The organism is Streptomyces phaeofaciens (assembly GCF_014648915.1).
GTDB lineage: Bacteria > Actinomycetota > Actinomycetes > Streptomycetales > Streptomycetaceae > Streptomyces > Streptomyces phaeofaciens.
In genome coordinates, this window is sequence record NZ_BMSA01000001.1 from 398,947 (window position 1) to 514,289 (window position 115,343).

Below are 115,343 nucleotides of genomic sequence, written 5' to 3' on the forward strand. Positions count from 1 at the left end.
CACGGGCGTGGGTGAGTTCCAGTTCGTCGGACTGGACAACTACCAGAAGCTGCTCGGGGACTCGACCTTCTACGACGCGACGAGCCGCACGCTGCTGTACACCGTGCTCTTCGTTCCGCTGAACTTCGTGCTGTCGCTGCTCATCGCCAACCTGCTGGTGAGCAAGAACGCCAAGGGCGCGTCGGTCGCCCGCATCTTCTTCTTCATCCCGTGGCTGCTGTCGCCCATCATCGTGGGCGTCCTGTGGCGGTGGCTGTTCGGTGAGAACTTCGGACTGGTCAACTACTTCATCGAGAAGGTCGGCGGAAGCGCCGTTCCCTGGCAGTCGAACGCGGACCTGTCACTGATCGTGGTCGTGGTGGCGGCGGCCTGGGCCTGGACGGGCTTCTCCATGCTGCTGTTCATCGCGGCGATCAAGAACGTCCCGACGTCGTACTACGAGGCCGCCGCGCTCGACGGCGCCGGTCCCTGGCGCCAGTTCTTCAGCATCACCCTGCCCAGTATCGCCCCCACGTCCTTCATCGTCGTCCTGCTCAACACGATCCACGCGATGAAGGAATACGCGGTGTTCGCCTCCCTCAACAACGGCGGACCCGGAACGTCGAACAACCTGCTGGTCCAGTACATCTACCAGACGGGGTTCAAGTCGGGCCAGATCGGCTACGCGAGCGCCGCGTCGTTCGTGCTCATGCTCATCCTGATGGCCGTCGCGGTGATCCAGATGATGGTCAACCGGCGGGTGGAGAACCGATGACAACCACAGACACAGTGCGCAAGTCCGACGCCGGTTCCGTGCCGGCCGTCCCCAGGAAACGGTCCCGTGGCTCGGCGACCGGCGGGCTTCGGCGCGCGATCGCCCCGACGACTCTGCTGTGGGTCCTGGCGGGCCTCTACGGGATCCCGGTGCTGTGGTTCGTCCTCAGCTCCTTCAAACCGGCGGGAGACCTGTTCTCCCTTCCGCTGACGGTGTTCCCGGACAACCCCACCGTGTCGGGTTACAAGGAGGCGTGGGCGAGCGCCAACTTCTCCGGGTACTTCGTCAACACGATCATCGTGTGTGTGATCGCGACGATCCTCACGGTGGGAGTCAGCTGCTGCACCGGGTACGCGCTGGCCAAGTACGACAACAAATGGCTGAAGGCCTTCTTCCTCTGCATCCTGGCCACCACGATGCTGCCGGCCGAGGTCATGCTCGCCCCGCTGTTCCTGGTGGTCCGCGACCTCGGCCTCTACAACTCGCTCTCCGGCATCATCCTCCCGGCCCTGCTCACCGCGACCGGGTGCTTCATGTTCCGCCAGTTCTTCCTGACGGTCCCCGACGAGCTGATCGAGGCCGCCCGCATCGACGGCGCGCGTGAGCTGTCGATCTTCATGCGGATCATGGTGCCGCTCTCCCGGCCCATCATGCTGACGCTCGCCATCCTGTCGTTCCAGTGGAGGTGGAACGACTACATCTGGCCGCTGCTGATGCTGAACGACCCCGAGAAGTTCACGGTGCAGATCGGCATCCAGAGCCTCGTCGGCGCGCAGAACATCAACTGGTCGGTGCTGCTCGGCGGTTCGGTCATCTCCATGATCCCGTTGATCGTCGTCTTCCTGGTGTTCCAGAAGTACGTCATGAACGCCGACATCAATGCCGGACTGAAGGACTGACCTTGTCCACCCCGCTCGACCACGCGTTCGTCCGTGCGGCGGCCCACGCCGCCGACCGGACGGCCGCCCCGCTCGCGGCCCGCCCCGACGAGGAACCCGCCGGGGTGCCGCACCGTGGTCTGGCACGCCGGGTGAAGACCCTGGTCGCCGCCTACCGTTCCCCGGAGTCGGCTCTGCACGGCAGCGGGCGGGCCGTCGCCGCCGCGACGACGCAGCTGCGTGCCCTGCGGGCCGTGCAGACCGCCTCCGGGCTCTTCGCGGGCGGCGACAACGTGCAGTCACCGCCGGACTCCGCCTTCACCGTCAACGACGTGTGCGACGCGCACGTCCTCGCCGCGGGCGCGGGGCCGGAACTGAGCGAGGTCACGGCGGCGCTCGCCCGGATCGCCGACGCCGCCACCGGCAGCCTCCTCACCGGCGGGGTGCACACCCCGAACCACCGCTGGGAGCTGTGCGCGGCGCTGGCCCGGCTCCACCGGTCGTTCCCCGACGACCGGCTCCTCGACCGTGCCGAGGAGTGGCTCGACGAGGGCGTCGACATCGACGCCGAGGGTCTGTACTCGGAGCGCAGCCCCGTCTACGCGTCCCACGTGACCAATCCGTCGCTGCTCCTCCTGGCCGACGTCCTCGACCGCCCCGACCTGCTGCACGCCGTCGAACGCAACCTGGCCGCGACCCTGGACCTCATCAGGCCGGACGGCACGGTGGAGACCGTCCACTCGCGACGGCAGGACCAGTACGGCCCCTTCCTACTGGCGCCCTACCTGCCGCACTACCGGCTGCTCGCGGTCCGCACCGGCCGGGGCGACTTCGCCCGGGCGGCGCGGCTGGCGGCCGCCGGCGGCGTCGACGACCCCGACCTGCTCGCCCAGACCCTCCTCACCCCGGACCTGTGCCGCGCCCTGCCGGACCCGGAGCCGCGGACGCCTCCGCGCGACCGGTACCTCGCCACCGCAGGCCTCGCCCACCGCGCCTCGGCCGCCGCGCACACGGTGCTGTACGGCGGCTCCGACGTGCCCGAGCACCGGCGCATCCGCTCGGGCCTCGCCTGCAACCCCACCTTCCTGCGTCTGTTCGCCGGCGACGCCGTCCTCGACGCGGTCCGTCTCGCACGGGGATTCTTCGACCTGGGCCCGTTCCGTGCCGCCGACATGCACCGGCTCGCCGACACCCGGTACCGGCTCACCCAGACCCTGACAGCCGCCTACTATCAGCCGCTCCCGAAGGGCGAGAGGCGGGACGACGGCGTCTACCGGCTGGCGGACGACGGACGCTTCTCGGCCGCGATGGCCTTCGCGGACCGGCCCCGGGACGAGGTCTCCCACACGACCCGCGTCGAGGCGGACCTGCGGGACGACGGCGCCGACCTGCGGATCGACATCAGCGGCCCCCCGGTGCCCTGGGCCCTCGAACTCACCTTCCGGCCGGGCGGCGTGCCGGTGGGTGCCGTCCCGATCGACGACGGGCGCTGGTGCCTGACGGCCGGCGCGATGACCTACCGGGCCGGCGACGACGAGATCCGGGTCGAGGTCGCCACCGTGGCGGGCGAACCGCTCGCCGGGCCGGACCGGAGCGACGTACTGCGCTACGACCCGGGTCAGGACCACACCGTGGTGGGCGGCACCGACGCGACGACCGGGAACCGTGTCTACCTCGGCGGACTCGGCCCGCACACGCTGACCGTCGCCCTGTCCGCCCGTCGGCCCGCACCTGTCGGGTGAACCCGACACACCACACCATGGCCACCCCAGGCATGAAGGACTGATCCCCGTGCACCTCCCACGCCAGCTCGGTTCGCTGCACGACCTGCCGGACACTCCGCAGGCGTACGACGCCGTGCTCGCCGACGTCACCGAGCAGGCCCTCGCGCGCCTCACGCCCGAGGGCAGCCTCGAACACCCCGACTGCGTCGACGACATCGGCGACACCTCCCTGGGCATCACCTCCCTCCTCGCGTTCGCCTGGCAGCGCGGCAAGGACCCGCGGCTCCCGGAGGCGGTGCGCAGGAGCCTCGCCTTCCATCTGCGGGAGCGGGTGTACACCGACGACAACCCCGGCTATCCGAACCTGAGGGTCCGCGACTCCGGGCTGCCCTACGCCCGCTACACGCTGGCGGCCGGCGCGCACCCCATCGGTGACTGGCCGAGCACGGTGTGGGCACTGCTCCAGGCCGTCAACGTCCTCGACACGGCGGACGGCCTGGTCGACGACGGGCAGCGGGCCGAGCTGCTGGAGGTGGCACGCGGCTACTGGAGCTGGCTGACGGAGGCGACCTTCTTCAACCCGCAGGAGGCGGGCAACCAGGCGATCGGATGCGTGGTCGGCGGTCTGATGCTCGCCCGCCACCTGCCCGCCGAGGAGGGGCGGCGGGTCCGCTCGCGCGCGCTGGAGCTGTACGACGGGAAGATCCGCGCCCACCGGGTCGCCGACCGGGGCGCCCTGCTGCCCCCCGAGCACGGCGGCGCCTACGACAACAACTACGGTCCGATCTCCCTCTCCTTCCTCGCCCAGGCCCACCGGGTCAGCGGCGAGGAGATCTTCGCCGAGGACGGCGACGCCCTCGCCCGCTACCTCGACGCCCGGCTCACCGGCGGGGGCTTCGACAACGGCGGCCCCCGGTACAGCGAGCAGCACTCCGGCTTCGAGTCCGTCCTCGGGCTGCGCTACTTCGGCGCCCGCATCGGCTCCGACCTGGGCCGCTACCGGGGCGACACCCGCTGGGGGCGCCACGCGGCCAAGCCGGACGGCGGCGTCGACGGCCACTTCGCCTGGATGCTGGTCTGGCAGATCCAGGACACCACCCCCTGGCACCGCGTCCCGGCGCGCGGGCCCGCCCGGCACCAGCTGCGGGCCGGCACGGTCTCGGTGGCCTTCGACTCCCGGATGACGCCGGCGGTGATCGAGGCGGCCGGCAGCTATCTGCTGCCCGCGGCCGTCGACCGCCAGCACGGCTTCGGCCCCGTCCTCGACGGCTTCCTGTTCTGCCGTCCCATGGGCGAGGTCCGCGTCCGCGATCTGCGCGCCGACGGCCTGACGGCCAAGCTGGTCACCAAGCCGGTCGTCGGCCGCGACCACGTCCTGCGGCACGTGCGCTCCCTGTACGTCACCGACGGCACCACCCTGTGGACGACGGTCGCCGTCGAACGCCTCCCCGGCACGCCGTACCTGCTGGCCGGCCTGCCGTACGCCGAGGACGACGGCGAGCGCGTCCGCCGTACGGCACGGGCCGCCGTGTCCTCGGCGGGCGGTCTGCGGCTCACCCACCCCGAGGCCGAGGGCGACGCGTACTTCGACGCCCGCGCCGAACGCACCCAGGAGCAGGCGGCCTTCGCCCTCGCCGCCGACCCGCGCGGCTACGGCGACCCCGACGAGGGCTGGAAGCACCTGGTCGCCTCCACCGCCCTGGAGGCCGGGCCGGTCGCCGACGCGCCGGACGACCTGCACGTGTTCGCGGTGCGCTACGGCATCGAGGAGCCGTTCGCGCTGTCGGTCGCGTGGGACGAGGAGGGGCTGACCGTGCGGACGGACGCCTTCACGGCGGTCCTCGGGGCCGACGACGCCCGTGGCGAACCGGAGCTGACGCTGCGGGCGGTCAGCTGACGTCGAGCGTCATCCGTGGGGTGCCGCGCACCGCGTACGCGGGCAGCCGGGCGTCCCCGAGGACCGCGGGGGAGAGGGAGAGACCGAACCGCCGCTCCACGACGCCCAGGCTGCGGCGCAGGCCGACCTTGTAGTCCTCGTCCTCCGGCGGCAGATACGTTCTGCCGTCGGGGGAGAGGACGCCCGCCGCGACCAGGTCGGGCAGGAACAGGTCGGGCTCCTCGCCCCAGCGCCATATCTCCTCCCGCAGCCCGTACCCGCACACCCACACCCCGTCGCGGGCGTAGTGGACATCGGCCGGCGGGTGCTCCTGCGGCGGCACGTACCGCACGACCTCGGCGCCGTCCCGCGAGATCTCCGCCAGCAGGTCACCGCCGGTCGAGTCGCCGTACTCCACGGCGAAGGACCACTCCCCGCCGCTGCCCGCACGGATCACGCCGTCCCCGTCCGCGGCCGGGCGCCACCCCGTGATCCCGAGCCGCCCCACCTCGGCGTCGGTGATCGGCTCCGTGGCCCCGTCCGGGTCGCCCCCCATGCGCACGGCCAGCTCCTCGGGGGTGATCCCGCGCGCGAACACCACACTGGACATCCACCCGTCCCGGTCCACCAGCCACACGATTCCGTCGCTCATGCGGGCACCGTAACGGGCGCCACCGACAACGCGGCCTGCCGCGTGCGGTGTTCACCGCACGCGGACCACCAGATCGGCCCGGTCCCGGGTGGCCGCCACCAGGTCGGCGTTGCGCTGGTCGGTCCCGCGCACCCAGGCCACCGCCTCCGCGTGCCCCTTGCCGAACTCCTCGTGCCGCGCGACCAGCCGGCGCACCCGCTCCTCCTCGTCGGTCTCGCAGAACCACACCTCGTCCAGCGCGGACCGCACCCGCGGCCAGGCCCCCGAGCCGAGCAGCAGGTAGTTGCCCTCCGTCACGATCAGCCGGGCCGTCGGCGGCACCGGGACCGCACCCGCGAGCGGCTGCTCCAGCACCCGCTCGAAACCGGGCGCGTACACGGTGTCCTCGCCGCCCGCCTCCTCCCGCAGCCGGCGCAGCAGCGCCGCGTACCCGGCCGCGTCGAAGGTGTCGGGCGCGCCCTTGCGGTCGCGGCGGCCGAGGCGGTCCAACTCGGCGTCGGCCAGATGGAAGCCGTCCATCGGGACGTGCGCCACCCAGGGCGCGCCGTCCCCGGGCAGTTCCCGTACGAGGCGTTCGGCGAGGGTCGTCTTGCCCGCGCCCGGGCTGCCGGCGATGCCGAGGATCGCCCGCGGGCGGCCGTCCGCCACGAGGGAGCGGGCCCGAAGGCACAGGTCGTCGAAAGTCAGCACACAGCCGAGTGTCGCAGTCTGCGGATGCCCCCGGTGGGCGTACCCGACCCCGCACTTCGACCGCGAGCCGGATAGTTTGTCACTGTTTTCCCGTTTCCCGTTTCCCGTTTCCTGCTCATCGGCTCCTGTCGACCATCCGTCTCCACTGATCCCGGGCAAGGGGGTGGGTCATGGCCAACGGCGCGAACGCCCTGCTCGTCGGCGGACGACGCGGCGCCACGGAGGGCCGCTCCGGCACGCCGTGGCGGACCCGCTGGGCCTGGCCCCTCGTCGCCGTGGCCGGGGCCTTCACCCTGGCCCAGCTCCTCCTCGTCCGTCCGGGCCTGGGCCTCGGCTGGGACGAGACGGTGTACGTCAGCCAGTACGCCGCCCAGGCCCCGCCCGCCTTCTTCAGTGCACCGCGCGCCCGCGGCGTCTCCCTGCTGGTGGCGCCGGTGGTGTCCTGGTCGACGTCGACGGAACTGCTGAGGACCTACCTCGCCCTCCTGTCCGGCCTCGGCCTCTGTGTCGCCCTGCACTGCTGGCGCGGGCTGTTCCCGGACCGCGTCCTGGCCGTCGCCGGCGCGCTCTTCGCCTCCCTGTGGGTGACCCTCTTCTACGGCCCGCAGGCCATGCCCAACCTCTGGGTCGCCCTCGGCGGCCTGGTCTGCGCCGGCTGCTTCCTGCGGGCCCGCGCCGACCGGCGCGACCGCGCCGCCCTCGGGGGGATCGCCGCGGGCGCCGCGCTCATGGCGTGGATGCGGCCCACCGACGCGGTGTGGCTGACCCTGCCCCTGCTCGTCCTGGCCGCCCTGCGCCACCCGCGGCTCGCGCTCGTCCTCCTGGCGGGCCTCGCGGCGGGCGGCGCGCAATGGGTCATCGAGGCGTACATCGCCCACGGCGGCCTCGGACAGCGGCTGTCCGACGCCTCCCGCATCCAGGGCGGGCTCGGCTGGAATCCCGCCGTCGAGGACCAGTTGCGCGGCCTGGCCGGGCGCACCCTGTGCCGCCCGTGCACCGGATCCCTGCCCCATCCGGCCGTCATGGCCTGGTGGTTCGTGCTGCCGCTGCTCGCCGCCGCCGGCCTGGCGGTCGCGGTCCGGGCCCGGCGCACCGCGCCCACCCTGCTCGCGCTGGCCTGCGCCGCCACGGCCGCCTTCCCGTACCTGTTCATGATCGGATACGCGGCCCCGCGCTTCCTGCTGCCCGTCTACGCCCTCCTCGCGATCCCGGTCGCCGACGCCCTGGTCCATCTCGTCACCCGGCCGGCCGGCCGCCCGCGCCCGGTCGCCGCGACGGCGACCGCGCTCGCCCTCGCCGGGCACCTGGCCGCCCAGTACGCGGTCCTCGACCGCACCGTGGAGCGCACCACCGGCCACCACCGCGACTGGGCCCGCACCGCCGCGCAGCTGCACCGGCTCGGCGTCCGCCCGCCCTGTCTGGTCACCGGAGCCGACGCCATCCCCGTCGCCTACTACACCGGCTGCTCCTCGGCGAACGTCCGGGGACACAACGTCAACTCCACCGAGGCGGCCGTCCGGCGCACCGCCCACCGGATCCCGACCGCGGTCCTCACCCGCCCCGGCGGGGCGCCGCCCGCCTACGCCCGTGACTGGGCGACCCACCGCTCGCCCCTGCTGCGGCTGCACATCGCGCCCGCCCCGCGCCGGAAGCCGCCCGTATGACGTCCGATCGGGCCACCGCCGCACCCGCCCGCACCCGGACCCCCTGGCAGACCGCCCGCACCCGGGCCTGTTGGCGGACCGCCCTCGCGCTCGCCGTCCTCGCGGCCGCCGCCTGGCCGGCCCGCCGGCACTGGCCGGTGCTGGAGACCGGCGCCCTGCGGCTCGCCGTGGCCGACCACGGCTGGCTGCTTGCCGGGGCCGCGGCCGCCGTCGGCACCTGGCTGTGCGCGGCGCTCGCCCTGCAAGGAGCCGTGCCCCGGCGGCTGCCCCCGGTACGGCTGGTGGCCGCCCAGTTCGCCGCCTCCGCCGCCAACCACGTGTTGCCCGCCGGGCTCGGCGCGGGCGCCGTCAACCTGCGCTTCCTCATGCGCTGCGGTCTGCCGGCCGGCTGCTCGGCCACCGCGATCGCGGTGAAGGCCACGGCAGGCGGGGTGGCGCGCGGCGCCCTGATCGCCGTACTCGCCGCCCTGTGCCCCGGCGTGCTGCGGGTCCCGCACGCGCGCGGCGGTGCGCCGGCCCTGGCCGGGGCGGCCGTCTGCGGCGTCGTCGCCGTCGTCGCCGTCGTCCTGCTGTTGCCGCGCTGCCGGCGGGCGCTCGCCGCGGTGGCCTCGGACATCCGGGCCGTCCACGCGCGGCCGGAGCGGGCGGTGGCGCTGTGGGGCGGCTCGCTCGCCTTCGCCGTGCTGCACGCCCTCGTGCTGACCGCCGTCGCCCGCGCCGTCGACCTGCCGATCGGCCCGGTCCGGGTGGCCCTGCTGTACCTGGCCGCGAGCAGCGCCGCCGCCCTGCTGCCCACCCCGGGCGGGCTCGGCTCCCTGGACGCCGTGCTCGCTCTCGCCCTGACCGCCACGGGAGCCCCGGCCGCGACCGCCGCCTCCGCGGTGCTCGGGTACCGGCTGCTGACGATGTGGCTGCCGCTGGTTCCCGGCCTGATCGTGCTCGGCGTGCTCGTCCGGCGCCGGTCGTTGTGACAACCGCGGTGCCGTGCACGGTCGTCGTGGCCGGCGCGGATCGCGTTCGCGGTCGGGGGCCCCGCCGGCGGTCGGGTGTTTCCCGGCCGTCGCGCGCAGGTAGGTAGGGGAGTGTCGGAGACGGCGGCGAGGGGGAGCGGCATGGCGGACAGCGGACACGCGGGCCTTCCGGCGGACGCGTTCTTCACGGCGGGCAACTCGTCGTTCAGCGAGTTCCTGGCGGCGCACCGCCCCGAACTGCTGCCGACCGCCCGCCCGTTCCCCGGCGGGGTCACCGCCGCGCCCGGCCGCTTCCCGCACGGCACGACCGTGCTGGCCCTCACCTACCGCGACGGCGTCCTCCTCGCCGGCGACCGCCGGGCCACCATGGGCAACCTCATCGCCCAGCGCGACCTGGAGAAGGTGCACCCGGCGGACGAGCACACCGCGGTCGCCTTCGCCGGCACCGTCGGCCTCGCCGTGGACATGGTGAAGCTGTACCAGGTGGAGCTGACCCACTTCGAGAAGGTCGAGGGCATCTCCATGACCCTCGGCGCCAAGGCCCGCCGGCTGGCCTCGATGATCCGGCAGAACCTCGGCCAGGCCATGCAGGGCCTCGCCGTCGTCCCCCTCCTCGCGGGCTACGACCTCGCCGCGCCGGCGGGCGGACGGGGCCGCATCTTCGGCTTCGACGTGGCCGGCGGCCTCTACGAGAAGGCGGACTTCCACGCCGAGGGATCCGGTTCGCCGTACGCCCGGGGCGCGCTGAAGAAGCTGTTCCACGCGGACATGACGGGCCGCGAGGCGGCCCTCACCGCCCTCCAGGCGCTGTACGACGCGGCGGACGACGACTCCGCCACCGGCGGGCCCGACCTCAACCGGCGGATCTTCCCGATCGTCTCGGTCATCACCGCGGACGGTTTCGAGCGGCTGCCCGAGACGGAGACCGAGAGCCTCAGCCGCGAGATGGTCGAGCGCCGCCGCACCAGGCCGGACGGGCCGAACGCCGCCCCGTGACGCGGCGGCCGCCCGCGCTCAGTACTGGAGGGCCACCGCCGCGTCCCGCCCGATGCGTTCGACCGCGGCGAGGTCGAGCCCGTAGTGCACGTACCGGCCGTTGCGCTCCACCCGCACCAGCCCCAGGTCCCGCAGGACGCGCAGATGGCGGGAGACCTGTGGGCGGGTCATGGCCAGCCGGGCGGCCAGGTCGGCCGTGGTCATCGCCTGGCGGGCGATCAGCCGGCACAGCCGCACCCGGCGCGGATCGGTGAGCGCCAGCATCCGGCTGCGGGCGAGGGTGACGCCCACGTCCGGCGCCTCGACCGGGAAGTGGACGACGGGCGTCAGCCCCGGCTCGTTCTTCACCAGCAGGTGCGGGGCGCCGTACAGGGTCGGGATGAGGACGACCGGGGTGCGGGCCGGGCTGACGACGGCATGGTGCACCTTGTCGAGGACGACCCGCTCCGGCCCGCCGCCCGCCCCACTGGTGACCCGGGCGGTGGACGGGCTCAGGGAGACCAGCGCGGCGGCCGGCCCCTCGTCCGCGAGCCGCTGCCGCACCCGGTGGGCGGCGAGGGCCAGCAGCGGCTCCGTGTCCGCCCACAGCGCGTCGAAGAAGACCCGCCGGCAGAGGTCGACGAACGCGGCGACGTCCGCGCGCAGCGCCCGCGGCTCGCGCAGCAGATCCTCCGCGAGCCGCGGGTGCGGCTCGCCCAGCCCGGACGCGATCCGGCGCAGCGCCGCCGCCTGCGCCGGGTCGTGCAGGACGCGGCCGAAGGCGAAGCCGTGGTAGCCGCTGGCGCAGGTGTAGGCGGTGAGTTCGGCGAACCGGTCCAGCGGCAGCGCGGCGAGCGGCGTGCCGTGGCCGGGCGGGGCGGCGGTGTCCAGGCCCGGGTAGAAACCCCGCCAGCGCAGGGCCGTCCAGAGCGGGGCGAAGCGGCGCAGGCCCGCGCGGAACGCGGGCGGGGCCGCGCCGGTCACCTCCCGGGCCCAGGCCGCCCGCCCCGGGTGGTGGGCGTGCTCGGTCAGGACGTGCAGACACGCGGCGAGTTCCGCGAAGGGCGACACCGTGACGGTGAACCGGTTCCGCGCGGCACCGTCCAGGACGATCACGACCGACATGGCGGGGAGTGTACGGAGGGTCCGGGCTCAGCGGGCCGGCGCGGCGGCGGCCGCGAACTCCGCGCGGGCCGCGGCGAGCAGCTCCGGATCGGTGAGCAGATCGGCGACGACCCGGGCCAGGCCGATCGCCGCGACCTGGGTCCGCTCGTGCGCGAAGGGCGTCGCGGCCGCGTCCCGCATCGCCTCCGAATGGGCGGGCGTCCCCGTCTCGGCGATCTGGATGTACGGGTGGATGACCGGCAGCAGCAGCGAGAGGTTGCCGATGTCGGAGGAGCCCGCGGGCGAGTCGGGGGCGTCGGGCCCGATGTCCAGGCCCAGCGCGCGCACCACCGCCCCGAAGCGGGTGGCGAGGACCTGGCTGTCCCGGCGCTCGGCGTACAGCGGGCCGGTCTCCGTCGTCTCCGCCCGCGTCCCGGTCGCCAGCGCCGCGCCCTCGGCCGCGTCGCGCACCCGCTCGACCAGTGCCCTCGCCGCCGCCGTGGTGACGTCCCGGACGTACAGGTCGACCGCGGCCCGGGCCGGGACCACGTTCGGGGCCTGGCCGCCGTCCGAGACGACGCCGTGCAGCCGGGCGGTCGGCGGCACGAACTGCCGCAGCGCGTCGACGGCGTTGAGGAACACCTGGACACCCGCGAGCGCGCTGCGCCCCTCCCACGGCGACTTCGCGGCGTGCGCGCTGCGGCCACTGAAGACCACCCGCAGATGGGCCGCCGCCAGGGCGTGCTGGGTGCTCACCGACCGGTCCGAGGGATGGAACATCACCGCCGCGTCCACCGCGTCGAACACCCCGGCCTCGGCCAGCAGCACCTTCCCGGCCCCGCCCATCTCCTCACCCGGTGTCCCGATCACCACGACCGTCCCCGGATGCCCGGGCAGGGCCCGCACCAGCCCGATCGCGGCCGCCGCACCGCCCGCCGCGATCAGGTTGTGCCCGCACCCGTGCCCGACCCCCGGCAGGGCGTCGTACTCGGCGAGCACCGCGACACACGGCCCCGGCGCCCGCCCCCGGTGCACCGCCACGAACGCGGTGTCGAGCCCGCCCGCCCCCGCCGACACCACGAACCCCGATTCCACCAGCCACCCGGTCAGCACCTGCTGCGCGTGGTACTCCTCGAACTTCGTCTCCGGGCGCCCGTGCAGCGCGAGACTCACCCGCTCCATCCGGGGCCGCAGCCCGGCGATCTCGTCGGCCAGCGCCTGAAGCGACACGGTCATGAGGACTCCCCATCGTCGTGGGTGACACACCGTCACCCACGACGAGCGTGCGGCCCCGCCGGCCCGCAGCGGCCCGGGTTACCGCGTGCCAGGTAACTCCGGGAGACGGGGCGGCGGGGCGTTCAGCCGCGCACACCCCACTCCTTGCGCCAGCGGGTGATCTGCTGGGCGGGGTCGCCCGTGTAGGACCAGGGGGTGCGGGTGGCGCGCGGGCCGAGGAACTCCAGAAGCGGGGTGGCGACGTCCACGGCGTCCGCCGAACAGGCCGCGTGGGCAAGGTAGTTGATGTCACGGAGTTCGCCGGGGCGGATGCTCCGGCGGGGGCGGCCCACCATCCAGCGTTCCCAGGTGCGGCGGAGGTCGCTGACCGCACCGTCGTTGGTCCAGTGCTGGCCCCGGCCCACGGCCGTGGAGCGGCTGTGGGCGGTGTCGAGGGCGGAGCGGAACTCCTCGACGCGCGCGTACTGCACCAGCACCGGCAGCGGGCAGCCCCGCGGCGCCACGCCGGCCGCGTCGCGGGCGAAGTCGTACATCAGGCCGTGCGAGCCGTGCCAGCGGGACGAGTAGTAGTGCAGCACCTGGAGGTGGCCCTCCATGCTGTACGGGTCGCGCCGGTGCAACTCGTCCCACCAGCGCGCCAGTTCCTGCCGGCGGACCCCCGACGGGTAGAGCCGGGCGACCGAGATCAGCGAGATCCACGGCGTCGGGTCGTCCAGGTACGCCTCGGCCGCGGACAGGCAGGCCAGCACCGCCGCGTCGATCCGCTGCTGGTCGATCCCCACGCCCCGGCCCGCGGCGATGGCCAGGCTGAACGCCCGGGCCGTCTCCGTGGCCGCGCGCAGTACCAGCGCGTCCGCGCTGTGCGGCTCCGCGGCCAGCCAGGTCTCCACCGTCGAACTGTCCGTGCAGGCCTGCGCGAGCAGGCGGACCCGGTGTCCGCGGGCGAGCCAGTCCGGCCCGGTCGTCCGCAGCAGTTCGCGCAGTCCCTGCCACCGGCCGATGACGATGTCGTGGCGTGCGGAGGACAGGGACGCGTCCCCGCAGTCGGGGTCGAAGTCGGGAACGAAGCGGTTTCGCGCCATCACGTTCCCCCTCTAGAAGTCGGTCGGAAGACCCTCGTGGCCCGAGGAGTGCGCCGCCGCGTGCCGGTCGGGCACGTAGTCGGTCTCGACCGTACGCGAGGCGTCCAGCCGGGCGGGCCGGTAGTAGTCGCTGCCCTGCCGCCAGTACCAGAGCATCGGCACCAGGCCCACGGCCAGCCCGCCGAGGCCGATGGCGATCGCCGCCGGCTCCAGTTCACCCAGCGACTCGAAGAGGATCCAGAACATGAACAGCGCGCCGAACAGCGGCCACAGCCCGCCGAGGACGAAGTCGGCCGCGGAGTTCAGCAGCGTCCTGCGGTAGGCGACGACCGCGGCGAGCCCCGCGAGACCGTAGTAGACGGCGATCTGGAGGCCGATCGCCGAGATCGCGTCGGAGAGGATCTCCCCCACCGAGCCCAGGGCGTTGGACGCGACGAACATCACCAGCGCCACCCCGCCGACGACCACGATCGCCACCCACGGCGTGTTCCAGGTACGGTGCACCCGGCCCAGCGCGGTCGGCATCGTACGGTCCCGGCCCATCGCGAACAGCGAGCGGGTGACCTGGATGAGGGTGGTCTCCAGCGTGGCGATGGTGGACAGCATCACGGCGACGATCAGCAGCTTGCCGCCGATCCCCGGCCACACCTCCTCGCCCAGCGCCGCCAGCACGTTGGCGCCGTTGCTCTCGATCTCGTCCGCGCCGAGGATCACGTTCACCGCGATGGTGAACACCTCGAACAGCAGGAAGACGATGCCCACGCCGAGCAGCCCCGCGAGGCCCGTCGTCCGGCGGCTGTTGCGGGTCTCCTCACTGAGATTGCTGGTCACGTCCCAGCCCCAGTAGTAGAACGCCGCCACCAGCGCGCCCGACGCGAACCCGGACACCCCGTCGAAATGGCCGAATCCGAGCCACGACCAGTCGAACTCCAGCGCGTTGTCCTCGGTGTGGAAGAGCGCGAGCAGCGCGAACAGCGCCAGGATCGCCAGCTCCACGCCCGACATGATCAGCTGGGCGCGCACGGTGAGCCGGGCCCCGCCGAGCACCACCGCGAGCATCACCACGAACCAGGCGGCGCCCACCACGGTCGACAGGGCGGTGTTCTCGGCCAGGCCCTCGTCGAACAGGGCCAGCGTCATCGAGCCGGCCGGCAGCGAGCCCGCCACCATGAAGATGGTGGCCGAGACGACCAGTGCCCAGCCGCTGAGGAAACCCAGAAAGGGGTGGAGCGTGCGCCCCACCCAGGAGTAACTGGCCCCCGCGTTCACATCGATCCGGCTGAGCCGGCTGAAGGCCAGCGCGATGCCCAGCATGGGTATCGCGCAGTAGAGCAGCGCCGCCGGGCTCGCCAGGCCCACCGCGCCGACCAGGACCGCCGTCGTGGCGGCGACGGAGTACGCGGGAGCACTGCCCGCGACCGCCATCACCACCGTGTCGAACGTGCCGAGGACGTTGGCCTGAAGCCCTCGTCCGGTGTTGTTGCTCATACGTGCGCTGCTTTCCGTCGTGCACACCGCCGGAGCGGGAACGGCCCGACGGCGTATGGGGGGTGAGGGTGGAGCGCCGCCGGGCACCGCGGAGGGATGACCTCGGGAAGCGTCGACGGGACGAGCGCGAGGGATGCCGGCCACCACAGCGTCGGGGGACGGTCACACCGAGTGTGCGAGTGATGATAGCCCCCGCGCTTGACGTTTCAAGATTGACGGACGGGTAACGTGCGCGCCCGCACGAGCGGTCGGCGGACGCGCGCGCCGCCCGTGCGCGGTCGCCGCGCGGGGCGGCGCGCAGGGCGGCGCACGGGACGCCTCGCAGGAAGGGGCCGGTGCCGGTCAGTCCCCGATCCGGTCCAGCTGGCGCAGCCGGTTGGTGGCGTCCAGGGCCGCCACCTTGTACGACTCCGCCAGCGTCGGGTAGTTGAACACCGCGTCGACCAGATAGTCGACCGTTCCCCCGCAGCCCATCACCGACTGCCCTATGTGGATCAGCTCGGTCGCGCCGCTGCCGAAGCAGTGCACACCGAGCAGCGTCCGGTCCACGGGCGAGACCAGCAGCTTCAGCATGCCGTGCGCGTCGCCGATGATCTGCCCGCGCGCCAGTTCCCGGTAGCGGGCGATGCCCACCTCGAACGGCACGCTCTCCTCGGTGAGCTGATCCTCCGTCCGCCCCACGAAGCTGATCTCCGGGATGGTGTAGATGCCGATCGGCTGGAGGTCGTGCATCTGCCCGACCGGCTCCCCGCAGGCGTGGTACGCGGCCGCCCGCCCCTGTTCCATCGAGGTCGCCGCGAGCGCCGGATAGCCGATCACGTCCCCCACGGCGTAGATGTGCGGCACCTCGGTGCGGTAGTGCGCGTCGACCTCGATCCGGCCGCGCGGGTCGGCCGCCAGCCCCGCCTTGTCCAGGTCGAGTTCATCGGTGAGGCCCTGGCGCCCCGCCGAGTACATCACCGCGTCCGCCGGGATCTTCTTGCCGCTGGCCAGCACGGTCAGGGTGCCCCGCGGATGCCGCTCGACGGCGGCCACGGTCTCCCCGAACCGGAAGGTCACCGCCAGATCCCGCAGGTGGTACTTCAGCGACTCGATGACCTCGACGTCGCACATGTCGAGCATCCCGGCCCGCTTCTCCACCACCGTCACCTTGCTGCCGAGCGCGGCGAACATCGACGCGTACTCCATGCCGATCACACCCGCGCCCACGATCACCATCGACCGGGGAACCCGCTCGATCGTGAGGACGTTGTCGGAGTCGAGGATGGTCCGCCCGTCGAACTCCACGCTGTCCGGCCGCGCGGGCCGCGTCCCGGTGGCGATCACGACGTGCTCGGCGGAGAGCAGCCGCTCCCGCCCGCCGGCCTCCCGCAGGGCGACGGTGTGCGGATCGACGAACCGGCCGGTGCCGGAGAACAACTGGACATGGTTGCGGGACAACTGGCTGCGGATGACATCGGTCTCCCGGCCCACCACGTGCTGGGTGCGCGCGGTCAGATCGGCGACGGTGATGTCCTCCTTCAACCGGTAGCTCTGTCCGTACAGATCGCGCTGGGTGAGACCGGTGAGGTACAGCACCGCCTCGCGCAGGGTCTTGGAGGGGATGGTTCCGGTGTGCAGTGAGACCCCGCCGACCATGTCGGGGCGGTCGACGACGGCGACTCGGCGGCCCAGTTTGGCCGCGGCGATGGCGGCCTTCTGGCCGCCGGGACCTGATCCGAGGACGAGCATGTCGAAGTCGGGCATCCTCCGGAGTCTGGCAGTGCGGGACCCCGCCGCGAAAGGGTGAACGGGCAGGCAACCGCCGACGCGCGACAATGGGGACATGGGCCGTGGACCCGACGAGATGAGCACCCCCGCCCGGCTGGCCGCCCCCGGCGAGGGGATCGGCCGGGACGAACTGGCCCTGGCCACCCGCAACCACGGCCTCCCCCTGGAGGCCCTCCGCCATGACCTCACCCCGCCAGGCCTGCACTACGTCCTGACCCACTACGACATCCCGTACGTCCCCGACGACACGGCCTGGCGGCTGACCCTGGGCGGCCGCGTCCGCACCCCGCTGACCCTCACCCCCGCCGACCTGAGGAGCCTGCCCGCCGTCACCACCCGGGTCACCCTGGAGTGCGCCGGCAACGGCCGGGCCCTGCTCACACCCCGCCCGGTCAGCCAGCCCTGGCTGGTCGAGGCGGTCGGCACCGCCGAGTGGACCGGCGTACCGCTGCGGCTGCTGCTGGCCGAGGCCGGCCCGGCGACGACGGCCGTCGACGTCGTGTTCACCGGCGCCGACCACGGCGTCGAACGCGGCGTCGAGCAGGACTACCGGCGGTCCCTTCCGCTCGACGCGGCCCTCGCCACCGAGCCCGAGGCGCTCGTGGCGTACGCCATGAACGGCGCCCCGCTGCCCCCGCAGCACGGCCGTCCGCTGCGCCTGGTGGTACCCGGCTGGTACGGCATGGCGCACGTGAAGTGGCTGACGGACATCACCGTCCAGGACACCCCCTTCACCGGCTTCCAGCAGACGGTCGCCTACCGGCTGCGCCAGGATCCCGGGGAGGAGGGCGAGCCCGTCACCCGGATCGCGCCGCGCGCCCTGGTCGTCCCGCCCGGCTTCCCCGACTTCATGTCCCGGACCCGGATCGTGCGGCCCGGCCCGGTCCTGCTGGAGGGGCGGGCCTGGTCGGGGCGGGCCCCGGTGACCCGGGTCGAGGTGAGCACGGACGGCGGCGGCACCTGGGCCGAGGCCGAGCCGGCGCCGGAGACCGGGCACCGCTGGGCCTGGCGCGGCTGGCACCACACCTGGACCGCGGTCCCCGGCCGGCATGTGCTCTGCGCCCGCGCCACGGACGCCGGCGGGCACACCCAGCCGCTGGACCAGCCGTGGAACCGGGGCGGGTTCGCGAACAACGTGGTCCAGCGGGTCGAGGTGCTCTGCGCGGAAGAGAAGTCCTAGGGCAGCAGCTTCTCGATGGCGTTCGGGCCCTCCTCGTCGAGCTTGCGCTTGGCCCAGGCGAGATTGCGGGGGGTGAGGTCCCGGCCCGTGGCCAGGACCATGTCCTCCGGCGACACCTCGGTGCCGGTGCGCGTATGGAGCAGGTTGTCCGGGGTGACGCGGTCCCGGGACGGCCGGGAATCGCCGGGCTGTGACGTGGGCATGGTCTCTGCTCCTCGCGTCCGAAGGGCTGCTTCGGCCCGGTGCGGGCATCGGGTCCACTAACACCATTCATCCTGACGGCGGACCCTGCATCCCGAAGAGCCCGGAAAACGCGCTTCATCCGAGATGCCGCGATGATCGGTTCGGCGTCTAATGGCTGTACTCGGGACGCCCGAACCGGTAGCGCGGACGACGCGCGGCACAGAAGGCCCAGGTCATGGAACCGAACAGTGCCGGTACACCGCGAGGCGGGGGACTTCGGCGGCTGGGCGCCTGGTGTGCCCGCCACTTCGTGATCGTCATCGTCGCGTGGCTGGTGGCCCTGGTCGCCCTCCAGGTGCTCGACCGTGCCGTCGGCGGCGAGTACGAGGACGACTTCCAGCTGTCGGACGTGCAGTCCGAGGAGGGCCTGGAGGTGCTGAAGAAGCACGATCCCCAGGCCGGCGGCTACAGCAGCCAGATCGTCCTGCACGACGACAAGGGCGTCAGCTCCCTGAGTTCCCCGATGTCCACCACGGTCGCCGACCTCCAGAAGCTTCCGCACGTCCTCTCGGCGCAGAACCCGCTCTCCCAGAGCTCGACGAAGATCGGCCCGGTCTCCAGCGACGGCAAGACGGCCTACATCACCGTCCGCTTCGACGAACAGCCGTCCATCCTCGGCGACACCTATCTGGACGGCGTGGACGACGCCGTCCAGCCGCTGCGCGCGGCCGGCGCCGACGTCGAGTACGGCGGCTCGCTCGGCGAACTCGCCCGGCCCGAGGCCGACGACCGGGTCAGCGAACTCATCGGCTTCGCGGTCGCCGTCGTCGTGCTGCTGATCGGCTTCGGCAGCGTGATCGCCGCCGCGCTGCCCCTGGTCACCGCCCTGATCAGCGTCATCTGCGGCCTGGGCCTCCTCGGCCTGCTCGCCGCCGCCTTCACCTTCGCGACCGTCTCACCGACCCTCGCCACCATGATCGGGCTGGGCGTCGGCATCGACTACGCGCTCTTCATGACCACCCGGCACCGCCAGAACCTCATGAACGGCGCCGACCCCGTCGCGGCGGCCGGACACGCCACCACCACCAGCGGCCGCGCCGTCCTGGTCTCCGGCACCACCGTGATCATCGCCCTCGCCGGCCTCTACGCGTCCGGGGTGTCCTTCATCGGCAAACTGGGCGTCGCCGCCGGCGTCACCGTGGTCACCGCCGTCATCGGCGCCCTCACCCTCGTCCCCGCCTTCCTCGGGCTCATCGGCCGCAACATCGACCGTTTCCACGTACGGAAACCCATCGCCGAGACCGACGCCGAACCGGGCGCCGAACCGCACGGCACCTGGCACCGCTACGCCCAGCGCGTGGAACGCAGGCCCTGGCAGTTCCTGAGCGCCGGGCTCGCCGTGATCGCGATCCTCGCGATCCCCGTCTTCTCCATCCAGCTCGGCCACATCGGCGACGGCGCCGACCCGACGTCGTTCACCGACCGGCGCGCCTACGACCTGATGACCGACGCCTTCGGACCCGGCTCCAACGGGCCCCTCACCATCGTCATCGACCAGACGTCCGTCCCCTCGGACAAGCGCTCCGACCTCTCCTCCCAGGCGCAGAAGACCCTGAACGGCGTGTCCGGCGCGGCCATCGTCACCCCGCTGACCGCCACCCAGGACGGTGACGTCCTGGTCGGCACGGTGTACTCCGAACAGAACCCGCAGGACGCCGTGACCACCGACCTGACGAACCGTCTCGTCGACGACACCCTCCCCGACGCCGTCTCCGGCTACGACGCCAAGGGGTACGTCACCGGCACCACGGCCGCCCAGGTCGACTTCCGGGACATCGTCGCCAGCCGGCTGCCGGTGATCATCGGCGTCGTCGTCCTGCTCGCCTTCCTGATCATCCTCGCCGTCTTCCGCGGCCTCCTCGTCGCGGTCAAGGCCGCCGTCCTCAACGTCCTGTCGATCACGGCCTCCTACGGTGTCGTCGTCGCCGTCTTCCAGTGGGGCTGGGGCGGGCCCGCGCTCGGCGTCAACGGCGACGTGCCCATCGAGAGCTATGTGCCGATGATGATGTTCGCGATCATCTTCGGCCTGAGCATGGACTACGAGATCTTCCTGCTCTCCCGCGTCCACGAGGCCTGGCTGCGCACCGGCGACGCCAAGGCGTCCGTCGCCCATGCCCTGGAGATCACCGCCCGGGTCATCACCTGCGCGGCCCTGATCATGGTGAGCGTCTTCGCGGCCTTCCTCATCAGCGACAACATCGTCGTCAAGATGCTGGGTCTGGGCCTCGCCGTCAGCGTGCTCATCGACGCCACCGTCGTCCGGCTGCTCATGGTGCCCGCGGTGATGACCCTGCTCGGCGAGCGCGCCTGGTGGACGCCCCGCTGGCTGGACCGGATCCTGCCGCACATCGACGCCGAGGGCGACGACGAGGAGCTCACCGGCGCCGCCGGTCCGCCGGCGCGAGGACGAGCATCGTGACGTCGTCGCGGACGGCGGGGGAGTGCCGCAGGACGTCCGCCCACACCCGGTCGGCCGTCGCGGCCGGGCCCGCGTCCGCGGCGAGCGCCGGCAGACGCCGCACGAGCGGATAGAACGCGCCGTCCGCGTCCCTGGCCTCCCAGACGCCGTCGGAGGCGAGGAACAGCCGGTCACCGGGGCGCAGCGGGACATCGAGGCCGGTGGGCGGGGCCGACTCCGGCAGGCCCAGGCCCAGCGGGGTCCACGGGACGGCGGCCACCTCCGTCGCCGTCCCGTCCCGCAGGAGCAGCGGCGGCGGATGACCGCACACCACGATCCGCACCCGGTCCGCGCCCGGGGTGAACTCCAGCAGGACGGCCGTCGCGAACAGTTCGGCGTGCGGGACCCGCGCCGAGTCCACCGCCAGCCGGCGGTCGAGCCGGGCCGCCACCTCCTCCAGGGCCGGCTGGTCGAGCACCGCCTCCCGGAACGCGCCCAGCAGCGAGGCCACCGTCGCGATCGCCGCCAGCCCGTGCCCGCGCACGTCCCCCAGCACCGCCCGCACCCCGTGGGAGCTCTCCCGCACGTCGAAGAAGTCGCCGCCGACCAGCGTGCCGCGCTCCGCCGCCCGGTACAGGCCCGCGCAACTCACCGGCCCCACCCGCTCCGGCACCGGCGGCACCACGGCGCGCTGCGCCGCCTCCGCGATCGTGCGCTCGGTGTCCAGCTGCACGTCCCGGCGGCGGCGCACGAACGCCACGAACACACTCAGCAGCGCGACGAAACACACCGTCAGCACATCGGTCTGGCCCGGATGGTTCAGCTGGAACGCGGGCAGACTGAGCATCACGACCACGGCCGCGCCGAGCACCGCGGTCGCCACCGGGCCGTACGACAGGACGGCCAGCGGCGGGATGGCGCCCAGCAGGAAGCCGATGTCCAGCGGGTCGGGGCTGACCAGGGTGGCCACGCACACGCCGACGATCAGCAGCAGCGGCAGTGCCCGCACCCAGCGGGGCGGGGGCGCGCCCCGCAGCCAGCCCCGCCGGTCGCCCTCCAGTCGTCCCACACCCCCCACGCTCCACCCCGGCACCGTGCCGCGCACGCCGAGGAAACCGGTGCCCCCGCCCGGGGGCGGCTCCCCACGGCCTGATCCGCACGCCCGGACGTCCACCGCCGGACCGGCCGGACGGCCCGACGACGGCCGGTTGTCGGACCCGGGTGCCATCCTGGGGCGCGGAGCGAAGACCACGGGTGACGGAGGCGTGATGGGGTTCGACGGCGAGATCTGGCGGGTGACCGGCCGGGACGGGGAGGGGCCGGTGGGGGAGATCGTCGTCGACGACGCCGACTTCCCCTGGCTGTCGGGCCGCTTCGGCGCCGGACCGGCCTACGCCGCGGTCGAACCCTTCTTCGCCCGTGAACTGGAGCTGCTGGAGGCCAACCTCGAGGAGCGGGCGGACGACACCCGGCAGGAGTGGGAGGAGGCCTACGACGAGATACGGCGGCGCGTGAGCCTGGTCTCGCCGCGCGGTCCCGTCGCCGAGTTCCTGCTGCACATCCAGGGGGAACAGGCCTGGTTCCGGTGGAGCGACGAGCCGTTCGAGGACGGCTGAGTCAGCGGGGGCCGGCGTCCAGCAGGTGCTGGGCGTCGGTGAGGATCTCGGTGACACGCAGGCCGAAGGCGGCGTCGCAGGGGTGGGGGCGGCCGTCGGCGGCGGCGGTGCGCAGGGCGTCGGCGGCTCGGGTGAGGGCGGCGAAGGCGTCCGTGCCGCCCTGCGGGAGACGGGTCGTCCCCGCCTCGCCGTGGATCGCCACGCCCGCGCCCGACGCCGCGGCCGGGGCCGTCAGGCTGAGGGTCAGGACGCTGGAGGCGCCACCCGTGTGGTCCAGGACCACATGGACGGTGTCGCCGGGGCCCGGGGCCGCCGCCGTCACCCGGCGGACGTCGCCGAGAACCGGCAGCAGCACGGACAGGGCGTGCGGGCCCACGTCCCACAGGGCGCCCTTCTCCCGGCGCCACGGCGTGGCGAACGGGCTGTCGCTCCCGTCGACGAACACACCCCCGAGCCACTGGGCGTGCGCCGTGAACCATCCGCCGACGGCCGCCTGCTCGGCGATCCAGTCACCGGCCTCGGGCACGAACCGGGTGGTGAAGAAGACGACCGAGGAGACGCCCGCCTCCTCGACGGCCCGCACCACCGCCCGGCCGCCCTCCACCGTGGTGGCGACCGGCTTGTCCAGCAGCAGATGACAGCCGGCCCGGGCCGCCCGCGCCGCCAGCTCCGCCTGCACGTCCGGCGGCAGCGCGACGGCCACCGCGTCCACGTCGGCGAACAGGGCGTCGACGTCGTCGTACGCCCGGGTGCCGTGACGGTCCGCCAGCTCCTTCGCCGCCTCCGGACGCCGGCCCCACACGCCGGCGAGGTCGAGGCCGTCGTGCGCGGCGAGGACGGGGGCGTGGACCATCTGCGCCCAGGGACCGGTTCCGAGCAGACCGATGCGCATGCCGCTGACTCTCCTTGGTGTGACGGGACGAGGACGACCGTCGCCGAGCCTCGCACACGGATCCCGCGCGGAGGTACCCGGGGCGGCGATCCTCCCGTCAGGACGGCGACGGCGCTGCCGGGCCCGTCAGCAGGGCGTCCCGCTGCGCCAGTCCGCTCTCCGCGGACACCTCCCGCACGGTCTGCGCGGGCCGCACCGTGGCGAAGCCGACGCCGCCGCCTCGGACCTGGAAGCCGTACACGGCGGGCCTCGGCAGACTGTTGTAGGCCCAGGGCGCCGAGAAGTAGTAGGCGCCGGTGTCGTGCAGGACGACCAGGTCGCCCTCGGCGAGTTCGGGCAGCGAGCGCCCGTGCGCCACGACGTCCCCGGCGAAACAGAGCGGCCCGGCGATGTCCTGCGGCACCGGCGCGGTCCGCTTGGGCGTGCCGTCCGGGCCGTACGCGGACACCCGCAGCGGCCAGGACTCCGGCATGAACACCGTACGGGTGGCGACCTGGGCGCCGGCGTGGGTGAGCGCCACCCGGCGGCCGCCCGCGTCCTTGACGTACTCGACGACCGCCGCGGTGAACCCGTTCTTGGCCAGCAGCGAGCGGCCGAACTCGGTGACCACCCGGTAGCGGCCGTCCAGCAGGGCGGGTTCGGCCGCCGTGAGCGCGTCCACGTAGTCGGCGTAGGTGGGCGTGACCGTGTCGTCGGCGAAGTTCACCGGCAGCCCGCCGCCCAGGTCGAGGCTGGTGACCTGGCGGCGGCCCAGGTGCGCGTCGATCTCCTCGGCGAGCCGGTGGACCGTCGCGAGGCCCTCGGCGATCAGCGGGAGGGGGCAGCCCTGCGAGCCGACGTGCGCGTGCAGCCGGGTCAGCCAGGGGCGCCGGGCGAAGGCCTCGACGACCCGCGCCCGGGCGCCCGGGTCGCGCAGCGCCACACCGAACTTGGAGTGCGCGGTCGCGGTGCTCATCGCGCCGATCGACCCGCCGCCGACCTGCGGATTGACCCGCAGCCCGACGACGGACGCGGAGCCTGCCGGGCGCAGCGCGTCGATCCGCTCCAGTTCGGCGAGGTTGTCGGCGTTCAGCGCGATGCCGAGGGCGAGCGCCTCACGGATCTCCGCGCGGGTCTTGGCCGGGGAGTCCAGCACGATCCGCTCCGGCGCGAACCCCGCGTCCAGCGCCAGCCGGGTCTCCCCGGGGCTCGCCACCTCGCAGCCCATCCCGGCGTCGGCGAGCAGCCGCAGCACCGGCACCAGCGGGCAGGCCTTGGCCGCGAAGGCGTGCAGCACGTCCGGCACCCGCCCGAACGCCTCGTGCAGAGCGGCGACGCTCTCCCGTACGCCCCGCACGTCGACGAAGCCGGCCACCGGCCGGTCCTCCCCGAGGAGTCCGTCGGCGACGGCCTGCCGGAGCGCGATCTCCAGGTTCCCGGTACGGAGCGACACGGGGCGTTCTCCTTCGGTGAGGCGTCGGTCAGGTCTGGGGGCGGCGGTACTCGCGGCGGTACCCCTCCAGGGTCGCCCCCGCCGGGCCCGTGCGTCTTCGGCGGCCCGCACGAGCGCCACCGGAGCGGGCGCCCCCGGGGACCGGGCCCGCCTCGTCCACCGGCCGACGCGCCCGCCTCGTCCACCGGCCGACGCGCCCGCCCTCGTCCGTACGACGTCCCGCGCCCGGTGCCGGGACGGCGTGCCGGGGCCGCCGTCGCCGCTGTGCCGGTGCCCGTGGCACGGCGGTGGCCGTTGGGCAGCGGCACAAGGCACTGTCCTCCCGGCGCGAGCGAACCCACTGGTGACAGGCCCGCGACGGCCCCCGCCGGGCCGGACGCAACGCTTCCACCTCCCGACCCGCGTCCGTAGCGTCGCGGGAATGACCGGACAGACGATCACGGCTCCCGCACGGGTGGTGACCGGTGAACCCGGCTGCGGCCGCACGGCGTTCCTGGAGGGTGCCGTCCGCGCGCACCCGGCCGGATCCGCCGTGAGCGTGCGGGCGGAACCGGCGCACGGGACCCTGCCACTCGGCGGCCTGTGCGCCCTGCTGCGGGCCGTCGGCGCGGCGCCCGGCCCGCGGTCCGGCGTCGGCGGACCGCCGGCGGCGCTGCTCCTCGACGCCCTGCACACCGCGTCCGCCCGCACACCCCTGCTGGTGTGTGTCGACGACGCCCACCTGTGGGACGGCCCCTCCCGGGCCGCGCTCGGCCTCGCCGCCCGGCAACTGCGCGCCACCGGCCGGGTGAGCCTGCTGCTGAGCGTGGCCGGACACCGCCCGCTCGACCCGGAGTTCGCCGCGCTGCCGGTGGTGCGCATCGATCCGCTCTCCCCCGCGGAGGCCGCCACCCTGCTGGACGAGGCGACGGACGGCACCGTCGACCCGGCCGTCCGGGACGACCTCGTGGACGCCGCCGACGGCAACCCCGCCCTGCTGCTGGCCATGGTCCGGCGGCTGTCGCCGGCCCAGCTCCGGGGCCATCGCCGGCCGCCCCGCCCCCCGGCCGACGCCGGCCTCCTGACCCGCCTGGCGGGCGGCCGTCCGGCCGGGCTCACCTCGGCGCAGGAGAACCTGCTGCTGACGGTGGCGGCGGCCCTGGCGGACGCGGACGGGGAGGACGAGCGGGTCGACGAGCGGATCGACGTACGGCTCGCGCTGCACGCCGTGCATGCCCCCGTGCCCCTGCCCGAGGCGCTCACCCTGGCCGACGGCCGGCTCGGCTTCCACAGCGACCTCGTGCGCCGCGCCGTGTACGAGGGCGCGCCGCCCGAGCGACGGCGCGCCGCGCACCTCGCGCTGGCCCGGGCGCTGGACGGCGACGGGGCCCGTGGGCTGCGCACCCTGCTGCACCGGGCACGGTCCGCGGCGGCGCCCCCGCCCGGAACGGCGGCCGCACTCGCCGCGGCCGCCGCCGACCCGGCCGATCCCGCCCCGCGCGGCCTGCGGTGCGCGGGATACACCCGCGCCGCCGAGCTGGCCGAGGACGGCACGCGGCGGGCGGAGTGGTACACCGCCGCCGCCGAGCAGGCCCTGCTCGGCGGACGTACCCACCGGGCCCGGCGGCTGCTCGACGCGGCCCGCGACAGCGCGGTGCCCCGGGCGTTGCGCGGCCGTACCGAGCTGGTGCGCGGCACGGCACTGCGCCACGACGGCCCCGTCGACGAGGCCCGGGCGTCCCTGCTGCTGGCCGCCCGGCTGCTGGCCGGCCCGGCCCCACGGCTCGCGGAGGCGGCGGCGCTGGCCGCGGCGGACGCCGCGTGGGCGGCCGGTGACACCGAGGGCTGCCTGCACGCACTGGGGCGGGGCTGGGACGAGGGCGCGTCGGCCGCCGGCCCCGGCGACTACGGCGCCGGTCTGCGGGCCCTCCTCGAAGGAGACTTCCCCGCCGCGGCCCTGCGGCTGCGGCGCCTGGTGGCGGACCAGCGGGCCGCGGACGACACCGACGGGCCGGAGACCTCCCTGCGCGCGGCGGCCGCGGCCCTGCTGCTCGGCGACCTCCCCGCCGCGTGCCGGGCCGGCGCACGGGCACTGGCCGCCGCCCGCGCCCCCGGCAGCGCCGCCGCGCTCGCACCGGCCCGGGAGTACCTCGCCTACGCCGAGCTCCGCGCCGGACGGCACACGGTGGCCAGGACCCACGCCGAGGAGGGACTGCGGGCCGCGCACCGCACGGGCCAGCGCAACACGGCCGCCCATCACCACGCCGCACTCGCCCTGGCCGCGTCCGTCGAGGGAGACCTGGCCGAGGTGGCCGTCCACGCGCGTGCCGCGCTGAGCACCGCCCGGCGGCACGGGCTCGTCCAGGCGGCGACCCTGGCCGAGTGGGCGGTGGCCCGGGCCGACCTCGGGCAGGGCCGGCCCCGGGAGGCCGCGGACCGGCTCGGGCCGCTGGTGCGCCCCGGGCCGCGGCGCGGTCACTTCGCGGTGTGGATGTCGGCAGTGCCCTGCTATGTGGAGGCGGCCGTTTCGGCGGGACGGGACGACCACGGCGCCGGCGAGGTCGTCGAGGCGTTCGCCCGGTGGGCCGGTTTCGGCGCCGACCCCCAGGCCCCCGCCCAGCTGCTGCGCTGCCGCGCCCTGCTGGCCCCGCCGGAGCGGGCCGACGCCCTCTACCGGGCCGCCCTCGACCTGCACGACGCGGCCGGCGGTGACTTCGAGCGGGCCCGCACGGAGCTGTCGTACGGCAAGTGGCTGCGGCGGCGGCGCCGGCTGCGCGAGGCACGCGACCGCCTCGGCACCGCGCTGGTGGGCTTCGAACGCTGCGGCGCCCGCGCCTGGGCCGAGCAGGCGCGCGCCGAGCTGCGGGCCAACGGCGTGTCGCCGGGCGGCGGGGCGCGGACCACGGGGCCGCCCGGGCTGTCGGGGCTGTCGGGGCTGACCCCGCAGCAGCTGCGGATCGCCCGCCGGGTCGCCGAGGGGGCCACCAACCGGGAGGTGGCGCAGGCCCTCACCGTCAGCACCCGCACGGTCGACTACCACCTCCGGAAGGTCTTCGCGGCGCTCGGAGTACGGTCCCGCGTCGAACTCGCGCGGCTGGTCGAGTGGGCGGAACGGCCCCCGGGAGCGACCCTCGGCGGCGTGGGCGGAAGGGGTGACCGGGCCCAATTCAACCGTGCACACCCCTAGGGACCGACCGGACGGTATGCCATCCTTCGGGGCAGGCCGCGTCGGACGGCACGCCACCGCCCCCGGGGGAGGACCGCGATGTACCCAGCCCTACGGCCACGGACCCTGACCCGCCCCGCACCGGCCCCGCCGGCGGTGCCCGGACACCGGCCGCACCCGCAGCGCGTCCGCTCGCTGATCGACGCCGACGCCCTCCAGGCCCTGCACCGGGCCGCCCGCGTCCTGCTGGCGGACCTGCCCGACCTCACGGACCGGCTGGTCGCCGCGCTCCAGGACCAGGAACCCGCATACCGGGCGGCCGTCGCGCACGACACCGGCGCGACCTGGCAGGAGGTGCACCGCTCCCTGCGGCACAGCGTGTCCTCGCTGCTCGACCCGAGGGGCCACCGGGACGCGGCCCGCCGGTGCTCCTGGAAGATCGGTGCGTCCCGCGCGGAGCAGGGCCTGCCGCTGGACGCCCTGCTGCACGCCTTCCGGCTGGGCGGGTCCCTGGTCTGGCAGGGCCTGGTCGAGGAGACCTCCCGGACCGCCCCGGAGGACGTACGTCTGCTCGTGCACGTCGCGGGCGACGTGTGGAACTTCGTCGACGAGCACTGCACCCTCGTCGCGGACGCCTATCGGCAGGTCGAACGGCAGCTCGCCTGGCGGCGCGAGAACCGGCTGCGGCTGCTGGCCGCCGCCCTCCTCGACGGCACCAGCCGTATCGCCGACCTGCCCGAGACCGCCCACGCGCTCGACCTCCCCGAACAGGGGCGGTACGCCGTCGTGGCCGTCACGGGCGGCTGCCCCTCGGACGCCGCCGGGGTCCGGGCCGCCTTCGCCCGGGGCACCCGTGTGTACTGGCACACGGGGGTGGAGGTGGACTACGGCATCGTGCTGCTCGGCGACGGCGGGGTCCCCGCACAGGACGGCGACGACGGCGCCGTCCCGGCACCCGCCCACGGCACCACCCGTACCGGCGTCAGCACGGCCGTGTCCGGGCTGGCCGCCGTCGGCGACGCCCGCCGGCTCGCGGACATCGCGCTGGACATGTGCCCGCGCGGCGGCGGCACGGTCCGGCTCACCGAGCACCTCCCGGCCGCGCTGGTGATGTGCGCCCCCGAACTGGGCACCGCGCTCGTCGAGCGGGTCCTCGGCCCGCTGAGCGCCCTGGAACCAGCCGACGAGGCCGTCCTGCTCGACACCCTGGCCACCTGGCTGGCCTGCGACGGCTCCGCCCAGCGGGCGGGGGAGCGGCTGTACTGCCACCGCAACACCGTCCTCAACCGGCTCCGCCGCTACGAGCAGCTCACGGGCCGCTCCCTGTCCCGGCCCTCCGACGTGGTGGAGATCAGCCTGGCCCTGACGGCACGGGGGCTTCACACCCGCTGACACCGGAGGCGGGGCCTGCCGGTTGCCTGGCCCCTGCCGGTGGTCGGCCCTCTGCCGGTGCCTGGCCCTGCCGGCGCTCGGCCCCTGCCCATGTCCGGCGTCTCCGGGTCCTGTGTCTTCGGGTCCTGTGTCTTCGGGTTCGGCGTCTTCGTGCACCGCCTTCCCGACGGCCCGGCGGGCCTTGGGCGCCGCCCACCGCCCCGCGCATCTCCGGCCCGGCCCATCGCCCCCTGGCGCACGGCCTGCCGGGCACCGCCCTGGCGCGCCGCCCGCCGGCCACCCCCGCCCGTAGGGCACCACCTCCCCCGTACCGCCCGCCGGGCGCTGGCCCGCGCTGACCGCCTCTCGGGCATCGACCCCGCCCCTCGCCCTTCGCCCCCACCCGCCGGGCGGGCCCCCGGGCGCGCCGCCTCCCACCCACTGCCTGCCGCCCGCTGCCCCCAGGCGTCCCGCCTCCCGGGCACCGCCCCCACCTCCCCGACACCCCGCGCCCCCCACCTCCCCGACATCCGCCCGCCCGGATCCACCCCACCCCCTGGGCACCCGCACAAGCCCCCCGACCTCCCGTTGGGTCCGCGCAGCGACCCCGTCGTCGTCCCTGTACCGGTCCTCCTCCGTCGTGCTGTCGTGAGCTCCCTTCCCCCGAAACGCCGTGCCGCCGGCATGGATCCGAGGAGCCGCGATGCCCCAAGCACCACCGCAGGAGCGGCCCGCGCTGCACGTCGAGAGTCTCGACGTGGCCTACGGCCGGGCCCAGTCAGCCCTGCGTTCCGTGTCCCTGACCGTCCCGCACGGCGCGGTCGTGGCGCTGCTGGGTGCCAACGGTGCCGGCAAGACCACCCTGCTGAGGGCGGTGTCGGGCACCCTGCGCCTGCACCGCGGCACCGTCACGGCCGGCCTCATCCGTTACGGCGACACCGTCCTGGACGGCCGCGACCCGGTGGCGGCCGTCCGCGCCGGGGTCGTCCAGGTCCCGGAGGGCCGGAGGGTGTTCGCCGGCCTGACCGTCGAGGAGAACCTGCGCTCCGGCGGACTCGGTCTCGGCCGGCGCGCGCCGGAACTGGTCCGCGAGGCCAAGGACCGTGTGTACACCCTCTTCCCGGTGCTCGCCGAACGCGGCCGGCAGGCCGCCGGTCTGCTCTCCGGCGGCGAGCAGCAGATGCTGGCGATCGGCCGGGCCCTGATGGCCGCGCCCCGGCTGCTGCTCCTCGACGAGCCCTCCCTGGGTCTCGCCCCGCGCATGGTGTTCCGGATCGCCGAGGTGATCCGCGAGATCAACGAGCAGGGCACGGCCGTCCTGCTGGTCGAGCAGAACGCGGGCATGGCCCTGTCCCTCGCCGATCACGCCCACGTCCTGGAGGTGGGCGAGGTCCGGCTGTCCGGACCGGCCGACGACCTCGCGCGCACGGACGAGGTACGCCGCCTCTACCTCGGCGACACGTCCGGCGACCAGGGGGCCGCGTGAGCGCCCGTACCTCCCCGGGCCTCGCCGGCGACCGGCGCCCGGCACCGCCCCCCGCACTGCGCGTCCAGGACGTCACCGTGCGCTTCGCGGGCCTGACCGCGCTCGGCGCCGTGTCGTTCACCGTCGCCCCGGGCTCCGTGCACGCCCTGATCGGCCCCAACGGCGCCGGGAAGTCCACCTGTTTCAACGTCCTGTCCGGGCTGTACCGCCCGGAGTCGGGGCGGGTCCTGCTCGGCGACACCGAGCTGACCGGGCTGGCCCCGCACAAGATCGCCGCGCTCGGGGTGGCCCGCACCTTCCAGAACATCGTCACCACCGAGGGGACCGTCGCCGACAACCTGATGGTCGGCCGGCACGTCCTGACCCGGGCCGGCTTCGCCGCGAGCGCCCTGCGGCTGCCCGGTGCCGTGCGCGAACAGCGCGCCCACCGCGACCGGGTTCGCGAGATCGCCGAACTCACCGGGCTGGGCGACCACTTCGACACCCCCGTCGCCCTGCTGTCGTACGGCGACCGCAAGCGCGTGGAGCTGGCCCGCGCCCTGTGCCTGGAGCCGCGCGTGCTGCTGCTCGACGAGCCCGTGGCCGGGATGAACGGCGCCGAACGCGCCCGCACGGCCGAGGTGGTGAGCGCGGTGCGCGCACGACTGGGCCTGTCCGTGCTGCTGGTGGAGCACGACATGGGCCTGGTGATGAGTCTCGCCGACGAGGTCACCGTCCTCGACTTCGGCCGGACCGTCGCCCACGGCACCCCCGACGAGGTCCGCCGCCACCCCGAGGTGCTGCGCGCCTACCTGGGCACACCCGGTGCCGACCCGGCGCCCGCGGCGGCCCCCGCCCCCGGAGAGGACCCCGTATGACCGCCCTCCTCGACAGTGTCCTGGCCGGCCTCGCCCTCGGCGCGGTCTACGCGCTGGTCGCCCTCGGCTTCGTCGTCGTCTTCAAGGCGTCGGGCGTGCTCAACTTCGCGCACGGCTCGCTGCTCCTGTTCGGCGGCTACCTCGTCGCCGTCCTCCACGACGACCTCGGCTTCGCCGGGGCCCTCGCTCTGGCCGTCGTGGCGACCGCGGCCCTGGCCGGCGCCCTCGACCGGCTGCTGCTCCAGCGCGGCGACCCCGACCCCCGGGCCGCCCATGTGCAGACCATCGTCACCATCGGCGTGGACATCGTCCTGCTGACCGACCTGTCCCGGCGCATCGGCGGGGACCTGCTCTCCCTCGGCGACCCGTGGGGAGACTCGGTGACCCGGCTCGGGCCGGTGACCGTCGCGGACAGCCGGATCGCCGCGATCGTCGTCTCCGCGCTCGCGATCGGAGCCGTCTTCGCCCTGTTCCGGTTCACCTCCTGGGGTCTTGCCCTGCGGGCGGCCGCCGAGGACACGGAGGCGGCGGCCCTGATGGGCGTACGGCTGACCCGGGTGCGCACGCTCGCCTGGTGCCTGGCCGGCGCCCTCGCCGCCCTCGCGGCCGTGTTCCTCGCCTCGTTCCCCGCGCCGGGGCTGGAGCGCACCACCGGCCAGATCGCCCTCAAGGCCTTCCCGGCCGCCATCCTCGGCGGCCTGGCCTCCCCGCCCGGCGCCCTCGCGGGCAGCCTGCTGATCGGGCTGACCGAGGCGCTGGCGGCGGGCTACCAGTCCGAACTGCACGTGCTGGGCGAGGGGTTCGGCGACGTGGTGCCGTACGCCGTGATGGTGGCCGTCCTGCTGGTGCGGCCCACCGGGCTGTTCGGCGCGAAGGGGGTGGCCCGTGTCTGAGCGGATCCCCAAGGGCGCCGCAGCCCTGCTGACCGCGCTGCTCCTGTGCGCGCCGCCCTTCTACCTGGACGCGTTCTGGCTGCGCGTCGGCCTGTTCGCCATGGCCGCCGCCATCGGAGCCGTCGGCCTCGGCCTGCTCACCGGCACCGCCGGGCAGCTCTCCCTCGGCCATGCCTTCTTCCTCGCCGTGGGCGCCTACGGCTACACCTGGCTGGCCGGCGAACCCGGCCCCGGGCTGCCGCCCGCGCTCGCCGCGCTCCTCGCCGTCCTGCTGGCGGGGGCGGCGGGCGGACTGTTCAGCCCCGTCGCCGGCCGGGTGCGCGGCATCTACCTGGGCGTCGCCACCCTCGCGCTGGTGTTCCTCGGCCACCATGTGCTGCTCACCGCGGACTCCGTCACCGGTGGCTTCAACGGCCGCTCCGTGCCCGCGCTGACCCTCGGCGGGTTCTCGTTCTCCGCCGACGGCCCCGCGGTCACCGTCCTCGGCGTGCCGTTCGGCGCGGAGGAACGGCTGTGGTACCTGGGCCTCGCCCTGCTGGCCGGCACCTGGTGGACCGCGCGCGGCCTGCTGCGCGGACGTCCCGGACGGGCGCTGGCGGCCCTGCGCGACAGCGAGACCGCGGCCTCCGTGATGGGCGTCGACATCGCCCGCTACCGCTCGGCGGCCTTCGTCGTCTCCTCCATGTACGCCGGGCTCGCCGGGGTGCTGCTCGCCCTGGCCTTCCGCCGGGTCGTCCCCGACTACTTCGGCCTGACCCTGTCCGTCGACTACCTCGCGATGATCGTCATCGGCGGGCTCGGCTCGGTGGCGGGGGCCACCGCGGGCGCCGTCTTCGTGACCGCGCTGCCCCTGCTGATGACCCGGTACGCCGACCAACTGCCCCTGGTGGCCACCCCCGGCACCACCGACGGCGGGGTCGGCCCGACCGAGGCGGCCCGCTACCTCTACGGCGCGGCCATCGTCCTGATCCTGCTGTACGCCCCCGACGGACTGCACGGCCTGGTCCGCCGCGTCCGCGCCCGACTGCGTCCGGCCGCCCCGGCCCGCACCCCCGAGTCCCTTCCCGCCACCTCCGCCGTCCGAGCCAAGGAGCACACCCCGTGAACCGCACGCACCACAGACACCGCGCCCCGTCCGCCGTCCTCGCCACCGCCCTCGCCGTCCTCCTCGCCACGGCCACCGGATGCAGCTCCAAGGCGGACGGAGCCGGCGGCTCCACCGGCGCCGACGGTGTCAAGTCCGGCCCGGGGGTGACGGAGAAGACGATCCGGCTCGGTGCCCTCACCGACCTGACCGGCCCCTACGCCACCCTCGGCAAGTCCATCGTGCAGGCCCAGCAGATGTGGGCCGACGAGACCAACGCCGACGGCGGCATCTGCGGCCGCGACGTCGAGATCGTCGTCAAGGACCACGGCTACGACGTGCAGAAGGCGGTCACCGCGTACGCCGACCTCTCCCCGGACGTGGTCGCGCTGCCCCAGGTCATCGGGTCGCCCGTGGTCGCCGCCCTCCTCGACGACATCGAGCGGGACCATCTGCTGACCTTCCCGCAGGCCTGGGCGGCCTCGCTGCTGGGCAAGGACTCCGTGCAGGTCATGGGCACCACCTACGACGTCGACATGATCGCCGCCGTCGACTTCCTCACCCGGAAGCAGGGCCTCGCCAAGGGCGACACCATCGGCCATGTCTACTTCGAGGGCGACTACGGCGCCAACGCCCTGGAGGGCTCGACCTGGGCGGCCCAGAAGGCCGGCGTGAAGGTCGTCGGGCAGAAGATCAAGGCCACCGACACGGACCTGTCCGCGCAGGTGTCGGCGCTGCGCAAGGCCGGGGTGAAGGCCGTCCTGATCAGCGCGGGCCCGGCCCAGACGGCCTCCCTGGTCGGCGTCGCCGCCTCGCGCGGGCTGCGGGTCCCGGTGGTCAGCAGCGCCCCGGGCTTCGCGCCCCAGCTGATGAAGACGCCCGCCGCACCGGCCCTCGCGGCGATGCTCCACGTGGTGAGCGCCGCGCCCGCGGTCAGCTCCGACGTGCCCGGTGTGCAGCGGATGGTGGCCGCGTACGGGAAGAAGTACCCGGACTCGCCCGTGGACTCCGGGGTGCTGTCCGGATACAACGCCGCCCAACTCCTGGGCGGTGACCTGAAGAAGGCGTGCGCGGACGGCAGCCTGGCCCGCGAGGACGTGGTGAAGGCGCACCGGGCCACGAAGAACGCCGACACCGGTCTCGGTTCTCCGCAGGACTTCTCCGACGTCTCCCGGCCCGCCGCCCTGGCGACGTACGTGCTCAAGCCGGACGCGAAGGCGGCGGGCGGCCTGGTCGGCGTGGAGGACGCGCACGAGGCGCCGGGCGTGTCGGAGTACCTGGCGAGCCGCGGCTGACCGGCGGCCCGTGACACCGGGGGCCGCGCCCGGCGTGGCGGCCCCCGCGTGATTCAGCGGCCGCGCTGCTGAATGCGTTCGCTTTCTTCCATTGGACCCGCGGCGGGCCGCGGGGCCAGTCTGGAGGACGTCCGGTGCGCCGCTCACCTTCCGGTGCGCCGGACATCCCCCTGCCCGCCCGCGCCCGGAAGAGGTCCCGAGTCCATGCAGACCCGCCGAATCGGTGACCTGGACGTCGGCGCGATCGGGCTCGGGGCCATGCCCCTGTCGATCGAGGGCCGCCCCGACGAGGCCCGCTCCCTCGCGACGATCCACGCCGCGCTGGACGCGGGCGTGACCCTGATCGACACCGCGGACGCCTACCACCTGCACGCCGACGAGGTCGGCCACAACGAGACCCTGGTCGCCAAGGCGCTCGCCTCCCACGACCGGGGCCGGGACGTCCTCGTCGCCACCAAGGGCGGCCATCTGCGCCCCGGCGACGGCAGTTGGACCCTCGACGGCAGCCCGCGGCATCTGCGCGAGGCCTGCGAGGCGTCCCTGCGCCGGCTCGGCGTCGAGGCGATCGGGCTGTACCAGTTCCACCGGCCCGACCCGCGCGTCCCGTACGCCGAATCCGTCGGTGTGCTGCGGGAGTTGCTGGACGAGGGCAAGATCCGGGCGGCCGGGATCTCCAACGCCGGCCCCGAGCGGATCCGGCAGGCGAACGACATCCTCGGCGGCCGGCTGGTCGCGGTGCAGAACCAGTTCTCCCCGGCCTTCCGCTCCAGTGAGCCCGAACTGCGGCTGTGCGACGAGCTGGGCATCGCCTTCCTGCCCTGGAGCCCGCTGGGCGGCATCTCCCGTGCGTCCGGGCTGGGCTCCGCCCACGCGCCGTTCGCCCGGATCGCCGAGGCCCACGGGGTCGGTCCGCAGCGCGTGTGCCTGGCCTGGATGCTCGCCAAGTCCCCGGTGGTGGTGCCGATCCCGGGAGCCAGCCGCCCGGAGACGATCCGCGACTCGGCGGCCGCGCCGGACCTCGTCCTGAGCGCCGGCGAGATCGCGGAACTCGACGCCGTCTGACGCCCGGGTGGTGTGCGCCCCGCCCAACGGGGGAGAAAGCGCTTGCTATCGCTGACCGCACCACCGGACCCCAGGAGGACCGCCGTCCATGGCGTCGCCGTACGAAAGACCGCTCGACCACCGCTACCGCGGTGAGCACCCGATCCGCACCCTCGGCTATCTCCTGCGCGCCGACCGCCGCAGCCTGGCCGGCGCGGTCGCCGTCTTCACCGTCAAGCACAGCCCGGTCTGGCTGCTGCCGCTGATCACCGCCTCCATCATCGACACCGTCGTCCAGCACCAGCCGATCGGCCGGCTCTGGACCAGCACCGCCGTCATCCTGTTCATCCTGCTCGTCAACTACCCCCTGCACCTGCTCTACGTCCGGCTGCTCTACGGCAGCGTCCGCCGCATGGGCACCACCCTGCGCTCGGCGCTCTGCACCCGGATGCAGCAGCTGTCCATCGGCTACCACTCCCGGGTCAGCGCCGGAGTGCTCCAGGCGAAGGTGGTGCGGGACGTCGAGACCGTCGAGCAGATGGTCCAGCAGACCGCCGAGCAGGGGCTCGGCGCCTTCACCGTGCTCACCGGCGGACTCGTCATCATCGCCGTGCGCACCCCCGAGTTCGTGCCCGTCTTCCTGCTCGTCGTGCCCGCCGCCGCCCTGCTGGTCGACCGGCTGCGGGCCCGGCTGCGTGCCCACAACGAGAACTTCCGCCACGAGGTGGAGACCCTGTCCTCGCGCGTCACCGAGATGACCCGGCTCATCCCGGTCACCCGCGCCCACGGTCTGGAGGGCAAGGCCCTGCGCCGCATGGACGGCACCCTGAACCGGCTGCTCACCTCCGGCATGCGCCTGGACCTGCTCAACGGCCGGGTCGGGTCGCTGGCCTGGGTGCTCCTCAACGTGATCGGCGTGCTCGTCCTCGCCGGCGCCGCGCTGATCTCGTACTACGGCGTCTGGGGCGTCACCGCGGGCGACGTCGTGATGCTCAGCGCCTTCCTGACCACCCTCACCAACTCCACCACCACACTGACCGGTCTGGCGCCGGTCATCGCCAAGGGCCTGGAATCGGTCCGCTCGGTCGGCGAGGTCCTCCAGGCCCCCGAGCTGGAGGACAACGAGGGCAAGGCCGAGGTCACCTCCCTGCGGGGCGCCGTGACCTTCCAGGACGTCGGCCACGCCTACGACGGCGACCGGCCCGCGGTGAGCGACTTCAGCCTGTCCGTCGCCCCCGGCGAGACGGTCGCGCTCGTCGGCGCCTCCGGCGCGGGCAAGTCCACCGTCCTCAACCTCGTCATCGGCTTCATCCGGCCGACCGCCGGCCGGCTGCTGCTCGACGGCACCGACATGAGCACCCTGGACCTGCGCACCTACCGGCGTTTCGTGTCGGTCGTCCCGCAGGAGTCGATCCTCTTCGACGGCACGATCCGCGAGAACGTCGCCTACGGCATCGAGGACGAGGCCGACGACGACGCGGTCCGCGCCGCCCTGCGGGACGCCAACGCACTGGAGTTCGTCGAACGGCTGCCACAGGGCCTGGACACCCTGGTCGGCGACCGCGGGGCCCGGCTGTCGGGCGGGCAGAAGCAGCGGCTGGCCATCGCCCGCGCCCTGATCCGGGATCCCAGGGTGCTGGTCCTGGACGAGGCGACGTCCGCGCTCGACACCCGTTCGGAGGCGCTCGTCCAGCAGGCGCTCGCCCGTCTGCTGCGCGGCCGCACCACGTTCGTGGTGGCCCACCGGCTGTCCACCGTGCGCGGCGCCGACCGCATCGTCGTGATGGGGGAGGGGCGGATCCTGGAGACCGGCACCCACGACGAACTCCTGGGCCGGGGAGGGGCGTACACGGAGCTGCACAGCGGTCAGGTCGCGTGACGCACCGTAGCCGACCGATGTGACGCAGAGTGATCGCTCGTGTCGCGTGCCGTACCGGCGGGTATGGCGGGATCATGCCCCCGGCGGGTGACATGTCCGCCCGGCGTGCATGAAACGCCCAGGTCCGGGCACACGCTGCGCAACAACCGAGAGAGGGGCGCTCGTGATCGTTCCGGACCCGAAGGTCGCCAGGACGTTGTTGACCCGGTACGCGACGCTGAGGATCGCTCAGTCGGAGAGGGAGAGGCCGGAGATCGCCCGTGAGCTCAAGGACGTGACGTACACGCTCTGCGTGCTCATGGGGACGTCCGACGTCCGGGAGGCGGTCGCCGCCGCCGACGCACTGCTCGCGCCGGCGGGCGCGGTGACCGGCCGGGGGCTGTCCCTGGCAGTCTGAGACCGCCGCGGCGCCGGCCGGAGCCCCGTCGGGGCGCGGGCCGGCGCCGCGGCACGTCAGGAGGCCGTCGAGCCGCAGTGGTCGGCGCGCCGGGAACCCGGTCTCGCCGGCGGGGGTCCGGACAGCCACTCCGCGATGGTGCGGGCGATCGGCTGGCCGGTGTCCACCTCCACGAACCCGAACTGCCCCGACTGGTTGCACTCCAGGAACCACCACGTCCCGTCGGAGTCCTCCGCGAAGTCGAAGGCGCCGTACGAGAGTTCAGCCTCCCGCAGATACGTCCGCACCGCGTCGGCGAGGCGCGGCGGGACGTCGGCCGGGCGCCACGGCGTGGCGGAGGACGCGTACCGCACGTCCACCACGTCGGGGTCGCCGCCCGGATCCGTGTCCTTGCGGGCCGCCAGGATCCGGTCCCCCACCGCCGTGAGCCGGATGTCGGCCCGCTTGGCGACCCGGCGCTGGAGCAGCGTCGGGCCGTAGGCGACGGCCGCGAAGTCGGCGCCGTGCGGCACCCGGGTGGTCGGCACCGCCCGGGGCGGGTCCTGCGGGTGGGCCCCGGACACCGGCTTGACGACCAGGTCCGGGTAGCGCTCGGCGAAGTCCCGCGCGGCCTGCGGGAACGTCGTGATGAGCGTCGCGGGCACGGGCAGCCCGCTGAGCTGCGCGAGCCGCAGCTGCCACGGCTTGTGCCGGGCCCGTACGGCCGCGTCGGGATGGTTCATCCAGCGTGCCCCGGTGCCCCGGAGCATGCCGTAGAGCGCCTGCGAGGACTCCTCCGTGAGCCACGCGGACGGCTCGGCCGCCCGGGCCGCCGCCGCGCCCGGGCGGCGCACCCAGACGGACCGCAGCCCCTCGAGGCTCACCAGCCGGCCGGCGGACGACAGATGGCCCCGGAAGGCACCGTGGACGTATTCGCCGGAGAGGGCTACGGTGCCGGTCAGATCGGCCGGATCGAACCGGACGACCGGGACGCCCGCGGCGTTCAGGTGCACGACCACCATGTCCGCGGTGACGTCCTCTTCACAGGTCAGGATGAGCACGGTCATCGTTCTCGGCCCGTGGTCAGTCGTCGAAGTGGGTCTTGGACCCCGCTGTCGAGGTGGTCGTCCCCAGCTCTCTGAGCAGGGCGTGGTCGCGCGCGGCGACCCGGCCGTCGAGGAGCACGTTCAACTGCAGTCCGGAGTCGTACGCGTATGGAGTGGCGAACTCCAACTCTGCTGCGGGGCGTGCGTAGTTGAGCGCGAACGGTTGCATGTTCTCTCCCTCGTCGGTACTGCCTCGATCAAGCGGTGCCGCTGTGCGACGTCACTCGGGCCCGCTGCATTGGTGCGACCTTCAGTCACTTATACGATTCGAACGGGTGGTTGGTTTCCTTACTCTCCGTGATCACCGGCGAGTCAGGACCCAAGCAGGGCGCGGAGCAGGGGAGATGGACCGATTGGGGTGTGAAAACGACTTCATGGAAGGTCAGTTGGAGGACCCTGCGCGGCCCGGAGCGCGGCGCAGGGAGCGCAGGGCGAGCAGCAGGACACCGATGTCGTCGAGGTAGACCGGATCGGGCACGAGGTCGGTCGGGAGCACGAAATACGCGACCGCTCCCCAGAACACCCAGCGCGGGCCGGTGGGGAGCCCGGCCTGTCTCAGACCCCTACGGGTGCGGACCAGCCGCACCAGGACCACCGCGGCTCCGGCGAACAGGACCACGGCCAGCGCCGCGCCGGCGGTGACGAGCAGGGTGGTCGTGTCCATGGGCCCTCCTTCCGCGGTCTGTGGGCGGCGTTCTGCCCCCTGTTGTCGGTTTCCCCGCTTTCGGCCCCCGAACTCCCGCTTCCGGCGGGATTACCGCATCCGACGCAGGGAAACCGCGCGCGGACGGCCCGCCGCCCCGCTCACGCGGGTGCCGTGCCCGGGTGGCGGGGTGGCTTCTGTGCCCGTAGCAAAGGCACCGTCATCTCGCGTGTCGCAGCTCGGGGGTGCAGGGGTGACGACAGCCTTCAGCCCGCTCTCGCGAAGAATCGCGTCCACCGCCCCGTGACGGAGATCACCCGGCTCGGGTGCCGCGCTGTGCCGGGGGCCGCGGCGCCGAGGCGGTCCGGGCGGCGGCCACCGGCCGGCCGCCACGGCGTACGCCCGCGCGCTCCGATGCGCTCGGCCCGTGGGCCGTGGGCCGTGGGCGGCCTGGACCGTCGTGCTCGCCCTCGCCCTCGCCCTCATCCCGTGCGGTGCCGCACATCTTCCGGTGCGCCGGGACGGCGTCCCGCCCGCCGTCCTCGCGATCGCCTGCGCGCGGTCGGGGCTCTGCCCGGTGCCGACGGCGCTGCTGGTCCGCCCGACCGCCCCGGTGACGGGGGCGGTGGCCGGGGTGCCGGTGGTGTGCGGGGCCGCCCGGCTGCGCGACGGCCGTCCCGGGGTCGCGGGCCTGTCCGCTCCGACGGACGCGGCGCTCGCCCCGCCGTGGGCGGCCGTCGTGACGGCGGTGCCGTGGGCGCTGATGGCACGGGTGTTCGCCGGGGTGGCGGAGCGACGTGGGGGTGACGCCGGAGGCGGCAACCGACCGGGGCCGTGTCGCACGGCGACACCGGGGGAGGCCCGGGTGGGGGCGTCCGTCCAGGTCAGGATCCTGAACCGGGCTGCCGGTGGGCCCGCGCGGGTCGGCCGGCGGCCCGGCGCCTCTGTTCGCCGGCGGTCCGGCCGCCGCCGTCGGCCGGTGGCCCGGCCGGCGCTATCCGCCGGCCGGCTCGGGGCCGGTCCGGCCGGAGGCGTTGTCCCGGTCCCGGGCGGAGTCCGGGGCAGGCGCGTCCGGTGCGTCGGCCGCGGGCTCGGCGTCCGGGCCGTTCGGCGCCGGGCGCAGGCCCTTCGTCGTCTCCTTGAAGCGCTCCAGGGTCCGGCCCAGCTGCTGGAACGGGGAGCCGCCCCGCCGGGGCTGCGGACGGCGTGGTTCCGGGGCCTCGGCCGCCGCCTCCCGGTAGGCGGCAAGCGCCTCGTGGGCCTGTTCGGAGGCCTCCCGGTACAGGTCCCGGGACTGGGTCATCGCCTCCAGGGCCTCCTTGTACATCGCGATCAGCTCGCGCGCCTGGGCGAGTTCCTCCTCCCGGGTCAGCAGCCGCCACTTCTCCCGCAGGAGGGTGAGCGCGACGTCGCCGCCCTCCGGCAGCGGCCGGGGCAGCGCGGCGAACCGCCGCACCGCGTCCAGCACCTCCGTGGGATGCGTGCCGTCCAGGAACACGCTGCGCACCGAGAAGTCGTCGGCGTCGTACCCCGCCGGGGCCGGTGAGCCGGGCAGCACCAGCGCACCGCCGCGCGGCACCTCCACCCCGTACTCCTTCAGGGCCCAGTTCACGGTCCGCAACTGGTGCGGCGCGGCCCGCAGTTCGACCACCCGGTGGTGCAGGGCTGGCGGCAGCAGCGGGATCAGCGAGCGGCGGCCCCGATCGTCGGGCGTCATCGCCTCGTGCACCACGACCGGGACGGTCCAGGTGTCGCGCAGCGCGCCCCGCAGGGCACGGCGCAGCTCCTTGTCGTCCGCGGGCAGCGGGTTGGTGTGGAGGAACCGCAGCCCGGTGACGGTCTCGTGGCCCCACGCGCTGTCGACCTCCCAGGGCCAGAACATCGCGGCGGGCGAGGGCCAGCGCGGATCCCAGGGCTGCTCCGCCTCCGCGACCAGAGTCCACTCCTGCCCCTGGCCGGACCACTCCGCGAGTTTCAGCCGGGCGCGGACGGTCACCTCGTCCGGCACCTGCCAGCGGGCCTCGAAGGCCAGCTCCCCCTCGGCCGTCTCGGAGTCGGGCAGTTCCAGGAAGTCCAGGATCGTCTCGGCGTCCTTGAGTTCCTGGAGGTTCTTGCGCAGGACGTCCGGTGCGGCGGGACCGGTGTGGCGGCCACGGGCGAGCCAGACCGTGGAAGGTGTCGAGGGCGGGACGGTCGCGGAGATGAGCATGAGTCCGTTCATGAGGGACGGGCGGGGGCGATGGAGCAAAGGCCAGTATCGCGCGCCGCGGGGTGTGTGCGATCAAGCGGGGTGCGGGGCGGGAGGGTCTCGGGGTGCCGGGAACCTCGGGCGGTGGCCGGGGATGCCCGGTCGAGGGGTGCCTGCCCAGCCGTACGCCCCGTCACGCGTGGCGATTTCGGTTCCGTGGGGGGTGCGCGCGGTCCGGGCGGGGGTGTGCGGGGTCCGTCCGGGGTGTGACCGGTTCACCACGGCGGCCCCCGGCGCACCCATGGGCCCGCCGTGCCGTGGCCCTGACAATCGGATGGACAGGGCTCGCCCACCATCCGCGTCGGGGCGGGCCCTGTCCCCGTACCGGTGCCTCGGCCGGCCCACTGCGCCCCGGCCCTACCGGAAGAGCCGGTCCAGGTGGTGGTCCAGCACCCCGGCCGCCGCCTCCGGGGCCCGCTGGCCGACGAGGACGCTGCTGCCGAGTCCCGCGGACAGGGCGAGCAGGCTGACGGCCTCCACCTCCGCGTCCACCCCCGGGCGGAGGAGACCGCCCTCCTCGGCCTGCCGCAGCAGGGCGACCAGCGCCTGTTCGGCGGCGTCGGGCTCCTTGACGAACGGCTGGGCGGCGAGCGCCCGGTCGGTGACGGACAGGACCGCGTACGAGGTGTAGACGAGGTGGAAGGTGCGGCTCTCCTCGTCCGTCGGCAGCGCCGCCCCCAGCATCGCCTCGATCATCGCGCGCGGTCCGGGATCGTCGCCGGCGGCCCGGATCCGGGCGGTCACCCGCTCCCCGAACCGCCCGGCCAGGTGCCGCAGCCCGTAGAGCAGCAGCTTCTCCTTGGTCTCGAAGTAGTACTGCACCAGCCGGAGCGACACGCCCGCCTCCGCCGCCACGTCGCGCATCCCGACGGCGTGCAGCCCGCGTCGCGCCGCCACCCGCAGCAGGGCCTCGGCGATGTCGGTACGCCGTTCCTCGTGGTCCACCCGCCTGGGCATCGGCCGCTCCCTCGCTCGCCGTTCACCGGTGACTCCGCAAGACCCCTTGATGGTACAGCCGTACCAACATCGTGATACGTTCGTACCATAAAGAGCCCGTACCCGGAGGTGGCCGTGGACCGGACCGAGACCAGAACCCAGGCCGATGTCGGCCGTTTCGTGAACGACGCCGCGCGCGACCGGTACTTCGCCGCGTGCGACGCCGTGTACGCGCTGGGGGCGCGCCCGTTCGCCGAGACGGACGTGGAGACCTCCTTCGGCACCACCCACGTCTACCGGTACGGGCCCACGGACCCGGCCGCCCGGTCCCGTACCCCCGTCGTCCTGGTGCACGGAGCCGGCTCCTGCTCGGCCATGTGGTACCCCAACACCCCTGCGCTGAGCGCCGAGCGGCCGGTCTACGCGATCGACACCCCGGGCGACCCCGGACGCAGTGTGCAGCGCCGGCCGATCCACCGGCCCGAGGACGCCGCGCGGTGGCTGGACGAGACGCTCGCCGGGCTGGGCCTCGGCCGTGTGCACCTGGTCGGCAGCTCCTACGGCGGCTGGCTCGTCCTCAACCAGGCGCACCGCGAGCCCGGCCGCCTCGCCTCGGTCACCCTGCTCGACCCCGGCGGGCTGGAGAAGGTGGGCCTGCGCTTCTTCGTCTGGATCTTCGCCAGTCTCTTCGCGACGTTCGCGCCCAAGGCGATGCGCCCACGACTGGCGGCCTGGCTGGAGCAGCCGGTCCTCGTCGTGCCGGAGCTGCGGGCCATGATGAGGGCGGCCGTGCGCGCCTACCGCATCCGCCGGCCCGCCCCGCTGCCCCTGTCCGAGGCCGAACTGGCCGGCATCCGCACGCCGCTCTACCTGGTGCTCGGCATGCGCAGCCTCCTCGTTCACCCGCGGACGCAGGTCGAGCGCGTCCCGCGGCTGATCCCCGGCGCCCGGGCCGAGATCGTCTCCGACACCGGCCACGGACCCCAGATCGACCACGCGGACGAGGTCAACCGCCGGATGCTGGGCTTCATGGACTCCGTCGACTGACGGCGGGCCGGGCTCCCCGTCCAAGCCCGGTCCCGGCACCGGCCCGGAGCGGACGCCCGGGATCCTCGGCGATCCCGTGGCGTCCAGTGACGTTTCTCCGGTGAACCGGTTGAGCCATTGGGGTGAGCGAACCACCCCCGGGGGAGAAAGTCATGCCTCGGTATCGGGAGTCTTTTGTCTTGGCAAAGGACCGCCGTGTCCGCACGGTGCTCCGGCGCGCAGTGTGTCGACCCCTCAATCGCATGGGAGGAGCCGGACGTTGAGTCACGGCAACAAGCTGCGGGACCAGATCGCCCGTCCGGGCACGACCCCGCTGATCGGCGTATACGACATGTACTCGGCGTCGATCGCCGCCGAGCACTACGGCGGGATGTTCGTCTCCGGATTCGGCTTCGCGGCCTCGCACTACGGGCTGCCGGACATCGGGTTCATCGCCTGGCCGGACATGATGGCCTTCGTGCAGCGGCTGCGGGGCGCGTTCCCGCACCACCATCTGCTGGTGGACATCGACGACGGGTACGTCGACCCGGAGGTCGCCTGCCATGTGGTGGAGGGCCTGGAACGGATCGGCGCCTCCGGGGTCATCCTGGAGGACCAGAAACGGCCGCGCCGCTGCGGCCACGCCGACGGCAAGCAGGTGCTGCCGCTGGACGAGTACCTCACCAAACTGGACATGGTACTGCGCACCCGGCGCGACCTGGTCGTGGTGGCCCGCACCGATGCCACGGACGAGAGCGACATCCTGCACCGCGCCGAGACCCTCGCCGCCACCGACGCCGACGTGGTCCTCGTCGACGGGGTGCGCAGCGTCGAGTGGATCGGCCGGATCCGCTCCGTCGTCGGCGACAAACCGCTGCTGTTCAACCAGATCGCCGGCGGCAAGTCCCCCCGGCTGTCGCTGGGCGAGCTGACCGGCCTCGGCGTCGACGTGGCGATCTACAGCACCCCCTGTCTGTTCGCGGCGCACGAGGCGATGGACTCGGCGCTGGCCGAACTGAAGCAGGCCGACGGCCGCCTTCCCGAGGTCGACGGGGACGGGATCGGCGTGCGCGCCGCGACCGCGCTGCTGGAACGCAACATCGCGCGGCTGCGCGCCGAGCCCGAGCGGGTGGGCGTGTGAGCCGTCCCGGTCTGCGCCTGCGTACGGCGACCACCCTGGCCGCCGCCCTCCTCGGCGCGGCCGCGCCGCCGGCGACGGCCGGGGGCGGCCTGATCACCGTGATCGACAACTCGCACGCCGACTCCGTCCTGGAGGTGGACCGTGCGGCCAACATCCAGCAGGGCAGCAGCGGAACCGCGGGGAGCGACCACGAGGGCAGCGCCGTCGACCTGATGGAGGCGCTCGTCGCCGGGCCGGCCGCGCACGACGGGGACTAGCCGTCGGTACCAGCCCTGTGCTCGCGGCGGCCGGACACCTCGGTGCGGGGTGTCCGGCCGTCGTCGTCCCGCCGGGCGAGGGGAAGGGCCTTTCGCGCGCCCCTCACGTGCTCCTCACGTGCTCCGCAGCTCCCCCAGCGGTTCGGGGTCCTTCTCCAGGGCGGTGGCCGCCGTCCGCCAGGCGGTGTCCTCGGGGCCGAGGGCGCTGTGGAGGAAGGCCGTGGTGAGGCGCTGGATCAGGGCGACGCGTGCGGGACTCTCGTCCGTCGTCTCGGCGGCCTCGTGTCCGGGGATGCCACCGAGCGAGTGCTCCGACGACGCCGGCTTCGAGACGCTGCACGCCTACTTCCTCGACCGCCTCCTGCCCGTGTGCGCCCAGCTCCTCGACGCCGCCGTCGCCTCCGGCGAGATCCGCTCCGGCGTCGACGCCTACCACCTCATGCGCGGCATCGGGAACCTCTGCATCGGCACCGACAGCGACCCCCGTTACGACGCGCGCGTCCTGGTCGCGGGACCGCGCCGGCCGCGCTGACCGGGGCACCCGTGGACCTTGCCCGCGGTGCGCGCAGCATGTTCCAGGTGAATGTGCCAAACGGCTCCCCATGCCCCGGCACTTTCCGTAGTCTCGGGGTCACACGAACTGCCCTGCCCTGCACCGCACTTGATCCGCTTTTGTCGCCCACGCGCCGAAAGGACACGGTCATGGCCGTCGAGGCCGAGGTTCTGAACGAACTGCGCCGGCTGCGTACGCGTATGCCTCAGCTGACCGGGGCGCTGGCGGCCAGTGCCGACGGGCTGGTCCTCGCGCAGGACATGCCGAGGAGCGAGCCGGAGGGGCTGGCCGCGCTCACCGCCGCGGCGCTCGGCGTCGGCCGGCGGATGACCGACCTCGCGGCCGGCGGCGGTTTCCGCGAACTGCTGGTCCGGGGGGCCGGGGGCTATGTCGCCACCTACGCGGCCGGGCCCACCGCCGTACTGACGCTCCTCGCCGACGACCGGGTCAACGTCGGCCGGCTGCACCTGGAGGGGCGGCGCAGCGGCACCCGGATCGCCGAACTGATGACCGGCCGGTTCCCGGCCGACCGGCCCTTCCTCGCCGACGGACCGCCGCCCCCGCCCGTGGAGCGCGGCCGGACGCTCGGCGCCCTGCCGATCCGCATCCCACCGCAGTCCCGCCACGGGTTCTGACCGGACGGCGGGGCCGTCGCGTTCACTCCCCGGCGCCCTCCGGCTCCGTACGGCCGCGCCGCCTGCCCGCGCCGGGCCGCCGGCCGCCGCGCCGCTCGGGACCGGGACCCGGGCCCGCGCCGGCCGGCGGCGCGCTGAACCCGCCCGGCACGAGCCGCGGCGCGGCGACCGAGGGCGGGCCGGCCGGTGCGGAAAGGCCGTGCGGCTCCCGGTTCGCGTCCCGCGGCGCGGGCGGCGGCGGGACCGACCGGCTCGTCACCCGCGCGTGCGGCATCAGCGGCGCGCACACCGAGCACACCTCGCTCAACGTCCACACCTGGCCGATCGCCGGGTCGTGCCGCAGGACGAGGACGACGCCGCCCGCGCAGTTGACCCGGGTCCCCTCGTGCAGCGCGCACTGCTGACGGCGGCACCAGCACGCCGCGTCGTGATGCACCGCCGCCGCTCTGGCGTGCGCGGCCGCGTGGGCCTCGGCGAAGCGGCGCAGCGCCGCGATGTCCCGGGAGCGCGGCGGCATCACGCACGCCGACGAGCAGGTGACCGACGCGGTGCGGTCCCGGTGTCCGACGATGCGGATCGTCCAGCAGCGACCCGGGCGACGGGCCGAGGGGGCGTCAGGGTACATAAGAGCCAAAGCACATGTCCTTCGTGGGGGGAGGGCGACGAATCCGGGAACGGTTCCGGCACGGCCCGCCGGAAGTGACCTCGTTCACAGCATGCCCGTGGCCCGGCCACCGCATGCCCGTGGCCCGGCCGACCCTTGGCACAGTGCCCCTCATGGGGGACATCACGCCGGACATGTCGTACGCCTAAGCTCCCCTCCATGAACACCGGGGAACCTGCAAGACGTGTGGTCGACGGCCGCTTCGAACTGCTCGAACGGCTCGGGGGCGGAGGCATGGGCTGGGTCTGGCGCGCCCGCGACCTGGCACTTCACCGGGACGTCGCCGTCAAGGAAGTACGGCCGCCCGACCCGGCGCTCGCCGAGTACGACCCCGAGGGCGCCCGCACCCTGCGCGAGCGCGTGCTGCGGGAAGCCCGCGCGCTGGCCCGCGTCCACCACCCCAACGTGGTCACCATCCACCACATCGTCGACGGCGGTGAGGGCACCTTCCCCTGGATCGTGATGGAGCTGGTGACCGGCGGCTCGCTCCAGGACCGGCTCCAGCGCGGCGCGATGACCCCGGCCGAGGCCGCGGGCCTGGGACGCGAGGTGCTGTCCGCGCTGCGCGCCGCGCACGCCGCCGGCATCGAGCACCGCGACGTGAAACCGGCCAACGTCCTGCTGCGCCCCGACGGGCGGCCCGTGCTCACCGACTTCGGCATCGCCGCCATCCGAGAGGCCACGAGTCTCACCGCCACCGGCTCCGTCATCGGCTCGCCCGACTTCATGGCGCCCGAACGCGTCAGCGGCAAGGAAGGCGGACCCGCCGCCGACCTCTGGTCCCTGGCGATGCTGCTGTACGTCGCCGTCGAGGGGCATCACCCGCTGCGCCGGGCCACCACGCTCGCCACCCTGGCCGCCGTCCTCGGCGAGGACGTGCCCCCGCCCCGGCGGGCCGGCGCCCTGACGCCCGTCCTCACCGCCGTCCTCGTCCGGGATCCCCTGGCCCGTCCCGACGCCGCCGAGGTCGACCGGATGCTCGCGGCGGCCGGCACCGCCGTACCCGCCCAGGACGCCCCGCGGCCGCCCGCGGCCCCGGAGATCCCCTCGGTGACCTCGTATCCGCTCGCCCCGCCCGGCTATGCCACCCCGGGCCCCGCCCCGGCCCCCTCCCTCGGGGCGCCCACCGTGCACCCGGCCACCGGCGCGCCCACCGTGCACCCGGCCGCGGCCCCGCCCCGCTCCCGCCGTGTCCGCACGGTCGCGCTCGCCGCGGCCGGCGCCGCCCTGGCGGGTGTCCTGGTGTGGACGCAGCTGGACTCCGGCGGCGAGGGGGAGGACGGTGACGCCCGCGGGGCCGTACCCACGGTCTCCGCCGCGGGGAGCAGCCGTTCGGCGTCCCCGGACGCCGGCTCCGGCGGTACCGCGCGGGAGACGACCGACCTGCTCACCGGCGACGGCGTGCGCACCGCCGTGGCGAAGCTGACCGAGGCCATGGGCGGGTCGAAGGTCACCGGGCTGGTGGTGTACCCGGAGTACGCCGTCGCCGACCGGCCGGTCGACGGCAGGGCGAAGCTCTACGACCGCTACCTCTACCGGGGCGGTGAGGTGGCCGTGAAGGACGGCCCGGGCGGCACGGTGATGACCGGCGCGGTCCCCGTCGACCTCGACGTCTACGACTGGGACGCGGTGCCCGCGCTGCTGTCCAAGGCCGGCCGGACCCTGGGCGTGGAGAAGCCGACGAGCCGTTATCTGGTGGTCAACCCGGCGTCCACGATCTTCGACACCCCGCCCACGCTGAGCGTCTACCTCTCCGACGACTACGGCAGCGCCTACCTGCGGGCCGACGTGCACGGAAAGGTGATCGAGACCCACCCGCGCGACGACGGCTGACCCGCGCCCGCCGGTGTCCGGTGTCAGTGCGGGAACGCGCGGGGCTGGCGGAGCCGGGGCAGTTCGTCGCGGAAGTCCTCGATGCGGGAGCTGATCTGGCGCATCAGGACGGTGTCCTCGATCCGGTCCAGATACAGGTTCCGGCGGGCCAGGGCGGGTCCGTCCACACAGAAGTACACGCTCATCAGCGGGTTGACGAACAGCTCGCTGTTCCTGGTCCGCTCGGTGAACCGCACGTCCCCGAACTCCCCGCGTACGGCGGCGGCGACGGAGCCGTTGACGATGCTCGGGTGGCCCGGGGTGGACGCCTGGGCGTGGGCCACCGCGTCGAGGTACAGGGCGCCCTCCCTGCTGTCGCGCGGCAACGAGAACGCGCCGAGGTAGGCGCCCTCGCGGTCCAGCGCGGCCAGGTTCTCCAGGACCAGGGAGTGGTTGACGCCGTGATGGGCGTCCACGCCGAAGCCCAGGGACGCCACCAGCCGGTGCGGCACCTCGTCGAGGCCGCTCACGGCGGCCAGGCTGGCCATGTCCTCCTCGGGCGTGCCCAGACCGTGCTCGTCGCCGCGCATCAGGATGTCCGTGCCGCCGTCCACCAGGACGATCGCGTCGACGCCGCCCAGATGGTCCAGGAGTGCCCGGTAGGCGTCCCGCAGCGGTTTCACGCCGGTACGGGGGAAGGCGTACACCGTGGCGGGCAGGCCGTGCCGGCCGAGCCACGTGGCCAGGGTGTGTTCGGGGAAGTAGTCGCCGCGCGCCGGGGTGTCGGGGCGGACGGCCGCGACATCGGGTTCGAGCCACACCTCGGCGGGCAGGCCGTACAGCTCGGCGAAGGAGAGGTTGGCGAGGTGGACGTCCTTGCCGGCCGCGCGCAGGGCGAGGGCCAGCGGAAGGCCCGTGTAGATGTCGAACCCGCCGCCCGCACCGGCGACGAGCACCCGGCGCGCGTCGCGCAGCCGGGTGAACAGGGGAGGCTCGTGGAGGGAGAACACCCCGGGACGCTAGCAGGCGGCGATCGAGCGGCCCACCCGATTACCGGCAACTCGCCCGCACGGCAAGCGAGTTGTGGGCCCTGAGGGCAGACGTGGCGGGCCTTCGGGAGGTGCGCCGACGGGCCCCTGGGCATCCGCCCCGGGGCCCGCCCGGCACGGTTACGCGCCGCTCTCGCGCAGCATGTCCTCGCGCTCGACGAGCTTCACGCGCTCGCGGCCCTGCGGCTCGCCCAGCGCCTTCTCGGCGGCGTCCAGCTTGTACCAGCCCTCCCAGGTGGTGAAGCGGATCTCGCGCTCGGCCAGGAACGCCTCCACGGCCTCCGGCTCCGGCGCGGACGGCGTCTGGAGCCGGCCGCCCGCGTGGTCGGCCAGCAGGTTGGCCACCGTCTCGTTGGCGTCGCCCTTGGTGTGGCCGATGAGGCCGACCGGGCCGCGCCGGATCCAGCCGGTGACGTACACCGACTCCAGGTGCGTACCGCTCTCCTGGATGACCCGGCCGCCCTCGTCCGGGACCGTGCCCGACTCGACGTCCCAGGGCAGCTTCGGCAGCTTGTCGGAGAGGTAGCCGACCGCGCGGTAGACCGCGGAGAGGTCCCAGTCCTTGAACTCGCCGGTGCCCTTGACGTTCCCGGTGCCGTCCAGGGCGGTGCGCTCGGTGCGCAGGCCGACGACCTTGCCGTCCTCGCCGAGGATCTCGGTGGGCGACTCGAAGAAGTGCAGGAAGAGCTTGTGCGGGCGGTCGCCGATGTCGCGGATCGCCCAGTTCTCCAGCGTCTTGGCCACCATGTCGGCCTGCTTGTTGCCGCGCCGGGTGGCGATCGAGCCGTCGTCGTAGTCGATGTCCTCGGGGTCGACGATGACCTCGATGGTGGGGGAGTGGTCCAGCTCGCGCAGCTCCATCGGGGAGAACTTCGCCTGTGCCGGGCCGCGGCGGCCGAAGACGTGGATCTCCAGCGCCTTGTTGGCCTTGAGGCCGTCGTAGACGTTCGGCGGTATCTCCGTGGGCAGCAGCTCGTCGGCCGTCTTGGCCAGGATGCGGGCCACGTCCAGCGCCACGTTGCCGACGCCGAGGACGGCGACCTTCTCGGCCTCGAGCGGCCAGGTGCGCGGCACGTCCGGGTGGCCGTCGTACCAGGACACGAAGTCCGCGGCGCCGTAGGAGCCGTCCAGCTCGATGCCCGGGATCGACAGCTCGCGGTCGGCCGTCGCGCCGGTCGAGAAGATCACGGCGTCGTAGAAGGCGCGCAGGTCGTCCAGGCTGATGTCGGTCGGGTAGTCGACGTTGCCGAAGAGGCGGATCTGCGGCTTGTCGAGGACCTGGTGCAGGGCGGTGATGATGCCCTTGATCCGGGGGTGGTCCGGGGCCACGCCGTAACGGATCAGTCCGAACGGGGCCGGCATCCGCTCGAAGAGGTCGATGGAGACACCGGGGTCGGTGGCCACATCGGACTTGAGCAGCGCGTCGGCGGCGTAGATCCCGGCGGGGCCGGCTCCGACGATGGCTACCCGCAGGGGGCGGGGCATGATCAGGTTCCCTTCGAGCGGTGACAGATCAACTCGGGGGAAGCCTAAGCTAAGGCATGCCTAAGTCGGTACGCGGGTCCGGTCTATGAGCCCATAAACGTGATTTATGAGTCTGGTCCGAAAGGCGCGTGGAAGGCAAACCACCCTACGGCAGCGGCTGTTCGGCCCAGATCACCTTGCCCCTGGGGGTGTAGCGGGTACCCCAGCGGTCGGTGAGCTGGGCCACCAGGAACAGACCCCGGCCGCCCTCGTCCGTCATGGCCGCGTACCGCAGATGCGGCGAGGTGTTGCTGCTGTCGGAGACCTCGCAGATCAGGGTGCGGTCCCGCAGCAGCCGGACCCGCACCGGGGCCGCGCCGTAGCGGATCGCGTTGGTCACCAGCTCGCTCAGGATCAGCTCCGTCGTGAAGGACAGCTCCTCCAGGTCCCACAGCCCCAGCTGCCGCACCACCGCGGACCGCACCACGCCCACCGCCGCCGGCTCCATCGGCACGTCCCACTCGGCGACCCGGTCCGCGCCGAGCGCCCGGGTGCGGGCCACGATCAGGGCGATGTCGTCGTTGGGCCGGGCCGGCAGCAGGGAGTCCAGCACGCTCCGGCAGGTCTCCTCCGGAGTGCCGTCCGCGCTGCGCTCCAGGGCGGCGCGCAGCAGGTCCAGGCCCGTGTCGATGTCCCGGTGCCGGTCCTCCACCAGCCCGTCCGTGTACAGCACCAGCCGGCTGCCCTCCGCCAGCTCCAGTTCCGCCGTCTCGAACGGCAGCCCGCCGAGACCGAGCGGCGGCCCGGCCGGCACCTCCGGATACTCGACCCGCCCGTCCGCGCCGACCAGCGCCGGCGGCGGATGACCGGCCCGGGCGACCGTGCAGCGCCGCGAGACCGGGTCGTAGATGGCGTACAGGCAGGTGGCCCCGGAGACCGGCGCGCTGCCGCCCTCCGCGGCCTCGTCCTGGTCCATCCGGGCCACCAGCTCGTCCACCAGCCCGAGCAGCTCCTCGGGCGCCAGGTCCAGCGCCGAGAAGTTGTGGACGGCGGTGCGCAGCCGGCCCATCGTGGCGGCCGCGTGCAGCCCGTGCCCCACCACGTCGCCGACGACCAGTGCCACCCGGGCCCCGGACAGCGGCAGCACGTCGAACCAGTCGCCGCCGACACCCGCCTGCGCCGGCAGATAGCGGTAGGCGATGTCCAGCGCGTTCTGCTCGGGAAGCGTGCGCGGCAGCAGACTGCGCTGAAGGGTGACGGCCAAGCCGTGCTCGCGCGTGAAACGGCGCGCGTTGTCGATCGAGACCGCGGCCCGCGCCACCAGCTCCTCCGCGAGGACCACCTCGTCCGGGTCGAACGGATCGGGCCGCTCCGAACGCCAGAAGCTGACCACCCCCAGGATCAGCGCCCCGGCCCGCACCGGGACGGTGATCAGCGAGTGGATGCCGAACCCCACGACCTGCTCGGTGCGCTCCAGATCCTGGGCACGCCAGCCCGGCGACTCCGCCAGCCGGGCCTCCAGCACCGGCCGGGCGCCCGCGAGACTGCGCGCCTGCGGCGACGACTCCACGAACCGGATCCGCTCGCCCACCGCGTACAGCGGCGCGCCCTTGCGGATCCCGCTGGTCGCCGTGCGCCGCAGCGCGCCCCGGGCCTCCGGCTCCTCGCCCGCCAGGACCGCGTCGAACAGGTCGACGGTCGCGAAGTCCGCGAACCGGGGCACCGCCAGCTCCGTCAGCTCCTCCGCGGTCCGGGTGACGTCCAGGCTCGTCCCGACGCCCACACCGGCCGCGTACAGCAGATCCAGCCGCTCCCGGGCCGCCTCCGCCCGGCCGGACAGGGCGCGCAGCTCCGTGGAGTCGCGCAGGGTGGCGACGCTGCCGGCCGGGCCGTCCGCCAGATCGGTGGGCCGCTGGTTGACCGCCAGCAGCCGGTCCCCGACCAGGTGCACCTCGTCCGTGACGATCCGCCCGGAGGCCAGCAGCTCCGCCGTACCGGGGTCCAGGCCCAGATCGAGGACCTGCCGGCGCTCGGCGTCCGGGGGCAGGTCGAGCAGCCGGTGCGCCTCGTCGTTGGCGAGCAGCAGATCGCCGTCGCCGCCGACGATGATCACCCCTTCGCGGACGGCGTGCAGCACCGCGTCGTGGTGCTCGTACATCCGGGTCATCTCGCGCGGGCCCAGGCCGTGCGTCTGACGCAGCAGCCGACGGCTGACCAGCGCCGTGCTCGCGGTGGCCAGGGCGAGGGCCACGGCGGCGCTGGCGAGGACCAGCGGCAGCTGGCGGTCGGCGTTCCCGCCGACATGCTGCGTGGTGATGCCGGACGACACCATGCCCACGACCGTCCCGTCGGGTGCCGTCACCGGGACGATGGCCTGCACCAGCCGTCCGATCGTCCCGTCGACCTCCTCGACGACGGTCTTGCCCTGGAGGGCGGGCTCGTAGTTCCCGACGAACTTCTTGCCGATCCGGTCGGGTTTGGGATGCGTGTAGCGGATGCCCTCGGTGCTCAGCACGACGATGAAGTCCATGTCGGACGCCTCGCGGGCGGCCTCGGCCGACGGCTGGAGCACCGCCGTGGGGTTCGGGCTGCGCAGTGCCGCGACGATGCCCGGTGAGTGGGCGTACGTCTGCGCGACGGCCACCGAACGGTTGCGGGCCTCCTGCGTGGTGTCGTGACGCACCTGGAGCAGCAGTGCCACCACCGCGGCGACGACCACCAGCAGGACGATGACGACCTGGAGGACGAACACCTGTGCGGCGAGGCTGCGCCCGCCCAGCGCGGACTCGGACGTACGCAGGACGCGCGGGCCCGGGGGACGACGGGCCGGCCGGGCAGCCGAGCGCCCCAGGAGTCGGACCATGTGCCATGTCTACACTGCTTGGCCTGGTGAGGCGAGAGGCGTCACACGCCGTCACGGGACCGGCCCGGCACGGTCCCCGTCCGGGATCCCCGCGGCCTCGGCGCGGGTCGCCAGCAACAGCGCGATGTCGTCGGGCCGGTCGGCGGCCTGCCGGGCCGTCACGGTCAGCAGGTCGGCGACGTCCGCGAGGGGCCGCCCGGGGACCGAACCGGCCTCGGCGAGGGCGGCGCGCACGGCGGCGATACCGTCGTCGATGTCCTGCCCCGGCCGCTCGACCAGCCCGTCCGTGTAGAGCGCCAGGATCGCGCCCGGCTCCAAGGTCAGTTCCGTGACCGGGTAGTGGGCGCGCGCGTCGACCCCGAGGACCACCCCGCCCGGCAGCTCGACGACCTCCGTACGGCCGTCGGGGTGGCGCAGCAGCGGCGGCAGGTGCCCCGCGCGGGCCGCCCGGGCCCGTCCGGTGGCCGGGTCGAGCCGGACATAGCAGCAGCTGGCGAACTGGCCGGGGTCGAGGTCGATGAGCAGATGGTTGGTACCGCCCATCACCTCCTCCGGCGGATGGTCGCCGAGCGCGAACGCGCGGACCGCGCTGCGCAGTTGGCCCATCGTGGCGGCAGCCTGCACCCCGTGCCCCTGGACGTCCCCGATGACCAGGGCCAGCCCGTTCCCGGCCTCCACGACGTCGTACCAGTCGCCGCCCACGTCCATCCCCGCGGTGCCCGGCAGATACCGTCCGGCGGTCTCCACCCGCGCGTGCTGCGACAGCCGGCGGGGGAGCAGTGCCTGCTGGAGGCCGCGGGCGAGGGCGGCCTCGGTGTCGTACCGCCGGGCCTTGTCCATCGCGTGGGCGATCAGCCCGGCGAGCGCGGTCAGCACCGTGCGCTCCTCGGAGCTGAAGCTGCGGGGGCCGTCGAAGCCGAGGATGCAGGAGCCGACCGGGCGGCCCGAGGCGATCAGCGGAAGGAAGGCCCGGGCACCGACGGCCGCGTCGAGCTCGATCCCCGGGTAGGCCGCCGCCAGCTGGTCCATCGAGTCGAAGAACAGCGGACGGCCCGTGGTGAGGGTCTCCACGCCCGGCAGCCGGGCGTCCAGCCCCACCCCCTCGAACGACTTGAGGAAGCCCTTCGGGAAGCCGCTCTCCCACGCCAGGAACAGATGCCGCTCCTGCAACAGGTAGATGGCCAGCCGGCGGCCGCCGAACGCGGGCAGCAGCTCCTGCATCACCACCGCCGACACCTGCCGGGCGGTCACCGCCTCGGTCAGCGCGATCGCCAGCAGGATCGGCCGGTACAGCGGCCCCGTCGTGGCGGCGTCCCGCGGGGGGACCTCGGTCTCGTCGGGCCCGGGGGGCGTGTCGTACGGCACCCGGTTGGACGGCACCGCCGTACAGGTCAGCAGGTCCGGGCCGGGGTACACGGCCATGCTCAGCCAGTTCCCCTCGAACGGCCCCGGGGCGTCGGCGGGCCGCCGTACATGGAAGTGCCCCGGGTCCGGGGACAGCAGGGCGCCGCGCAGATGCTCCTCGCAGGCAGGCTGGTTCAGCCAGGGCACGGCGTCCCACAGCGGCCGGCCCTCCAGCCTGTTCCGCTCCACGCCCAGCAGGTGGGCGGCCCGCGGGTTGGCGTAGACGACCAGGCCCAGCCGGTCGAGGCAGAACACCCCCTCCGGGAGCAGATCGGCGGCGCCGTCGGCGAGGGCACCCGGGCCGGGGTCGAGGAGGACGCCGGTGACGGGCCCACCGGCCCCGTCGGCCGCCGGCCAGAGCTCCAGCAGCCGCAGACCGCCCTCCGAGGTGCGGACCTCGATCGGCACGGACGGCGGCCGGCCCTCGGCGGTCCGGCGCAGTATCGCGGGCAGCCGGTGGGCGTCGGCCGGGTCGACGGTCCGGGTCAGCGCGTCCAGGGTGCGGGGGAGGGCACCGGGCGGCAGCCCGAACAGGGCCCGCGCCTGGTCGTCGGCGACGACCGTGTCGCTCACCGGGTCCCAGGAGAAACGGCCCACCCGGCCGGGGGGCGGCCCGGCGACCGGCGGCCGTACGCTGAGCGGCTCGTCGTCCCAGGTCGTGTTCGTGCCCCCGGCCGCCAGCCGCAGCAGGGCCGCCGCCAGGGCGTTCGCCGCCTCCGCGAGCCGTTCACGCTCGGCCAGCAACTCCGCGCCGTCGGACACCGCGGCCCGCAGTGCCGTCATCACGCCGAAGGCCTCGCCCTCCGCCACGACCGGCACGTTCAGCGCGCCGAACTGGAAGGGCAGGCCCGCCGCGAACTGCGGATAGCGGCGCATCGCCTCCGTGGCGTTCGCCAGCACCACCGGTACGCCCGTCCGGTGCACGTCGGCCACCGGGAACGGCCGGTCCACGTGCACCCGCCACCAGGGGCGGAACAGCGGTCCGGGCAGCCCCGCGACCACCGCGAGCCGCAGCACTCCGGGCGTGCTCGAGCGCAGGTACACGCCCCCGGCGCGGCCGCCCGTGACCCGCAGGGCGTCCACCGCGGCCGCGGTCAGCAGCGCGGACGGCGGCCCCGGCGGCCTTCGCTCGTCCCCGGCGCTCCCAGTCATCGGCCCTACCTCGTCCGTGCGCCGCCGCGTGGTCGACACAGCAAGAATGCGCCACACCGGGGCCGATGTGCATCCGCGCGGGCCGCCGGGCTTCCTGCCCGGCGGCCCGGCGGCCCGCGTCAGGCGGTGACGCGCAGGGTGCTCTTGGCCAGCTCGTACGCGGGGAGCATCGCCTCGTGCTCCTCGGTGTCCATGCCGCCGAGGTGCAGGATCACGGTCCCGTCGGGCGTGGCGACCGCGAGGGCGCGCTCCTTCTTCGTCTCCTCGAGGAGCTCGCTCGTGGTGAGGTACTCCACCTCGGTGCCGGTGACGTCACCCGCTTCGAACGACCGGTACTTCTCCCGGCTCACGCCGTCCTCGGCGGCGACGAACTCCTTCAGCACCGCCCGGGCGTCGGCGTCGCCCGGCTCGCCGGTGTAGACCCGCAGGAAGCCGATCTTCCCGGCGGGCTTGGCGTCGATCTCGCAGGCCACGGTGACCGGGCCCTGGCGCAGGAGCGCGTCCGCGAGCTCGGCCAGGTCGCCGGACTTCTCGCGCTCCCCCTCGGCGTCGACCGCCTTCGGCTTCCAGAACTCGGCGGTGTCGAAGCTGACCGGCAGCTCGCACGCCGACCCGGCGGCACCGATCGTCTCCCCGTGCCGCGCGACATCGGCGGTGGCCTTCGCGCTCGCCTTCGCCCCCGAGACGCTCTTCGAGCCGTTCTCCTCCGTGGTCGAGCAGCCCGTCGCCAGCCCCGTCAGCAGCACGGCCGCCGTCAGCCCCCGCCCCACGTTCCCCACCCCAACGCGCACCTGAACTTCCCCTCTTGACATGGTCCTGGCCGGCCCGGACGCCGGCGGGGCACTCTAACCGAGGGGACCGACAGGGGTGGTTACCGGGCGGTAGGGGTGGTGGGCGTGCGTGCGTGCGCCCGGGAGAGCCGTGCGGCGTGCGGGGTGCGCCCGCCGACGGAGGGGGGCCGTACGGCCGTGCGCTCACCGCGGGGTGCCGGGGTCCCGGGCAGGGTGGGAGCGGCGGTGGGCGGCGACGCGTTCGCGGGTGGCGCAGCGGCGCGAGCAGTAGCGGCGCTCGGGCCCGCTGCCCAGCGCGACGAACACCTGGGAGCAGGTCGGCGAGGCGCAGACCCGGCCGGGCGGGCGCTGCCGGTCCCAGAGCACGACGGCCAGCGCCATGCAGGACGACGCGAGGAACCACTCGTCCCAGGGGCCGTCGTCCGCCCGGTCGAGATGCGGGTGCCAGGGCGTCCGCCCGGCGTGCGCGGTGAGCCGCAGCGGCCCGGTGTGCTCGCCCAGCAGCCGGTTGAGGACGTCGGCGGCGCGGTCGACGTCCTCGGCGGCGAAGACCTCGCGCAATGCCGCACCGGCCGCCCGCATCCGGTCGACGTCCTCGGGGGTCAGCGCGAGCGGCTCCTGCTCGCCGTGGGCGCGCAGCACCTCGGCGACCCGCTCCGGTGCGGGCGGAAGGTCGCCGTCGAGGACGTTGAGCAGGGCCGCGGTGCGGCGGGCGGTGGCCGGCACGGAGTGCCGGGTGGACCAGTCGTCGGGGGGAGCGCGCACCAGCCCAATGTAACGCATATTGAGGAGTTTTGAGTTACTCACGTAACGTCCCGCCGATGAGGAAGCGTTACGCGATGCACCGGTACCTGGCCGGCGCCCTGACGGCCCGTACGGGCGACGAGACGGCCGGACCCGCGCTGCTCCTCGCCGCCTTCGCCGTCACCGGTTCGGCCGCCCGGGCGTCGACGCTCCTGGCCGCGGCCACCGTGGCGGCCGCGGTCGGCGGCCCCTGCCTGGGCACCTTCCTCGACCGGTCCCGGCGGCCCGGACACCTGCTGGCGGCGGCCCTGTTCCTGCACGCGCTGGGCCTGACGGCGGTGCTGCTCACGCTCGGCCGGGCCCCCTTCGCCGTCACCCTCGCCCTCGCCGTCCTCACCGGCCTGCCCGGTCCCGCCCTCTCGGCCGGCTGGACCGCCCGGCTCCCCGTCCCGCCGACCCCGGCCGGCCGCACCCGGGCGACCGCGCTCGACGCGATGACCTTCCACGCCGCGAGCCTCGCCGGACCGGCCCTCGCGGGCCTGACGGCCCGGGCACTGGGCGCGTCGGAGGCGGTGGCGGCGGCGGCCGCCCTCGTGTGCGTGGGGGCGGCGGTGGCGCTGTGGCTTCCCGACCAGGAGACAGCGTCGCGGATTTCAGGTCGGGCCGGCGGGGGGCGGTTCGGTGACGGGCGGTCCGGCGAGGGGCGGTTCGGTGAGGGCCGATCTGAGGAGGGGTGGTCCGGCGAGGGGCGGTCCGACGAAGGCCGGTCCGGCGGGGGCGGGTCTGGTGAGGGCGGGTCCGGCGGGGGCGGGTCTGGTGAGGCCCGGTTCGGCGAGGGCCGGTCCGACGAGGCGCGGTCCGGTGAGGGCGGGTCCGGCGAGGCCCGGTCCGACGAGGCCCGGTTCGGTGAGGGCCGGTCCGGTGAGGCGCGGTCCGGCCAGGCGCGGCAGGCCGACGCCCCCGCGCTCGCCCGGCTCGCCACCGGCACCCGGTACGTCCTCACCCACCCGCCCCTCGCCGCCGCCACCCTCGGCTCGGTCGTCTCCTGTGCGGCCCAGGGGATGCTGGCCGCCTGTGTGCCGCTCCTCGGGGAACGGGCCCTGGGCGGGGCCGCCGACGGCGCGCTGCTGCTCTCCTGCACCGCCGCCTCCGCCCTCGCCGCCGACGTCGTCCTCGCCCGCCGGGCCCCGGGCCCGGACCCCGGCCGGGTGCTGCGGGGCGGGGCGCTGATCCAGGCGGGCGCCCTGGTGCTCGCGGCGACGGGGCATCCGGCCGCGGTCGTCCTCTCCGCCGTCCTGGCCGGGGTCGGCGAAGGACCGCAGCTGACCGCGCTGTTCGCGATACGCCACCGGGAGACGCCCCCGGAGCTGCGCGCCCAGATCTTCGCCACCGGCGCCAGCGCCAAGGTCACCGGGTTCGCGCTGGGAGCCGCAGCGGCGGGCCTGCTCGCCGCCCGCTCGCTCCCCACGGCGCTGCTCGCCGCCGCCGCGCTCCAACTGCTCGCGGCGCGGGTGACGGGCGGGCGTGTGCGCGGGAGTCGGGGGTGACGGGCCGGCGCCGGCCCGGGCGTAGGCCTCCGGGGCGCCGGGCGGCGCGCCTGGGCGGCGCTCCCTCCTCCGGCCGGGCCGGCGCGGAGTCCCCGCCTCCGACCTGCGGCGAACAGGGCGAATGATCCTCGGAGCCCGTCTTCGCGTCTTCACGGGTGCGCCACGCCGTGCAGAGGGCGGAGCGCACCGGTGAGACGAACGTTTGGGGACACCCTTGAGCATCCTGCGTCCCGAAGTGGACCGGCCCGGCGACGACCGTGCCGAGAAAGAGCCGCGCGCGGGCGCCCGGCCACGGCGGGGGAGCGGCGCCGGAACACGGCCGAGGGGGGAGCGGCGGACGGACGGGCAGACCCCGGCCGGCACTCGGGCGCGGACCCGTACCCGCCCCGGCGCCGGACCGCGCACCGGGGCCCGGCCCGGCGCCGGTGCGCGGGAGGGGGAGCGGGCCGGTCCCGGCGTGCCCGAGGCGGCGCGCGCCGGGCTCCCGGCACGGATCGTCGCGTTCGCCGGGCGGACCCTGCGGGGCGAGTGGGAGGGGATCGTCGTCGATCCGCTCCGTCGGCTGCGGCGGCGGGGGCCCGCGGCACTGTCGCTGGCGTTCGTGGCCTGCGGGGGTGTGATCTTCTTCCACGCCATCGCCCAACGGCCCGCCGGAGCCACGGCCGTACGGATCCTCGGCGGGGTCCAGGGCGACCTGCCCCTGTGGCTGGCGCTGCTGCGCACCCCGGTGTCGTTGTACGTCCCCGCGCTCGACCTGCCGGTGTGGGCGGGCATCACCCAGCTCTTCCTCGCCTTCGCGCTGGCCGAACTCGCCCTCGGCCGGGCCCGGACCCTGGCCGTCGCCTACGCGGCCACGCTGGCCGGCACCCTCACGGTCCGGGTGCTGATCGCCATGGGCCCGGACCGCTGGGGGGTGGGGCTGCCGCCCGAGACGGCGCAGGTGCTGGACACCGGGCCGTCCGCGGCGGTCGTGGGTCTGTTCACCTACCTCTCGGTCGTCCGCCGCGCCCCCATCGTGTTCACGCTCACCGGCGGCTCGATGGTCGTCGAGTCCCTCGCCAAGCCCAATCTGGCCGGCCGCGAGCACCTGATCGCCGTGGGCGCCGCCCTCGTCCTGGGGCTGCTGCACGGTCAGGGCGGGCGGCTGCGGCGCCTGTTGCCCGGGGTCCGGGCGAGTGCCCAGGTGAGAGGCTCAGCCTGAGATGTTGATATGAATTTCCGGGACGGTTGAACACTTCCGCGTCGGGCCGCGTATGGGACCGGGGGATTTCTTGTCCGGCCGCCGACGACGACGCGTAGGAGCAACCTTGGTACACAACAGGCGCAGACGCCCGACGGGCGGACGACGCGCGACCTTCGCGGCGGTCGCGCTCATGCTCGGCGGCGGCGGGCTCATGGCGGCGAACGTCTACGCCTCCGCCACGGAGGACGACGGAGGGCCCTGGACATCGGGCTCCGTCACCATCGACTGTCCCGACGTCGGGACCCGGCTCACCGATGTGCCGCAGGAAGCCGGTGAGGAGGTCGACCGTGAACTCGCCGCGCTGGACCAGCAGATCGCCGCGGCCTACCAGCAGCTCCAGGACTCGGCCCAGTCCGTGCGCGAGGACGCCGGCTTCGCCGACAACGCGGTGATGAACCCGCTGAAGGAGAAGCGCGCGGCGACGATCGAGCGCATCGCGACCGCCATCGACCGCGTCGGCGACCGCCCGCAGGACCTCGAGGAGTTCGCCGCCTGCACGCTGCGCACCGCCGACGACCAGGCGGGCGAGGAGAACGGCGGCGGCCAGGACCAGGGCGACGGCCAGAACGACGGCCAGGCCGGGGACCAGGGTCAGCAGGGCGACGGCCAGCAGGACCAGGGCCAGCAGGACCAGGGCCAGCAGGGCGGCGGCCAGCAGGGCGGCAACGGTCAGCAGGGCAACGGCGGTCAGGCCGGCAACGGCCCCGTCGCCGCGGACTACGTGGACATCACCACCGTCCAGCCGGGCGGCCAGGGAGCGGACCCCGCCTCCGGCCCCTCCCGCGGCACCTTCGCCAGCAGCTGTGGCGTCAACGAGAACGGTCTGTTCAACTCGGACAACGTGATCGTCGCCCCGGGTGTCACCAACGGCGCCCACCACTTCCACGACTACATCGGCAACCAGTCCAACGATGCCTTCGCGTCGGACGAGGACCTGGCCAACGCCGAGACGAGCTGTGTGGACCAGGGCGACAAGTCGACCTACTACTGGCCCGTCGTCCGTCTGCAGAACGGCACCGAGGAGCAGGACGCCAAGAGCCCCGGCGGTGGCATCGAGGGCAACGCCGGCGAGATCGTCACGCCCAAGGACGTCACGCTGAGCTTCGTCGGCAACGCGCGGTCGAAGGTCACCGCCATGCCGCGGCTGCTGCGCATCATCACCGGCGACGCCAAGGCCTTCGTCAACGGCCCGGTCAACGCCAACGCCTCCTGGAGCTGCACCGGCTTCGAGGACCGGCAGCTGAAGGACAAGTACCCGCTCTGCCCGGACGGCAGTGACGTGGTGCGCACCTTCCGCTTCCAGAGCTGCTGGGACGGCTCCAACATCGACAGCGCCAACCACCGCACCCACGTGGCCTTCGCCGCCGCCGACGGCAGCTGCGCGAACAACTTCAAGGCCATCCCGCAGCTGGTCCAGCGGATCGTGTACGACGTCGACGCGCCGAGCCTCGACGACGGCGGCCGGACGACCCCGCTGTTCGCGGTGGACTCCTTCCCCGAGCAGCTGCACAAGCCGGGGACGGACCACGGCGACTTCATCAACGTCTTCGACGAGAACCTGATGAACGAGATGGTCGACTGCATCAACGAGGGCCGCACGTGCGGCGCCGGCACCGGAGCGGGTGGCGGCGACAACGGCGGCGACAACGGTGGTGACAACGGCGGCGACAACGGTGGTGACAACGGCGGCGACAACGGAAACGGTGGCGACAACGGTTCCGGGAACGGCGGCGACACCGGCAACGACAACGGCGGCGGCAACGGCGGCGACAACGGGTCGGACGACGCCAACGGCGGCGACAACGGGAACGACGGCGGCAACGGCGGCAACAACGGTGACAACGGCGGCAACGGCGGCCAAGCCCCGCCCGCCCAGTCCCCCGAGCCCCCCGCCGCGAGCGAGCCGGCCGACGGCGGCGACGACTCCGGTGGCGACACCCCGGTGACCCAGGAACCGAAGATCGACACCAAGCCGTCACCGAAGACCGACACGGCGAAGCCGGACGCGGGCGCCGAAGACGGCTCCGGCGCCGGCGGTGAGGTCGGCACGGCCGCCACCGCGCCCCCGGAGCAGTCGGACGAGCCGTCCGCCGAAGGCACCACCACCCCGGTCGACGACACCGGTCCGCAGACGGAGCCCCAGACGCAGCCCCAGGCCGTCGAGGGCAGCCTCGCCGAGACGGGCGCCCAGCTGTGGCCCGCCGCGGCGGGAGCCCTGCTGCTGATCGCCGGGTTCGTCCTCCTGCGGCGTACGGCCTTCCGCAAGGAGTGAAGGTCCGTCAAGGGGCCCGCCGGCACTGCCGGCGGGCCCCTTGGCACATCCCGTACGGGTGCTCCCGCCCGCAAGGCCCCTCCCCGGGACCCGGCCGCGCGGTATACGTCGCTCCGATCGCACGCCACGATGGGAGAGCCATGGAGTCCACCGAGTCCACCGAGTACCCCTACGACCTCGGCAGCCACGGCCGGCCCGTGACGACCTCGTCACCCGAGGCCCAGCTGTGGTTCGACCGCGGGCTGGTGTGGTCGTACGCCTTCCACCACGAGGAGGCCGTCGTCTGCTTCGAGGCCGCCGTCCGGGCCGACCCCGACTGCGCCATGGCCCACTGGGGCATCGCCTACGCGCTCGGCCCCAACTACAACAAGCCCTGGGAGTTCTTCGACGAGGAGGACCTCACCCGGACCGTCGCCCGCACCCACGCCGCCGTGGAGCGGGCCCACGAGAAGGCGGCCCGCGCCACCCCCGTCGAACGGGCCCTGATCGGCGCGCTGCGCGCCCGCTACCCGCAGTCCGGCCCGGCGAAGGACTGCTCGGTGTGGAACGAGCCGTACGCCGACGCCATGCGCGCCGTCCACGACCTCGCCCCCGACGACCTCGACGTGGCCGCCCTGTACGCCGACGCGCTGATGAACCTGACCCCCTGGCAGCTGTGGGACCTGCGCACCGGCACACCCGCCGAGGGCGCCCGCACCCGGGAGGCCAAGGACGTGCTCGACCGCGCGCTCGCCACCGGGCCCGCCGCCCGCCATCCCGGCCTCCTGCACTTCTACGTCCACCTCATGGAGATGTCCCCGACCCCCGAGGGCGCCCTCCAGGTCGCCGACCGGCTGCGCGGCCTGGTGCCCGACGCCGGCCATCTCCAGCACATGCCGTCCCACCTGGACGTGCTCTGCGGCGACTACCGCCGGGTCGTCACCGACAACAGCGCCGCGATCGCCGCCGACGAGAAGTACCGGGCCCGCGCCGGCGCGATGAACTTCTACACGCTGTACCGGTCGCACAACCACCACTTCAAGATCTACGGCGCGATGTTCCTCGGCCAGTGCGGTACGGCCCTGGAGGCCGCCGACCGCCTGGAGGAGTCGATCCCGGAGGCGCTGCTGCGCGTACCGAGCCCGCCGATGGCCGACTGGCTCGAAGGCTTCCTCGGCATGCGCTTCCACATCCTGATCCGGTTCGGCCGCTGGCAGGACATCCTCGCCCTCCCGCTGCCCGCGGACCCCGAGCTGTACTGCGTCACGACCGCCCTGCTCCACTACGCCCGGGGGGTGGCGCTCTCCGCCACCGGCCGGGTCGAGGAGGCCGGGGCGGAACGCGAGCTGCTGCGGGCGGCGGCCGGCCGGATCCCCGAGACCCGGATGCTGTTCAACAACACCTGCCAGGACATCCTCGCGATCGCCCGCGCGATGCTGGACGGCGAACTGGAGTACCGCAAGGGCCGGTACGACCTCGCCTTCGCCGCCCTGGAACGCTCGGTCGAACTCGACGACAACCTCCCCTACGACGAGCCGTGGGGCTGGATGCAGCCCACCCGGCACGCCTACGGCGCGCTGCTCCTGGAGCAGGGGCGGATCGCCGAGGCCGAGGCGGTCTACCGTGCCGACCTCGGGCTCGACGACAGCCTGCCGCGCCCCTCCCAGCACCCCGGCAACGTCTGGTCCCTGCACGGCTTCCACGAATGCCTCGTCCGTGGGGGCAAGGACGCGGAGGCCCGGATCGTGGCCCAGCAGCTGAAACTCGCGGCCGCACTGGCCGACGTACCCGTCCGTGCGTCCTGCTTCTGCCGTCTGGACGCTCCGGAGGACTCCGCCGACGCCTCCGGTTGCTGCGGCATGGACAATTGATCGACGACACTGTCGACGCACAACAGGGGGACCCCGGGCATGGCGGGCGCACGGTGAACGAGACACGCAGAACCGCTCCGACACGACCATGGCCGGTCGGCCGGACGGGCCAGGACGCCGTCGCCCGCGCGCGGCGCTGGGCCCGGCTCGCCCTGGCGCTCGTGGCCGGCTGCGCCGCCGTCGTGGCGGGCGGCTCCGGATCGCGCGGCTGGCTGGTCCTGCTCGTCGGCCTCGCCGGCCTCGGTCTCGCCGGGGCGGGCGTGTGGTGGATGCTCGCGCACCGGGGCGGTGCCAGGCTGCTGGGCGGCCTGCTCGCCGTCACCGCGCCGATCGGCGTCCTGGTGCTGTACGCCGCGTCGGGCCTGTGGGTGGTCGCCGTGAGCGCGCTCGCGCTCTGGGCGGCCGCCCTCGGCGCGGCCCGCGCCTCACTGCGCAGTGTGCGCCGCCCCAAGGGCACGCACGGGCGCAAGGTCCTGCCGCCCCGCCGGCCGGTCCTGATCATGAACGTGAAGTCGGGCGGCGGCAAGGTCGTCAAGCACGGCCTCGTCGAGCGGGCGGAGGCCCTGGGTGCGCGCGTGGTGCTGCTCGGCACCGACGACGGCCACACCGACCCCGTGGCGAAGGCGCGGCAGGCCGTCGCCGAGGGCGCCGACCTGCTCGGTGTCGCGGGCGGCGACGGCACCCAGGCGCTGGTGGCGGCCGTGGCCGCCGAGCACGACCTGCCGTTCCTGGTCGTCGCCGCCGGCACCCGCAACCACTTCGCCATGGATCTCGGCCTGGACCGCACCGACCCGGTGCTCAGCCTCGACGCCCTCACCCACGGCGTCGAACTCCGCGTCGACCTCGGCGAGGTCGGCGGGCAGGCCTTCGTCAACACCGTCTCCTTCGGGGCGTACGCGGAGATAGTGCAGAGCCCCGAGTACCGCGACGCCAAGGCCGCCACCGCGCTGGAGCACCTGCCCGACCTCCTCCAGGGCGAGGCCGGCACGACCCTGGACGTCACGGCGGACGAATCCCGGATCCACGCCCCGCAGGCCCTGCTGGTCAGCAACAACCCCTACGCCCGCGCCGACCCGCTGGGCGGCGGCCGCCGGCCCCGGCTGGACACGGGTCTGCTCGGTGTGATCGGCGTCCGCGTCGAGGGCGCCGCCCAGGCCGCCGAGCTGGCGCTGCTCGGCGAACGGGCCAGCGGCATCACCTCGCTCACCGCCCGCCGGGTGATCGTCGAGGCGGACCAGGACTCCATTCCGGTCGCCGTCGACGGCGAGGCCCTCGACCTGCCCACCCCGGTGGTCTGCACGGTACGGCCCGGCGCGCTCCGGGTCCGGGTGCCCCGGCACCGCCCGGGCGCCGCCTACGCGCCTCCCACGGTCGACTGGCGGCGGATCGTCCGCCTCGCGTTCGGCCACCCCGACCCTCGCACGATCAAGGATGCCTACGATGTCTGACCGCCGGCAGAAGATCTCCGCCCTGAGCCTCGTCCACGACCTCGCGACCATGGACCAGGCCCTGTACGAAACGGTCACCGTCACCAGGACGCCCACTCTGGACACCGCGCTGCGCCGGCTGTCCGCGGCCGCCGACCACTCCAAGATCTCCTTCGCGGTCGCCACCGGCCTGGCCCTGTGCGGGAGCCGTCCGCGCCGAGCCGCCGTCCTGGGCGTCGCGGCCGTCGGAATCGCCTCGGCCACCGCCAACCTGCTCGGCAAGCGGCTGGTACGGCGGCCGCGGCCGCACCGGGCGGAGGACTCGCCGTTCCCGGGCCGCCATGTGCCGATGCCGGACTCCGCGTCCTTCCCCTCCGGGCACACCGCCTCGGCCGTCGCCTTCGCGGCCGCCGTCGGCCCGGCCTTCCCGGCCGCCGCCGTCCCGCTGGGCCTGCTGGCCTGCGCGGTCGGCTACTCGCGGGTTCACACCGGGGTCCACTACCCGGGCGACGTCGTGGCCGGAGCCCTGCTCGGCACCGGATCCGCGGCCCTGGTCGTGGCCCTGGCGTCCCGCGCGGACGCCTGACGGACCACGCGGACGCCTGACGGACCGCTACGCCCGCTCGCAATACAGGAAGACGTGGGGTTCGGGCACGGCCTCGGGATGGTCGGGGGTGAACAGACTGCTCTCCTCGGCCAGCACGGTCAGGCCCGCCTCCCGCACCACGTCGACGAGGTCCTCGCCGGCGAAGCTCGTCACCCGCACCGGCTGCCCCATGAAGACGGCGTCCACGCCGTCCACGTCCAGGGGGACGGTGGCGAGCACGAGACTGCCGCCGGGCACCAGCGCCCGCCCCAGCCGTCCGATCAGCTCGGCCTGCCGCGCACGGTCCATCTGGAGCAGCGAGAAGTACACGCAGACCGCGTCGAACGAGCCCTCCCCGAGCGGGATTTCCCAGATGTCGGCACAGCGGAAGACGGCCCCGGGAACCTGCCGGGCGGCGAGGTCGACCATCACGGGGGAGACGTCGACACCCAGCACGTCATGACCGGCCGCCGCCAGCGTCCGCGCGGTCGGCCGGCCGGTCCCGCTGCCGACGTCCAGTACCCGGCCGCCCGGCGCGAGCCGCCCCAGCAGCCACTCCAGGGACGCGCGGTGCGCCTCCGAGTGCGCGAACGCCTTCTCGTACTCGGAACCCAGCGCGTCGAACACCGCCGCCGCCCGCCGCCCGTCGTCCTCGCCGGCCACGCTGGTCCTCCCGTCGTGAGGTGCAGGTCCCGCGCATCCTCGCATCCGTGACGACACCTCACAACGGCGCCCGGACGCGAGGGTCCGGTCCGGCCGTGTCCGCGCGCTCCCGGCCCGCGCGACCGCTCCGCTCGGACCCCGCCGCTACGGAGCGCAACCATTTCGGGACCGTGGCGCGATCGGGGCCGTGCGCTTCCGCCCTCCGGACCGCCCGGATCCCCCTCTCACCAGGTCCCTCTCGCCCTTCCCCGGCGCGGACCGGCCGGTTCATGCCCGGCGCGGAATGGCGGTTTCCGGAGGCCGGCCGGGACACGAGTTCCCACTACCGTAAGTAACATGATCAACTGCCGTCCGATGGGTCCCTACTCGCGAGTAGCCAGGCCCCCGCCAGTCGTCGTTCCATTCGGAGGACCCCCCATGCCCTCTCCCGAGGAAGCCCTGCACCACGCCCGCACCGCCTACGAGGAGCACGTGCGCACCTGCCGGCAGTGCCACTTCGACCAGTCGCCCTGCGCGGTCTCCAAACTGCTTCTGCGCGCCTACAACAACGCCAGGCGAGCCCAGCTGCGCCCCGACACCGCGATGCGCTGACCGGTCTCCCCGCTCAACGCCGCGCGGGCAGAGACACGGTCAGGTTCCTGATCTCGTAGCCGCCGATCTCGTCCTTGAACGAGACCCGCGGCACACCGGTCACCCGCAGCCCGTCCAGCGCGAAGAGCCGGCTGAGCAGGACATCGGCCTCCAGTACGGCGACCCCCGCGCCCGGGCAGCGGTGGGCGCCGTCCCCGAACGCCAGTCCGGCGGCCCCCGGGCCGAGCCCCGGCGCCCGACCGGGGCGCAGCAGCAGCGGATCATCGCCGACCACCTGTGGATCGGCGTTGACCTCGTCGACGTGGACGGTGATCAGCTCACCCGCGTCGACACGGATCCCGCCGATCTCCACGGGCGCCGTGGTCCGGCGGGACAGGCGTCCCACGACCGGCTCCAGCCGCAGGATCTCCTGGAGCAGCGCGAGCCGCTCCGGCTCCCGCGCCGCACGGTAGCGCTCCCGCAGCGCGGGATCGTCGAACAGATGCCAGGCGGCGACAGAGATGAACTCCCGGGTGGTGACCATGCCGGCCGCCGCGTAGGTCAGGCACTCGCCGAGGATCTCCGCGTCCGAGCAGCCGTCGGCCAGCAGATGCGAGATCAGGTCGTCCCGTTCCCGGCGGCGGTGCGCGCGGATCGCCGGGCGGACGTCGGCGAGGTGGATGCGCAGCCAGTTCATGTTCTGCCGCACCAGCCAGTACAGGCCGTGCGCACTCGTCAGGCCCGGCCGGCCGAACTCCTCGGGGAAGAAGCGCTCCAGCCGCCGCTTCAGCCCAGGGCGGCTGTGCGTGAGCCCGATGATGTCCCGGACCACCTCGATCGCCATGGTGAAGCTCAGATCGGACAGCTGCGCCCGCCCGGCCCGCCGCAGTACCGCGACCTGCTCCTGCGCGACGCGTGTCATCAGCTCGCGGTAGTGCTCGTCCACCCGCCGGGGTGTGAAGAACCGGGCGGTCTGCCGGCGCTGCTCCCGGTGGCCGGGGCCGTCCTGGTACAGCACGGGGCGCCGGATCCGGGGCGGCAGCTTCTCCACCGTCTCGATCCCCAGCCCCGCCTGCACGGTCTCCGTGCTGCGCAGCACCTCACGGGCGGCGGCGTACCCGCGCACCCGCCACGTCCCGTCCTCCCCACGGCTCACCGGACACCCGGACCGCCCGGGCCCCCGGTCGACCTTCCGTACGGTTTCCTGCGCGTCCCCCACCGGACCACCCTCCGTTCGCCGGACCGGACGCCAGTGTGACCGCGGGGACCGCCCCGGCGATGCCCCACTTTCGGCCACACGGCTGCCACGGGTCCGGGCACGCCGGCGTCACGCCTGCCGGCCCTGACCTTCGGCGCCGGCCGCTGTGGCCCGGTGGCGTCCGGTCCGCCGGTGGTGTGACGTCCCTCGGGGTGTCAGGAAGGCCGTACCGCGCCGCGCAGCGCGTCCTGGCCGGCGGCCAGGATCGGCTCCTCGCGGATGGGCGCGCCCGGGCGCGGGGCGTGGATCATCATGCCGCTGCCCGAGACCAGGCCGGTGTGGCTGAGGTCGTCGTGGAAGAAGACCAGGTCCCCCGGGCGCAGTTCGTCGAGACCGACACGGGGGAAGTCCCGCGCCTGGTCGAGCGTGGCGCGCGGAAGGGACACCCCGGCGGCCTTCCAGGCGGCCTGGTTGAGACCGGAGGGGTCGTACGACTCCGGGCCCGTGGCGCCCCACACGCAGGGCCGTCCGATCTGCGCGCGCGCGAACGCGAGCGCCTTGTCGGCCTTGCCGAGGTACGCCGTGCCGGTCGTGCCGACGGTGGCGCCCATGGGGGCCGCGGGCGGGAGTCCCGGGTCGGGGAGCGGGGCGACGGGCGCCGCGGGGGCGGCGAGCGGGGCGGTCGGGAACCCGGTCGCGGGCATCGCGACGCCGGCCGTGAGGTCCGGGGCCGGCATCGCCGGCATGGCGGCGGTGGCGGCGAGCTGGGACGCCGGATAGCCGGACGCCTGGGGCAGGAAGCCGAGTTCGGAGCCGGGCGGGCCGGGGGCGGGGGCCGGTGCCGGCATGGCGGCAGGCATGGTCATGGCGGCCTGGGCGGCTGCCACCACGGGTGAGGCGAAGCCGAATTCGGACGTCGGGAACCCGGACGCGGGCAGGGCGCCGCCCGGTTGGGGCGCGGGTGCGGCGAAGCCGGCCGGGGGAGTCATGAAGGCGCCCGCGGGGTCGGCGAAGCCTCCGGCGGGCGCCGGGAAGCCACCCGGCGGGGTCGCGTACTCGCCGAGCGGCGCCGTGAGGGGGTCGGCCGTGGCGGCGAAGCCGCCTGCCGGTGCGGGGATACCGCCTGCCGGGGTCGTGTAGTCGGCGACCGGTGCCGTCAGGACCGCGCCCGGGGCCATGAGGGCGCCGGCGGGGTCGGTGAAGCCTGCCGGGGGTGCCGTGAAGCCGGTCGTCGGTGTCGTGAGGGCGCCCGCGGGGTCGGTGAAGCCTGCCGCGGGTGCTGTGAAGCCGGTCGTCGGTGTCGTGAAGGTGCTCATCGGGGCGGTGAGGGGGTCGGCCGCCGCGGCGAAGCCGCCTGCCGGTGCCTGGATGCCGCCTGCCGGGGTCGTGTAGTCGGCGACCGGTGCCGTCAGGACCGCGCCCGGGGCCATGAGGGCGCCGGCGGGGTCGGTGAAGCCTGCCGGGGGTGCCGTGAAGCCGGTCGTCGGTGTCGTGAAGGTGCTCATCGGGGCGGTGAGGGGGTCGGCCGCGGCGGCGAAGCCGCCTGCCGGTGCCTGGATGCCGCCCGCGGGGGTCGAGTAGTCGGCCACCGGCGCCGCCATGCCGCCGGCGGGCGTCGCGATGCCGCCCCCCTGCGTCGTGTAGTTCGGAGCCGGTGCGACGAAGGCGGACTGCGTCATCGCGGCGAGGCCACCGGTGTCGGTCAGCGGGTCCGCGCCGGCGGGGGACGGGCTGCCCGCCCAGGCCGCCGCGGCCTCCGCGCGGAACGCCTGCTGCTCGGCCGTGTCCCCGGGCTGCCCGGCGGTCAGTTGGGGCGGCATCGTCCGGGGCGCGGTGGGCGTCGGGGCGGCGGGCGGCTCCGCGGGAGCGGCGGCGGGCAGGGCGGCGATGGCACCCCGTCCGGGCAGCTCGGGAGTGCGCCGCTCGGGGGCCTCCAGTTCGAGGCGCCGGCCGGCCTCCAGCTCGCGCATCCCCCCACCGCCGCCGGGACGTTCGTCGCGGGGCGGGCGTGCGGCGAGGGCGGGACGCTCGGGCATGCGGTCGGCGGGCAGGGTGGCGGCGAGGGTGGGGCCGACGCTGCCTCGGACCATGTCGAACCACTGCCGGGCCACGGAGTCCAGGGAGGCGTCGTCCGTCCCCCGTCCGCCGCCCGTGGCCCTGCGGCCCGCGTTCGACCTGGCGCGAGTGGCGTTGAACTTCCCGGTGTCGCTCTCGGCCCGGTCGTACAACGCGCTGACGGCCTGCTGGATCTCTGCCCGGCTAGGCTCGCCGACCTCCGTCGCCATGGAAGACGTACTCCTTCCGTGCTCCGCCGGCCGAGGGGCGGTGGACCCCGGGCGCCCCGCGGATCGGGTGCGCCTCAAGCTCCTTGCCCTGCCGGGCGGTTGAGCCGTCCACCCCGGGTGCTGATCGCTGTCCCGGATCCGGCCGCACCCAAGAGTGCCACGGACTCGGCGGAGGCCGCGCGGCCCGGCGGGGTTCGCCGGAGTCGGTCGTGCGGCCAGGGCGCCAAACTAACCAACTTGTGTGCCCTGTGTGAAGATTGAAGTGTTAAATGTCCGATACGTATTCGTGACCTTCGTCTCTTGTTCCGGCTCTCCTTGAACGCCCCGCCCCCGCGTCTCCGCAGGTCCCCGCCCTGCCGCCGATCATCGGCAATGGAATCGAGCGTCCTGGCGATCGATTCGATCGTTGACTCTTGTGGTGCCCACCCTTTCACGCGTAGCTTCGTGGCATTCGTTCGTCCTCCCGAGCCGGGGTGTGCCATGGACCGTGCCCGACTGCGTCAGCTGCTGGCCCGCGAGAGCGCGGAGGCAGAGTGCGCCAATCCCCGCTCCCGCGCCGCCTACGCCGAGGCCGAACACCTCTTCGGCCGGGTGCCGATGACCTGGATGAACAAGACGGCCGGAGCCTTCCCCCGGTACCTGGAGTCCGCGCACGGCGCCCGCGTCCGGGACATCGACGGACACGAGTACATCGACTTCTGCCTCGGCGACACCGGAGCCATGGCCGGCCACTCGCCGGCCGCCGTCACCGACGCCGTACAGCACCGCTTCACCGCCCTCGGCGGCGCCACCGCGATGCTGCCCACACAGGACGCGGAATGGGTCGGAGCCGAGCTGACCCGGCGCTTCGGGCCGACCCGCTGGAGCTTCTCGCTGACCGCGACCGACGCCAACCGCTGGGCGATCCGGCTCGCCCGGGCCGTCACCGGCCGCCCGAAGATCCTGGTCAACAGCTACTGCTACCACGGCAGCGTCGACGAGTCCCTGATCGTGACCGGCCCCGACGGCCGGGGCGCCGCCCGCCCCGGCAACGTCGGCGCCCCCTGCGACGTCACCCTCACCAGCCGGGTCGCCGAGTTCAACGACCTGGACCACCTGGAGCGGGAGCTGGCCCACGGCGACGTGGCCGCCGTCCTGATGGAACCCGCCCTCACCAACATCGGCATCGTGCTGCCCGAGCCCGGCTACCTGGAGGGCGTGCGCGAACTGACCCGCCGGCACGGCACCCTCCTGATCAACGACGAGACGCACACCTTCTCCGCCGGCCCCGGCGGCTGCACCGGTGCCTGGGGCCTGGAGCCGGACGTCCTGACCATCGGCAAGGCCATCGGCGGCGGCATCCCGGCCGGTGCCTACGGCCTCTCCGCCGAACTGGCCGACCGGCTGCTGGGCCGCGACGACCTGGACCTCGTCGACATGGGCGGCGTCGGCGGCACCCTCGCCGGCAACGCGCTGTCGGTCGCCGCGACCCGGGCCACCCTCGAACACGTCCTGACGGACGAGGCGTTCGCCCGCATGTGCCGGCTCGCCGAGCGCTTCGAGGCCGGTGTGCGCGCGGGCATCGAGGCCCACGCCCTGCCCTGGACGGTCAGCCGTCTCGGCGCCCGCACCGAGTACCGGTTCACCGCCCCCGCACCCCGCACCGGCACCGAGGCGGCCACCGCCTCGGACCCCGAGCTGGAGGACTTCCTCCACCTCTACCTGGCCAACCGGGGCATCCTGCTCACCCCGTTCCACAACATGGCCCTGATGTGCCCCGACACCACCGAACAGGACGTCGACACCCACACCGCGCTGTTCGCCGCCGCCCTGGCCGAACTGGCCGGCTGAGCCCCCGACCGGACAAGGAGCCACCCGTGGACGAGATCGACCGGGCCATCCTGCGCGAGCTGCAGACCGACGGACGCATCGCGTACGCCGACCTCGGCCCCCGCGTCGGCCTGTCCGCCTCCGCCGCCCGCCAGCGCCTCCAGCGACTGCTGGACTCCCGCGCCGTGCAGGTCGTCGGCGTCACCGACCCGATGGCCATGGGCGGCCAGGCCATGGCGCTCCTCGGCATCACCGCCGCCGGCGACCCGCGCCCCGTCGCCGACGCGCTCGCCGCCCACCCCGAGGTCGTCTACTCGGTGCTCACCTCCGGCGGCTTCGACCTGTTCGCCGAGGTGGTCAGCCCCACCGCCAAGGACCTCCTCGACTTCGTCAACGACACCGTCCGGCAGACCGAGGGCGTCGCCGCCGTCCAGTCCTTCCCCTACTTCGCCATCCACACCCACCGCTTCCTGTGGGACGTGGGCTGAGCACCTCCGGTCGGATCCGGGTGGAGAATGGCCGGCATGCGTGTTGACTACGATCCCGAGTTCCTGGGCGCGGGGGCCTTCTACCGGCTGCTGACCGCCGTCGTCGTCCCCCGCCCGATCGCCTGGGTGTCGACCCTGGCGCCCGACGGAACGACCGCCAACCTCGCCCCGCACTCCTTCTTCACCGTCGCCTGCACCGACCCGCCGATCGTGCAGTTCACCTCCGTCGGCCGCAAGGACTCGCTGCGCAACGTCGAGGCCACGGGCGAGTTCGTCGTCAACTTCGCGCCCGAGCCGCTCTTCGAGGCGATCAACGCCAGCGCCACCGACTTTCCCTCGCACGAGGGCGAGTTCGACGCGGTCGGCATCGAGCGGGAACCCTCCCTGCGGGTGAAGCCGCCCCGCGTGGCCGCCTCGCCGGTGGCCCTGGAATGCCGGCTGCACTCCACGCTCGGCATCGGCAACTCCACGCTGGTTCTCGGCCAGGTCGTGCACGCCGCCGTACGCGAGGACGCCGTCGTCGACGGCCTCCCCGACATCCGACGGCTCAAGCCCCTCGCCCGGCTGGGCCGCAACGAGTGGGGCACCGTCGGCGAGGTCCACGACCTGGCCCGCATCCCCTACCGAGACTGGCCGAAGGCCTGACGTCCGGGTGGTCCGCGGCCCCGGGCGCCCGTGGACCACCCTCCGGCACCGCCTCCGTAGAGTGATCATGTGAATCGATCAGACACACCCGACATCCATCTGCCCCCGCTCACCGTGTCCGAGGCCGACCGGCTGCGCGCCCTGGTCGCCGACCACTTCGCCGCCCGCCACGGCGTACGGCCGGCCGTCACCACGGACACCGCCGAGCACGACGGCCACCGCCACCCGCTCGCCAACCTCGCCCGCTGGTGCCGTGACATACCCGAGGCGGAGTGGCCCGCACTGGTCCGGCAGCACTTCACCCGCCTGGAGTCCGCCTCCCAGGGCGGCGAGGACGCCGGGCAGCTGCTGAGCCGCACCCGGCTGCGCCTGCTGCCCGCCGACGCCCTCCCCGCCGACGCGGCCCACCGGTTCCGCTACGTCCGCCCGGTCGCCGAGGACCTCGTCGCCGCCCTCGCGCTGGACGCACCCGACTCCGTGCGGATCCTCGGCGACGACGACGTGGTGCGGGCCGGCGGGAACGCGCTCTGGAACGCGGCGCACGCCAATCTGCTGGCCGACCCGTTCGAGCACAGCGAGATCCGCACCCCGTCCGGAGCCCTGCTGCACTCCGTCCACGGCGACTCCCACTTCGTGGCGAGCCGGGCGCTGACCCTGCCGGAGACGGCCCGCGCGGTCACCGGCCGCGACCTCCCGGACGCCGGCGCGCTGGTCGCCGTACCGACCCGGCACCTGCTGGCCTTCCACCCCATCGTGGACGGCACGGTCGTCGACGCCGTCAACGAGCTGGGCGCCTACGCCCTCGGCGCCTACCAGGACGGCCCCGGCGCGCTCACGCCTCGCCTGTACTGGTGGCACCGGGGCAGGCTGGAGTGCCTCACCGCCTTCGACCACGACACCCGGGCCCTGTCCGTCGCTCCGCCGCAGGAGCTGCTGGACCTGATGCGGAGTCTGCGCGGCGGCGGGGGCCGCACAGACGAGACGCTCACCCTGACGGAGCTGACCGGAGGGCTCGCACAGGACCCGGGCCGGTTCCGGCCGGCCCTCGCGACCGCCCTGGCCGAGGCCCTCACCCGCTGCGCCGACGACCCGGACGCCGCGAAGCTCGAGACATGGGAGGCCTGGGTCACCGCCGTGCAGATCGGCGGCGCCCTCTTCACCACCGCGCTCGCCCGCGAGGGCACGGTCGACTGCCGGATCGGCGACCGGGTGCACACCCTGCCCGCCACCGGCCCCGCCCCCCACGCCGACGCCCGCGCCTGGCTCGACGCCTGCTGGCTCGCCCTCGTCTGCCGCGAGCACGAGCGGCTGGAGACACTGCGCCGGACACCGCTGGAGGAACTGCGCCGGGCGAGCCCCGACGAGGACGACTACGTCTTCCACTGGATCGACACCCTCCAGGGCTACCTGGGGCGGATTCCGGGCGACGACATCGTGCCCAGACTGGCCGCCACCATGGAGTCCTCGCACCCGCACGTGGCCACCCGCACCCCGGCCGACTTCGTCAACCTCGTCGACTACCAGCCCGTGGCCGTCTTCCACCGCGTCCTCACCCAGCAGCCGGAGCAGTTCGCCGAGGCGCTCTCCGAGGCCCTCGCGCACCACGCCGTCTACTACCGGGACTCCGCCGACCCGCGCGGCCGGGTCCCGCTGGGCCTCCTCGCGATGGCCTGCCTCGCCCACGACATCGGCCTCCCCGTCGACACCACGTCGCCGTACCTGCCGAGGCATCTGGTCGAACGGTCGTGGTACGGCGAGTTCGCCACCTGAGGCCGAACCGGTCGTATCCTCGGATCATGACGATACGAGGCAGCGCGGACGGCTCCTGGGGCTCGCTCTGGTCGAAGGACTCGACACTGTCGATCGGTTCGGTCGGCTCGTTCCTGTCCGTCGGCTCCGTGGGCAGCTTTCTCTCGGTCGGCTCGGTGGGCAGCGCGATGTCCGTGGGCTCGGTCGGCTCCGCCACGTCCGTCGCGTCGGTGGGGTCCTGGCTGAGCGTGCGGTCGGTGCTGTCCGCCTGCTCCACCGGCTCGGTCCTCGCCTGGCGCTCCCGCAACGGCAACGGCGTCGGCGCGGGAGCGGCCGCGGCCGCCGGGGTGGTGCTGCTGTGCGCGTGGACGGCGGGCCGGGGCCGCGCCCGGCGGGGCTGATCACCGTGCGCCGGTGAGCCGAGCCGGGCAGAGCGGCCCGGTCAGCCCGCGAGCGGCAGCCGTGCGCCGGCGCCACGCCACTCGCGGGGGGAGAGCCCGTAGGCGGTGCGGAAGACCCGGCTGAAGTGAGCCGGGTTGGCGAAACCCCACCGCTGCGCGACCGCCGACACCGTGGGCGCCGACGGGCCGCGCAGGGACAGCTCCCGGGCGCACTCCTCCAGCCGTCTGCGCCTGATCAGCCGCCCGACGGTGACCCCCTCCTCCTCGAACAGCCGGTGCAGATAGCGCACGGAGATGTGGTGGGCGGCCGCCACGCTCTGCGGGGACAGCTCCGGATCGCCGAGCCGGCGGTCGATGTGGTCCCGGATGCGCGGCACCAGATGGTGGTGCGGGTCCTCCTCGGGCGGCCCGTCGCCCGCGGTCCGCTCGTTCACGAGCGTGGCGAACAGATCCACCGCACTGGAGGCCAGCCGGGCCGCGACGGCCGGGGAGCAGGGCGGCACCGACGACGTCAGCGTGGTCAGGAAGGACGCCAGCAGCGCGCCGAGGCCGTCGGTGCCGGCGACCGCGGTGCCGGTGACCCGCCGCAGGTCCTCCTCGGGCAGCCCCACCGCCCGCCGGGGCATGTGGACCACCAGGGCGGAGAACCGGCGCGGACAGTCCAGCGAGTACGGCCGTGCCGTGTCGTAGACCATGAGATCGCTCTCGCCCACCAGGGCGCGGCGGCCGTCCTGGAGCAGCGTCGCCGTGCCGGCCGTCTGCACCGCGACCGCCACGTAGTCCGCGGCCGAGCGGGCGATGTGCGCGGCGGTGCGGCTGGTGCGCTGGGCGTCGGCCTCGACCGTGGAGACGCGCAGCCAGCCCAGCCGGTCCGTGGAGACGCGGCCCGAGAACGGGCCGTCGCCGCGCGCGGTGACGGCCATCGGCACCAGCGCCCTGCCCAGCGCGTCGCGCCAGTACGCGAGTTTCTCCCCGTCGGGAACCGAAGCCGTCGTACACACCAGGGCCACCTGGCTCTCTCCTCTCCGCCGTGCGACGGGCGAGGGGCCCGGTCGTGGCGGCCCGGTCTTCCCGCCCGCCCCCAGCCAAGCAGCGGCGCACGACGGGCTCCAGGCAGGAAGCAGGCAGAAACGCGGGCCGTGGGGTGGGTTCGGCGGTGATCCGGGCAGAGGGCCGGGACCGGCGGTGCCCCGGGGCGGCCAGGCGGGGCCGATGACTGTGCACGGAGAGAACAGTGCGGTGCGCAGAGAGACAGGACGCGGAGTGCCGACGGGACCCAGGATGGAGGACACGGCGCGGGGAACCTCGCCCGCCCGTCGGCGAACCACCCCGGTACCCCGTCCCCGTGTCGCGGCGACACGGGCACGGGAGGGCGGGGTCAGCCGGCGTCGAGGCGGGCGAGGAGGCCGCGGGCCTGGGCGACGCGCCGCGGGTCGGCGTCGAGCCCGAGCGAGACACAGCGCGTCAGGGCGCCACGGGCCTCGGCCGTCCGGCCGGCGGACAGCAGCGCGTCGCCGAGATTCACCAGCTGCCGGCTCTCCAGCGCGGTGTTGCCGCTCGCCCGGCAGATCGCCACGGCCGTGCTCAGCTGGTCGACGGCCTCCGGCCACCGCCGCGACGTCGCGTAGCTGCGACCGAGGCCCGAGTGGAGCCCGATCCGGGTGAAGTCGGCGATGTGCGGCGCCAGTCGGCCACTGACCCGCTCCAGGAAGGCAAGCGTGTGCCGGAACGCGGCACGCGCCTCCTCGGACCTGTCGTTCGCCGCCAGGAACATGGCGTGCCCGTGCCGGGCCTGGAGACTGCCGTGCAGATCGCCCACGGCCTCGAACAGCCGCGCCGCCCGGCGCATGTGATCGGCGCCCGGCGCGTGGTCGTCGAGCCGGTGCAGCGCCCAGCCGCGATAGAAGTGGGCCCAGGCCTGCTGCCCGCCGTCGGCGACCCGTTCCGCCACGGCCAGCGCCTCGGCGGAGCGGACGAGGCTGTCGCGCGGGCGGTCCTCGCACACGAGCAACGCCCAGGCGTGGTAGTTGAGGTGCGTCGCCTCCAGCACCGGATCGCCCAGCGCCTGCGCGCAGCGGGCCGCCGTACCGAAGACCTCGGGCCAGTGGCCCCAGAAGATCCACTGGTCGGAGAACCAGTGCAGCGCCTCGGCCACCTCCACCACGGTCGCGTGGTCACCGGCGGCCGCGGCCGCGCGCAGGGCGGCCAGCCAGTGGGTGCCCTGTGCCTGGAGCCACTCCCGGGCCTTCCCGGCGGTCGACAGATCGACCGTGCCCTGCCAGGAGGGCGGCGGAGCACCGTGGTCCGGCTCGAACCAGCGTCCGGCCACCACGGTGTTCTCCAGCAGCCACCGGTACAGGTCCGCACGGGCCCGCGCGGACTCCTCGGGACTCTCCTCGGCCGCCAGCCGGGTACGGGCGTACAGGCGCAGCAGGTCGTGCAGCCGGTACCGGTCCCCGTCCGTGCCCAGCAGGCCCGTCTCGACGAGTTCCTCCAGGGCGTCCTCGGCGTCGAACAGCGGCCGGCCGGTCAGCCGGGCGGCGGCCGCGGCCCCCGTGTCCGGGCCCGGCACCAGCGCGAGCCGACGGAACAACCGGGCCGCCGCGGGTGTGAGCTGACGGTACGACAGGTCGAAGGCGGCCGCCACCCGGACGTCCCCGGCGGCCAGCGCGTCCAGCCGCCGGTCCTCCGCGTCCAGCCGGTCGGCGAGCCGGCGTACGGTCCAGCCGGTGCGGGTGGCCAGCCAGTTGCCCGCCACCCGCAGGGCGAGGGGCAGATGCCCGCAGCGGTCCGCGACGTCGGCGAGCGCCGCCGGTTCCGCCGCCGCCCGGTCGGCACCGACCAGGGACGTCAGGAACGCGGCGGCCTCCGCGGGACTCAGCTCCCCGAGCGGCAGCCGGTGCACACTGTCCAGCCCGGTCAGCATGCGCCGGCTCGTGACCAGCACCATGCCCGCGCCGGCGGCCGGCAGCAGCGGACGCACCTGCCCCTCGTCGCGCGCGTTGTCCAGGACCAGCAGACAGCGGCGCTCGGCCAGCAGCCGCCTGAACAGGGGGAGACGGCCCTGCGGACCGGCCTTGGCGAGGTCGCGGTCGGCGACCTGGAGCGCCCTGAGCACGCTGAGCACCAGCTCGGCCGGGCCCGGCGGCTCGTCGTCCGTGCCGCCCAGGTCCAGTACCAACTGCCCGTCCGGGAACCGGTCGGCGAGACTGCGGGCGGCGTGCAGTGCGAGGGTGGTCTTGCCCGCCCCCGGCGGTCCGGACACCGCGACCACCAGCGGCTGCCCGGTGGAACCCCGCTCCGCGAGAGCCACCAGCCGCGCCAACTCCGGCTCCCGGCCCACGAAGTCGTCGATGCCGCGCGGGAACGCTCGTACCCCCACCGGGCTGTAACCCGGTGTGCGCCCGGCCCGCGCGGCCGTGAGCAGCCGCTCCCGCGCCGTCTCGTCCAGGCCCAGACCGTCGGCCAGCGCGGCGACCGTACGCCGCTGCGGAGCGGCCCGCCGCCCCCGCTCCAGGTCCCCGATGCCCCGCACACTCACCCCCGAGGTCTCCGCCAGCCCCTCGATGGTCTGCGACGCGGCGAGCCTCAACTCCCGCAGCAGCGCGCCGAACGCCCCGTGCTCCCCGCTCAACCCCGCCCTTTCTCCCCGCCATGCCCGTCGTCGCCCCCGGCATGATCATCCGAATTCTATGAGAGGGGACGGGGGACCGGGCGGGAGCGACCGGGATGCGGACGGGGCCGCCGGGGCCGGGCGAGACCGCTCCCGGCGGTCGCCGGACGGCGTTGTCAGTGGTCGCCGGTAAGTTCGGTGGTGTCGCGGCGATCGGCCGCGACAACCCCCCTGTGCTGCGCCGGTTCGGCGTGCGCAGCCGTGCGCCGTAAAGGAGATGGTGCGTTGTCGGACTGGGAGAAGTCGAGCACGGCCCGGGTGGTGCCACCCGCGCGGCCACGCAAGCTCGCCAAGGTCCCCTTCGTCGAACTCGCCGACGGACGCCTTCAGGGCGTGGTCTCCAGCGGCTCGGACATCGAACGGGTGTACGTCTCGTCGGTCGCGTCCGGCACCTACGCCTTCGCGTGCAGTACCAACAACAACCGCCCCTGCGGCGGCGCCCGCGGCTCGTTCTGCAACCACATCCGCGCCCTGATCACCGAGGCGGTGCTCCAGTACGGCGCCGACCGCGTCGCCCGCTATCTGCGCGCCGAACCCGCCGGCGGCGCGGCGGACGCCGCGTCCCTCACCGCCGCCATGACCGGCACCCGCCCGCCGCAGGCGGACGGCAAGACGCTCGCCGCGCCCGTCTTCAGCAGGTTCCTGCGCCACCTCGCCTACCTGGAACTCGGCCCGGTCACCTCCCCGTCGCCGGAGATGCAGTGGTTCCCGCCGACCCGGGCGGCGGAGCCGGAGGAACCCCCGAACCAGACCCACGCGACGCCAGAGGAAGGGGCCGGTCGGCAGACCGCCCCGGTGGACGGGCTCGACGAGGCCCTCGCGGCGGTCGACGCCTTCGACCGGACGCTCGTCACGGGACTGCTGCGCCCCCGTCCCGACCGCGCCGCCGATCTGGTGGAACTGGCCCGCGCCGTCGCCGGCAGCCCGCTGGCCGCCGGGGTCGCCGAGGCGGTCGAGAAGGCCGCCGCCGGTGCCGCGGGCGAGGACCACTTCGTCGCCCTCGCCGCCGCCCGCACCGCCCTCCTGGGCGCCGCCCACGACGCGCTCACGTCCCGCGCCGACGAGACGACCGGCCGCACCCGCGGCGCGCAGGCACCCCCGGCCGCCGGCGACCGGCAGAGCGTCAACCTGCTGGCCGCGGCCCGGACCTGGCTCTGCGAGCTCGCCCGCACCGGCTGGCAGGGCATCGACCACGAACTGGCCGGCGGAGCGGCGCCGATCGTCTCAGCGATGCTGCCCCAGCCCGGCCTGCGCCGCCTGGCCACCCTGCTCGACGGGTTCGCCGCCGAACTCGCCGCCTCCTGCCCCGGCGCGGCCCTCGACCGTGTGCCCGCCCGCCGCTGGGGCGACCTGTGGTCCCGCGCCCTGCTGCTCACCTGCCCCGGCGCCGCCGGGCCGCCCGCCGCCGCCCCCGCCACCGGCCGGCTGCTGCCGCTCGGCGTCGACCTGCACGAACACGCGACCGCCGCCCAGGCCCAGGTCCACGCCGTGTTCGAACCCGCGGACGGCACCCCGCCCCGCCTGGTCCGCGCGAGCGTCTCCGTGCCGAAGCCGGACACCGTCGTCGCGGCCGGCGTCTGGCAGCTGCTGCGGCCGCACCTCTCGCTGCTCGCGGCGCTCGGCGAGGGCCGGTCCATGGACCTCGACGGGATGCCCCTCACCGACGAGGGCGACCTGATCTGGGACGACGCGCAGGCCCGCACCGGCGAGCCCGCCGACGCCCTTGCCACCGCCCGCGTCGCCCTGTCCACCGCCGTCGCGCCGCCCGTCGCCCCGCTGGACCGCCACCCCACACGGCTCGCCGAGCCGGTGTTCCTGGAGGGCTACGACACCCACCAGGACGGCGACACCCTCACCTTCACGGTCGCCGGACAGACCTTCCCGGTCGACACCGACCGCATCCCCGAGGCAGGTCCGCTCACCCCCGAGACCGTAGCCGCCTCCGGCGCCTGCATCGCCCTGCTGCGCTGGGACGACGGGGGGTTCCGGCTCCAGCCGCTCGCCGTCCTGGCGACCGTGCGCAGGAAGAGCGTCGCCCTCCACGCGGGCGCGTGGGCCGGCGGCACCACCGACAAGGCCGGCGTCCGGGCGGAGAAGGCGGCCACCGACGCCGTCACCGTCCTGCGGGAGCGGGCGGGAAGGCTGCTGCGGAAATGAGCGAACACCACGGGGAGGCCCGGCCCGACGACAACCGCCGGCAGGTCCTGTACTGGCGGCTGCTCGCCCGTCTCTTCGACCCCGAGGAGCAGCCCGCCCTGGAGTCGGCCGGCCTCGCCGTCGTCGAGGACATCGGCCTGCCGGCCGCGCTGCTGGACCCGAAGGTCTCGGTCGACTCGATCGTCCAGCGCCACCCGGAACTCGCGGCGGAGTTCGACGGGCTGATGGTGTCCACGACCGAGGCCACCCCTGCCACCGGCACGGACGGCGAAGCCGATGCTGACACCGACGCCGATACTGACGCCGACGCCGATGCTGACCCCGATACCGATACCGATACCGAGGCGGAAGCCGGTGCCGACGCGGAAGCCGGTGCCGACAGCGTGGCCGCCCGCGCCGGTGCCGCCGAGGTGCGCCGCGCCGCGCTGGTCTCCAAGGTGCTGCTCAACGTCTTCTCCACCGGCAGCGGAGCCGTCAGCGCCGGTCAGCTCTCCCGCTGGCAGTCCGACGCCGGCTGGCTGGAGCGCGCCCTCGGCTGCGCACCCGGCGACCTGCGCGGCGGCCGTGGCGCGGGCGGCCCCGGCGTCAGCCCGACCGGCACCGGCGGCAACGGCGGGACACCCGACCTCAGCCGTCTGATCCCGGCGATCGGCCCCGAACTGGGCGCCCTGGAGGCCGACCTCGTCAAGCGCATGCATCTGCGCGAGGTGCTCGCCGACCCGCAGCTCGCGGCGCGGCTCACCCCGAGCATGTCGCTCGTCGAGCAGCTCCTGCGCGACAAGAACAACCTCTCCGGCGTCGCCCTCGCCAACGCCAAGTCCCTGATCCGCCGCTTCGTCGACGAGGTCGGCGCCGTACTGCGCACCCAGGTGGAGAAGGCCACGGTCGGCGCCGTCGACCGGTCGGTCCCGCCCAAGCGCGTGTTCCGCAACCTCGACCTCGACCGCACCATCTGGAAGAACCTCACCAACTACAGCCCCGAAGAGGAACGCCTCTACGTCGACCGCCTCTACTACCGGCACACCGCCCGCAAGACGACCCCGCAGCGGCTCGTCGTCGTGGTGGACCAGTCGGGCTCGATGGTCGACTCCATGGTCAACTGCACCATCCTGGCGTCGATCTTCGCCGGGCTGCCGAAGGTCGACGTCCACCTGATCGCCTACGACACCCAGGCGCTCGACCTCACGCCCTGGGTGCACGACCCCTTCGAGACACTGCTGCGCACCAACCTCGGCGGCGGCACCGACGGCACGGTCGCCATGACCCTCGCCCAGCCGAAGGTCGCCGAGCCGCGCAACACCGTCGTGGTGTGGATCTCCGACTTCTACGAATGGCGCGGCCAGGCCCTGTTCGACAGCATGGCCGCCCTTCACCGCTCCGGCGTGAAGTTCATCCCCGTCGGCTCGGTGAGCAGTTCCGGGCGCGGCAGCGTCAACCCGTGGTTCCGCGAGCGTTTCAAGGACCAGGGCACCCCGGTGATCTCCGGCCACATCCGCAAGCTCGTCCAGGAACTCAAGTCGTTCCTCGGCTGACCCCACCTTCTTCAGAGAAAGGCCCTCACATGTCCGACCTGCTGCGCGCCCCCGCCGAGATCAAGTACGCCGAGGAGCTGGACTGGCTGGAGTCGATCGACGACAGCCCCAAGCCGTTCTCCTGGCGGCTGTCGCCGAAGATGGTCCGCCTGTTCGTCCTCGGGTCCGAGCGGGCCGACGGCCTCGACCGGGAGGTCGCCCAGAAGTGGTTCGGCGACCGCAGCTTCGTCGAGCGGTCCATCGTCACCCTCGCCTCCGACCGCGGTCTGCTGCTGATCGGCGACCCCGGCACCGGCAAGAGCTGGCTCGCCGAACTGCTCTCCGCCGCGATCTGCCGCAACTCCACACAGGTCGTACAGGGCACGGCCGGCACCACCGAGGACCACATCAAGTACTCGTGGAACGTCTCCATGGTGATCGCCAAGGGCCAGTCCCGGGAGTCGATGATCCCCTCGCCGATCATGACCGCGATGGAGTCCGGCACGATCGGCCGCTTCGAGGAGCTGACCCGCTCCACCAGCGACGTCCAGGACGCGCTGATCTCGATCCTCTCCGAGAAGTACATCTCCGTCCCCGAACTCGACGGCGCCGGCGGCGAGAACATCGTCTTCGCCAAGCCCGGCTTCTCGGTCATCGCCACCGCCAACAGCCGCGACCGGGGCGTCAACGACCTCTCCTCCGCGCTCAAGCGCCGCTTCAACTTCGTCCGCATCCCGGTGGTGACGAACAAGAAGAGCGAGGCGGAGATCGTCCGCTTCCGCACCGAGGAACTGCTGCGCCGCCACCAGATCGAACTCGACGTCCCGCCGACCCTGCTGGACGTGCTGCTCCAGAGCTTCGCCGACCTGCGCGCCTCCGCCGCCGCGGCCGGCAGCGACGACGAGAAACTGGAGTCCGCGCTGTCCACCGCCGAGCAGATCGGCGTCCTGGAGGACGCCATCCTGCACGGCAACTTCTTCGGCGAGCACGCCCTGACCGCCCGCACCCTCGCCTCCTCCCTCGTCGGCTCCCTGGCCCGGCGCGAACCGGAGGACCTCGCGATCCTCAACAAGTACCTGCACGGAGTCGTCGAACCGCGCAGCAAGGAAGAGGGCGGCTCCTGGCCGGAGTTCCTCGAAGGCGGCCGCGACGCGATCGCGACCCTGTCGTGAGCGGCGGCACCTTCGAGGCCCTGCGCGGCCAACTGCACGAGGCGGCCACGGAGTTCGCCGACGGCCCCGGCGCCCTGGAAGGCATCCTGCGCGGCATCGTCGACGACGTGGAGCGCGCCGTACGCGAGCCGCTGGAGATCTTCCCGGTCTGTCATCACTCGCCGGCCTCTGCGATCGCCATGGCCCGCCGGCTGCGCGAGAAGCAGCCGAAGGTGGTCTACCTGGAGCTGTGCGAGGACATGGCCCCGCTCCTGACCGAGCTGCGCAACTGCCGCCTCCCGGTGGCGGTCCAGGCGTTCGCGACCGAGGTCGAGGGCTTCCCGGCCGACTGGAGCCCGCTGTCGGTGGTCGCCCCGGTCACCGAGGCCTCCGCCGAGTACCAGGCCATCGCCTACGCCCTCGACACCCCCGGCGTCGAACTCGTCCTCGTCGACCGCTCCTCCGACCACGTCTTCCAGTGGGAGACCCGGCAGGAGAGCCGGCCGACGGACGAGCCGGACAGCGGTGGGGACGGGCCCGACGCCGCGCCGGCCGAGGCGGAGTCGGCGCTGCACGGCGACGCGGTCGGCGTGGAGATCGGCGACCTGCGCCCGCGCTTCGCCGAACTGGAGGAGCACCTGCTGCGCCACGGCCGGGTGCGGCACTGGTCGGAGTGGTGGCACCAGTACGTCGAACTGCCCCTCGGCGACAGCGACCACGACACCTACCGTCAGGTGATGCTGCTCATCGGCAGCCTCTTCCGCCGCCTCGCCCCCGGGGACGAACCGCGGGTCAGGATCGACGAGGACCGCGAGCGGTACATGTGGACCCGGATGCGCGAGCACCTCGCCGCCACCGGCACCGACCCGGCCGACTGTCTCTACGTCTGCGGCGCCTTCCACGCGGCCAGCCGCGTCGAGGAGTTCGGCGTGCACGGCAGCGACACCTTCACCATCGGCCCGCCGAGCGGCACCCGGTGGCGGCACGGCCTGATCCCGTCCAGCCACGCGGCCATCGAGGCACAGTTCGGCCTGGCCGCCGGCTCGGTCTCCATCGCCGCGACCGAGTGGACGAAGAACCTCCGGCGCACCCGCGTCCGGCCGTACCGGCTGGCGGGCCAGGCGGGCACGAAGAAGACCACGAAGGCCGCACGGCCCGCTCCGGCCCTGCCCGCCGCCGCGGCACCGGCGGCCGACCGGCTCACGGGCTTCCTCCAGCGGCCGCCCGTCCTCGACCCGCTCGACGAGGCCGAACTCCTCGGCTGGTCCGTGGACATCGTGCGCGCGGCCCGCCGGGCCGGGTACCTCGCCTCCACCGCCGACGCGATCGCCGTCTTCGAGACATCGATCCTGCTGGCCGGAATGCGCGAGCGCGCCAAGCCGACGCCGTACGACTTCCTGGACGCGGCCGTCACCTGTATCGAGAAGGACCGGGTCCCGGGGCGGCGGGACGTGCGCCGGCTGGTCGAGATCATGATGGGTGGCGACCGGGTCGGCCAGGTCGGCTACGACGCGCTGCCGCCGTTGGCCCGCGACGTCCACGACCGGCTGGAACCCCTCGGCCTGCGGCTCCAGCAGCGCGGGGTGCAGCGGGCCCTGCTGGACATCGCCGCGCAGCCCGCGCTGGAACGCTGCTCCGACGTGCTGTGGATGCTGCGCCGGCTGATGCCCGAGGGCGCCGCCCGACCCATCATGGGCGAACGGCGGCTGGGCGAACGCCCCATCCAGGAGTCCTGGGACCTGGCCCTGGGCACCCACCAGCGGGCCCTCATCGAACTCGGCTACGAGGGCGTCAGCATCGAGCAGGTGCTGGAACAGCGGCTGCGACGCACCGCGTACGCGCCGCAGGCCACCGCGGCCACCGTCCTCGAAGCCGTCGAGGACGCCGTCCTCCATCTGCGCAGCCGCCGCCTCGCCGACGAACTGGGCACCCACGCCCTGGACGTCCTGGCGCGCGAGCGCAGCGTCGACGGCGCGCCGGAGGTCCTGCGCCGGGTCCGCCGGCTGCTTGCCTACTACCGGACCGCCGAACCGGTCCTGCCGCCGTGGATCGAGTCCTTCGTCAAGACCGGCTACGCCCACTACTGCACCCTGCTGCCGACGGCGTTCACCGACGACGACGCGACCGTCCGGCAGGTCGCGGCCATGCTGGGCTTCCTGTTCGGCATGGAGGGCCTCGCCCTGTCGCTGGGCTGCGACCGCACCCAGCTCGAACTCGCCCTCGCCCAGTCCCACCCGGCCGACCCCGCCCGGACCGCCCTGCTGTGGGCCGCCCGGAGCCACCTGGGCACCCTGTCCCGGACCGCCCTGCGCGAGCGCTGCGACGCACTGCTCGCCAACCCGCTGGTGGTCCCCGCCTACCCCCGCTACCTCAGCGGTTTCGTGCACGCCCTGGAACCGGTGCCGGGTCTGGCGGACTTCGTCGTCGAGGCGGTGTCGAACGCCTTCGCCCGGCTGCCCGACCCGGTTCTGCTGCCCTGGCTGCCGACCCTGATCACCACCCTGCGCGCGAGCGGCACCGAACTGGCCCCCCTCCTCATCCGCGAGGCAGGCCGGGTCTTCCCCGCCCGGCTCGCGGAACTGGACAGCTGGGTGCCCCCGTGGCGGCTCCCGCAGGAGACACCGCGGGTTCTCCCCGAGGCGGCGGGCCCCGCCGCGGGATCGGCGCTGCTGGCCGCCCGCCCCGCGACCTGCGACGCGCTGGCGGACCTGCTGGGGTACGACGGCACCTGGGCCACGCCGGAGCCCACCGCCACCGGAGCGGCGCTCCTCGCCCGGCACCCGGCGACCGCGACGGCACTGGGGGAGTTGCTCACCATCGGCTGACCGTCGGTAACCGTCAGCCGACCGGCAGCGCCGCGACCAGCCGACGGATCGTGTCCGTCGCCAGCGCCGGGCCGGCGGCGGCATGGTGGGCCAGCTCCTCGTCGTCGAGCAGCTCGGCCAGCCGGGCCGGCGGCAGGTTCCGGTGGCGGGCGAGCGCGGCCCGTACGGCGGGGTCCGGGTCCCGGGTGAGCCGCTCCACGGTCGCGGGCGCCGTCCCGGGGTCGCGGGCGGCCAGCGCCCGGACCGCGGGGTCCTCGTCGTCGGCGTACGCCGCCAGCCCGTCCGTCGGGAACCGCGGCCGCAGCAGGAGGTCCTCGCGTCCGGAGCCGGTGTACTCGAGGAAGGCGCGCAGCAGCAGGGCCGGCGGGGCGTCGGGGTGGTTCTGCGCCAGCAGGACACGCACGCCGAGGTCGTCGTCGCCGGCCAGCCGCGCCAGCAGATCGGGCGGCAAGGTGTGATCCGTCGCGGCCCGCCGGCGCAGCAGCGGGTGCGCGGAGAGCGCGTCCCTGCGGACGGCCTCGGGGTCGCGGGGCGTCAGCGGCGGGTGACAGTAGGGGAAGACCCCGTCCGGCGGGACCTCGTAGTCGATCCCGGCCCGTTCCTCCTCGCTCCACGCCGGATGGACGGAGACGGCGAGCCGCACCCCCGGGTCGGGGTCGATGGCGAGCGCCCGGCGTTCGGCCGGCCCGAGGTCCGCGCGGTGCGCGATCCGCTCCCGTACCTCCGGGTCCGGATCGGCGGCCAGGAGGACCACGACGTCCGGGGGGAGACTCGGGTTGTCCGCGATCATCGACCGTTCCTCCGGCCCCGCCGGATCGGTGAGGACCCGGTCCACGAGGGCGCGGCCGAGCGCGTCGTGCAGCAGGACGTCGGTGCGGGAGTGGCAGGGGTGCGCGGGCACCATGCTCTCCACCCACGCCGGATCCTCGTGACGCAGATGCCGTTGCGCCGCCTCGCGGACGTCGTCGTCCGGGTCGGCCAGCAGGGCGGCCCGTGTCCCGGCGGGCAGCGAGCGCCAGGCGCCGACACCCCACAGGCGGACCTTCGCCACCGGATGCGTGGGCAGGGACCGGCGCAGCCCGGCGGAGAACTGCTGGTAGAGCTCGAAGCCCAGGTCCTCGTTGCCGTACGTGCTGATCATGTGGACCACGGTCTCGTCGGGCAGCGGCCGGAGCCCGACGGGATCGGTGGTGCGGGGACCGGCGGCCAGATGCGCGCGGACGAACCACTCCGGATCGTCCACCAGCCGCGCCCGCTGCGCCGGATCGACGTGCGGATTGCGGGCGAAGAAGCTGCGGGTGTACGTGTCCGGGTGGGCGATCACGGCGTCGACGACCGCCTCGGGCAGCACCCGGTCCCGGCACAGCACCATCCGCACCGCGAGCGGGGCGTGGGCCAGCAGCCGCAGCAGGACCTCCTCGGGAGCGGTCGGATTGAGCGCCAGCCCGGCCAGCCGTCGGGTGGGCAGATCGGCCTCGTCCCAGATCTGGTCGGGTGTGGGCATGGGTTCGGTTCCCCCCGGTACGACGAACGGGCCCCCTGCCGGCGCAGGGGGCCCATGACCTTATCCGCTCGGGTGCGCGTCTACCGGCGGCGGGTGCCGATCGTCACGACACCGGTGACCTCGGCGCCGTCGGCTCCGCCGTCGTAGAGCACCTCGCCGCCGGACTTCTTCCAGATCTTGATCAGGAAGGTGTCCGGGCCGTCCGTCGCGGTGACGCGGAAGGCGTAGCCGCCCTTGCCGTCGACCGTGCCGGAGCCCTCGAGGACGGCCCGGGAGCCGGTGACGACCAGCCAGTCCGTGGCGGTGGAACGGAACTTCAGACGGGCCGGTCCGTAGTCGAAGGTGACGAGCCCGGCCGGTGTGCTCGCCACCGGCAGGTAACCGACGGCGAGGGAGAAGAACGCCTTGCCGGTCAGCGCCGGCCGGGCGGACCAGGCGCCCGCCGGCGAGTCGACGAGACCGGCGCCCGCCACCGGGCCGGCGGCGCGGTCGTACACGACCAGCTCGGGGAGCGTCCTGCTGTCCGAGGCGCCGTCGTCGTCGGTGACGGTGATCACCGGGCGGTGCAGGCCCGCCGAGGTGTAGGTGTGCTCGGCGCGGCAGCCGGTCGCGGTGACCGTGCCGTCGGCCGGCCCGCCGCCGTCCTTCCATTCGACCGTGCAGGTGTGGCGGTCACCGGTACCGGGATCGTCGAACCGGGCGGTGACGGCCGTGCGACGCCCGGCCGGAACCGGGGACGACGGGCCGGTGGCGGAGGTGATCGACGGGGCCGCGTTCGTCACCGTGACCACGGCCGTGTCGGTGCTGCGGCCGCCGGTCAGGGTGAGGGTGAAGGTGCCGTCGTCGGTGCAGGTGACCGTGGTGCGGGCGGCGGCCGGGTCCGCGACCGTGCAGGGCGCGTCCGGGTCCGCCGTCCACTTCGGGCTGCCCGCCCCGGACAGGGTGCCGTTCAGGGCGAGGGCGTCGCCCTCGACGCCCTCGGCGTCCGGGCCGGCGTGGACGACGGTGACCGGGTCGATGCCGGTGAGCGTGGGGACGACCTTCTCGATCAGCCCGTCGGCGTCGAACTCCAGCTTGTCGACGGTGGTCTCGCGGTGGGTGCCGTCACCGCCGGGGATCGCGAAGCGGTGGTAGGCGATGTACCAGTCGTCCGTGCCCGGTACCTGGACGACGGAGTGGTGGCCGGGGCCCTTGATGCCGAGCGAAAGGTCCTTCTCCAGGATCACGCCCCGCTTGGTCCACGGGCCGGTGGGGGAGGGGCCGGTGGCGTAGGCGACCCGGTAGTTCTCGTCCCGGGTGTCGTTCTCCGACCACATGAAGTAGTAGGTGCCCTTGCGCTTCACCACGAACGTGCCCTCGTTGTAGCCGCTCGGGGTCATGTCGGTGATCTTCGAGGCGTCGAAGGAGACCATGTCGTCGTCGAGCGGGACCACGTAGGCGTGTCCGTTGCCCCAGTACAGGTACGACCGGCCGTCGTCGTCGGTGAGGACCGCCGGGTCGATCATCTGGCCGCTGTAGGTGCCCGCCTTCAGCAGGGGCTGCCCGAGCGCGTCCTCGAACGGGCCGGTCGGGGAGTCCGAGACGGCGACGCCGATGCTCGCGTCGGCGCAGAAGTAGAAGTAGTACTTACCGTCCTTCTCGGCGATCGTCGGCGCCCAGGCCCTGCTGTCCGCCCAGCTCACGTCCGGACCCAGGTCGAGGACGACGCCGTGGTCCGTCCAGTGCACCAGGTCGGTGGACGAGTACGCCTTGAACTGCGTACCGCTCCACCCTTCGAAGCCGTCGGTCGTCGGGTACAGGTAGAAGGTGTCGCCGAAACGGACGATGTTCGGATCGGCGTTGAGGCCCGGCAGCACCGGGCTCCTCATCTCCAGCGCGGAGACCGTCCAGGTCCGCTCGACCCCGTCGGAGCCGGTGACCTCGTACGTCACCGGCTCGGTGAAGTCCTGCACACTGCCGGAGGCGGGGCTGATCGCCGCGCCGTGGGCCAGGGTGAACTCCGGCGCCAGCGCGGTCGGATCGGTCCCCTCCTTCAGCGGGAGGGTGATGCGGCTGCCCGCGTCGTCGATCAGCGCGTCGACCTTGAGCGCGGGGTGGGTGGCCCGGGCGATGCCCGTGGTGTTGCCGCTCAGCTCCAGCACCTCGGCGGCGGACAGTGCCCGGCCGTAGATCCGGAAGTCGTCGACCTCACCGCCGAAGTACGGGTCGGCGGAGTACAGGGAACGGCCGATGTAGCCGCTGTGGTCCTTGGCGGAGTCGTACAGCTCGGACGGCTCGATGGTCACACCGGTGGTGCGGGCCGCCTCGATGCCGTCCACGTACAGGACCATCGTGTCGGTCGAGCCGTCGAGGGTGACCGTCACGTGCCGCCACTCGCCGGCGGTGAGCGGGGAGCCCGCCGTCAGCTTCGACTCCGCCGACCAACTCGCCTTGGTGATCGCGGAGTAGAGCTTCGAGGAGCCGTTGGAGGGGCTGGCGAAGAGGTACTTGTCGCTGTCCGGACCGAGTCCGAACAGCCACTGCCAGCTGCTGCCGCCCTTCCACTTCGCGTAGGTGGAGACGGTGACGCTGCCGGCGTCCTTCAGCACACCGTTCGGGATCTTCACGTACGGCGAGTCGCTCGCGCCGGACATGCTGAACGATCCGCCGTCGACGCCGGTGCCGAAGGCGGGCGTACGGACATAGGTGCCGTGGTGGCCGTGGCCGCTGGCGTCGCGTGCGACGCTGCCCGAGGTCTCGTCGAAGCCGTAGTGCAGGAGCAGGTCGGCGGGGACGTCGGGGCCCTCGGCGGAGACCGTCACCTCGGCCCGCACCGGCAGTGCGGCACCGTCCGGCAGACCGCCCGTCACGGTGAAGGTGCCGGCCTGCGCGTACGCCGACTCCGGGACGTCGTCCCAGGCCACGGCCACCGGGCGCCGGACTCCGTCGGCGTACGTGGCGATCACGGTCGCGGGCAGCACCGGCGCCTGGCCGATCCGCGTCCTCACCGTGATGTCCTCGACGCTCTCGACGAGCTGGTCCGGCTGGTAGGCGCGCAGCAGCCGGTCGTACTCGGCCTGGGTGACCGGCAGCACCGTGCCGTGCCGGGGCCTGGCCGGGAGGTCGTAGTCGGTGGAGGGGGTCCAGGTGCCGGAGGCGAGGTCGGTGGTCTCGAACGGGAGGTAGCCGCGGCCGCCGAACTCGTCGAGGAACGCGTACCACTTCTCCTCGGTGTTGGACTTGAACACCAGCGGGCCCTCTGCCGCGTTCATCGCGCCCTTGCCGATGCCCTCGGCGACCGCGTCCCAGGAGAGGTCCAGCAGCGAGTCGCTCTTCTCCTCGAAGATGAACTTGCTGTTGGGCGTGGAGGAGGAGTTGTTGCGCTCGTCCTTCGACAGACGGAAGTACGTGCCGTCGTGCTGGATCACCGTGGAGTCGATCACCGAGTAGCCGCGGTCGATCCAGACCTCGGGCTCGCTGAAGGTGTAGAAGTCACGGGTGGTCGCGTACATCATCCGGTTGTAGGTGTCGCCGGAGTGCGCCTCGTCGGCGTACAGCTTCGACGCCCAGAACACGACGTACTCGCCGCGCTCGCTGTCGTAGTACGCCTCTGGCGCCCAGGTGTTGCCGGCGCTGTCCGGGGAGACCTGCACCAGTCGCTGGTCCGTCCAGTGGACGAGGTCGGTGGACTCCCAGACCATGATGGACCGGCTGCCGGTGCGCTGGGCGGCGTCCCAGTCGCCGTTGCCGTAGATCCTGAGGTCGGTGGCGATCTGGTAGAACTTGTCGCCTTCGGGGGAGCGGATGATGAACGGGTCGCGCAGGCCCCGCTCGCCGAGCGTGGAGGTCAGGACGGGCTCGCCGTCGTTCAGCTCCCGCCAGTTCAGCGGGTCGTTCCCCTTGCTGAGGGCGGCGTAGAGCTGCTCGCCGTTCGCGGTGCCCTCGCCGGTGAAGTAGCTGAACATGTAGCCCTTGAGGGCTTCCCGTACGGGGAGTGCGGGGACCTCGGCGGTGAACACGCGGGTCGCCGTCGCCTCGCCCTTGGTGACGGTCGCGGTCAGCTCGGCCGTGGTGTCGCCCGTGCCGTGCGCGGGGCGGTGGACCACGCCGTCGGCGGAGACGACGTCCTCGCGCGCGGCGGACCAGGTGACGTGCGTGCCGTACAGGCCGCCGGCGGGGAGGGTGAGGTTGCCGCGGGCGTCGTCGAGGTTGCGGACGGTCAGTGCCTTCGCGGCCAGTTCGGCGGCGGTCGTGTCGTCGAAGGCGGAACGGACCGTGACGTCGAAGGCCCTGGTGGCCGTGACCGTGCCCTTCGTCAGGGTCGCGGTGAGCGTGGCGTGGCCGTCGGGCTCACCCGCGGCCGGGCGGGTCACCTTGCCCGTGTCGCTCACCACGCCGGTGGCGTCGCTGGCCCAGGTGATCGTGGAGCCGCCGGCCGGGCCGGTCCTCGGCAGGGTCAGGTCGTCCGTGACGGCGCTGGTGTCCCCGAGGTCGAGGGCGGTCCGGTCGTCCTCGACGCCCTGGGCGGCCACGGGGAGGGCGAGCCGCTCGACCTCGTCGTCGCTCAGCGCACGGTCGTAGACCCGGAAGTCGCGCATGCTGCCCTTGAACAGCTTGTCGCCCGAGTAGACCGACCTGCCGAGGGCGTTGGCGGTGGTGGTGCCCGCGCCGATCGCGCCGGGGGTGATCGTCACCGAGGTGTTGCGGGCGACCTCGACGCCGTCCTCGTACAGGACGCCGGTCGTGCCCGTCTGGGTGTAGGTGAGGTGCTTCCACACCGAGCGGGTCAGGTTGTGGGAGTCGGCGGGCCTGGTGGTCTGTTCCGTCGACCAGTTGCCGGTGGCGATCGAGGTGCGCAGGGAGTTGCCGGTGGCGAACAGGTAGCCGTTGCCGTTGCTGCCGCTGGAGTTGCCGAAGCCGTACAGGAAGTACGGCGTGGACTGGGTGGCGTCGATCTTCACGTCCACGGCGACGCTGATCGACGTCATGCCCTTCATGACGTCGTTCGGCACCTTCACGTAGGTGTCGGAGCCGTTGAAGGCGAGCCCCTGGCCGGACGTCGACCAGTCGGCCGCCCCGTTCACCGTGCCGTCGCGGCCGTGGCCGGAGGCGTCGGCCACCGTGGTGCCTGACGCGCCGTCGAGCTTGTACCAGAGGGCCAGCCCCTCGGTGACGTCGGCGGTCTCGGCCGCCCGGGCCGGAGCCGTGGTGGTGACGAGCCCCGTGAGCAGGGACACGGCGGTCAGCGCGGCCAGGTGTCCCGCCCGGCCTCTCGCGCGAAGTCGTTGTCTGTGCGCCATAGGGGACCGCCGTTTCAGCCGTGTGACGTGATGTTGCGTGAGTGTCAAACGGTGCGCAGGGCCGCGTCAAGAGTTTTCGAACAATGTCCGACTGGTCGAACAGGGTGGGATGCTCTCCAAGGGTCCCTGCTCAGGCGCGAGTTGAGGGGTCCGCGGGATGCAGCCACGAGGTGAGCGCCCACCACCAGTGCAGGGCGTCCAGCGGCCCGGTGTCGCCGTCGGTGAGCGAGGCCGAGGTGATCTGCCGGAGCCGGCCGAGCCGGTAGCGCACGGTGTTGGGGTGGGTGAACAGCGCCGCCGCGGTCTGGTCGAGCCGACGGCCGTTGTCGAGGAACGCCAGTGCGGTGAGCGCGAGTTGGCGGTGGAAGCCGTTCCCGGGATCCAGCTCCCCGAGCAGCTTGCGGCTCAACAGCGACGCCAGTAAGGGCTGTTCGGCCAGGGCGATCCGGGCGGCGAGATCCGTGACCTCGTACAGCCCGCGCAGGCCCTGCTCCCGGCCGAGACCGGCCGCGCGGACGCACAGCCGGTACAGCGCGGGCAGTTCGGGCAGCGTGGCGGCGGGCGCGACCACCACCAGCGCCTCGGGGTCGATCTCCCCGGCCGCCGGCGGCCGCGGGCCCAGCCCGGCCAACTGCCCGTCGAGCGGCGCCGTGACCACGTGCGGCGACCGCAGCGCCCGGCGGCGGGCCGGCAGCGCGGCGAGCACATGGTGCCCGCCGGCCGCGTCCGCCCGTACCCCGGCCCGTGCCAACTCCTCCGCCCGCGGCGGGACTTCACCCAGGAGGGCCTGGCGCAGCAGCCGTGTCCGGACGGCGTCCAGTGCGCGCGGCGATTCGTGCTCGGCGGCGCGATAGCCGCCCACCACATGACGCTCGACCGCGTTGCCGTACTCCTGGAGCCGCAGCACCACGGAGAGCAGCACCGCGTCCGGCACCCCCGCCGACCGGCACCGGTCCACCGTGATCTCCGCGGCGCGGGCGAGCGCCGCCTGCACCCCGTGCAGTACGGCGGTCATCGTGACGCCCTGCACGGCGCGGTCGGCGCCCAGCAGCAGGGCGGCGGTGAAGTCCTGCTCCTCGACCGAACCCGACCGCTCCAGGGTGGCGAACCAGGGGCCGGCCGCCCGGATCATCGCCGTCACATGCGAACGGGTCGCCTCCTCGGTGAGCCGGGACAGCTCGGGGGAGCGGCTGCGGGCCACGCGGACCAGTTCGCCGCACACGTCGGGGTCCCCGGCCATGTCCCGCAGGACCGCCGTGACCTGCTCCGGTCCGTGAACGACCGTCATGGTCCCCCTCCCGCCCGAGCGCTGTCGCCCGGCCACAAGCAGGCGATCGCCGTGTTGGCGCCCGCGCACTATCGCAGTGCTGTGTCGGCCTGGTTTCCTGTTGGGCTACCGACGGTAACAGCGCAGGTGTCGCAGGAACACCCCTCACGCGACGCCCCCCCCCCCCCCGCCGAGCCCCGCCCTGCCCCGACACCCGCGCCCCGACACCTGCGCCTCGCCCCCACCAGCGCCGCACACGCTCCGCCCGGCCCCCCGCCCCGCACACCCCCTGCCCCGCCCCCCCCACGTCGCACTTCCCCCGCCCCGCACCCCCGCCCCGCATCGCCCAGGAGGGCCGCCCATGGACACCCCCGAAGCCGCCGCCGGTATCACGCGCCGCCGCGCCCTGACCGTGGCCGGCGGGGTCGTCGCGGGCGCGAGCCTCGCCGCCCACGCCTTCCCGGCCTTCGGTGCCGAGTCGCAGGCCGCCGACGCCATCGTGGTCGGCCACGGACTCGCCGGCCTCGTCGCGACCGCCGAACTCGCCGCCGCCGGCCGCAAGGTGCTGCTGCTCGACCAGGAGCCCGAGGCGAGCATCGGCGGCCAGGCGTTCTGGTCCTTCGGCGGACTGTTCTTCGTCAACTCCGACGAACAGCGCCTGATGGGCGTCAAGGACACCTACGACCTGGCCTGGCAGGACTGGCAGGGCACCGCCGGCTTCGACCGGGGGATCGACGACCCCGCCGGCCAGGACTACTGGGCCCACAAGTGGGCCAAGGCCTACGTCGAGTTCGCGTCCGGCGAGAAGCGCTCCTGGCTGGCCGGGCTCGGGGTGCAGTGGTTCCCGATCGTCGGCTGGGCGGAGCGCGGCGGCGGCCTCGCGACGGGACACGGCAACTCGGTGCCCCGCTTCCACGTCACCTGGGGGACCGGCCCCGCCGTGGTCGAGCCGTTCGAGAAGAAGGTGCGGGCCGCGGTCGACGCGGGCAAGGTCACCTTCAGGTTCCGCCACCGGGTGGACGAGATCGTCACCACCGGCGGCGTCGTGACCGGGGTGCGCGGCGCGATCCTCGAACCCAGCAGCGCGGCTCGCGGCAAGCCCAGCTCCCGCACGGTCGTCGGCGACTTCGAGCTGCGCGCCCCGGTCGTCGTCGTCACCTCCGGCGGCATCGGCGCCAACCACGACCTCGTCCGCCGGAACTGGCCGGCCCGCATGGGCACCCCGCCGAAGTCCATGGTCACCGGCGTCCCCGCGCACGTCGACGGCCGGATGCTCGCCATCACCGAGAAGGCGGGCGGCCGGATCGTCAACCCGGACCGCATGTGGCACTACACCGAGGGCCTCAGGAACTACGACCCGATCTGGCCGGGCCACGGCATCCGCATCCTCCCCGGCCCGTCCTCGATGTGGTTCGACGCCAGGGGCAAACGGTTCGACGCCCCCGACATCCCGGGCTACGACACCCTGCACACCCTGAAGACCATCGCCGACTCCGGCTACGACTACTCCTGGTTCGTCACCACCCAGAAGATCATCGCCAAGGAGTTCGCGCTCTCCGGCTCCGAGCAGAACCCGGACCTCACCAACAAGAACGTCTGGCAGCTGCTGTCCCGGATCTGGCAGACCCCGGAGCCGATCGAGAAGTTCAAGAACAAGGGCGAGGACTTCGTCGTCGCGACCACCCTCACCGACCTCGTCGCCGGCATGAACAAGCTGACCGGCACCTCACTGATCGACCTCGCCGACCTCAAGCGGCAGATCGAGGCCCGGGACCGGGAGATCGACAACGCGTACACCAAGGACGTGCAGGTCATGGGCATCCGCAACGCCCTGAACTACACGGGCGACTCCCTCAGCCGCACGGCCTCCATCCACCGCATCCTCGACTCCGGCGCCGGCCCGCTGATCGCCGTACGGCTCAACGTGCTCACCCGCAAGACCCTCGGAGGCCTCCAGACCGACCTCTCCGGCCGTGTCCTGGACAGCTCCGGGAACCCCGTGCCCGGTCTGTATGCGGCCGGAGAGGTCGCAGGCTTCGGCGGCGGCGGCGTCCACGGCTACCGCTCCCTGGAGGGCACCTTCCTCGGCGGCTGCCTGTTCTCCGGACGGCAGGCGGGCCGGGCCGCCGCGGCGGCCACCGCGACCTGACCGCCTCGCCGGGCACGGCCCCGACCCGGCAGCCTTTCAGATCACGGTCCAATCGAGCGAGACATGCGGTGAGTGGCCCGACTCACATGGCCAACCCGGTCACTCACCGCCACGATGGGTCCCGTCACCGGCAGGCTGAAGGGGTCCAGGATGTTCCGCAAGGTACTCGTCGCCAACCGTGGCGAGATCGCGATCCGTGCGTTCCGCGCAGGCTACGAGCTGGGCGCGCGCACGGTCGCCGTCTTCCCGCACGAGGACCGCAACTCGCTGCACCGGCTCAAAGCCGACGAGGCGTACGAGATCGGCGAACCGGGGCATCCGGTGCGCGCCTACCTCTCCGTGGAGGAGATCGTGGGCGCCGCCCGCCGGGCGGGCGCCGACGCCGTCTACCCGGGCTACGGGTTCCTCTCCGAGAACCCCGAACTCGCGCGCGCCTGCGAGGAAGCCGGCATCACCTTCGTCGGACCCGACGCCCGTACCCTCGAACTGACGGGCAACAAGGCGAGCGCGGTGGCCGCGGCCCGTGCGGCGGGCGTCCCCGTGCTCGGCTCGTCCGCGCCCTCCAACGACGTCGACGAACTGGTGCGCGCCGCCGAGGAGATCGGCTTCCCCGTCTTCGTGAAGGCGGTCGCGGGCGGCGGCGGCCGCGGCATGCGCCGCGTGGAGGACCCGGCCACCCTGCGCGAGTCCATCGAGGCCGCCTCCCGCGAGGCCGCGTCCGCGTTCGGCGACCCCACCGTCTTCCTGGAGAAGGCCGTCGTCGACCCCCGCCACATCGAGGTGCAGATCCTCGCCGACGGCGCGGGCAACGTCATCCACCTCTTCGAGCGCGACTGCTCCCTCCAGCGCCGCCACCAGAAGGTCATCGAGCTGGCGCCCGCGCCCAACCTCGACCCCGAGCTGCGGAGCCGCATCTGCGCCGACGCCGTGCGCTTCGCCCGCGAGATCGGCTACCGCAACGCGGGCACCGTCGAGTTCCTCCTCGACCCCGACGGCAACCACGTCTTCATCGAGATGAACCCGCGCATCCAGGTCGAGCACACGGTGACCGAGGAGGTCACCGACGTCGACCTGGTCCAGGCCCAGCTGCGCATCGCCTCCGGCGAGACCCTCGCCGACCTCGGCCTCTCCCAGGACACGGTCACCCTGCGCGGCGCCGCTCTCCAGTGCCGCATCACCACCGAGGACCCCGCCAACGGCTTCCGCCCCGACACCGGCCGCATCAGCGCCTACCGCTCCCCGGGCGGCTCGGGCATCCGGCTCGACGGCGGCACCACCCACGCCGGTACCGAGATCAGCGCGCACTTCGACTCCATGCTGGTCAAGCTCACCTGCCGGGGCCGTGACTTCCAGGCCGCGATCGGCCGCGCCCGGCGTGCCGTGGCCGAGTTCCGCATCCGCGGCGTGGCCACCAACATCCCCTTCCTCCAGGCCGTCCTGGACGACGCCGACTTCCAGGCCGGGCGGGTCACCACCTCCTTCATCGAGGAGCGCCCGCACCTGCTCACCGCCCGGACCTCCGCCGACCGCGGCACCAAACTGCTCACCTACCTCGCCGATGTCACCGTCAACAAGCCGCACGGCGAGCGCCCCGACCTGATCCACCCCGGCACCAAGCTGCCGCCGCTGCCCGCCGGCGAGCCGCCCGCCGGTTCCCGGCAGCGGCTGGTCCACCTCGGCCCCGAGGGCTTCGCCCGTCAGCTGCGCGAGTCGCCGACCATCGGTGTCACCGACACCACCTTCCGCGACGCCCACCAGTCGTTGCTCGCCACCCGGGTGCGCACCAAGGACCTCCTCGCCTCCGCCCCGCTGGTCGCCCGCACCCTGCCCGAACTGCTCTCCCTGGAGTGCTGGGGCGGGGCCACCTACGACGTCGCCCTGCGGTTCCTCGCCGAGGACCCCTGGGAGCGGCTGGCCGCCCTGCGCGAGGCCGTCCCCAACATCTGCCTCCAGATGCTGCTGCGCGGCCGCAACACCGTCGGCTACACCCCGTATCCGACCGAGGTCACCGACGCCTTCGTGCAGGAGGCCGCCGCCACCGGCATCGACATCTTCCGCATCTTCGACGCGCTCAACGACGTCGGCCAGATGCGCCCCGCCATCGACGCCGTCCGCGAGACCGGCACCGCGATCGCCGAGGTCGCGCTCTGCTACACCTCCGACCTGTCCGACCCGAACGAGCGCCTCTACACCCTCGACTACTACCTGCGTCTCGCCGAGCAGATCGTCGAGGCCGGCGCCCATGTCCTGGCCGTCAAGGACATGGCGGGCCTGCTGCGCGCCCCCGCCGCCGCCAAGCTCGTCTCCGCGCTGCGCCGCGAGTTCGACCTGCCGGTCCATCTGCACACCCACGACACCGCGGGCGGCCAGCTCGCCACCTACCTCGCCGCGATCCAGGCCGGCGCGGACGCCGTCGACGGCGCGGTGGCCTCCATGGCCGGCACCACCTCGCAGCCGTCACTGTCCGCGCTCGTCGCCGCCACCGACCACTCCGAGCGCCCCACCGGCCTCGACCTCCAGGCCGTCGGCGACCTGGAGCCCTACTGGGAGGGCGTCCGCCGGATCTACGCCCCCTTCGAGGCGGGCCTCGCCTCCCCGACCGGGCGCGTCTACCACCACGAGATCCCCGGCGGCCAGCTTTCCAACCTGCGCACCCAGGCCGTCGCGCTCGGTCTCGGCGACCGCTTCGAGGACATCGAGGCGATGTACGCCGCGGCCGACCGCATCCTCGGCCACCTCGTGAAGGTCACCCCCTCCTCCAAGGTGGTCGGCGACCTCGCCCTGCACCTGGTCGGCGCCGGGGTGTCCCCGAAGGACTTCGAGGCCGCGCCCAACCGGTACGACATCCCCGACTCCGTCATCGGGTTCCTCCGCGGCGAACTGGGCACCCCGCCCGGCGGCTGGCCGGAGCCCTTCCGCACCAAGGCCCTCGAAGGACGCGCCGACGCCAAGCCCGTCCAGGACCTCTCCGCCGAGGACCGCGACGGCCTCGAGAAGTCCCGCCGCGCCACCCTCAACCGGCTGCTCTTCCCCGGCCCGACCCGCGACTTCGACACCCACCGCCAGGCCTTCGGCGACACCAGCGTCCTGGACAGCAAGGACTTCTTCTACGGGCTGCGCCCGGGCCAGGAGTACGCCGTCGACCTCGAACCCGGTGTCCGCCTGCTGATCGAGCTCCAGGCGGTCGGCGAGGCCGACGAACGCGGTATGCGCACCGTGATGTCCACCCTGAACGGCCAGTTGCGGCCCATCCAGGTCCGCGACAAGGCGGCCGCCTCGGACATCCCGGTGACCGAGAAGGCCGACCGGGCCGACCCCCGCCATGTCGCCGCCCCGTTCGCGGGCGTGGTCACGCTCGCGGTCGCCGAGGGCGACGAGGTGGCGGCCGGCGCCACGGTGGCCACCATCGAGGCGATGAAGATGGAGGCCACCATCACCGCGCCGACGGCCGGCCGGGTGAGCAGGCTGGCCATCAACCGGATCCAGCAGGTGGAGGGCGGCGACCTGCTCGTGGTCGTGGGCTGAGCCGACGGCCGCCGGCGGTCACCCGTCGGCGGCCACGTACCGCACACCCTGTCCGCCCTGTCCGCCCTGTCCGGCCTCTCCTGGCCGGACTGGCCGGGGTGGTGCCGGGGCCCGGTTCCCCCGGGACCGGCCCTCCGGCGCCGCTGCCCGTGAGGGCAGCAGGTCTGCCCCCGCGTCCGGTGACGCGCGCCGGGCCGGCGGCTAGCGTCCGTGCGTGAACTACCGCACCTTTGCGCAGCGGCCGTCGGCACACCGTCCCGGGCGCGCCGCGTGAACGACGAGCAGGCTGTCGAGACACCTCCGCGGGACACCGCCGACCGTGACACCCTTCCGCCCGACACCCCCGGGCACGAGGACCCCGCACCGGCGTCCCGCGCCGCCCCGGAAGCAGCCACCGCGGCGTCGCCCGCCGCCCGCCCCCGCCGCAAGGGCCCGGGCGCCTTCACCCTCCTGGTCCTGCCCGGACTGCTCACCCTGTCCGCGGTGGCCGGACTCCTCGCCCTGACCGGCGGTTTCCCGCCGGACTGGACCGAGGGCGAGAGCACCCGGCAGGACGCGGCGAGCGGGATCGACGAGACCTACGGGCCCTGGCTGCGCAAGGCGGCCGACGCCTGCACGGTCGTCACCGCGTCCGTCCTGGCCGCCCAGATCGACCAGCTCACCGGGTGGGACGACGACACCGGCGGCCCCTCCGGCGAGCGGGGCATCGCCGCCTTCACCGACGCCGAGTGGCGGACCTGGGGCAAGGACGACGACGGCAACGGGACGTCCTCGCCGCGCGACCGGGCCGACGCCATCATGGCGCTCGGCCGCCAGGACTGCTCCCTCGCCCGTGAGGTCACCGACCTCAGGACCGACGGCACCGTGAACGGGGACCTCGTGGACCTCACCCTCGCCGCGTACGCCGTCGGCACGGACGCGGTGGCCGAGGCGGGGCGCGTCCCGGCGGATGCGCGGACCTACCTCACCGAGGTGAAGGCCCTGTTCGCGACGTACGAGGAGTTCGACCGGGAGGACCTGGTCGACGACGGCGCACAGGCGAACGCGATCCTGGCCGCACCCGTCACCACCCTCACCGTCACCTCCCCCTACGGCTCCCGCAAGCACCCCCTCACCGGTGTCACCAAACTCCACACCGGCGTGGACTTCGGCGCACCCCGGGGCGCCCAGGTCTCGGCGGCCCGCGACGGCCAGGTGGTGTTCGCGGCCATGACCAGGGCCTACGGCAACCGCGTCGTCGTCGACCACGGCACCATCGAGGGCAAGCGGCTCCAGACGACGTACAGCCATCTGTCCCGGATCGACGTCACCGCCGGCCAGAGCGTGCGCACCGGCACCTCCGTCGGCCTGGTCGGCTCCACCGGCCTGTCCACCGGCCCCCACCTGCACTTCGAGGTGATCTACGACGGTTACTACACCGATCCGCAGCCGTGGCTCACGGCGTCCGGCTGACGGCCCGGGAGCCGGACGACCGGGCGGCACCCCGGTGCCGGGGCGGCCGACGGTGCCCGCGCGGTCACCGCAGGACGGCCTCCCAGGTGTCCACGGCGAAGTGGACGGTCATCCCGTGGCGGGCGTAAAGCTGCGGCGCGCCGGTCGGGTTGGAGGTGTCCACGCCGAGGCCGACCACGTCCCGCCCCCGGGCGGCGAACGCCGCGAAAGCGTGCCGCAGCAGCAGGCCGGCGAGACCGTGGCCCCGTGCCTCGCGCAGCACACCGATGCTCCGGATCCAGCCCATCGCCTCGCGGTCGTCCCGGGCCAGCAGGAACCCGGCGTCGCCGAGTTCGTCCGTCGAGACGATCCACACCAGCGACCAGTCGAGGCCCGTGGCCCCCACGTCGTGCAGCCAGGGCTCGTAGGCGCGCGGCTGGAAGTCGAAGTGGTCGGCGAAACTCGCCTGGTACAGCTCATGGACACGCGCCCGGTCCGCCGCTTCGGCGCACGGCCGCAGCCGCACCCCCGCGGGCGGCTCCGGCGCCCGGTCCGCCGCGGCATCCACGGGCCGGCGCAGCACGTGATAGCGCCGTACGACGGACCAGCCCCGCCGGCGGATCAGCGCGGTGTCCAGCGTGGGCCGGGTGTTGAGATGCAGGTGCACCACGGCCCGCTCGGCGCCGTTCTCCCGCGCCTTCGCCAGCGCCCGGTCCTCCATCGCCTCCAGGACGGTCAGGCCCGCGTCCTGACGGTCGGGCAGGACGTAGTGGTCGATGTCGATCCGCTCGCCCTCGGACTCGTCCCACAGCAGCCCGTAGACCACCAGGTGGTCCCCGTCGAAGGCGAGCCAGGAGTCCCGCTCCAGATCGGTCCCGGGATGCTTGAGGTCGGTCTCGACGGTGTGCAGATCGGTCTCGGGCCGGCCGATCTCGATCAGGTCGATCTCGTTGAGCAGGCCGGTGATCGCGGGCGCGTCGGCGAGGGCGGCGGGACGCAGGACGTAGGACATGGGTGCCAGGGTCCGGGGGAAGGGCCCGGCCCGCAACGCATTTTGAGGTGGTGCGCAATGCAGCCGTGAGCCCTGTATGCGCCCCCGTGTGCCTGGGCAGAATCCGTTCTGCCAGTGATCATGCGGGTGGGGTGACCCATGCCCCGCCCCGAACTACCCGGGAAGGCAGGTCGGTTGTCGTGCAGTTGCGTCTTCCCACCTCCATATCCGAAGCACAACGCTGCCTGGCGGAGGGGGCGGTACCGATCGGCGGGGCGACACTCGTGTGGGCCGCCTGGCAGCGGGACGGCTTCCCCGAGCAGGCCGTGTCCCTGCGCAACCTGCCCGAGGCCAACGCCGTCGGGCCCGAGGAGGTGGGCGGGGCCGTACTGCTGCACCGGGTGGACGCCACCGTGCCGGAAGTGCTGCACCGGGCGGCCTCCCGGATCGGCACCGGCGCGGTGCGCCGCACGGCCACGGTCGGCGGCAACATCGTCGGCAGCACGCTGCGCTGTCTGCTCCCCGCCGCGCTCGTCCTCGACGCCCGGGCCACGGTCCTCGGGTCCGACAGCGTCTACGAGACCGATCTGACCGAGCTGGTGGCGAAGCGTCACGTCCTGCTCGGTCTGCGCTGGCACACCCCGCTGGCCAGCGGCTACCGCAAGCTGGAGGGCGACCCGGGCGGCCCGCCGCCCCTCGTCGTCGCGGCGGCGGTGCACTCCGACGGCGCCCGCCCCGGGCACCTGCGCGTGGCCGTCCGCGACGGCTACGACGTGCTCAGCGAGTCCACGCCGTACACCCCGGACGCCGACTCGGCGCTCCACGCGCTGGACGGCACCGACCTGGGCGGGCTGCCGGCCGCGGCCCGGGAAGCGGTACGTGAGCAGGTCACGGACGTGCTGGCCCGCAGCGCCGCGGGCTGAGCCCCGGACCGCCGCCGGGGCCCGCCGGCCTCAGGTCTCCCGGACCGGCGCGTACACCTCCTGACTCAGCCCGAACGTCCAGGCGACCCCCTCCTTCGCCGTCCGGGTCGACGGCGGTACCCGCAGCCAGTACGTCCGGTGTGTGCCGTCCGGCTCCGGGGTGGAGTTGAGGACCTCCACCATCACGACCGGCTCGTCGTCCGCGAGGTCGATCCGCCACAGCGTGCCCGTCCCGTCCCGGTGGACGGGACGGGCGCCGGAGTCGGCCAGGTAGCGGTCGTAGCCGTAGTACTCCAGCATGACGCGGCGCAGTTCGGCGTTCTCCTCGGAGCGGATCCGCTCCGGGGTGAGCGAGGGCAGCTCGGCGAGGAACTCCGCCGGGACGGGCATGCCGCGCCAGGCGTACAGGGCGAAGCCGTCGGGATAGGCGAGCGCCGGGCCGTCCCCGTGGTCGAGCCGGCCCGCCTCGTCGCGGTGCAGGGCCACCGGCCGCTCGCACACCACGGCCACCCGCGCGAACGGCCACCACCAGCCGGCGCTGCGGCACACCGCGGCCAGCCCGTCCAACGGCCCGTCGTCCGTCGGGAAGGCGGCGAGCCACGGCGCGTCGTGCTGCCCCAGCACGGCGTCCAGCAGGATCAGCCGTACCTCCGTGGCCGCCTTCCCGGTCTCCCCGCCGGCCAGCTCCTGAAGGACACCGGCCCGGATCCGGTCCACCAGCGCCTGCGCGGACTCCCACAGCCGGCCGCCGGTCGCCGCCCAGTGCGCCGACCAGCCCGTGGCCCCCAGCTCGGCGTGCGCCCGGCTCCGTGCGCGCGCCCAGGGGGCGCTGCGGACCGCCTCGCGCACGCAGGGGCCGTGCTCCGTCAGCTCCCGGACCAGCGTGACCGCCTCCCGCGGCGACGCCGCCCACACCACCCGCTCCGGCTCCGCGAGCCCCGCCCGCCGGTACGCCCGCCGGATGCCCTCCTCGGCCGCCGCGCGGTCCGCGGGGGCCGTCGACGAGGCCCACGCGCGCCACCGGCGCAGACCGTCCGAGGACCGCCCCTCCCCGTCCCCCGCAACCTCCGCCTCGGCCACCGTCGTCTCCCGGATGTCCGTGCCGTTCATTCGCCCCTCCGTCACCCTCGGTCCCGCCCCTGGTCAGCCGCTGCTCAGTCCGCCACGATCCGCACGGACCCCGGCACGTACTCCCGCTGTCTGATCACCCGGTACCAGCCCTTGGGCAGCACGATCGCCGCGTGCTCCTCGTGCACCACCCGGCCGCCCTGCGGCAGATGCAGCAGCAGCGGACCGAACGGCCCCGGCTCACGCACCAGCTCACCCGGCCCGACGACCGCGTGGGCGTGCCCGGTGACCTCGCCCAGCGCCAGCACCAGCCGGCCCCGCCCGTCGCGCCGCTCCTTCGGCGCCCGCGCCACGTGCGCCGGCACCGCCGCCTCCGCCACGGGCACGATCAGCACGTCTCCCTGCCGGTACATGGCTCTCCCCTCACCGCCGGATGCACCGCGCACCGGCCCTGTGACCACGACCGTACGATCCGCCACTGACAACGTCCCGAAGCCCGCCCCCGCCGACGGGCGTTGTCAGTGCCTGTTGGTAGAACTGCGGGCATCACGGACCGCACACCTTTCCGCCAGGAGCAGCCGCATGAGCCACCCCACCCACCTCGTCGCGCTGTACCGGCTGCCCGCGTACACCTTCCCGGGCCCCGGCGAGCGCACCGACGACCTGCCCGACCCGGACTCCTTCGCCTGGCGGATCACCAGCGACGTGTACGACGCCGACGAGGAGTGGACGGCGGCCTTCGCCCGCTTCTGCGACGCCGTCGACACCACCCGGGTGAAGGCCCTGATCGTGGGCGCCTGGAAGGAGGCGTACGACACGGACCCCTCCGACGTCGTCGAGGCCCTGCTCGCCGCCCGGGACCGCTTCCCCGCCCTGCGCGCGCTCTTCCTGGGCGACATGGAGTCGGAGGAGTGCGAGATCTCCTGGATCAACCAGACCGACGTGACCCCGCTCCTGGAGGGCTTCCCCGCGCTGGAGGAGTTCGGTGTGCGCGGCGGATCCGGGCTGCGCCTGACCGCGGTGAGCCACGGGGAGCTGCGCAGGCTCGTCGTGGAGAGCGGCGGACTGCCGGCGGAGGTCGTGCGCGGCATCGGCGGCAGCGATCTGGCGGCGCTGGAACACCTCGACCTGTGGCTCGGCACCTCCGAGTACGGGGGCGACAGCGAGGCCGCGGACCTGGAGCCCCTCCTGTCGGGCGCCCGGCTGCCGAGGCTGCGTCACCTGGCGCTGCGCAACAGCGAGATGCAGGACGCGGTCGCCGCGGCCGTCGCCTGCGCGCCCGTGGTCGCCCGGCTGGAGGTGCTGGACCTGTCCATGGGCGTCCTGACCGACGAGGGCGCCGCCGCGCTCCTCGGCGGCCAGCCCCTCACCCACCTCAAGAAGCTCGACCTGCACCACCACTACCTCACCGAGCCGATGCAGGACCGCATCCGGCAGACCCTCGAAACGGTGGGCGTCGAGGTGGACCTCGACCGCGACGACGCCGACGAGGACGCGGACGACGACGGCACGGTCTGGCGCTGGGTCGCCGTGGGCGAGTGAGTTCACCGCACCCGGACCGGCCGCGTCTCGCCGTGGTCGGCAACCCCGAGAACCGCCGGATCGCCCTCTTCACGGACGCGGTGCGCGCGGCCGGCCTGCCCGGCCCGCGCGTCGTCCCCTGGACGGACGTCCTGCGCCGCGGGGGAGCCGAGTTCGCCGCCGACGAGACCGTCCGCATCGACTCACCCGGCGAGAACACCGAGGTGGACCGTCTGCTGCGCGGCACAGACGACCCCACCCGGGTCGAGGGCTCGGGCCGCTGGTACGCCGGGTTCACCGCCGCGCTGCGCTCACTGCGCGGCGGCCGGCGCCTCGCCGACCCCGACGACCTCGCCGTGCTGTTCGACAAACGGCTCTGCCACGGCGTCCTCGACGCGGCCGGGGTCCCCGTCCCCGCCTCACCCACCTCGGGCCCGGACGGCACGCCGGTGCGCGGCTGGGACGACGTACGGGCCCTGATGCGCGAGCACGGTATGCCGCGGCTCTTCGTGAAGCCCGCGCACGGGTCCTCCGCGTCGGGCGTCCTCGCCGTCGAGTCGGGCGGCGGCGGCCGCATCAGGGCCACCACCTCCGTGGAACTCACCCCGGACGGCCGGCTGTACAACTCCCTGAAGGTGCGCCGCTACGACCGCGAGCACGACCTCGCCGCCATCGTCGACACGCTCGCCCCGGACGGCCTGCACCTCGAACGCTGGCTGCCCAAGGCCTCCCAGGAGGGCCGCGCCGCCGACCTCCGGGTCGTCGTGGTGGCCGGCCGGGCCACCCACGCGGTGCTGCGCACCAGCCGCTCGCCCATGACCAACCTCCACCTCGGCGGCAGCCGGGGCGACCTCGACGCGGCCCGCCGGGCCGTCGAGGCGGCCGGCGCCCGCTGGGCCGACCTGCTCGGCGTCTGCGAACGGGCGGCGGCCTGCTTCCCGCGCACCCTCTGCGTCGGCGTCGACCTGCTGCCCGCGGTCGGCTGGCGGCGGGCGGCCGTCGGCGAGGTCAACGCCTTCGGCGACCTGCTGCCCCGGCTCACCGGCCTGCCCGGCAGCGGCGCCGAGGGCCTGGACACGTACGCCGCCCAGGTGGCGGCCGTCCTGCGCGGACCGCACCACCAGCACAGAACAGGAACACCCCATGCCTGAGCCCGACATGAACGAGGTCGTCGGCAGCCACGACATCCTCCTGGTCACCCTCGACACCCTGCGGTACGACGTGGCCGTCGAGCTGGCCGAAGCGGGCCGCATCCCCAACCTCGCCCGCCATCTCCCGGCCGGCCGCTGGGAGAAGCGCCACGCCCCGGGCAGCTTCACCTACGCCTCCCACCAGGCGATCTTCGCGGGCTTCCTGCCGACCCCGGCCGCCCCCGGCCCCCACCCGCGGCTCTTCGCGGCGAGCTTCGCGGGCAGCGAGACGACGGCCGGCGGCACCTTCGTGTACGACACCCCGGACCTCGTCTCCGGCCTCGCCGAGGCGGGCTACCACACGGTGTGCATCGGGGGAGTGGGCTTCTTCAACCGGCAGGGCCCGCTGGGCTCGGTGCTGCCCGGACTCTTCCACGAGGCGCACTGGGAAACGGAGTTCGGTGTCACCTCACCCGACTCCTTCGAGAACCAGATCGCCCGCGCGGAGCGCGTCATCGGTGAACTCCCCGCCGAGCAGAGGCTGTTCCTCTTCGTCAACGTCTCCGCGCTGCACCAGCCGAACTGGTTCCACCTGCCCGGTGCGACCCGGGAGGCCGGCGACAGCCGCGACACGCACGCCGCCGCACTCGTCCACGTCGACCGGCACATCGGCCGGCTCTTCGCCGCCGCGAGCAGCAGGCGCCGCTGCTTCGCGATCGTCTGCTCCGACCACGGCACCGCCTACGGCGACGACGGCTGGACCGGCCACCGCCTCGGCCACGAGTCCGTGTGGACCGTGCCGTACGCCCACTTCTTCCTGGACCCCGCCGAGGCCGCTCGATGACCACCGCCCAGCTCACCAGCCCCTATCAGCACTACGTCTACGCCTACCCGCACAAGACCGCCTACCGCGGACTTGAGGACCGTCCGGCGCTCCGGGACCTCTGGGCCGCCGAGCCCAAGGACGCCCTCTCCCTCTACCTGCACATACCGTTCTGCGAGGTCCGCTGCGGCTTCTGCAACCTCTTCACCCGCATCGGCGCCCCCGACGGCCTGACCGGCGCCTACCTGGACGCCCTGGAACGCCAGGCCACCGCCGTACGCGACGCCCTGGGCGCATCGGAGGAGGTCCGGTTCGCCACGGCGGCCTTCGGCGGCGGCACCCCCACCTTCCTCACCGCGGCCGAGCTGGAGCGGCTCTGCGATCTCGCCGAGCACCGGATGGGCGCCGACCTGCGCGCGATCCCGCTGTCCGTCGAGGCCTCGCCCGCCACCGCCACCGCCGACCGGCTCGCCGTCCTGGCCGACCGCGGCGCCACCCGCCTGAGCCTGGGCATCCAGAGCTTCGTCGACACCGAGGCCCGCGCCGCCGTACGCCCGCAGCGCCGCGCCGACGTCGAGGCCGCCCTCGGCCGGATCCGCGACACCCGCATCCCGGTGCTCAACATCGACCTCATCTACGGCATCGACGGCCAGACCGAGCGGAGCTGGCGGCACTCCCTGGACGCGGCCCTGGCCTGGCGGCCCGAGGAGCTGTACCTCTACCCGCTCTACGTCCGCCCCCTCACCGGCCTCGACCGCCGCGGCCAGGACTCCGGACCCGACCCGGCCTGGGACGATCAGCGGCTGCGCCTGTACCGGGCCGGCCGCGACCACCTCCTCGCGCACGGCTACACCCAGCAGTCCATGCGCATGTTCCGCCGCGCCGACGCCCCGTCCCAGGGCGCCGACGACTACGCCTGCCAGACCGACGGCATGATCGGCCTCGGCTGCGGCGCCCGCTCCTACACGGCCGGACTGCACTACTCCTTCGACTACGCCGTCGACATGCACCAGATCCGCGGCATCATCGACACCTATGTGTCCACGGCCGACTTCTCGCACGCCGAGGTCGGGTACGCGATGGACGCGCACGAGGCGCGCCGCCGCCATCTCCTTCAGTCCCTGCTCCAGGCGGAGGGCCTGCCGGCCGACGACTACCGGGCCCGCTTCGGCGGCACCCCCGCCGAGGACTTCGGCCCCGAGCTGGGCCGCCTCGCCGACCGCGGCTGGCTGGACCACACCGACCCGACGACGCTCCGGCTCACCCCGGAGGGCCTCGCGCACTCCGACGCCATCGGCCCCGAGCTGTTCTCCCCGGCCGTGCGCGCCGCGATGGCCCGCTACGAGAGGAAGTGACCGGCCGCCATGGACCTCACGCTCCTCTACCGCGGCCCGCTGGCCTCCTGCGACTACGACTGCCCCTACTGCCCGTTCGCCAAGCGCCGCGACTCGACCGACCTGCTGCGCGCCGACCGCGCCGCCCTCGAACGGTTCGCGGGGTGGGCGGCGGCGCAGACCGAGGACCGCCTCTCGATCCTCTTCACCCCCTGGGGCGAGGGCCTGGTCCGCTCCTGGTACCGGCGCACCCTCACCGAGCTGTCCCGTCTCCCGCACATCCGCCGGGTGGCCATCCAGACCAATCTCAGCTGCCGCACCGACTGGCTCGCCGACGCGGACCCCGACACCCTCGCCCTGTGGTGCACCTACCACCCGGGCCAGACACCCTACGACCGCTTCCTCACCAAGTGCCGCGACCTCGCCGACCGGGGTGTCCGCTTCAGCGTCGGGGTCGTCGGACTGGCCGGCCATCTCGAAGCGGCCCGCCGGCTGCGCGCCGACCTGCCCGCGCACGTGTACCTGTGGATCAACGCGGCCGAGGGGCACACGTACACCGACGAGGAGGCCGGCCTCTGGACGGCCCTCGACCCGCTCTTCCCGTACAGCCGTCACCCGCACACCAGCGCCGGACTGCCCTGCCGGACCGGCGAGTCGGTGATCTCGGTCGACGGCGAGGGCACGGTCCGCCGCTGCCACTTCGTCCGCGCCGAGCTCGGCAACCTCTACGACGGCTCCTACCGGGCGGCCCTGCGCCCGCGCGCCTGCCCGCTCGCCGTCTGCGACTGCCACATCGGGTACGTCCACCTGGAGACCCTGCCGCTGTACGACGTCTTCGCGGGCGGCGTCCTGGAACGCGTCCCGGCCCCCGCACAGCACTCCGCCCGCATCACGACGATCGCGATGCGGGCGGGAGCGGGGAACTAGCCGCTACGGGGTCACGTCCGTGACCCTCCAGCGCTGGTTGGAGCCGGAGTTGGCCTGCCAGGTCGTGACGGCCGCGCCTTCGTTAGTGGCCTGACCGCCGACTTCGAGGAGACGTCCGGTCGCCACGTTGACGAGGGTCCAGGTGCCGTCACCGGTGGTCGACATGATCCACTCGGTGGCGGGGTCCCGCTCACCGGTGTCGGGTTCCACCACGGGCACGTTGTTCCGCACGGCGAGCCGCTCGCCCTCGGCCGGGTTGGCGAAGACGTACCGCTGACGGGCGCCGGTCCTGCCGTACCGGGCGTCCAGCTGCCATTCCTGCGCGACCGTCCCGTCGGCCGAGCCGATCACCAGGTTGGTGCCGCCCGCCGCGACGGTGACCGCCTTGCCGCTCTGCACGCCGGTCAGCGTGTAGGAGTGGCCCTTGGTGAACAGGCCGGCGTTCTTCGCGACGCCCGAGACACCCTTGACGGCGAAGGAGGTCACGGACTGGGCCGGGACGGTGTAGGTCGCGTGGCCGTCGACGACCTCGACCGGGGCCTGCCGCTGGAGCCTGCCGTCGGCGCTGGTCACGGTCGGGGTGACGGTCGCGTCGCCCTTGATGTTCCGGAACTTCGACAGGTCGATGGTGACCGTACGGGCCGCGGTGGTGCTGTTCACGTGGACGAGCGAGGCACCCTTGCCGTCCTTGGTCACGGCGGCGGCGCTGGAGGTGTCGTCCACCTTGATCAGCTTGTCGCCGGGCTTGATGAAGTGCGTGAAGTTGCGCGCGGTGTCGAACTTCGTGTTCGTGTAGATCGGGCAGGACTGGAGGGTGTCCGCGGAGGTGCAGCTGAACGGGAGCTGGATGGAGCCCCAGTTGCCGCCCTTGGCGGACTCGCCGCCCGGCTTCATGTTGTCGTAGTCCTCGACCGGCTGCCAGAACACCCAGGCCTTGGGCTCCAGTTCGCGCAGGTCGTTGACGATCTGCTGGGCGAGGCCGAGGCCGGGCCGCATGTCGGTGAAGCTCTGCCCGTCGCCCCAGTCGCCCTCGACCTCGCTCATCCACAGCGGCTTGTCGGCGGCCTTGGCGAGGTCGCGCACGGTCGTGCGCTGCCCGGTGCCGTAGGTGTGGACGTTCATCTGGTCGACCAGGTCCTTGGACTCCTGCGCGTAGGAGTTCCAGTTCGTCGCGAAGATCGACGGGTTGGTCTCGTCCATCGCCGAGATCCCGGCCTTGACCTTGGCCTGCTTCAGCGCCGGTGCCAGCGCGGCGAGCACCTTCTGCTGGAGGGCGGGCCCGATGTGGGCGCCCTCCTGCCGGCCGCCCACGGGCTGCCCGTTCGCGTCGAGCCGGGTGCTCCAGTAGCCGGTGTTGGGCTCGTTGAACGGGTCGACGGTGTCGACCTTGATGCCCTCGGCCTTCTCCAGGCGCTTGGTCGCGCCCGCCAGGTAGGCGGCGAAGTCGTCGACCGAGTCCGCCTTGAGCTGGTCGGTGTTGGCGTTGAACCCGCCGGACACATATCCGCTCTCGGTCATGAACCACGGCGGGGAGTTGCTGAACGTCTCCCAGTGGTCGATGTCGTTCTTGATCCTCTCGACCCACCACCGCTGGGTGGCGTCGGCGTCCTTGCTCCAGTCGGCCGGGTCGTCGGCGCTCCACCAGTCGGTGTCCTCGCGGGTGGTGCCCGCGGGCGCCTTCCACCAGCCCTCGACGGCACCGCCGGCGCGCAGATAGTCCGTGACGTCCGGGGCGTTGCCGCCGCCTATGTTGTACCGGGCGATGTTCAGCGCGAGGCCGTCGTCGTCGAAGAGCAGCTTCGCGAGCTTCTCCCGGACGGCCGGCGGGTAGTCGCCGGTCGCGTTGGCGAACCAGACCAGGCTGGTGCCCCAGCCCTCGAACTTCTCCTGCTGGTACGACGGGTCCGGCGTCACGGTGACGGCGGCCTCGGCGTGCGCCTGCACGGGGACGGCCAGCAGGGCGGCCCCGGTGGCCAGGGCGGTCAGCGCGGCGGCTCCGAGGGTCCGTCTGCTGCGGGTACGGCGTGCCATCAATGCTCCCAACTGCGGTGCGGTCGCTGCGGTGGGCCCCTCCCGTCACGCGGGCAGGAGGGGATGGCCCTCGGCACGGGGCGTGCCGTGCCGAGGAGTCGTGGGGGGTGCTGCGGGTGGCCCTTCTCAGCCGGCCGGCTGCCGGAGGACGGCGACCTCCCTCGGGCCGAGGACGAGTGCGCCGTCCGTGCCCGGCGTGCCGCCGGTCAGGACGTCGCCGGCCAGGCCGGACACCGGCACGGTGGCGTCGGTCCGGTTGACCAGGAAGAGGAAGCGTTCCCCGTCGCCGCGGCGGACGGTCAGCTCGACCGCCCCCCGGACGTCCGCGGGAAGTTCGCTGCTCACCCCGGCCGGCTCCAGCAGCCGGGGCAGCAGCGCGCGCAGCCCGTCGACGCCGAGCCGGGTGGAGACGTACGACGCCGAGCCGGCGCCCGTCGGACGGCGGGTGATCGCCGGACGGCCCGTGTGCACTCCGGTGCGGTAGTGCGCCAGGACCTGGGTGTCGGCGTCGGTGACGGTGATCCGGTCGGTCCACAGGGTGCCCGCGGCGGAGTCGTCCAGCTCCACGCTCTCGCCGGCCAGCAGCGGCCCGAACTCCTCGATGCGGATGCCGAGCAGGTCACGCAGGGCGCCCGGGTAGCCGCCGAGCCAGACATGGTCGTTCTCGTCGACGATCCCGGAGAAGTACGTGGTGACGAGGTGGCCGCCCTGCTCGGCGTAGCACGTCAGCTCCTTGGCCAGCCCGGCCGGCACGACGTGCAGCACGGGCGCGATCAGCACCCGGTGGCGGGAGAGGTCGGCGCGGGTGGTGACGAGGTCGGCGCGGACACCGAGGGCGAGCAGCGCCGAG

At 74.0% G+C, this 115,343-nt stretch carries 86 protein-coding genes and 3 pseudogenes (2 of these 89 only partly in view); 52 read left to right on the plus strand and 37 right to left on the minus strand.

The window, feature by feature from the left end; all coding sequences use genetic code 11:
* The 4 genes in view from IE275_RS01755 to IE275_RS01770 are tightly spaced (at most 49 nt apart) and all read left to right on the plus strand, a layout consistent with a single transcriptional unit that may run on beyond the window.
* Nucleotides 1–754 carry the 3' portion of a carbohydrate ABC transporter permease gene (locus tag IE275_RS01755; RefSeq protein ID WP_189706676.1) on the plus strand. Its footprint begins 167 nt before the window's first position, so the window shows 754 of its 921 coding nt (coding positions 168–921); its start codon lies beyond the left edge, outside the window; the stop codon is at nt 752–754.
* On the plus strand, nt 751–1,653 hold the full coding sequence (locus tag IE275_RS01760; RefSeq protein WP_189706678.1) for a carbohydrate ABC transporter permease: 903 nt from the start codon (nt 751–753) through the stop codon (nt 1,651–1,653). The genes IE275_RS01755 and IE275_RS01760 overlap by 4 nt, the downstream gene beginning before the upstream one ends.
* A gap of 2 nt (nt 1,654–1,655) precedes the next feature.
* Complete coding sequence (locus IE275_RS01765; RefSeq protein ID WP_189706680.1) at nt 1,656–3,374, plus strand: hypothetical protein; 1,719 nt, start codon at nt 1,656–1,658, stop codon at nt 3,372–3,374.
* Between the two features lie 49 nt (nt 3,375–3,423).
* Nucleotides 3,424–5,253, plus strand: a complete 1,830-nt coding sequence (locus IE275_RS01770) for a hypothetical protein (RefSeq protein ID WP_189706682.1) — start codon at nt 3,424–3,426, stop codon at nt 5,251–5,253.
* Here IE275_RS01770 and IE275_RS01775 read toward each other — a convergent pair.
* Both IE275_RS01775 and IE275_RS01780 read right to left on the minus strand, forming a co-directional pair.
* Nucleotides 5,246–5,884, minus strand: coding sequence for a DUF6461 domain-containing protein (locus IE275_RS01775; RefSeq protein WP_189706684.1), 639 nt, complete (start codon nt 5,882–5,884; stop codon nt 5,246–5,248). The two genes, IE275_RS01770 and IE275_RS01775, sit on opposite strands and share 8 nt — an antisense overlap.
* Before the next feature lie 51 nt (nt 5,885–5,935).
* Nucleotides 5,936–6,574 (minus strand): nucleoside/nucleotide kinase family protein, encoded by a 639-nt coding sequence (locus IE275_RS01780; RefSeq protein WP_189706686.1) that lies wholly within the window; start codon nt 6,572–6,574, stop codon nt 5,936–5,938.
* 170 nt (nt 6,575–6,744) lie between these two features.
* Here IE275_RS01780 and IE275_RS01785 point away from each other — a divergent pair, with 170 nt between their 5' ends.
* From IE275_RS01785 to prcB, 3 genes are all read left to right on the plus strand, one after another.
* Entirely contained in the window at nt 6,745–8,238 is a 1,494-nt protein-coding gene (locus IE275_RS01785) for a hypothetical protein (RefSeq protein ID WP_189706688.1), read from the plus strand.
* Nucleotides 8,235–9,209: a lysylphosphatidylglycerol synthase transmembrane domain-containing protein gene (locus IE275_RS01790; protein WP_189706690.1), complete on the plus strand. Its 975-nt coding sequence runs from the start codon at nt 8,235–8,237 to the stop codon at nt 9,207–9,209. Before IE275_RS01785 ends, IE275_RS01790 begins: the two co-directional genes overlap by 4 nt.
* A gap of 141 nt (nt 9,210–9,350) precedes the next feature.
* Nucleotides 9,351–10,205 (plus strand): proteasome subunit beta, encoded by an 855-nt coding sequence (gene prcB, locus IE275_RS01795; protein WP_189706692.1) that lies wholly within the window; start codon nt 9,351–9,353, stop codon nt 10,203–10,205.
* A gap of 18 nt (nt 10,206–10,223) precedes the next feature.
* Here prcB and IE275_RS01800 read toward each other — a convergent pair whose 3' ends face one another.
* The 5 genes from IE275_RS01800 to sthA form a co-directional block, all read right to left on the minus strand.
* Nucleotides 10,224–11,309: an ArsR/SmtB family transcription factor gene (locus tag IE275_RS01800; protein ID WP_189706695.1), complete on the minus strand. Its 1,086-nt coding sequence runs from the start codon at nt 11,307–11,309 to the stop codon at nt 10,224–10,226.
* A gap of 27 nt (nt 11,310–11,336) precedes the next feature.
* Nucleotides 11,337–12,524, minus strand: a complete 1,188-nt coding sequence (locus IE275_RS01805) for a M20 family metallopeptidase (RefSeq protein WP_189706697.1) — start codon at nt 12,522–12,524, stop codon at nt 11,337–11,339.
* Between the two features lie 122 nt (nt 12,525–12,646).
* The gene (locus IE275_RS01810) at nt 12,647–13,606 is read right to left on the minus strand and encodes a hypothetical protein (protein ID WP_189706699.1); all 960 of its coding nucleotides are present in this window, start codon (nt 13,604–13,606) and stop codon (nt 12,647–12,649) included.
* A gap of 12 nt (nt 13,607–13,618) precedes the next feature.
* The gene (locus IE275_RS01815; protein ID WP_189706701.1) at nt 13,619–15,094 is read right to left on the minus strand and encodes an APC family permease; all 1,476 of its coding nucleotides are present in this window, start codon (nt 15,092–15,094) and stop codon (nt 13,619–13,621) included.
* 342 nt (nt 15,095–15,436) lie between these two features.
* Nucleotides 15,437–16,840 carry a Si-specific NAD(P)(+) transhydrogenase gene (gene sthA, locus IE275_RS01820; RefSeq protein WP_189706703.1) on the minus strand — a complete coding sequence of 468 codons (1,404 nt, stop codon included), beginning with the start codon at nt 16,838–16,840 and terminating at the stop codon, nt 15,437–15,439.
* 79 nt (nt 16,841–16,919) lie between these two features.
* Between sthA and IE275_RS01825 the strand changes: the two genes are divergently transcribed.
* Nucleotides 16,920–18,044 carry a sulfite oxidase gene (locus IE275_RS01825; protein WP_189706705.1) on the plus strand — a complete coding sequence of 375 codons (1,125 nt, stop codon included), beginning with the start codon at nt 16,920–16,922 and terminating at the stop codon, nt 18,042–18,044.
* On the opposite strand, the gene IE275_RS01830 is transcribed toward IE275_RS01825, so the two are convergent.
* Nucleotides 18,041–18,247 carry a hypothetical protein gene (locus IE275_RS01830; protein WP_189706707.1) on the minus strand — a complete coding sequence of 69 codons (207 nt, stop codon included), beginning with the start codon at nt 18,245–18,247 and terminating at the stop codon, nt 18,041–18,043. The two genes, IE275_RS01825 and IE275_RS01830, sit on opposite strands and share 4 nt — an antisense overlap.
* 215 nt (nt 18,248–18,462) lie before the next feature.
* On the opposite strand from IE275_RS01830, the gene IE275_RS01835 reads away from it, so the two are divergent.
* On the plus strand, nt 18,463–20,706 hold the full coding sequence (locus IE275_RS01835; RefSeq protein ID WP_189706708.1) for an MMPL family transporter: 2,244 nt from the start codon (nt 18,463–18,465) through the stop codon (nt 20,704–20,706).
* On the opposite strand, the gene IE275_RS01840 is transcribed toward IE275_RS01835, so the two are convergent.
* Entirely contained in the window at nt 20,663–21,754 is a 1,092-nt protein-coding gene (locus tag IE275_RS01840; RefSeq protein WP_229870046.1) for a PP2C family protein-serine/threonine phosphatase, read from the minus strand. The genes IE275_RS01835 and IE275_RS01840 overlap by 44 nt on opposite strands.
* A 199-nt stretch (nt 21,755–21,953) precedes the next feature.
* Between IE275_RS01840 and IE275_RS01845 the strand changes: the two genes are divergently transcribed.
* On the plus strand, nt 21,954–22,301 hold the full coding sequence (locus tag IE275_RS01845; RefSeq protein WP_189706713.1) for a hypothetical protein: 348 nt from the start codon (nt 21,954–21,956) through the stop codon (nt 22,299–22,301).
* A gap of 1 nt (nt 22,302) precedes the next feature.
* On the opposite strand, the gene IE275_RS01850 is transcribed toward IE275_RS01845, so the two are convergent.
* Together IE275_RS01850 and IE275_RS01855 are read right to left on the minus strand one after the other, a co-directional pair.
* Nucleotides 22,303–23,193, minus strand: coding sequence for a Gfo/Idh/MocA family protein (locus IE275_RS01850; RefSeq protein WP_189706715.1), 891 nt, complete (start codon nt 23,191–23,193; stop codon nt 22,303–22,305).
* Nucleotides 23,194–23,290: 97 nt separating this feature from the next.
* On the minus strand, nt 23,291–24,625 hold the full coding sequence (locus tag IE275_RS01855; RefSeq protein ID WP_189706717.1) for a type III PLP-dependent enzyme domain-containing protein: 1,335 nt from the start codon (nt 24,623–24,625) through the stop codon (nt 23,291–23,293).
* Between the two features lie 421 nt (nt 24,626–25,046).
* On the opposite strand from IE275_RS01855, the gene IE275_RS01860 reads away from it, so the two are divergent.
* The 10 genes from IE275_RS01860 to IE275_RS01905 all read left to right on the plus strand — a co-directional run bounded on the left by IE275_RS01860 (nt 25,047) and on the right by IE275_RS01905 (nt 38,073).
* Nucleotides 25,047–27,791 carry a helix-turn-helix transcriptional regulator gene (locus IE275_RS01860; RefSeq protein ID WP_189706719.1) on the plus strand — a complete coding sequence of 915 codons (2,745 nt, stop codon included), beginning with the start codon at nt 25,047–25,049 and terminating at the stop codon, nt 27,789–27,791.
* 78 nt (nt 27,792–27,869) lie between these two features.
* Nucleotides 27,870–29,162, plus strand: a complete 1,293-nt coding sequence (locus tag IE275_RS01865) for an RsbRD N-terminal domain-containing protein (RefSeq protein ID WP_189706720.1) — start codon at nt 27,870–27,872, stop codon at nt 29,160–29,162.
* 682 nt (nt 29,163–29,844) lie between these two features.
* Nucleotides 29,845–30,627: an ABC transporter ATP-binding protein gene (locus IE275_RS01870; RefSeq protein ID WP_189706721.1), complete on the plus strand. Its 783-nt coding sequence runs from the start codon at nt 29,845–29,847 to the stop codon at nt 30,625–30,627.
* Entirely contained in the window at nt 30,624–31,484 is an 861-nt protein-coding gene (locus IE275_RS01875; RefSeq protein WP_189706722.1) for an ABC transporter ATP-binding protein, read from the plus strand. Before IE275_RS01870 ends, IE275_RS01875 begins: the two co-directional genes overlap by 4 nt.
* Complete coding sequence (locus IE275_RS01880; RefSeq protein ID WP_189706723.1) at nt 31,481–32,377, plus strand: branched-chain amino acid ABC transporter permease; 897 nt, start codon at nt 31,481–31,483, stop codon at nt 32,375–32,377. The genes IE275_RS01875 and IE275_RS01880 overlap by 4 nt, the downstream gene beginning before the upstream one ends.
* Complete coding sequence (locus IE275_RS01885; RefSeq protein ID WP_189706724.1) at nt 32,370–33,482, plus strand: branched-chain amino acid ABC transporter permease; 1,113 nt, start codon at nt 32,370–32,372, stop codon at nt 33,480–33,482. The genes IE275_RS01880 and IE275_RS01885 overlap by 8 nt, the downstream gene beginning before the upstream one ends.
* Nucleotides 33,479–34,756 carry an ABC transporter substrate-binding protein gene (locus tag IE275_RS01890; RefSeq protein WP_189706725.1) on the plus strand — a complete coding sequence of 426 codons (1,278 nt, stop codon included), beginning with the start codon at nt 33,479–33,481 and terminating at the stop codon, nt 34,754–34,756. Before IE275_RS01885 ends, IE275_RS01890 begins: the two co-directional genes overlap by 4 nt.
* Before the next feature lie 204 nt (nt 34,757–34,960).
* Entirely contained in the window at nt 34,961–35,818 is an 858-nt protein-coding gene (locus IE275_RS01895) for an aldo/keto reductase (protein ID WP_189706726.1), read from the plus strand.
* 88 nt (nt 35,819–35,906) lie between these two features.
* The gene (locus IE275_RS01900) at nt 35,907–37,676 is read left to right on the plus strand and encodes an ABC transporter ATP-binding protein (protein WP_189706727.1); all 1,770 of its coding nucleotides are present in this window, start codon (nt 35,907–35,909) and stop codon (nt 37,674–37,676) included.
* A 163-nt stretch (nt 37,677–37,839) separates the two neighbouring features.
* Nucleotides 37,840–38,073, plus strand: a complete 234-nt coding sequence (locus IE275_RS01905; protein WP_189706728.1) for a DUF5133 domain-containing protein — start codon at nt 37,840–37,842, stop codon at nt 38,071–38,073.
* Nucleotides 38,074–38,129: 56 nt separating this feature from the next.
* Here the strand turns inward: IE275_RS01905 and tgmB are convergent, their stop codons facing one another.
* The 5 genes from tgmB to IE275_RS01930 all read right to left on the minus strand — a co-directional run bounded on the left by tgmB (nt 38,130) and on the right by IE275_RS01930 (nt 43,006).
* Nucleotides 38,130–39,119, minus strand: coding sequence for an ATP-grasp ribosomal peptide maturase (tgmB, locus tag IE275_RS01910; RefSeq protein ID WP_189706729.1), 990 nt, complete (start codon nt 39,117–39,119; stop codon nt 38,130–38,132).
* A gap of 16 nt (nt 39,120–39,135) precedes the next feature.
* A complete protein-coding gene (gene tgmA, locus IE275_RS01915; RefSeq protein WP_189706731.1) occupies nt 39,136–39,327 on the minus strand; it encodes a putative ATP-grasp-modified RiPP in 192 nt (63 codons plus the stop codon).
* Between the two features lie 213 nt (nt 39,328–39,540).
* The gene (locus IE275_RS01920) at nt 39,541–39,822 is read right to left on the minus strand and encodes a DUF1232 domain-containing protein (protein ID WP_189706733.1); all 282 of its coding nucleotides are present in this window, start codon (nt 39,820–39,822) and stop codon (nt 39,541–39,543) included.
* Between the two features lie 973 nt (nt 39,823–40,795).
* The gene (locus IE275_RS01925) at nt 40,796–42,010 is read right to left on the minus strand and encodes a hypothetical protein (RefSeq protein ID WP_189706735.1); all 1,215 of its coding nucleotides are present in this window, start codon (nt 42,008–42,010) and stop codon (nt 40,796–40,798) included.
* A 396-nt stretch (nt 42,011–42,406) separates the two neighbouring features.
* Complete coding sequence (locus IE275_RS01930; protein WP_189706737.1) at nt 42,407–43,006, minus strand: TetR/AcrR family transcriptional regulator; 600 nt, start codon at nt 43,004–43,006, stop codon at nt 42,407–42,409.
* Nucleotides 43,007–43,114: 108 nt separating this feature from the next.
* Here IE275_RS01930 and IE275_RS01935 point away from each other — a divergent pair, with 108 nt between their 5' ends.
* From IE275_RS01935 to IE275_RS01945, 3 genes are all read left to right on the plus strand, one after another.
* Nucleotides 43,115–44,032 (plus strand): alpha/beta fold hydrolase, encoded by a 918-nt coding sequence (locus tag IE275_RS01935; protein ID WP_189706739.1) that lies wholly within the window; start codon nt 43,115–43,117, stop codon nt 44,030–44,032.
* Nucleotides 44,033–44,291: 259 nt separating this feature from the next.
* Entirely contained in the window at nt 44,292–45,152 is an 861-nt protein-coding gene (locus IE275_RS01940; RefSeq protein WP_189706741.1) for an isocitrate lyase/PEP mutase family protein, read from the plus strand.
* Entirely contained in the window at nt 45,149–45,409 is a 261-nt protein-coding gene (locus IE275_RS01945; RefSeq protein WP_189706743.1) for a hypothetical protein, read from the plus strand. Before IE275_RS01940 ends, IE275_RS01945 begins: the two co-directional genes overlap by 4 nt.
* A 114-nt stretch (nt 45,410–45,523) precedes the next feature.
* Here IE275_RS01945 and IE275_RS45765 read toward each other — a convergent pair.
* Nucleotides 45,524–45,724, minus strand: a pseudogene (locus IE275_RS45765) (chlorophyllase); the annotation flags it as partial.
* Between IE275_RS45765 and IE275_RS01950 the strand changes: the two are divergent.
* Together IE275_RS01950 and IE275_RS01955 are read left to right on the plus strand one after the other, a co-directional pair.
* Nucleotides 45,720–45,941 (plus strand): annotated as a pseudogene (locus IE275_RS01950) (TetR family transcriptional regulator); the annotation flags it as partial. The pseudogenes IE275_RS45765 and IE275_RS01950 overlap by 5 nt on opposite strands.
* A 170-nt stretch (nt 45,942–46,111) precedes the next feature.
* Nucleotides 46,112–46,597, plus strand: a complete 486-nt coding sequence (locus IE275_RS01955; protein WP_189706744.1) for a roadblock/LC7 domain-containing protein — start codon at nt 46,112–46,114, stop codon at nt 46,595–46,597.
* A 22-nt stretch (nt 46,598–46,619) separates the two neighbouring features.
* On the opposite strand, the gene IE275_RS01960 is transcribed toward IE275_RS01955, so the two are convergent.
* Nucleotides 46,620–47,222: a hypothetical protein gene (locus tag IE275_RS01960; RefSeq protein WP_229870047.1), complete on the minus strand. Its 603-nt coding sequence runs from the start codon at nt 47,220–47,222 to the stop codon at nt 46,620–46,622.
* Nucleotides 47,223–47,420: 198 nt separating this feature from the next.
* Between IE275_RS01960 and IE275_RS01965 the strand changes: the two genes are divergently transcribed.
* Complete coding sequence (locus IE275_RS01965; protein ID WP_189706746.1) at nt 47,421–49,094, plus strand: serine/threonine-protein kinase; 1,674 nt, start codon at nt 47,421–47,423, stop codon at nt 49,092–49,094.
* A 23-nt stretch (nt 49,095–49,117) separates the two neighbouring features.
* On the opposite strand, the gene IE275_RS01970 is transcribed toward IE275_RS01965, so the two are convergent.
* The 6 genes from IE275_RS01970 to IE275_RS01995 all read right to left on the minus strand — a co-directional run bounded on the left by IE275_RS01970 (nt 49,118) and on the right by IE275_RS01995 (nt 58,579).
* A complete protein-coding gene (locus IE275_RS01970; RefSeq protein WP_189706748.1) occupies nt 49,118–50,083 on the minus strand; it encodes a DUF1152 domain-containing protein in 966 nt (321 codons plus the stop codon).
* A 159-nt stretch (nt 50,084–50,242) separates the two neighbouring features.
* Nucleotides 50,243–51,607, minus strand: coding sequence for an FAD-dependent oxidoreductase (locus IE275_RS01975; protein ID WP_189706750.1), 1,365 nt, complete (start codon nt 51,605–51,607; stop codon nt 50,243–50,245).
* Nucleotides 51,608–51,752: 145 nt separating this feature from the next.
* Nucleotides 51,753–54,449, minus strand: a complete 2,697-nt coding sequence (locus IE275_RS01980) for a SpoIIE family protein phosphatase (RefSeq protein ID WP_189706752.1) — start codon at nt 54,447–54,449, stop codon at nt 51,753–51,755.
* A gap of 51 nt (nt 54,450–54,500) precedes the next feature.
* Complete coding sequence (locus IE275_RS01985; protein ID WP_189706754.1) at nt 54,501–57,005, minus strand: SpoIIE family protein phosphatase; 2,505 nt, start codon at nt 57,003–57,005, stop codon at nt 54,501–54,503.
* 119 nt (nt 57,006–57,124) lie between these two features.
* Nucleotides 57,125–57,817 (minus strand): lipoprotein, encoded by a 693-nt coding sequence (locus IE275_RS01990; protein ID WP_373299149.1) that lies wholly within the window; start codon nt 57,815–57,817, stop codon nt 57,125–57,127.
* Nucleotides 57,818–57,979: 162 nt separating this feature from the next.
* Nucleotides 57,980–58,579, minus strand: a complete 600-nt coding sequence (locus IE275_RS01995; RefSeq protein ID WP_189706758.1) for a CGNR zinc finger domain-containing protein — start codon at nt 58,577–58,579, stop codon at nt 57,980–57,982.
* Between the two features lie 38 nt (nt 58,580–58,617).
* Here IE275_RS01995 and IE275_RS02000 point away from each other — a divergent pair, with 38 nt between their 5' ends.
* From IE275_RS02000 to IE275_RS02025, 6 genes are all read left to right on the plus strand, one after another.
* Entirely contained in the window at nt 58,618–60,087 is a 1,470-nt protein-coding gene (locus tag IE275_RS02000) for an MFS transporter (RefSeq protein WP_189706760.1), read from the plus strand.
* Between the two features lie 214 nt (nt 60,088–60,301).
* Nucleotides 60,302–61,288 carry a hypothetical protein gene (locus IE275_RS02005; protein WP_373299150.1) on the plus strand — a complete coding sequence of 329 codons (987 nt, stop codon included), beginning with the start codon at nt 60,302–60,304 and terminating at the stop codon, nt 61,286–61,288.
* 193 nt (nt 61,289–61,481) lie between these two features.
* Nucleotides 61,482–63,602: a DUF1996 domain-containing protein gene (locus IE275_RS02010; protein WP_229870072.1), complete on the plus strand. Its 2,121-nt coding sequence runs from the start codon at nt 61,482–61,484 to the stop codon at nt 63,600–63,602.
* 140 nt (nt 63,603–63,742) lie between these two features.
* Nucleotides 63,743–65,452, plus strand: a complete 1,710-nt coding sequence (locus tag IE275_RS02015; protein ID WP_189706764.1) for a tetratricopeptide repeat protein — start codon at nt 63,743–63,745, stop codon at nt 65,450–65,452.
* Nucleotides 65,453–65,505: 53 nt separating this feature from the next.
* Complete coding sequence (locus IE275_RS02020) at nt 65,506–66,900, plus strand: diacylglycerol/lipid kinase family protein (protein ID WP_189706766.1); 1,395 nt, start codon at nt 65,506–65,508, stop codon at nt 66,898–66,900.
* Entirely contained in the window at nt 66,893–67,465 is a 573-nt protein-coding gene (locus IE275_RS02025) for a phosphatase PAP2 family protein (RefSeq protein ID WP_189706769.1), read from the plus strand. Before IE275_RS02020 ends, IE275_RS02025 begins: the two co-directional genes overlap by 8 nt.
* A gap of 27 nt (nt 67,466–67,492) precedes the next feature.
* Here IE275_RS02025 and IE275_RS02030 read toward each other — a convergent pair whose 3' ends face one another.
* Nucleotides 67,493–68,128: a class I SAM-dependent methyltransferase gene (locus IE275_RS02030; protein WP_229870048.1), complete on the minus strand. Its 636-nt coding sequence runs from the start codon at nt 68,126–68,128 to the stop codon at nt 67,493–67,495.
* Nucleotides 68,129–68,545: 417 nt separating this feature from the next.
* On the opposite strand from IE275_RS02030, the gene IE275_RS02035 reads away from it, so the two are divergent.
* A complete protein-coding gene (locus IE275_RS02035) occupies nt 68,546–68,719 on the plus strand; it encodes a hypothetical protein (RefSeq protein WP_189706773.1) in 174 nt (57 codons plus the stop codon).
* A 13-nt stretch (nt 68,720–68,732) separates the two neighbouring features.
* On the opposite strand, the gene IE275_RS02040 is transcribed toward IE275_RS02035, so the two are convergent.
* Together IE275_RS02040 and IE275_RS45770 are read right to left on the minus strand one after the other, a co-directional pair.
* A complete protein-coding gene (locus tag IE275_RS02040; RefSeq protein WP_189706775.1) occupies nt 68,733–69,917 on the minus strand; it encodes a cytochrome P450 in 1,185 nt (394 codons plus the stop codon).
* Nucleotides 69,918–70,111: 194 nt separating this feature from the next.
* Nucleotides 70,112–72,181, minus strand: a complete 2,070-nt coding sequence (locus IE275_RS45770) for an NlpC/P60 family protein (protein WP_229870049.1) — start codon at nt 72,179–72,181, stop codon at nt 70,112–70,114.
* A gap of 480 nt (nt 72,182–72,661) precedes the next feature.
* Here IE275_RS45770 and IE275_RS02050 point away from each other — a divergent pair, with 480 nt between their 5' ends.
* The 5 genes from IE275_RS02050 (at nt 72,662) to IE275_RS02070 (ending at nt 77,273) form a co-directional block, all read left to right on the plus strand.
* A complete protein-coding gene (locus IE275_RS02050; protein ID WP_189706777.1) occupies nt 72,662–74,011 on the plus strand; it encodes a transaminase in 1,350 nt (449 codons plus the stop codon).
* 26 nt (nt 74,012–74,037) lie between these two features.
* On the plus strand, nt 74,038–74,478 hold the full coding sequence (locus IE275_RS02055; RefSeq protein WP_189706779.1) for an Lrp/AsnC family transcriptional regulator: 441 nt from the start codon (nt 74,038–74,040) through the stop codon (nt 74,476–74,478).
* A gap of 36 nt (nt 74,479–74,514) precedes the next feature.
* Entirely contained in the window at nt 74,515–75,123 is a 609-nt protein-coding gene (locus tag IE275_RS02060) for a flavin reductase family protein (RefSeq protein ID WP_189706780.1), read from the plus strand.
* 69 nt (nt 75,124–75,192) lie between these two features.
* A complete protein-coding gene (locus IE275_RS02065; protein WP_189706783.1) occupies nt 75,193–76,893 on the plus strand; it encodes an immunity 49 family protein in 1,701 nt (566 codons plus the stop codon).
* 26 nt (nt 76,894–76,919) lie between these two features.
* The gene (locus IE275_RS02070) at nt 76,920–77,273 is read left to right on the plus strand and encodes a hypothetical protein (protein WP_189706785.1); all 354 of its coding nucleotides are present in this window, start codon (nt 76,920–76,922) and stop codon (nt 77,271–77,273) included.
* A gap of 41 nt (nt 77,274–77,314) precedes the next feature.
* Here the strand turns inward: IE275_RS02070 and IE275_RS02075 are convergent, their stop codons facing one another.
* Nucleotides 77,315–78,283 (minus strand): AraC-like ligand-binding domain-containing protein, encoded by a 969-nt coding sequence (locus IE275_RS02075; protein ID WP_189706787.1) that lies wholly within the window; start codon nt 78,281–78,283, stop codon nt 77,315–77,317.
* A 368-nt stretch (nt 78,284–78,651) separates the two neighbouring features.
* Complete coding sequence (locus IE275_RS02080) at nt 78,652–80,907, minus strand: ATP-binding protein (protein WP_189706790.1); 2,256 nt, start codon at nt 80,905–80,907, stop codon at nt 78,652–78,654.
* A gap of 264 nt (nt 80,908–81,171) precedes the next feature.
* Between IE275_RS02080 and IE275_RS45775 the strand changes: the two are divergent.
* From IE275_RS45775 to IE275_RS02100, 5 genes and pseudogenes are all read left to right on the plus strand, one after another.
* A pseudogene (locus IE275_RS45775) lies at nt 81,172–81,669 on the plus strand (hypothetical protein); the annotation flags it as partial.
* A gap of 72 nt (nt 81,670–81,741) precedes the next feature.
* Nucleotides 81,742–83,103 (plus strand): hypothetical protein, encoded by a 1,362-nt coding sequence (locus IE275_RS02085; RefSeq protein WP_189707360.1) that lies wholly within the window; start codon nt 81,742–81,744, stop codon nt 83,101–83,103.
* A complete protein-coding gene (locus IE275_RS02090; protein ID WP_189706792.1) occupies nt 83,100–84,635 on the plus strand; it encodes a VWA domain-containing protein in 1,536 nt (511 codons plus the stop codon). Before IE275_RS02085 ends, IE275_RS02090 begins: the two co-directional genes overlap by 4 nt.
* A gap of 29 nt (nt 84,636–84,664) precedes the next feature.
* Nucleotides 84,665–85,786 carry an ATP-binding protein gene (locus tag IE275_RS02095; protein ID WP_189706794.1) on the plus strand — a complete coding sequence of 374 codons (1,122 nt, stop codon included), beginning with the start codon at nt 84,665–84,667 and terminating at the stop codon, nt 85,784–85,786.
* Nucleotides 85,783–88,590 carry a DUF5682 family protein gene (locus IE275_RS02100; RefSeq protein WP_189706796.1) on the plus strand — a complete coding sequence of 936 codons (2,808 nt, stop codon included), beginning with the start codon at nt 85,783–85,785 and terminating at the stop codon, nt 88,588–88,590. The genes IE275_RS02095 and IE275_RS02100 overlap by 4 nt, the downstream gene beginning before the upstream one ends.
* A gap of 13 nt (nt 88,591–88,603) precedes the next feature.
* Here IE275_RS02100 and IE275_RS02105 read toward each other — a convergent pair whose 3' ends face one another.
* The 3 genes from IE275_RS02105 to IE275_RS02115 all read right to left on the minus strand — a co-directional run bounded on the left by IE275_RS02105 (nt 88,604) and on the right by IE275_RS02115 (nt 96,661).
* Nucleotides 88,604–90,094, minus strand: coding sequence for a hypothetical protein (locus IE275_RS02105; RefSeq protein ID WP_189706798.1), 1,491 nt, complete (start codon nt 90,092–90,094; stop codon nt 88,604–88,606).
* 80 nt (nt 90,095–90,174) lie between these two features.
* On the minus strand, nt 90,175–95,373 hold the full coding sequence (locus IE275_RS02110; RefSeq protein WP_189706800.1) for a family 43 glycosylhydrolase: 5,199 nt from the start codon (nt 95,371–95,373) through the stop codon (nt 90,175–90,177).
* 130 nt (nt 95,374–95,503) lie between these two features.
* Nucleotides 95,504–96,661 carry a helix-turn-helix domain-containing protein gene (locus IE275_RS02115; RefSeq protein WP_189706802.1) on the minus strand — a complete coding sequence of 386 codons (1,158 nt, stop codon included), beginning with the start codon at nt 96,659–96,661 and terminating at the stop codon, nt 95,504–95,506.
* A 340-nt stretch (nt 96,662–97,001) separates the two neighbouring features.
* On the opposite strand from IE275_RS02115, the gene IE275_RS02120 reads away from it, so the two are divergent.
* The 3 genes from IE275_RS02120 (at nt 97,002) to IE275_RS02130 (ending at nt 103,766) form a co-directional block, all read left to right on the plus strand.
* Complete coding sequence (locus tag IE275_RS02120; protein WP_189706804.1) at nt 97,002–98,789, plus strand: FAD-binding dehydrogenase; 1,788 nt, start codon at nt 97,002–97,004, stop codon at nt 98,787–98,789.
* A gap of 150 nt (nt 98,790–98,939) precedes the next feature.
* Nucleotides 98,940–102,314, plus strand: a complete 3,375-nt coding sequence (locus IE275_RS02125) for a pyruvate carboxylase (RefSeq protein ID WP_189706806.1) — start codon at nt 98,940–98,942, stop codon at nt 102,312–102,314.
* Between the two features lie 270 nt (nt 102,315–102,584).
* Entirely contained in the window at nt 102,585–103,766 is a 1,182-nt protein-coding gene (locus IE275_RS02130; RefSeq protein ID WP_189706808.1) for a M23 family metallopeptidase, read from the plus strand.
* 64 nt (nt 103,767–103,830) lie between these two features.
* Here IE275_RS02130 and IE275_RS02135 read toward each other — a convergent pair whose 3' ends face one another.
* Nucleotides 103,831–104,757: a GNAT family N-acetyltransferase gene (locus tag IE275_RS02135; protein WP_189706809.1), complete on the minus strand. Its 927-nt coding sequence runs from the start codon at nt 104,755–104,757 to the stop codon at nt 103,831–103,833.
* A gap of 179 nt (nt 104,758–104,936) precedes the next feature.
* On the opposite strand from IE275_RS02135, the gene IE275_RS02140 reads away from it, so the two are divergent.
* Entirely contained in the window at nt 104,937–105,659 is a 723-nt protein-coding gene (locus tag IE275_RS02140; protein WP_189706811.1) for an FAD binding domain-containing protein, read from the plus strand.
* Nucleotides 105,660–105,689: 30 nt separating this feature from the next.
* Here IE275_RS02140 and IE275_RS02145 read toward each other — a convergent pair whose 3' ends face one another.
* The gene (locus IE275_RS02145; protein ID WP_189706813.1) at nt 105,690–106,769 is read right to left on the minus strand and encodes a DUF6745 domain-containing protein; all 1,080 of its coding nucleotides are present in this window, start codon (nt 106,767–106,769) and stop codon (nt 105,690–105,692) included.
* A 44-nt stretch (nt 106,770–106,813) separates the two neighbouring features.
* Nucleotides 106,814–107,140, minus strand: a complete 327-nt coding sequence (locus IE275_RS02150; protein ID WP_189706815.1) for a DUF8820 family protein — start codon at nt 107,138–107,140, stop codon at nt 106,814–106,816.
* Between the two features lie 169 nt (nt 107,141–107,309).
* Here IE275_RS02150 and IE275_RS02155 point away from each other — a divergent pair, with 169 nt between their 5' ends.
* Genes IE275_RS02155 through IE275_RS02175 form a run of 5 tightly spaced genes read left to right on the plus strand, consistent with a single transcriptional unit; the run spans nt 107,310 to nt 112,462 of the window.
* Entirely contained in the window at nt 107,310–108,269 is a 960-nt protein-coding gene (locus IE275_RS02155; RefSeq protein WP_189706817.1) for an STM4015 family protein, read from the plus strand.
* The gene (locus IE275_RS02160) at nt 108,266–109,399 is read left to right on the plus strand and encodes an STM4014 family protein (protein WP_189706819.1); all 1,134 of its coding nucleotides are present in this window, start codon (nt 108,266–108,268) and stop codon (nt 109,397–109,399) included. The genes IE275_RS02155 and IE275_RS02160 overlap by 4 nt, the downstream gene beginning before the upstream one ends.
* A 7-nt stretch (nt 109,400–109,406) precedes the next feature.
* A complete protein-coding gene (locus IE275_RS02165; protein WP_189707362.1) occupies nt 109,407–110,222 on the plus strand; it encodes an STM4013/SEN3800 family hydrolase in 816 nt (271 codons plus the stop codon).
* Nucleotides 110,219–111,556 carry an STM4012 family radical SAM protein gene (locus IE275_RS02170; RefSeq protein ID WP_189706821.1) on the plus strand — a complete coding sequence of 446 codons (1,338 nt, stop codon included), beginning with the start codon at nt 110,219–110,221 and terminating at the stop codon, nt 111,554–111,556. Before IE275_RS02165 ends, IE275_RS02170 begins: the two co-directional genes overlap by 4 nt.
* Nucleotides 111,557–111,565: 9 nt before the next feature.
* Nucleotides 111,566–112,462, plus strand: a complete 897-nt coding sequence (locus tag IE275_RS02175) for an STM4011 family radical SAM protein (RefSeq protein WP_189706824.1) — start codon at nt 111,566–111,568, stop codon at nt 112,460–112,462.
* A 3-nt stretch (nt 112,463–112,465) separates the two neighbouring features.
* Here IE275_RS02175 and IE275_RS02180 read toward each other — a convergent pair whose 3' ends face one another.
* Both IE275_RS02180 and IE275_RS02185 read right to left on the minus strand, forming a co-directional pair.
* Entirely contained in the window at nt 112,466–114,493 is a 2,028-nt protein-coding gene (locus IE275_RS02180) for an RICIN domain-containing protein (protein WP_189706826.1), read from the minus strand.
* Between the two features lie 126 nt (nt 114,494–114,619).
* Nucleotides 114,620–115,343, minus strand: the 3' portion of a protein-coding gene (locus IE275_RS02185; RefSeq protein WP_189706828.1) for a beta-galactosidase. Its footprint extends 1,325 nt past the window's final position; the window shows 724 of its 2,049 coding nt (coding positions 1,326–2,049); its start codon lies beyond the right edge, outside the window; it ends in the stop codon at nt 114,620–114,622.

Bases quoted from the DNA above. Each gene is read 5' to 3' on its own strand.
- IE275_RS01760 (WP_189706678.1), top strand. From the start codon at position 751: ATGACAACCACAGACACAGTGCGCAAGTCCGACGCCGGTTCCGTGCCG.
- IE275_RS01775 (WP_189706684.1), bottom strand. From the start codon at position 5,884: ATGAGCGACGGAATCGTGTGGCTGGTGGACCGGGACGGGTGGATGTCC.
- IE275_RS01785 (WP_189706688.1), top strand. From the start codon at position 6,745: ATGGCCAACGGCGCGAACGCCCTGCTCGTCGGCGGACGACGCGGCGCC.
- IE275_RS01790 (WP_189706690.1), top strand. From the start codon at position 8,235: ATGACGTCCGATCGGGCCACCGCCGCACCCGCCCGCACCCGGACCCCC.
- prcB (WP_189706692.1), top strand. From the start codon at position 9,351: ATGGCGGACAGCGGACACGCGGGCCTTCCGGCGGACGCGTTCTTCACG.
- IE275_RS01800 (WP_189706695.1), bottom strand. From the start codon at position 11,309: ATGTCGGTCGTGATCGTCCTGGACGGTGCCGCGCGGAACCGGTTCACC.
- IE275_RS01805 (WP_189706697.1), bottom strand. From the start codon at position 12,524: ATGACCGTGTCGCTTCAGGCGCTGGCCGACGAGATCGCCGGGCTGCGG.
- IE275_RS01810 (WP_189706699.1), bottom strand. From the start codon at position 13,606: ATGGCGCGAAACCGCTTCGTTCCCGACTTCGACCCCGACTGCGGGGAC.
- IE275_RS01815 (WP_189706701.1), bottom strand. From the start codon at position 15,094: ATGAGCAACAACACCGGACGAGGGCTTCAGGCCAACGTCCTCGGCACG.
- sthA (WP_189706703.1), bottom strand. From the start codon at position 16,840: ATGCCCGACTTCGACATGCTCGTCCTCGGATCAGGTCCCGGCGGCCAG.
- IE275_RS01825 (WP_189706705.1), top strand. From the start codon at position 16,920: ATGGGCCGTGGACCCGACGAGATGAGCACCCCCGCCCGGCTGGCCGCC.
- IE275_RS01830 (WP_189706707.1), bottom strand. From the start codon at position 18,247: ATGCCCACGTCACAGCCCGGCGATTCCCGGCCGTCCCGGGACCGCGTC.
- IE275_RS01835 (WP_189706708.1), top strand. From the start codon at position 18,463: ATGGAACCGAACAGTGCCGGTACACCGCGAGGCGGGGGACTTCGGCGG.
- IE275_RS01845 (WP_189706713.1), top strand. From the start codon at position 21,954: ATGGGGTTCGACGGCGAGATCTGGCGGGTGACCGGCCGGGACGGGGAG.
- IE275_RS01850 (WP_189706715.1), bottom strand. From the start codon at position 23,193: ATGCGCATCGGTCTGCTCGGAACCGGTCCCTGGGCGCAGATGGTCCAC.
- IE275_RS01860 (WP_189706719.1), top strand. From the start codon at position 25,047: ATGACCGGACAGACGATCACGGCTCCCGCACGGGTGGTGACCGGTGAA.
- IE275_RS01865 (WP_189706720.1), top strand. From the start codon at position 27,870: ATGTACCCAGCCCTACGGCCACGGACCCTGACCCGCCCCGCACCGGCC.
- IE275_RS01870 (WP_189706721.1), top strand. From the start codon at position 29,845: ATGCCCCAAGCACCACCGCAGGAGCGGCCCGCGCTGCACGTCGAGAGT.
- IE275_RS01880 (WP_189706723.1), top strand. From the start codon at position 31,481: ATGACCGCCCTCCTCGACAGTGTCCTGGCCGGCCTCGCCCTCGGCGCG.
- IE275_RS01895 (WP_189706726.1), top strand. From the start codon at position 34,961: ATGCAGACCCGCCGAATCGGTGACCTGGACGTCGGCGCGATCGGGCTC.
- IE275_RS01900 (WP_189706727.1), top strand. From the start codon at position 35,907: ATGGCGTCGCCGTACGAAAGACCGCTCGACCACCGCTACCGCGGTGAG.
- tgmB (WP_189706729.1), bottom strand. From the start codon at position 39,119: ATGACCGTGCTCATCCTGACCTGTGAAGAGGACGTCACCGCGGACATG.
- tgmA (WP_189706731.1), bottom strand. From the start codon at position 39,327: ATGCAACCGTTCGCGCTCAACTACGCACGCCCCGCAGCAGAGTTGGAG.
- IE275_RS01920 (WP_189706733.1), bottom strand. From the start codon at position 39,822: ATGGACACGACCACCCTGCTCGTCACCGCCGGCGCGGCGCTGGCCGTG.
- IE275_RS01925 (WP_189706735.1), bottom strand. From the start codon at position 42,010: ATGCTCATCTCCGCGACCGTCCCGCCCTCGACACCTTCCACGGTCTGG.
- IE275_RS01930 (WP_189706737.1), bottom strand. From the start codon at position 43,006: ATGCCCAGGCGGGTGGACCACGAGGAACGGCGTACCGACATCGCCGAG.
- IE275_RS01955 (WP_189706744.1), top strand. From the start codon at position 46,112: ATGGCCGTCGAGGCCGAGGTTCTGAACGAACTGCGCCGGCTGCGTACG.
- IE275_RS01960 (WP_229870047.1), bottom strand. From the start codon at position 47,222: ATGTACCCTGACGCCCCCTCGGCCCGTCGCCCGGGTCGCTGCTGGACG.
- IE275_RS01965 (WP_189706746.1), top strand. From the start codon at position 47,421: ATGAACACCGGGGAACCTGCAAGACGTGTGGTCGACGGCCGCTTCGAA.
- IE275_RS01975 (WP_189706750.1), bottom strand. From the start codon at position 51,607: ATGCCCCGCCCCCTGCGGGTAGCCATCGTCGGAGCCGGCCCCGCCGGG.
- IE275_RS01980 (WP_189706752.1), bottom strand. From the start codon at position 54,449: ATGGTCCGACTCCTGGGGCGCTCGGCTGCCCGGCCGGCCCGTCGTCCC.
- IE275_RS01985 (WP_189706754.1), bottom strand. From the start codon at position 57,005: ATGACTGGGAGCGCCGGGGACGAGCGAAGGCCGCCGGGGCCGCCGTCC.
- IE275_RS01990 (WP_373299149.1), bottom strand. From the start codon at position 57,817: ATGTCAAGAGGGGAAGTTCAGGTGCGCGTTGGGGTGGGGAACGTGGGG.
- IE275_RS01995 (WP_189706758.1), bottom strand. From the start codon at position 58,579: ATGCGTTACATTGGGCTGGTGCGCGCTCCCCCCGACGACTGGTCCACC.
- IE275_RS02000 (WP_189706760.1), top strand. From the start codon at position 58,618: ATGAGGAAGCGTTACGCGATGCACCGGTACCTGGCCGGCGCCCTGACG.
- IE275_RS02010 (WP_229870072.1), top strand. From the start codon at position 61,482: ATGGCGGCGAACGTCTACGCCTCCGCCACGGAGGACGACGGAGGGCCC.
- IE275_RS02015 (WP_189706764.1), top strand. From the start codon at position 63,743: ATGGAGTCCACCGAGTCCACCGAGTACCCCTACGACCTCGGCAGCCAC.
- IE275_RS02025 (WP_189706769.1), top strand. From the start codon at position 66,893: ATGTCTGACCGCCGGCAGAAGATCTCCGCCCTGAGCCTCGTCCACGAC.
- IE275_RS02035 (WP_189706773.1), top strand. From the start codon at position 68,546: ATGCCCTCTCCCGAGGAAGCCCTGCACCACGCCCGCACCGCCTACGAG.
- IE275_RS45770 (WP_229870049.1), bottom strand. From the start codon at position 72,181: ATGGCGACGGAGGTCGGCGAGCCTAGCCGGGCAGAGATCCAGCAGGCC.
- IE275_RS02050 (WP_189706777.1), top strand. From the start codon at position 72,662: ATGGACCGTGCCCGACTGCGTCAGCTGCTGGCCCGCGAGAGCGCGGAG.
- IE275_RS02060 (WP_189706780.1), top strand. From the start codon at position 74,515: ATGCGTGTTGACTACGATCCCGAGTTCCTGGGCGCGGGGGCCTTCTAC.
- IE275_RS02070 (WP_189706785.1), top strand. From the start codon at position 76,920: ATGACGATACGAGGCAGCGCGGACGGCTCCTGGGGCTCGCTCTGGTCG.
- IE275_RS02090 (WP_189706792.1), top strand. From the start codon at position 83,100: ATGAGCGAACACCACGGGGAGGCCCGGCCCGACGACAACCGCCGGCAG.
- IE275_RS02095 (WP_189706794.1), top strand. From the start codon at position 84,665: ATGTCCGACCTGCTGCGCGCCCCCGCCGAGATCAAGTACGCCGAGGAG.
- IE275_RS02105 (WP_189706798.1), bottom strand. From the start codon at position 90,094: ATGCCCACACCCGACCAGATCTGGGACGAGGCCGATCTGCCCACCCGA.
- IE275_RS02110 (WP_189706800.1), bottom strand. From the start codon at position 95,373: ATGGCGCACAGACAACGACTTCGCGCGAGAGGCCGGGCGGGACACCTG.
- IE275_RS02115 (WP_189706802.1), bottom strand. From the start codon at position 96,661: ATGACGGTCGTTCACGGACCGGAGCAGGTCACGGCGGTCCTGCGGGAC.
- IE275_RS02120 (WP_189706804.1), top strand. From the start codon at position 97,002: ATGGACACCCCCGAAGCCGCCGCCGGTATCACGCGCCGCCGCGCCCTG.
- IE275_RS02125 (WP_189706806.1), top strand. From the start codon at position 98,940: ATGTTCCGCAAGGTACTCGTCGCCAACCGTGGCGAGATCGCGATCCGT.
- IE275_RS02135 (WP_189706809.1), bottom strand. From the start codon at position 104,757: ATGTCCTACGTCCTGCGTCCCGCCGCCCTCGCCGACGCGCCCGCGATC.
- IE275_RS02145 (WP_189706813.1), bottom strand. From the start codon at position 106,769: ATGAACGGCACGGACATCCGGGAGACGACGGTGGCCGAGGCGGAGGTT.
- IE275_RS02150 (WP_189706815.1), bottom strand. From the start codon at position 107,140: ATGTACCGGCAGGGAGACGTGCTGATCGTGCCCGTGGCGGAGGCGGCG.
- IE275_RS02155 (WP_189706817.1), top strand. From the start codon at position 107,310: ATGAGCCACCCCACCCACCTCGTCGCGCTGTACCGGCTGCCCGCGTAC.
- IE275_RS02165 (WP_189707362.1), top strand. From the start codon at position 109,407: ATGAACGAGGTCGTCGGCAGCCACGACATCCTCCTGGTCACCCTCGAC.
- IE275_RS02170 (WP_189706821.1), top strand. From the start codon at position 110,219: ATGACCACCGCCCAGCTCACCAGCCCCTATCAGCACTACGTCTACGCC.
- IE275_RS02175 (WP_189706824.1), top strand. From the start codon at position 111,566: ATGGACCTCACGCTCCTCTACCGCGGCCCGCTGGCCTCCTGCGACTAC.
- IE275_RS02180 (WP_189706826.1), bottom strand. From the start codon at position 114,493: ATGGCACGCCGTACCCGCAGCAGACGGACCCTCGGAGCCGCCGCGCTG.